General features: G+C 59.0%; 79 protein-coding genes, 2 tRNA genes and 1 pseudogene (1 of these 82 running past the window's edge). 54 read left to right on the plus strand and 28 right to left on the minus strand.

Translation table 11 applies throughout. The annotated features are described in order from the left end of the window. Positions 1 to 96 precede the first annotated feature (96 nt). Positions 97 to 1,116, minus strand: a complete 1,020-nt coding sequence (locus ACP7AJ_RS17895) for a dipeptide epimerase (protein ID WP_426061566.1) — start codon at positions 1,114 to 1,116, stop codon at positions 97 to 99. A gap of 236 nt (positions 1,117 to 1,352) precedes the next feature. On the opposite strand from ACP7AJ_RS17895, the gene ACP7AJ_RS17900 reads away from it, so the two are divergent. The 4 genes from ACP7AJ_RS17900 to ACP7AJ_RS17915 all read left to right on the plus strand — a co-directional run bounded on the left by ACP7AJ_RS17900 (position 1,353) and on the right by ACP7AJ_RS17915 (position 6,857). Beyond that, the gene (locus ACP7AJ_RS17900) at positions 1,353 to 2,765 is read left to right on the plus strand and encodes a dicarboxylate/amino acid:cation symporter (protein ID WP_426061567.1); all 1,413 of its coding nucleotides are present in this window, start codon (positions 1,353 to 1,355) and stop codon (positions 2,763 to 2,765) included. A gap of 334 nt (positions 2,766 to 3,099) precedes the next feature. Then, the gene (locus ACP7AJ_RS17905; RefSeq protein WP_426061568.1) at positions 3,100 to 3,759 is read left to right on the plus strand and encodes a hypothetical protein; all 660 of its coding nucleotides are present in this window, start codon (positions 3,100 to 3,102) and stop codon (positions 3,757 to 3,759) included. 105 nt (positions 3,760 to 3,864) lie between these two features. Beyond that, positions 3,865 to 4,419: a hypothetical protein gene (locus ACP7AJ_RS17910; protein ID WP_426061569.1), complete on the plus strand. Its 555-nt coding sequence runs from the start codon at positions 3,865 to 3,867 to the stop codon at positions 4,417 to 4,419. Between the two features lie 74 nt (positions 4,420 to 4,493). Further along, the gene (locus ACP7AJ_RS17915; protein WP_426061570.1) at positions 4,494 to 6,857 is read left to right on the plus strand and encodes a GAF domain-containing protein; all 2,364 of its coding nucleotides are present in this window, start codon (positions 4,494 to 4,496) and stop codon (positions 6,855 to 6,857) included. Between the two features lie 73 nt (positions 6,858 to 6,930). On the opposite strand, the gene ACP7AJ_RS17920 is transcribed toward ACP7AJ_RS17915, so the two are convergent. Beyond that, positions 6,931 to 7,608, minus strand: coding sequence for a phosphatase PAP2 family protein (locus ACP7AJ_RS17920; protein ID WP_426061571.1), 678 nt, complete (start codon positions 7,606 to 7,608; stop codon positions 6,931 to 6,933). A gap of 115 nt (positions 7,609 to 7,723) precedes the next feature. After that, positions 7,724 to 7,805 (minus strand) — tRNA-Leu (locus ACP7AJ_RS17925). Positions 7,806 to 7,996: 191 nt separating this feature from the next. Between ACP7AJ_RS17925 and ACP7AJ_RS17930 the strand changes: the two genes are divergently transcribed. The 7 genes from ACP7AJ_RS17930 to ACP7AJ_RS17960 all read left to right on the plus strand — a co-directional run bounded on the left by ACP7AJ_RS17930 (position 7,997) and on the right by ACP7AJ_RS17960 (position 17,149). Beyond that, positions 7,997 to 8,701, plus strand: a complete 705-nt coding sequence (locus ACP7AJ_RS17930) for a class I SAM-dependent methyltransferase (RefSeq protein ID WP_426061572.1) — start codon at positions 7,997 to 7,999, stop codon at positions 8,699 to 8,701. A gap of 152 nt (positions 8,702 to 8,853) precedes the next feature. After that, positions 8,854 to 10,722 carry a M61 family metallopeptidase gene (locus ACP7AJ_RS17935; protein ID WP_426061573.1) on the plus strand — a complete coding sequence of 623 codons (1,869 nt, stop codon included), beginning with the start codon at positions 8,854 to 8,856 and terminating at the stop codon, positions 10,720 to 10,722. Between the two features lie 77 nt (positions 10,723 to 10,799). After that, positions 10,800 to 11,810 carry an MBL fold metallo-hydrolase gene (locus ACP7AJ_RS17940; RefSeq protein WP_426061574.1) on the plus strand — a complete coding sequence of 337 codons (1,011 nt, stop codon included), beginning with the start codon at positions 10,800 to 10,802 and terminating at the stop codon, positions 11,808 to 11,810. 179 nt (positions 11,811 to 11,989) lie between these two features. Continuing rightward, positions 11,990 to 13,477 carry a sodium:solute symporter gene (locus ACP7AJ_RS17945; RefSeq protein WP_426061575.1) on the plus strand — a complete coding sequence of 496 codons (1,488 nt, stop codon included), beginning with the start codon at positions 11,990 to 11,992 and terminating at the stop codon, positions 13,475 to 13,477. A gap of 169 nt (positions 13,478 to 13,646) precedes the next feature. Further along, positions 13,647 to 14,147 (plus strand): energy transducer TonB, encoded by a 501-nt coding sequence (locus ACP7AJ_RS17950; protein WP_426061576.1) that lies wholly within the window; start codon positions 13,647 to 13,649, stop codon positions 14,145 to 14,147. Between the two features lie 53 nt (positions 14,148 to 14,200). Continuing rightward, on the plus strand, positions 14,201 to 16,036 hold the full coding sequence (locus tag ACP7AJ_RS17955; RefSeq protein ID WP_426061577.1) for an ABC transporter ATP-binding protein: 1,836 nt from the start codon (positions 14,201 to 14,203) through the stop codon (positions 16,034 to 16,036). Between the two features lie 222 nt (positions 16,037 to 16,258). Further along, entirely contained in the window at positions 16,259 to 17,149 is an 891-nt protein-coding gene (locus tag ACP7AJ_RS17960) for a DUF2911 domain-containing protein (RefSeq protein ID WP_426061578.1), read from the plus strand. Between the two features lie 283 nt (positions 17,150 to 17,432). Here the strand turns inward: ACP7AJ_RS17960 and ACP7AJ_RS17965 are convergent, their stop codons facing one another. From ACP7AJ_RS17965 to ACP7AJ_RS17985, 5 genes are all read right to left on the minus strand, one after another. Beyond that, positions 17,433 to 18,251 carry an SDR family NAD(P)-dependent oxidoreductase gene (locus tag ACP7AJ_RS17965; RefSeq protein ID WP_426061579.1) on the minus strand — a complete coding sequence of 273 codons (819 nt, stop codon included), beginning with the start codon at positions 18,249 to 18,251 and terminating at the stop codon, positions 17,433 to 17,435. A 321-nt stretch (positions 18,252 to 18,572) separates the two neighbouring features. Beyond that, a complete protein-coding gene (locus ACP7AJ_RS17970; RefSeq protein WP_426061580.1) occupies positions 18,573 to 20,507 on the minus strand; it encodes a CocE/NonD family hydrolase in 1,935 nt (644 codons plus the stop codon). Positions 20,508 to 20,803: 296 nt separating this feature from the next. After that, a complete protein-coding gene (locus tag ACP7AJ_RS17975) occupies positions 20,804 to 21,496 on the minus strand; it encodes a phosphatase PAP2 family protein (protein ID WP_426061581.1) in 693 nt (230 codons plus the stop codon). Positions 21,497 to 21,518: 22 nt separating this feature from the next. Next, on the minus strand, positions 21,519 to 22,895 hold the full coding sequence (locus ACP7AJ_RS17980) for an aspartate kinase (RefSeq protein ID WP_426061582.1): 1,377 nt from the start codon (positions 22,893 to 22,895) through the stop codon (positions 21,519 to 21,521). A gap of 236 nt (positions 22,896 to 23,131) precedes the next feature. Continuing rightward, on the minus strand, positions 23,132 to 25,750 hold the full coding sequence (locus ACP7AJ_RS17985; protein WP_426061583.1) for a PIG-L family deacetylase: 2,619 nt from the start codon (positions 25,748 to 25,750) through the stop codon (positions 23,132 to 23,134). A 296-nt stretch (positions 25,751 to 26,046) separates the two neighbouring features. Here ACP7AJ_RS17985 and ACP7AJ_RS17990 point away from each other — a divergent pair, with 296 nt between their 5' ends. Further along, on the plus strand, positions 26,047 to 27,768 hold the full coding sequence (locus ACP7AJ_RS17990; RefSeq protein ID WP_426061584.1) for a S8 family peptidase: 1,722 nt from the start codon (positions 26,047 to 26,049) through the stop codon (positions 27,766 to 27,768). A gap of 219 nt (positions 27,769 to 27,987) precedes the next feature. Here the strand turns inward: ACP7AJ_RS17990 and ACP7AJ_RS17995 are convergent, their stop codons facing one another. Beyond that, entirely contained in the window at positions 27,988 to 28,791 is an 804-nt protein-coding gene (locus ACP7AJ_RS17995) for an SDR family oxidoreductase (RefSeq protein ID WP_426061585.1), read from the minus strand. Between the two features lie 290 nt (positions 28,792 to 29,081). Between ACP7AJ_RS17995 and ACP7AJ_RS18000 the strand changes: the two genes are divergently transcribed. The 5 genes from ACP7AJ_RS18000 to ACP7AJ_RS18020 all read left to right on the plus strand — a co-directional run bounded on the left by ACP7AJ_RS18000 (position 29,082) and on the right by ACP7AJ_RS18020 (position 40,179). Next, the gene (locus ACP7AJ_RS18000) at positions 29,082 to 31,364 is read left to right on the plus strand and encodes a GEVED domain-containing protein (RefSeq protein WP_426061586.1); all 2,283 of its coding nucleotides are present in this window, start codon (positions 29,082 to 29,084) and stop codon (positions 31,362 to 31,364) included. 190 nt (positions 31,365 to 31,554) lie between these two features. Beyond that, positions 31,555 to 36,561: a gliding motility-associated C-terminal domain-containing protein gene (locus ACP7AJ_RS18005; RefSeq protein ID WP_426061587.1), complete on the plus strand. Its 5,007-nt coding sequence runs from the start codon at positions 31,555 to 31,557 to the stop codon at positions 36,559 to 36,561. A 210-nt stretch (positions 36,562 to 36,771) separates the two neighbouring features. Continuing rightward, positions 36,772 to 38,184 carry a 23S rRNA (uracil(1939)-C(5))-methyltransferase RlmD gene (rlmD, locus tag ACP7AJ_RS18010; RefSeq protein ID WP_426061588.1) on the plus strand — a complete coding sequence of 471 codons (1,413 nt, stop codon included), beginning with the start codon at positions 36,772 to 36,774 and terminating at the stop codon, positions 38,182 to 38,184. 518 nt (positions 38,185 to 38,702) lie between these two features. Then, positions 38,703 to 39,077, plus strand: coding sequence for a hypothetical protein (locus tag ACP7AJ_RS18015; RefSeq protein ID WP_426061589.1), 375 nt, complete (start codon positions 38,703 to 38,705; stop codon positions 39,075 to 39,077). A 142-nt stretch (positions 39,078 to 39,219) separates the two neighbouring features. Further along, a complete protein-coding gene (locus ACP7AJ_RS18020; RefSeq protein ID WP_426061590.1) occupies positions 39,220 to 40,179 on the plus strand; it encodes a hypothetical protein in 960 nt (319 codons plus the stop codon). A 115-nt stretch (positions 40,180 to 40,294) separates the two neighbouring features. Here ACP7AJ_RS18020 and ACP7AJ_RS18025 read toward each other — a convergent pair whose 3' ends face one another. The 3 genes from ACP7AJ_RS18025 to thiL all read right to left on the minus strand — a co-directional run bounded on the left by ACP7AJ_RS18025 (position 40,295) and on the right by thiL (position 42,573). Further along, positions 40,295 to 40,747, minus strand: coding sequence for a YybH family protein (locus ACP7AJ_RS18025; protein WP_426061591.1), 453 nt, complete (start codon positions 40,745 to 40,747; stop codon positions 40,295 to 40,297). Positions 40,748 to 40,876: 129 nt separating this feature from the next. Beyond that, complete coding sequence (locus tag ACP7AJ_RS18030; protein WP_426061592.1) at positions 40,877 to 41,407, minus strand: YMGG-like glycine zipper-containing protein; 531 nt, start codon at positions 41,405 to 41,407, stop codon at positions 40,877 to 40,879. Positions 41,408 to 41,544: 137 nt separating this feature from the next. After that, positions 41,545 to 42,573 carry a thiamine-phosphate kinase gene (gene thiL / locus ACP7AJ_RS18035; protein WP_426061593.1) on the minus strand — a complete coding sequence of 343 codons (1,029 nt, stop codon included), beginning with the start codon at positions 42,571 to 42,573 and terminating at the stop codon, positions 41,545 to 41,547. Between the two features lie 337 nt (positions 42,574 to 42,910). Between thiL and ACP7AJ_RS18040 the strand changes: the two genes are divergently transcribed. The 7 genes from ACP7AJ_RS18040 (at position 42,911) to ACP7AJ_RS18070 (ending at position 47,894) form a co-directional block, all read left to right on the plus strand. Further along, positions 42,911 to 43,504 (plus strand): TetR/AcrR family transcriptional regulator, encoded by a 594-nt coding sequence (locus ACP7AJ_RS18040; protein WP_426061594.1) that lies wholly within the window; start codon positions 42,911 to 42,913, stop codon positions 43,502 to 43,504. 60 nt (positions 43,505 to 43,564) lie between these two features. Beyond that, the gene (gene paaA / locus ACP7AJ_RS18045) at positions 43,565 to 44,557 is read left to right on the plus strand and encodes a 1,2-phenylacetyl-CoA epoxidase subunit PaaA (protein ID WP_426061595.1); all 993 of its coding nucleotides are present in this window, start codon (positions 43,565 to 43,567) and stop codon (positions 44,555 to 44,557) included. Positions 44,558 to 44,686: 129 nt separating this feature from the next. Further along, positions 44,687 to 45,367 carry a phenylacetic acid degradation b gene (locus tag ACP7AJ_RS18050; protein WP_426061596.1) on the plus strand — a complete coding sequence of 227 codons (681 nt, stop codon included), beginning with the start codon at positions 44,687 to 44,689 and terminating at the stop codon, positions 45,365 to 45,367. 4 nt (positions 45,368 to 45,371) lie between these two features. After that, positions 45,372 to 46,121, plus strand: coding sequence for a 1,2-phenylacetyl-CoA epoxidase subunit PaaC (gene paaC, locus ACP7AJ_RS18055; RefSeq protein ID WP_426061597.1), 750 nt, complete (start codon positions 45,372 to 45,374; stop codon positions 46,119 to 46,121). Between the two features lie 105 nt (positions 46,122 to 46,226). Next, complete coding sequence (paaD, locus tag ACP7AJ_RS18060; RefSeq protein WP_426061598.1) at positions 46,227 to 46,727, plus strand: 1,2-phenylacetyl-CoA epoxidase subunit PaaD; 501 nt, start codon at positions 46,227 to 46,229, stop codon at positions 46,725 to 46,727. A 42-nt stretch (positions 46,728 to 46,769) separates the two neighbouring features. Further along, the gene (locus ACP7AJ_RS18065) at positions 46,770 to 47,390 is read left to right on the plus strand and encodes a hypothetical protein (protein WP_426061599.1); all 621 of its coding nucleotides are present in this window, start codon (positions 46,770 to 46,772) and stop codon (positions 47,388 to 47,390) included. A gap of 135 nt (positions 47,391 to 47,525) precedes the next feature. Next, on the plus strand, positions 47,526 to 47,894 hold the full coding sequence (locus ACP7AJ_RS18070; protein WP_426061600.1) for a hypothetical protein: 369 nt from the start codon (positions 47,526 to 47,528) through the stop codon (positions 47,892 to 47,894). 66 nt (positions 47,895 to 47,960) lie between these two features. On the opposite strand, the gene ACP7AJ_RS18075 is transcribed toward ACP7AJ_RS18070, so the two are convergent. Further along, positions 47,961 to 49,703 carry a M3 family oligoendopeptidase gene (locus ACP7AJ_RS18075; RefSeq protein ID WP_426061601.1) on the minus strand — a complete coding sequence of 581 codons (1,743 nt, stop codon included), beginning with the start codon at positions 49,701 to 49,703 and terminating at the stop codon, positions 47,961 to 47,963. 181 nt (positions 49,704 to 49,884) lie between these two features. Then, entirely contained in the window at positions 49,885 to 50,988 is a 1,104-nt protein-coding gene (locus tag ACP7AJ_RS18080; RefSeq protein ID WP_426061602.1) for a 2Fe-2S iron-sulfur cluster-binding protein, read from the minus strand. 231 nt (positions 50,989 to 51,219) lie between these two features. Between ACP7AJ_RS18080 and ACP7AJ_RS18085 the strand changes: the two genes are divergently transcribed. Beyond that, positions 51,220 to 51,909 carry a peptidoglycan DD-metalloendopeptidase family protein gene (locus ACP7AJ_RS18085; protein ID WP_426061603.1) on the plus strand — a complete coding sequence of 230 codons (690 nt, stop codon included), beginning with the start codon at positions 51,220 to 51,222 and terminating at the stop codon, positions 51,907 to 51,909. Between the two features lie 239 nt (positions 51,910 to 52,148). On the opposite strand, the gene ACP7AJ_RS18090 is transcribed toward ACP7AJ_RS18085, so the two are convergent. Next, positions 52,149 to 53,372 (minus strand): ABC transporter permease, encoded by a 1,224-nt coding sequence (locus ACP7AJ_RS18090; RefSeq protein ID WP_426061604.1) that lies wholly within the window; start codon positions 53,370 to 53,372, stop codon positions 52,149 to 52,151. A gap of 108 nt (positions 53,373 to 53,480) precedes the next feature. Between ACP7AJ_RS18090 and ACP7AJ_RS18095 the strand changes: the two genes are divergently transcribed. The 3 genes from ACP7AJ_RS18095 (at position 53,481) to ACP7AJ_RS18105 (ending at position 56,302) form a co-directional block, all read left to right on the plus strand. Further along, positions 53,481 to 54,731 carry an exo-beta-N-acetylmuramidase NamZ family protein gene (locus ACP7AJ_RS18095; protein WP_426061605.1) on the plus strand — a complete coding sequence of 417 codons (1,251 nt, stop codon included), beginning with the start codon at positions 53,481 to 53,483 and terminating at the stop codon, positions 54,729 to 54,731. Between the two features lie 90 nt (positions 54,732 to 54,821). Continuing rightward, a complete protein-coding gene (gene fmt, locus ACP7AJ_RS18100; RefSeq protein ID WP_426061606.1) occupies positions 54,822 to 55,757 on the plus strand; it encodes a methionyl-tRNA formyltransferase in 936 nt (311 codons plus the stop codon). A 56-nt stretch (positions 55,758 to 55,813) separates the two neighbouring features. Continuing rightward, complete coding sequence (locus tag ACP7AJ_RS18105; RefSeq protein ID WP_426061607.1) at positions 55,814 to 56,302, plus strand: dihydrofolate reductase; 489 nt, start codon at positions 55,814 to 55,816, stop codon at positions 56,300 to 56,302. Between the two features lie 164 nt (positions 56,303 to 56,466). Here ACP7AJ_RS18105 and ACP7AJ_RS18110 read toward each other — a convergent pair whose 3' ends face one another. Further along, positions 56,467 to 61,656, minus strand: a complete 5,190-nt coding sequence (locus tag ACP7AJ_RS18110; protein ID WP_426061608.1) for a C25 family cysteine peptidase — start codon at positions 61,654 to 61,656, stop codon at positions 56,467 to 56,469. Positions 61,657 to 61,744: 88 nt separating this feature from the next. Next, a complete protein-coding gene (locus ACP7AJ_RS18115) occupies positions 61,745 to 62,878 on the minus strand; it encodes a PorV/PorQ family protein (RefSeq protein WP_426061609.1) in 1,134 nt (377 codons plus the stop codon). 410 nt (positions 62,879 to 63,288) lie between these two features. Here ACP7AJ_RS18115 and ACP7AJ_RS18120 point away from each other — a divergent pair, with 410 nt between their 5' ends. Continuing rightward, on the plus strand, positions 63,289 to 63,636 hold the full coding sequence (locus tag ACP7AJ_RS18120; RefSeq protein WP_426061610.1) for a PadR family transcriptional regulator: 348 nt from the start codon (positions 63,289 to 63,291) through the stop codon (positions 63,634 to 63,636). A 63-nt stretch (positions 63,637 to 63,699) separates the two neighbouring features. After that, on the plus strand, positions 63,700 to 66,426 hold the full coding sequence (locus tag ACP7AJ_RS18125; RefSeq protein WP_426061611.1) for a GIN domain-containing protein: 2,727 nt from the start codon (positions 63,700 to 63,702) through the stop codon (positions 66,424 to 66,426). A 192-nt stretch (positions 66,427 to 66,618) separates the two neighbouring features. On the opposite strand, the gene ACP7AJ_RS18130 is transcribed toward ACP7AJ_RS18125, so the two are convergent. The 3 genes from ACP7AJ_RS18130 to mce form a co-directional block, all read right to left on the minus strand. Beyond that, the gene (locus ACP7AJ_RS18130; protein WP_426061612.1) at positions 66,619 to 68,058 is read right to left on the minus strand and encodes a CCA tRNA nucleotidyltransferase; all 1,440 of its coding nucleotides are present in this window, start codon (positions 68,056 to 68,058) and stop codon (positions 66,619 to 66,621) included. A gap of 64 nt (positions 68,059 to 68,122) precedes the next feature. Further along, on the minus strand, positions 68,123 to 68,695 hold the full coding sequence (locus tag ACP7AJ_RS18135) for an L-threonylcarbamoyladenylate synthase (RefSeq protein ID WP_426061613.1): 573 nt from the start codon (positions 68,693 to 68,695) through the stop codon (positions 68,123 to 68,125). Continuing rightward, positions 68,692 to 69,099 carry a methylmalonyl-CoA epimerase gene (gene mce / locus ACP7AJ_RS18140; protein ID WP_426061614.1) on the minus strand — a complete coding sequence of 136 codons (408 nt, stop codon included), beginning with the start codon at positions 69,097 to 69,099 and terminating at the stop codon, positions 68,692 to 68,694. Before mce ends, ACP7AJ_RS18135 begins: the two co-directional genes overlap by 4 nt. A 211-nt stretch (positions 69,100 to 69,310) precedes the next feature. On the opposite strand from mce, the gene ACP7AJ_RS18145 reads away from it, so the two are divergent. The 4 genes from ACP7AJ_RS18145 (at position 69,311) to ACP7AJ_RS18160 (ending at position 71,952) form a co-directional block, all read left to right on the plus strand. After that, entirely contained in the window at positions 69,311 to 70,525 is a 1,215-nt protein-coding gene (locus ACP7AJ_RS18145) for an IscS subfamily cysteine desulfurase (RefSeq protein ID WP_426061615.1), read from the plus strand. Between the two features lie 46 nt (positions 70,526 to 70,571). Continuing rightward, complete coding sequence (gene iscU, locus ACP7AJ_RS18150; RefSeq protein ID WP_190923982.1) at positions 70,572 to 70,982, plus strand: Fe-S cluster assembly scaffold IscU; 411 nt, start codon at positions 70,572 to 70,574, stop codon at positions 70,980 to 70,982. A gap of 129 nt (positions 70,983 to 71,111) precedes the next feature. Continuing rightward, positions 71,112 to 71,507: a hypothetical protein gene (locus ACP7AJ_RS18155; protein WP_426061616.1), complete on the plus strand. Its 396-nt coding sequence runs from the start codon at positions 71,112 to 71,114 to the stop codon at positions 71,505 to 71,507. Between the two features lie 118 nt (positions 71,508 to 71,625). Next, positions 71,626 to 71,952 (plus strand): HesB/IscA family protein, encoded by a 327-nt coding sequence (locus ACP7AJ_RS18160; RefSeq protein ID WP_426061617.1) that lies wholly within the window; start codon positions 71,626 to 71,628, stop codon positions 71,950 to 71,952. Positions 71,953 to 71,968: 16 nt separating this feature from the next. On the opposite strand, the gene ACP7AJ_RS18165 is transcribed toward ACP7AJ_RS18160, so the two are convergent. The 3 genes from ACP7AJ_RS18165 to ACP7AJ_RS18175 form a co-directional block, all read right to left on the minus strand. After that, positions 71,969 to 75,823 (minus strand): T9SS type A sorting domain-containing protein, encoded by a 3,855-nt coding sequence (locus ACP7AJ_RS18165; RefSeq protein ID WP_426061618.1) that lies wholly within the window; start codon positions 75,821 to 75,823, stop codon positions 71,969 to 71,971. Positions 75,824 to 76,298: 475 nt separating this feature from the next. Beyond that, entirely contained in the window at positions 76,299 to 77,045 is a 747-nt protein-coding gene (locus tag ACP7AJ_RS18170; RefSeq protein ID WP_426061619.1) for a LytR/AlgR family response regulator transcription factor, read from the minus strand. Next, positions 77,042 to 78,121, minus strand: a complete 1,080-nt coding sequence (locus ACP7AJ_RS18175) for a sensor histidine kinase (RefSeq protein ID WP_426061620.1) — start codon at positions 78,119 to 78,121, stop codon at positions 77,042 to 77,044. Before ACP7AJ_RS18175 ends, ACP7AJ_RS18170 begins: the two co-directional genes overlap by 4 nt. Positions 78,122 to 78,482: 361 nt before the next feature. Between ACP7AJ_RS18175 and pulA the strand changes: the two genes are divergently transcribed. From pulA to ACP7AJ_RS18240, 13 genes are all read left to right on the plus strand, one after another. Beyond that, positions 78,483 to 80,477, plus strand: coding sequence for a type I pullulanase (pulA, locus tag ACP7AJ_RS18180; RefSeq protein ID WP_426061621.1), 1,995 nt, complete (start codon positions 78,483 to 78,485; stop codon positions 80,475 to 80,477). A 100-nt stretch (positions 80,478 to 80,577) separates the two neighbouring features. Then, positions 80,578 to 81,534, plus strand: a complete 957-nt coding sequence (locus ACP7AJ_RS18185) for a 1-phosphofructokinase family hexose kinase (protein WP_426061622.1) — start codon at positions 80,578 to 80,580, stop codon at positions 81,532 to 81,534. Between the two features lie 476 nt (positions 81,535 to 82,010). Beyond that, entirely contained in the window at positions 82,011 to 82,718 is a 708-nt protein-coding gene (locus ACP7AJ_RS18190) for a hypothetical protein (RefSeq protein WP_426061623.1), read from the plus strand. A 4-nt stretch (positions 82,719 to 82,722) separates the two neighbouring features. Next, the gene (locus tag ACP7AJ_RS18195) at positions 82,723 to 83,715 is read left to right on the plus strand and encodes a hypothetical protein (RefSeq protein ID WP_426061624.1); all 993 of its coding nucleotides are present in this window, start codon (positions 82,723 to 82,725) and stop codon (positions 83,713 to 83,715) included. 131 nt (positions 83,716 to 83,846) lie between these two features. Continuing rightward, positions 83,847 to 85,625, plus strand: coding sequence for an OmpA family protein (locus ACP7AJ_RS18200; RefSeq protein WP_426061625.1), 1,779 nt, complete (start codon positions 83,847 to 83,849; stop codon positions 85,623 to 85,625). 151 nt (positions 85,626 to 85,776) lie between these two features. Continuing rightward, entirely contained in the window at positions 85,777 to 86,550 is a 774-nt protein-coding gene (locus ACP7AJ_RS18205) for an ABC transporter permease (protein ID WP_426061626.1), read from the plus strand. A gap of 148 nt (positions 86,551 to 86,698) precedes the next feature. Then, on the plus strand, positions 86,699 to 87,523 hold the full coding sequence (locus tag ACP7AJ_RS18210; protein ID WP_426061627.1) for an ATP-binding cassette domain-containing protein: 825 nt from the start codon (positions 86,699 to 86,701) through the stop codon (positions 87,521 to 87,523). A gap of 184 nt (positions 87,524 to 87,707) precedes the next feature. Continuing rightward, on the plus strand, positions 87,708 to 88,091 hold the full coding sequence (locus ACP7AJ_RS18215; RefSeq protein ID WP_426061628.1) for a hypothetical protein: 384 nt from the start codon (positions 87,708 to 87,710) through the stop codon (positions 88,089 to 88,091). Positions 88,092 to 88,158: 67 nt separating this feature from the next. Then, positions 88,159 to 89,523 (plus strand): sigma-54-dependent transcriptional regulator, encoded by a 1,365-nt coding sequence (locus ACP7AJ_RS18220; protein ID WP_426061629.1) that lies wholly within the window; start codon positions 88,159 to 88,161, stop codon positions 89,521 to 89,523. A 122-nt stretch (positions 89,524 to 89,645) separates the two neighbouring features. Continuing rightward, a complete protein-coding gene (locus ACP7AJ_RS18225; protein WP_426061630.1) occupies positions 89,646 to 91,103 on the plus strand; it encodes an ATP-binding protein in 1,458 nt (485 codons plus the stop codon). A 222-nt stretch (positions 91,104 to 91,325) separates the two neighbouring features. Continuing rightward, positions 91,326 to 92,024: a hypothetical protein gene (locus ACP7AJ_RS18230; protein WP_426061631.1), complete on the plus strand. Its 699-nt coding sequence runs from the start codon at positions 91,326 to 91,328 to the stop codon at positions 92,022 to 92,024. 419 nt (positions 92,025 to 92,443) lie between these two features. Then, positions 92,444 to 95,887, plus strand: a complete 3,444-nt coding sequence (locus tag ACP7AJ_RS18235; protein WP_426061632.1) for a S41 family peptidase — start codon at positions 92,444 to 92,446, stop codon at positions 95,885 to 95,887. Between the two features lie 381 nt (positions 95,888 to 96,268). Next, complete coding sequence (locus ACP7AJ_RS18240; RefSeq protein WP_426061633.1) at positions 96,269 to 99,559, plus strand: AsmA-like C-terminal region-containing protein; 3,291 nt, start codon at positions 96,269 to 96,271, stop codon at positions 99,557 to 99,559. 174 nt (positions 99,560 to 99,733) lie between these two features. Here ACP7AJ_RS18240 and ACP7AJ_RS18245 read toward each other — a convergent pair whose 3' ends face one another. Next, positions 99,734 to 100,384 (minus strand): HAD family hydrolase, encoded by a 651-nt coding sequence (locus ACP7AJ_RS18245; RefSeq protein WP_426061634.1) that lies wholly within the window; start codon positions 100,382 to 100,384, stop codon positions 99,734 to 99,736. A 113-nt stretch (positions 100,385 to 100,497) separates the two neighbouring features. Here ACP7AJ_RS18245 and ACP7AJ_RS18250 point away from each other — a divergent pair, with 113 nt between their 5' ends. Then, positions 100,498 to 100,998 (plus strand): hypothetical protein, encoded by a 501-nt coding sequence (locus tag ACP7AJ_RS18250; RefSeq protein WP_426061635.1) that lies wholly within the window; start codon positions 100,498 to 100,500, stop codon positions 100,996 to 100,998. Between the two features lie 66 nt (positions 100,999 to 101,064). On the opposite strand, the gene ACP7AJ_RS18255 is transcribed toward ACP7AJ_RS18250, so the two are convergent. From ACP7AJ_RS18255 to dinB, 3 genes are all read right to left on the minus strand, one after another. Next, a complete protein-coding gene (locus tag ACP7AJ_RS18255; RefSeq protein ID WP_426061636.1) occupies positions 101,065 to 104,148 on the minus strand; it encodes a PAS domain-containing protein in 3,084 nt (1,027 codons plus the stop codon). 498 nt (positions 104,149 to 104,646) lie between these two features. Beyond that, on the minus strand, positions 104,647 to 106,773 hold the full coding sequence (locus tag ACP7AJ_RS18260) for a carboxy terminal-processing peptidase (RefSeq protein WP_426061637.1): 2,127 nt from the start codon (positions 106,771 to 106,773) through the stop codon (positions 104,647 to 104,649). Positions 106,774 to 107,113: 340 nt separating this feature from the next. Next, a complete protein-coding gene (gene dinB / locus ACP7AJ_RS18265; RefSeq protein WP_426061638.1) occupies positions 107,114 to 108,193 on the minus strand; it encodes a DNA polymerase IV in 1,080 nt (359 codons plus the stop codon). A 207-nt stretch (positions 108,194 to 108,400) separates the two neighbouring features. Here dinB and ACP7AJ_RS18270 point away from each other — a divergent pair. Both ACP7AJ_RS18270 and ACP7AJ_RS18275 read left to right on the plus strand, forming a co-directional pair. Then, positions 108,401 to 108,476: transfer RNA gene (locus ACP7AJ_RS18270), tRNA-Asp, on the plus strand. Positions 108,477 to 108,588: 112 nt separating this feature from the next. Continuing rightward, entirely contained in the window at positions 108,589 to 109,371 is a 783-nt protein-coding gene (locus ACP7AJ_RS18275; RefSeq protein ID WP_426061639.1) for a GDSL-type esterase/lipase family protein, read from the plus strand. A 32-nt stretch (positions 109,372 to 109,403) separates the two neighbouring features. On the opposite strand, the gene ACP7AJ_RS18280 is transcribed toward ACP7AJ_RS18275, so the two are convergent. Further along, a complete protein-coding gene (locus tag ACP7AJ_RS18280) occupies positions 109,404 to 110,036 on the minus strand; it encodes a sce7726 family protein (RefSeq protein ID WP_426061640.1) in 633 nt (210 codons plus the stop codon). A 588-nt stretch (positions 110,037 to 110,624) separates the two neighbouring features. Between ACP7AJ_RS18280 and ACP7AJ_RS18285 the strand changes: the two are divergent. The 4 genes and pseudogenes from ACP7AJ_RS18285 to ACP7AJ_RS18300 all read left to right on the plus strand — a co-directional run. Next, a pseudogene (locus tag ACP7AJ_RS18285) lies at positions 110,625 to 111,017 on the plus strand (DUF937 domain-containing protein); the annotation flags it as partial. A gap of 1,236 nt (positions 111,018 to 112,253) precedes the next feature. Next, positions 112,254 to 113,021, plus strand: a complete 768-nt coding sequence (locus ACP7AJ_RS18290) for an OmpA family protein (RefSeq protein WP_426061662.1) — start codon at positions 112,254 to 112,256, stop codon at positions 113,019 to 113,021. Positions 113,022 to 113,425: 404 nt separating this feature from the next. Further along, complete coding sequence (locus ACP7AJ_RS18295) at positions 113,426 to 114,856, plus strand: DUF937 domain-containing protein (protein ID WP_426061641.1); 1,431 nt, start codon at positions 113,426 to 113,428, stop codon at positions 114,854 to 114,856. Between the two features lie 185 nt (positions 114,857 to 115,041). After that, positions 115,042 to 115,343 carry the 5' portion of a hypothetical protein gene (locus ACP7AJ_RS18300; protein WP_426061642.1) on the plus strand. 10 nt of this gene lie beyond the right edge of the window, so the window shows 302 of its 312 coding nt (coding positions 1-302); its start codon is at positions 115,042 to 115,044; its stop codon lies beyond the right edge, outside the window.

A 115,343-nucleotide genomic window follows, 5' to 3' on the forward strand; every position in this document is an offset into this window, starting at 1 on the left:
AGTCATTGGCCATGCACTCCGCGCGAATTAAAATTGTCATCGACAATCACAATACCACCTTAACTTAGACCACTGCCCTTTTATGATACGGGCCCCTCACTCGGCCTTTCCTTCCTGCAGGCAGAGCTGCCCTGCCTCCTCCCCCACCAAGCCAAACGGCTCATCTTTCACAATTAGAAAGCCGTCGAGGTCGTGCACCTCGGCCAATGCGCTGATGTGGAGCGCCGCGGCAATGCCCACGCTGGTTTCTACCATGCAGCCGAGCATAGGCGTGAGGCCGTGGGCCCGCGTCTGCCGCAACAGGTCGATGCCGCGCCGGAAGCCGCCGGCTTTCATCAGCTTCACGTTCACACCGTGAAATTGCTGTGCGATGGCCGCAAAATCGGCCGTATCGGTCACCGACTCATCTGCCAGGAGCGGCACCGCGCTGCGCGGGCGCAGGTAGCGGTAGTCTTCGGCCTGGTCAGCGGGCAGGGGCTGCTCCAGAAAGCGCATGCGCAGGCCGGGCAGTGCCCCCGCCTGTTCCAGAAACTGCAGTACGGCGTCGGCATCGGTCCAGGCCTCATTGCCGTCTACCAGCAAAGAATGGTTGGGCAGGGCTAGGGCTACTTCCGCAAGCAAGCCGAGGCCTTCGGCTTGATTTACTTTAATTTTAAGCAGTTCAAACCTCGCTGCATTCTGCTGGCGCAGGAAACCGGCCACTTCCCCCGGCTCCATAATGGGCAGCGAAAAAGCTGTGGGCACCCGGCGTGCCGGCGCGGGCACGCCCAGCCACTGCCACACCGGCTGCCCGGCACAGGCGGCCAGCCATTGCACCAGGGCCGACTCCAGAGCAAAGCGAAGAGCCTGAGCGGCGGGCTGCACAGCCAGCAGGGTATCTAGTGCGGCCAGCGAGGTCACATCGGCCAGGCCATTGGCCTGCAAGGCTGCAAGCTGTTGCGCCAGCAGCTCTGGCGACTCGCCGTACCGCACGTTTGGAGCGGCCTCGCCTATGCCCTGGTGGCCCTGGCCCGCCACGCGCAGCAGCAAGTTGGTTTTAGTAGCGGTGGCGTTGCGGGATATTTTCCAAACGTAGTTGAGGTGCAGTTGCCGGGTAGTAAGGGTCCAGGTGGGCATGAAGGAAAGGGCATGGGGCCGGCGCCGAAGTTGCAGCCAAAAGTTTGGACTGCCTACGATGTGGCAGTTTTGGCTGTCTCAGCCAAGCCCGACAACTACCCAAAACGCTCTGATGCAGCTCGCGTTGAGGTGTTTTTTGCGGGCTGGGCGAGCCGAGTTGAGAGCTGCGCCGGTTTGCTGGCGGAAGAATGCCGTTCTTTATGCCCTCATTCCATTCCCACGGCCTTTTAAGTTGCATGACGAAATCTCGTTTATTCCTCGTTGCGGTTGTCCTAGTAGTGATTGGCATCCTGCTCACTATACTGACAGCCAATAATATACTGGCGCTACCCGCGGCAGTACCCGTAGCAGCGCGATGGGTGGCGCTGGTCGCCCTGGCTGCCGCAGTGGCCCCCCGCCGCTCCCTCACCCTCTGGATTGTGTACAGCATGCTCGTCGGCATCGAGCTCGGACACGATGCGCCGAGTGTTGCCATGAATTTCAAGGTGCTGAGCGACGCTTTCTTGCGCTTGGTGAAAACCATCATCGCCCCGCTCGTATTTGCCACGCTGGTGGTAGGCATTGCCGGCCACGCCAACCTGAAGCAGGTAGGCCGCATGGGCCTCAAAGCACTTATTTACTTCGAGGTAGTTACCACCTTTGCTCTGTTCATCGGGTTGGCAGCCATCAACCTTACCAAGGCCGGCGTAGGCATCAGCCAAGCCGGCGTGAAGGAAGAGGAGCTGGCCGCCGTAGCCCCGCAGTCAGCGGCCGACATCATTCTGCACATCTTCCCCGAAAACATCGCCAAGTCGGTGGCCGAGGGCCAGGTGCTGCAGGTGGTAATTTTCGCCATTCTGTTCGCCATTGGTCTGGCTCTCACCCCCGAGCGGCCCCGCCGCGTGATGCTGGAATTCTGCGAAAGCCTCTCGGAGGTGATGTTCAAATTCACCAACGTGGTGATGTTCTTTGCCCCTCTCGGGGTGGGCGGCGCCCTGGCCTACACGGTGGGCAAAATGGGCTTTGCGCCCCTGCTCAATGCCCTGCAGCTGCTCCTTACCCTCTACGGGGCCCTCATTGCGTTTGCCATTCTGATACTGCTGCCGGTGGCCTTGCTGGCGCGCATTCCGTTGCGCCGCTTCCTGGCGGCCGTAGCCGAGCCGGTGAGCATTGCCTTCGCCACTACCTCGTCGGAAGCGGCCCTGCCGCGCGCCATGGAAGCCATGGAGAGCATTGGCGTGCCGCGCCGCATTGTGGCCTTCGTAATGCCCACCGGCTACTCCTTTAACCTCGACGGCACCACACTTTACCTTTCGCTGGCGGCCGTTTTTGTGGCCCAGGCGGCTGGCGTGCCCTTTACATTTGGGCAGCAGCTGCTCATGGTGTTCACCCTCATGCTCACTAGCAAAGGTGTGGCCGGCGTGCCCCGCGCTTCGCTGGTTATTCTGCTCGCCACGGTTGCTTCCTTCAGCTTGCCGGCTTGGCCCGTGTTTATCATTCTGGGGATTGATGCCCTGATGGACATGGCCCGCACTGCCGTGAACGTGCTGGGCAACTGCCTGGCTTCGGCAGTGGTGGCCCGCTGGGAAGGCGAGTTTATCGACGACTACCAGGGCCCCGACCCTACCGAAGTAGAAGCCCCCCAGGAGCTCGCCGGCAGCGCCCATTAAAGCACAACCTGTAGCAAGGCAATGGCCTCGGCTCAGCCAATACTATTTGCATAAACGTTAAACAATTTAGTTACTTATATACGTAAGGCATTTGAGTAAGCCGGGCGGCCCGCTGCCAGGGCTGGCCTCTCAACTCTTGCTTTCGCTGCTAACTACATCCCTCAACCGGTATGTTCCGTGCTGGTGGGGAGCAAATTTTGTTCATTCGCCGAAAAAGGATTCCGCGGGCCCGCTGCCTTGGCTAACTTAGCTTTTCGTTTCCAAACAGTGCCGGTGAATCAGCATCATTTGGCTTTTTCATTTACTTTTTCCTCATTGTTATTAACTTACATCTATGAAATTTACGCGTCAACTCGCCATATTGGCTTTTGCCCCAGCGCTGCTGGTGGCTCCGGCTTGCGTGTCGGTAAAGTCCATGATGAAAGGAACTCCTTCGGCAGCCATCTCTAATCGCCTGCCGGCCCTGGAAATTTTGGCTGACCAAGGCCCGCTCGCAATGAACGATGGAGCCTTGCCCGAAGACCCCCTCAAACTGTTTCAGCAGGAATGCCAGACCAACCTGATTGAACCCACCGATACGGCCACGTTTGGCTACGCCAAGCTTGTGGTTAAGAAGGTGCGCACCCTGCGCACGGGCCGCGGCCTGCAGGGCATTCAGGTGCTGACCTTTATGCTGCCAGCGGTATTTGGCATTCCCCTGGAGTGGTACAAAACCACCCTGCAGGCCGAAGTACAGGTGAGCGACGCCTCCGGCAACTTGCTGGGTTCCTACGTAGGCAACGGCACTTCGGCAGTAAAAGTGGCCATGTACCACGGCTACTCGCAGACCACGGCACCGCGTCTGGCCGACATTATTGCCCTGCGTGGCGCCATGGCCCAGATTCGGCCCCAGCTCGATACGGCCACTGCCCGCCTGCGCCCCCTGCTGATGGCGGGCGGCACGGTTGAGAACCCGACCCTGCCGTCGTCGTCGGTTGTGACGGGCAGCCGCTAAACCGCGCTGGTGCCTCTACCGCTATTTTAGTAACATTGAGTGGCCCGTAGTGCCCTGCCTCGCCCCGGTGAGGTGGGTGCTACGGGCCTTACCTTTGCCCCTGCCATGGCCTACCCTCTGTCTTCCCGTTTCGCAACGTTCATCTGCTTGGGCCTGGGCTTGCTGCTGAGCAGTTGCTGCGCCAACAACGTGTGCGACTGCCAGGACAGCGAAGCCGATGCCGTCAGCATCAGCTTTTCGCCGGCTTTCAGCGCAACTGAGCTCGACACCATCATCCTCACGCGGGCGCCGAAGCTCTTTCAGGCGAGCAACAAGGTAGAATCGGTAACCTTGATTCGAACAGCGGCCCGGGCTCGCGATGCCATTCAGCTGAACAACGCCACGCCCTTTGGCCAGGTTGGCACCAGCAAGCTCAACGAGTACCGCTATGAGGTGCAATACCTTGTGCAGCCGCCACGCAGCAAGCCCGTGCCCACTACCGTACTGGTTATCGACAGCGTGCAGCTAAAAGGCAGCTTGGAAGGTAATGGCTGCTGTACTTGCTACATCAATAGCCAGAAAACGGCTTTTACCAAATATCCCTCACGAAACGGCACTGCGCTAGACAGCGTGGCCGTCATAGATTTAAAGCAACGGCCTTCCATCGAGGTTATTAAATAGCCGGGTAGCCAGCAGTGCTCGTATAGTACCTGCCGGGCTGCAAGGCCTGGCCGAAATTTTTGTTTTTCGCTTATATGCCTGCTGAACCTATATCTCCAGTGGCTGCGCCGGTGCCCACGCCCCGCAAAACCGTTCCTGTTTCGCATTTTCCATTCCGCTCAACACTCAGCCTGGAACCGCTGATTACGTATTGGCAGGAGCGTGAGCGGGCCAGCAATGCGGGCGTGGCCCTGCTGGCCCGCGCCATTGGCGAAAAGGTAGCGGAAGCAGACTGGTGCCGGGGCCCGCTCACCGACAACAAGGTGCTCGACTGTAACTGCGACCTAATTGAAACGCTGATGCTGGCGGTGTTTCCGCCGGCGTCGTTCGCAACCGACATCACCGGGGTAATAGGGCCGTTTCAGCGGCGCAGCTTCTACTCCACGCGCCATTTTCAGGAGGTGATGCTCCACAAGGACCGCACCATCAAGCAGCCGCTGAACATCGACATGGTGGCCATGGAAAAGCAGATGGGGCTAATGGCGTATCACCTGGTGCTCCACCGCGTGTATGGGGCCGAGCTGCCATCGCTGGGCACCATCATCTTCACCGTGCCAGATTACCAGATTGGGCTTTACCGGCACTATGGCATCGACTTTAACTCGGATTTTGTGACGGTGAAAGTAGTGGGCGAGCCGCCCGTGCTCACCCCCGAGCAGATGGACACGCTGATTCACAACCGCCACCGCGTGGAATTGTGGCAGGAGATGCTGCCGCCCGAACACTTCGAGCTGGAGGGGTTCAACATTATTCAGCTGATGGACGTGACCGAGCAGGAAATTCTTTCGGAGTTGAAGTACGACCTGCTCGAGCGCGATGTGCTGCAAACGCCCGCCCGCTTTGAGCAGATTCAGGAGAAGCTGCGGGTGCTGTTTGCCGAGCCAGCCCTGCAGCTAGGCATTGCCGCTTACGACGAGAAAAAGCGGGCTTTTGTGGATTTTGGCCGCAAAATCAACCATAGTTTCCTCACCAAGCAAGTGCAGCATCAGTCGGCCGAGAGCAGCTTCCGGCAGATTTACGACCGACTCTTGCGCGAGCGTGAGCCTCTGGTGCTGAAGGATGTGGCCACGGCCGATATTCCCGAGGACCTGCGTCGTCAGATTATGGGGCTGGGGATTAATTCGGCCATTCTGGCCCTTCTGCCCTACGGCAACGACACGGTGGGCCTGCTGGAGCTGGGCACTCCCAAAGTGGGTGGCCTCGATGAATTTGAGTTGGACAAAGTAGCGCAGTTTCTGCCCCTGTTTGCAGTGGCCGTGAAACGCAACGCCGAAGACCTGCAAACACGGGTGCACGCCATCATTCGAGAGAAATTTACCGCCATTCACCCCACCATGGAATGGCGCTTCATGGACGCGGCCCGCAACCTACTCACGCAGCTTGACTCCGGCAACCGCACGGCCGAGATGGAGGCCATAGTATTCGAGGACGTGTATCCGCTGCACGGCTCCTGCGACATTCGTAGCAGCAGCACAGCCCGCAACGAAGCCATTCAGCAAGACCTTATTGAGCACCTCAACCTGGCCAACAAGGTGCTCAAAAAAGCTTCTGAATACCAACAGCTACCCATTCTCGACGAGCTGAAGTTCTACGTGACCAAGAACCTGCGGCGGCTGAAAGACGGTATCCTGTCGGGCGACGAAGCCAATATCTACGACTCGCTGAGCAGAGAAATTGAGCCGTTATTCGAATACTTGGCTACTCACACGCCCGAAATGCGGCCGGTTATCACCAAGTACTGGGACGGCATCGACCCCAAGCTCGGCATTCTTTACAAGCGGCGTAAAGACTTCGAAGTCAGCGTTACGATGCTGAACGAAGCCGTAGGCGACTACCTGGACGAGGAGGAGGAAAAGGCCCAGCAGATGTTTCCGCACTACTTCCAACGCTACAAAACCGATGGCGTGGAATACAACATCTACGTGGGCGCGGCGCTGGTCGAAAACAAGCCCTTTGACCTGGTGTTTCTCAAAAACCTGCGCCTGTGGCAGCTCCTGACCATGGTGGAGATTACGCGGCGCACCGCGGCACTGAAGGAAACCCTGCCAGTGCCGCTCGAAACCACGCAGCTCATTTTGATTCACGGGCAGTCGCTGAGCATCCGCTTCCGGCAGGACGAGCGCCAGTTCGATGTAGACGGTGCCTATAATATTCGCTATGAAATCATTAAGAAGCGAATTGACAAAGCCACCGTGCTGGGTACTGACGAGCGGCTGACGCAGCCTGGCACCATTTCCCTGGTGTATGCCCAAAGCCGTGAGGCCGTGGAGTACTACGAATACATCGATTATCTGCAGGACCGTGGCCTGCTGGAGCCCGAGGTAGAGGAGTTGGAACTGGGCGAGTTGCAGGGCGTGAAGGGCTTGCTGGCTCTGCGGGTACAGGTGAAGCTCAGCTAGTGTCGAGGCAAACCAGTAAGAAGCCTGCTAATTGTAAATAAGCCTGCCCACCACGCGACGAGCGAGTTTTGCTTTAGTCGGCAAGTATCTCCTTCTCTTCTTTCCAGAAAAGCTTAATACCCAGCCGGCAGGCCACTAGCCAAGCGGCACCGCCCGCAAAACCGGCCAGCACGTCGGTGGCGTAGTGCGCGTGCAAATAAACCCGGGTGAGGCCAATCAGCACCACCCAGATTAACAAGGGAGCAACCCAACCGGGCCGGTTGAAGTGCCGGGCCAGAAACCACGCCAGGCAGCCGTAGAACGTCATTCCCAGCATGGCGTGGCCGCTGGGGAAGCTGAGGCCAAGGGTCTGCAGCAGGGCATTGCTAGGACGCGGCCGGCCGAAGTACATCTTGAGAAGCTGGTTGAGGATGATGCCGCCCAACATGGCAAGCACCAGTTCCATGGCTTCGCGCCGGTAGCCTGCCCGACGCAGCAGCAGCGGAATAATGATGCCCGCAGGCAGCAGAAATGGAAGCGCTGCAAAAAAGGTAACGAAGCGCACAGGCCCCGTCATCCAGGGATGAGCCTGCCGCAGCTCATCCATGAGGCCACCGGCCCAGTCGTCGAGTGCCAGCGAATTATCAACGAACACAACCCGCGTGAGGTAAAAGAAAACGGCAAACGCGGCCATAAAAAGCACCAATCCCAGCGCAATTTCGACGGTGAGCAGGCCAGCCAGCGCCAGCAAACGGGAAGTAAAACGGTTCATAGGCACGCTGGCAAGCAAGATGCTTCGACAAGCCGGCAATGACCGACTGTCGAGATAGGTTCTTGGTACGCAATAACGAAAAAAGCCAGCCCTTTTGGGCTGGCTTTTCAAAACGTGCGCTCGGGGAGACTCGAACTCCCACACCTTGCGGAACTGCCGCCTGAAGACAGCGCGTCTACCAATTTCGCCACAAGCGCATGCAGTGGGCAAAAAGCCGCTCTCCACGTTAGGAAGTGCGGCCTTTTGATGGTGCAAAGATACGGCGCCACTTTGCAGCTGCGCAACACTTGCGGCGTTTTTTTCGCTGTTTTGCGGGGCTGGAGGCACCGCCAATTGTTTTTCAGTTACTTGCCGCGCTATTTTTTTTCTGCAAACGCCGCTTTCTGGTATGCCCGACCCTGTTGTGCGCTCTTATTCTGCTCCAGTGGTCCCTGACGCGCCCACTGGTTTCGACCGGGTGGCATGGTGCTACGATTTCCTGGCGGGCGCCGTGTTTGGGCCTTCTCTGAAAAAAGTGCAACGGGCCGCACTGGCTGGTCTGCCAGCTGGTGCCCCGCACGTGCTCATACTGGGCGGCGGCACGGGCTGGGTGCTGGCCGAAGTCTTGCGGCGCCGGCCCATGGCCACGGTGCTTTATCTGGAGGCTTCTACCAACATGCTCGTCCGGGCCCGGACTTTGCTGAGCCGCGATTTTCCGGGTACCGCAGCGCAGGTCGAATTTAGGCACGGCACCCAAGAGGCGCTTGGCCCCACCGAAAGCTTCGACGCTGTCATTACCTTTTTTGTGCTTGACTGCATTGCCGCTGATGAGATAGGCAGGGCTCTGGCGCAGCTGCGGGCGGCGCTGCGGCCGGGAGCACCGTGGCTGCTGGCTGATTTCCGGCCCGCCCAAAACGGCTGGCGCTGGATTTTACTCCGGATGATGTACACATTTTTTCGGCTCACCACAGGCCTGCGGGCGCAGGAACTGCCCGCCCTGCACCCGGCGCTGGCACAGTTGGGGCTGCACGTAACTAGCAGCAGTACATTCTTTAGTGGCGCCATGGAATGCGCAGTGCTGGTTGACGGGGCTGACCTTTCGGTTCTCAATTAATTTTTGGAGCTGCTACTCTTGGCCGAGTTGCTCTTGGCTAATTGTAGCTTATTGCCCGCAAAAACGCCATCTTCTGTTGCAAATCGTACGCACCTTTGCAGAATAAGCACTTAGCGACGATGACGAATACCGGCTTACTCACTTCTCCCCCTATGAACCAATTCCTTACTGCTGGTTTCTTATTAATTGTTGCGTTGGGAGGAAACCCGGTGTGGGGGCAGGCCCAAGCTGATGCCGGCCCGGCCATTCGCTATGCCCTGTCTTTTCCCAATGCGGTCCACCACGAGGCCCGGGTGACGGTCACGTTTGCGGGGGTGCCCAAAGGCCCGCTCCGGGTGCGCATGGCGCGCAGCTCGCCTGGGCGCTACGCCCTGCACGAGTTTTCTAAAAACGTGTACTACGTGGTGGCCACCGATGGCCGCAACCAACGCCTGCCTCTCACCCGGCCTGACCCGTATGGTTGGGACGTGACCCCGGGCACTGATGGCACCGTGGTATTCAGCTACACGCTCTACGCCAATCGCACGGACGGCACCTATTCGGGCATCGACGAGCAGCATGCCCACCTCAACATCCCGGCCACGCTCTGCTACGCCACCGGGCTGGAAAGCCGGCCGGCCGAGCTAAAATTTGAACTACCTGCCACCTGGAAAGTGGCCACGCAGCTACGCCCAGGGGCCGAGCCGAATACCTTTACGGCCCCTAACATGCATTACCTGATGGACAGCCCGGTATCGTTGGGTGACCAGCAGGTGCGAACCTGGCAGGAAGGCAAACAGACAATTGAGCTGGCCGTGCTGCACCAAGGCTCCAGCACCGAGCTAGATGCCTACGCCAAGAAGGTGCAGCATGTGGTGAAAGAGGAAAGAGCCATTTTTGGCGAGCTGCCGACCTTTGATTTTGGGCGTTACACCTTCATCGCTAACTACCTGCCTCAAGCCATCAGCGACGGTATGGAGCACCGCAACTCAACGTCGCTGACCAGCCCCCGCCCGCTGCGCGAAGACGCCGGCACTCGCAACCTCGGCACCGCCGCGCACGAGTTCATTCATGCCTGGAATGTGGAGCGCCTTCGCCCCCGCGACCTGGAGCCTTTTGACTTCCAGCGGGCCAACATGAGCGATGCTCTGTGGTTTGCTGAAGGCTTCACGAGCTACCTGAGCCGGCTAGCCCTGCGCCGCGCCAAGCTGATTTCGGACGAGGAATTCCTGAGCGACCTGAGCCGCTGGGTCAACCTGCGCCAGAACAGCCCCGGCCCCCGCCTCGCCTCCGCCATTGACATGAGCCGCCAGGCTGCCTTTATAGATGCCGCAGCGAGCATTGACCCCATGAACTCGGCCAACAACTATTTGTCGTACTACGACCACGGGGCGGGCATTGCACTGGTGCTCGACTTGCAGCTGCGCCAAAACCATAAAACTTCCCTCGACAAGTACATGCAGGCCCTGTGGCAGCAATTCGGCAAGAAGCAGGCAGACTATGCGCCCACTCATCCCTACACGGTAAAAGACTTGCAGCGGGTATTGGGCGAGGTGAGCAAGGACACGGTATTTGCGGGCAAGTTTTTCCGGGAGCATGTGTACGGCCACGAGCTGCCCCGTTTTGGCGAAAGCCTGTTGGGAGCAGGCCTGGCCCTGGTTCCGGTCCGGTTCTCCGTCAACACGCTGGCTCGTCAGATTGAGTTTGACCAAGCAGGCCGAGCCATTGTGGCTTATAACACGCGCATCGGCTCGGGCCTGTACCAGGCCGGCATCGACCGGGGCGACCAGCTCGTGGCCCTCGATGGCAAGGAGCTTAAGAGTGCCAGCGACCTGGAGGCCGTGCTGCGCAAGCACACGGCCGCCGACGTAGTGCCAGTAAAATTCAGAACGCCTGGTGGCCTAGAGAAAACGGCGCAGCTAGCCCTCAGCGAAGAGCCTGTGATGCAGCTAAAACCAGTTGAGACAGTTGAGAAAGCGAGGCTAACTGCTCAGCAGAGAGCACTGCGCGAGGCCTGGCTGGCCAGCCAGGCAGGCAACTAATTTATTTCTGTGCGGTTTGGTTTCCCCAAGCCAGCTGCCCGGTTGCTCGCGTAACCGGGCATTTTTTAAACCCATTCATGGCCAAAGTCTCTTATCTCCGCAACGAATCTTTGCCCACGGTGCGGCCGGGATACAAGGGCAATAAGCTGTTCGGCAACGCTTTTGCCAACGGCGAAGAACTGTTTGAGCCAAATTTTGGCAACGTGCTGAAATGGCAGCTCTCGACGAACCCGCAGAAAGAGGAAAAGAAGCAGGACACCTGGGCGCCGGCCGTAGTGGACTGCAGCGCGGCCTTTTCGAGCACCGAAGACATGCTGGTGTGGCTGGGGCACGCCTGCTTTTTGCTGCGTGTGGCGGGCGTTACGCTGCTCTTTGACCCTGTGCTATTCAGCTCAGTGGGCTTGCGGCACCGCCACGCCCTCCCCTGCCCGCCCGAGGCCGTGCGGGGCATCGACTATCTGCTGCTTTCGCACGGCCACCGCGACCACCTGGACGAGAAATCCATGAGCCTGCTGGCGCAGCATAACCCACAGATGCAGGTATTGTCGTCGCTGCGCATGGCCCCGCTGCTGCGCAGCATGGCACCCAGCCTGACGGTGCAGGAGGCCGGCTGGTGGCAGCAGTACAACCTGGGGCCTGGCTCGCCGCTGGAAATCACCTATCTCCCAGCCTCCCACTGGCACCGCCGGGGCTTGGCCGACATGAACCGAGTGTTGTGGGGCAGCTTCCTCATCCAGGGAGCCGACAAGCTCATCTACTTTGCCGGCGACACCAGCTACGGCGACCATTTTGAGAACATTGAAAAGCTGTTTGGCCCCATCGACGTTGTGCTGATGCCGATTGGCGCCTACAAGCCGGCCTACATAATGGCTAAGAGCCACGTCAATCCTCACGAGGCTGCCAAGGCAGCCAACGTGCTGCGGGCTGGCCACGTGGTACCCATGCACTACGGCACGTTCAGTTTGTCAGACGAGCCGGCGTCGGAACCGCTGCGGCAGCTCACCGATGTGGCTACGGGAGGCATGTTGCGCGGCGAACTGCACGCCCCTGCCGTGGGCGAAGTGCTGCGCTGGCAGGATTGGGAGTAGCATTTTATTAAGCTGCTAGCTATTAGCCATTAGCTGTTAGCTTTTTGCAGAGCAGAATGTAAACCCCATGGGGTTGAGCAGCGGCTACGCTGGGCGCTACCTGTTAGCTTTGCTCCCTGATGCTGAGCTGTGGCCAATAAGCTAACAGCTACCAGCCATTAGCTAACTGGCTACTCCTAATGTCCCCCACCCTCGTTTTAAGCCTCGTAGCGGGCTACTTCGCCGTTCTCATTATCATTGCCATCCTCACGTCGCGGGGGGCTACGAGCGAAAGTTTCTTTGTGGCCAACCGTAACGCGCCGTGGTACATGGTGGCGTTTGCCATGATTGGCACCTCGCTCTCGGGCGTCACGTTCATCTCGGTGCCGGGCATGGTCGAAAGCCAGGGCTGGAGCTACATGGCCGTGGTATTTGGCTACTTGGTGGGCTACGTGGTGATTGGCACCGTGCTGATGCCGCTGTACTATCGCCTACGGCTGGTATCCATCTACACGTACCTGGAGCAGCGGTTTGGGTACTGGAGCTACAAAACCGGGGCGCTGTTCTTCCTGATTTCGCGCGCGGTGGGCTCGGCTTTCCGGCTGTACCTAGTGGCTGGGGTGCTGCAGTTGGCGGTGTTCGAGGAAATGGGCGTGCCGTTCTACGTCACGGTCATCGTCAGCATCATGCTCATTTACCTCTACACGTTCCGGGGCGGCCTCAAGACGATTTTGTGGACCGATACCTTCCAGACCATGGCCATGCTGCTGTGCGTGGGCGTGAGCATCTACCTCATTTCGTCGGAACTGAACCTGAGCTTTGCGCAGATGGTGGAAACAGTGAAGTCCAGCGACATGTCGCGCATTTACTTTTCCGACTTCCGCGACGATAAATTCTTCTGGAAGCAATTCGCTTCGGGTGCCTTCATTACCATCGTGATGACGGGCCTAGACCAGGACTTGATGCAGAAAAACCTAAGCTGCCGCTCGCTGCAGGACGCCCAGAAAAACATGTTCTGGTTCAGCATCGTCATCGTGTTTGTCAACATGCTGTTTCTCACGTTGGGGGTGCTGCTCTATCAATTTGCAGCGGCCAAGGGCATTGCCCTGCCCGTAAGCGCCACCGGTAAAATTATGGGCGACAACGTGTTTCCGCTGCTGGCCACCTCGCACTTCACCCTGTTTGCGGGCATCATCTTTATACTGGGCATTATTGCCGTGACCTACGCCTCGGCCGACTCGGCCCTGACGGCCCTCACCACCTCGTTTTGTGTCGATTTCCTCGACATCAAGCAGTACGACGAAAAGCAGCAGACACGGCTGCGGCAGCTCACCCACCTGGGCTTTTCGGCGGTACTGATTGTCATTATTCTGATTTTTAAACTGATAAATGACCAAAGCCTGATTACGGCTGTGTTTAAGGCTGCGGGCTATACCTACGGGCCATTACTGGGCTTGTTCTCGTTCGGAATTCTTACCAGCCGCGGCCTGCGCGACCGGGCAGTGTTGCCCGTGTGCATTGCGGCGCCTATCTTCACTTACATTCTGAATGCCAACTCTGTAGAGTGGCTGAACGGCTATAAATTTGGGTTTGAGATTCTGCTGGTCAACGGCGCGCTGGTATTCCTAGGCTTGTGGGCCATTTCGCGGCCCCGCGACGTGAACCCGATAGCCCAAGCAGCGGTTTAGGTAGTTATATTCTGACTAGAAACCCTGAGAAAATTGAAAAATTTACCCCGGCAGCTAGCGTAAAACTCTGAGCTAAACGTCGGCACAACTGGTATACGGGCTACGCCTGTCCGCCGAAGCGTGGTCTGTGCAAGTATACCTTCTGCTTTAAATTGCTTCTTACTATCTGATGACCAATACTATTTTATCATTTTTGCTGATGCTGGCAGCGGCTCCGATGGCCATGGCCCAGCAGCCGGCACCGGCCACTACCCAGCAGCCCATTGTGCTTCGCCCCGGCAATATGCAGGTGCAAGCCAAATCCCCGGCCAACCGGCCCGACCGGGCGCCCGTGTACCCAGGCGGTGAGCAGGCGCTGGGATTGTTCTTTCTTCAGAACATCAATTACCCCGAGGCAGCGCGGGCCAAGCAAGTGAGCGGCACGGTGCTGGTGACGGCTACGGTGAATGCAGACGGCACGGTGAGCAACCCCGTGGTGGCGCAGTCGCTCTCGCCCGAGTGCGACGCCGAGGCCCTGCGCGTGGTGCCCCTGCTCACGGGGTGGCAGCCGGCCATGCGGCGCGGGCGGCCCTTGTCCGTTCTTATTCAGCTGCCCGTTCCGTTTGGTGGCGCGGGCGAGATGCGGGTAGAGCAAAACCGCCGCCAACCCCTCAACCAGCAGAAACGCTAATTTTATTTTACGTGGGGACCCGGCCAGCGCCAGGTCCTGCTTTTGTTATTTAAATGGCCCGTAGCGGATTGAATACCAGCGGCGGCGACACCGCGTTGGACGCCCCCAAACCCAAGCTTACTAAAGAAGTCTTCCGGCGCAGCCTGCGGGTGTTCCGCTACGTGCTGCCGTACAAGGGTCCTTTCATTGTGGGCATGGTGCTGTTGCTTCTCAGCAGCACCACCACCATGCTGTTTCCGTGGATAATTGGCAAGCTGGTGAATGTGGCCAATGGCAAGCCCTTGGTGCTGCCAGGCGGCCTCACCCTGAATATCAACCAAATTGCTGGCGGCCTTTTTGGCGTGGCCGTGCTGCAGGGGCTGTTTTCGTTTGGCCGCATCTGGTTTTTCACCCGGGTGAGTGAGTTCACGGTGCGCGACATTCGGCAGGCGCTGTACGCCAAATTTATGTCTTTGCCCATCCCATTTTTTGAGAAAAACCGGGTTGGTGCCATTACCTCGCGCATTACCTCGGACGTCGCCCAGATTCAGGACACCTTCTCGCTCACCCTGGCCGAGTTGTTCCGTCAGGTAGCGACGCTGCTGGCCGGCATTGTCTTCATCATGGTGGTGTCGGTGAAGCTTTCGCTGTTTATGCTGGCCACGTTTCCCCCCATTGTGGTGCTGGCCATGGTGTTTGGCCGAAAAATCCGCGTGCTGGCCAAAGCCACGCAGGAAGAGCTGGCTAAGAGTAATGTAATCGTCGAAGAAACGCTGCAGGGCATCAATACGGTAAAGGCGTTTACCAACGAGCAGTTTGAAACCCGTCGCTACGGCGCTTCGCTCACCAACACGGTGCGGGCAGCCTTGAAAAGCAACATGTACCGCGGCGGCTTCGTATCGTTTGTTATCATTGGCTTGTTTGGGGGAATCATACTGGTGCTGTGGAGGGCAGCCTCGCTTGTCCAGTCTGGGCAGATGGAAGTGGGAGACTTGGTTTCTTTCGGTTTCTACACTGTGTTCATCGGGGCTTCGGTGGCCGGTCTGGGCGAACTCTATGGCAAGGTCCAAAGCACGCTGGGCGCCTCAGAACGCATTCTCGAAATCTTGGACGAGACCAGCGAGCCCACCCACTTATCACTCCCGGCGGGCCAGGCCCCGCTAAAGCTGCACGGCAACATTGAGTACCGCAACGTGGCGTTCCGCTACCCTACCCGGCCCGATTTACCGGTGTTGCAAGACATCAGCTTCGACATCGCGGCAGGTGAGAAAATTGCACTGGTGGGACCCAGTGGCGCTGGCAAAAGCACCATTGTGTCGCTGCTGATGCAGTTTTATGAACTCAGCGGCGGCCAGATTCTTATCGACGGCCGCCCCATCGGTAGCTACGACCTCACGGAGTTGCGCCGCCACGTGGGCATTGTGCCCCAGGAAACGCTGCTTTTCGGCGGCACCATCCGCGAGAACATTGCCTATGGCAAAATCGACGCGACCGATACTGAAATCATCAACGCAGCGCGCAAGGCCAATGCCTGGCAGTTCATTGAGTCCTTCCCCGAAGGCCTCAACACGGTGGTGGGCGAGCGGGGCATCAAGCTCTCCGGTGGGCAGCGCCAACGCGTGGCCATTGCCCGCGCCATCCTGAAGAACCCCGCCATTCTGCTGCTCGATGAAGCTACTTCCGCGCTCGATTCGGAGTCAGAAAAGCTGGTACAAGGCGCCATGGATGAACTGATGAAAAACCGCACTTCCATCATCATTGCCCACCGCCTGAGCACAATTCGCAAAGTCGATAAAATCCTAGTGATTGATGGGGGCCGTATTGTGGAGCAGGGCTCGCACGAGGAGCTGGCGGATAACGAGAACGGGCTATATGCGAACCTACTGAAGCTGCAGTTTGAGTTGAGCTGATTTTCAATTAAAAAACGTCATGCTGAGCGCAGCCGAAGCATCTCTACTGCGTCACTAATTAAGGTTAGTTTTAATGTAGAGATGCTTCGGCTGCGCTCAGCATGACGTTTAAGAGGTGGTGTAATAACTTTTATAAGCACCTTCTATCGCACAAACCCGCGCCCCAAGCTCGGGTTTCGTATTTTTGCCCCACAATCACCTCACCAATTTTCTTCAATACTGATGAGCAAGCTTTTGCTAAATCTTACTGCTACGCTAGCTACGGCTGTTACGCTGGTGGCGGCTCCTGCTGCCCAGGCTCAAATTCGTACGCCTGCGGCCAGCCCCGCAAGCACCATCACGCAGCGCGTGGGCCTTACTGATGTCACCATTGTGTACTCGCGCCCCAGCCTGAAGGGACGTGCTGCCTTCGGCGAAAAAACGCCCTTGGCTCCCCTGGGCCAGCGCTGGCGCACGGGTGCCAACTCCACCACCAGCATCAAGTTCTCGGATGACGTGACCATTGACGGCAAAAAAGTGCCCGCCGGTGAGTACGGCATCTACACCATTCCCCGTGCCAACGAGTGGACGGTGGTGCTGAACAAGAGCTTAAAGCAGGGCGCTGACGTGGAAGGCTTCAAAGAAGACCAGGACGTGGCCCGCCTCACCGTGAAGCCCTACAAAGTGGCCAGCAAAGTGGAGAGCTTCACCATCAACTTCACCGACCTCACCCCCGGCACCGCCAACGTGGCCATGGAGTGGGGCAACACCGGCGCCAAGTTCAAAATCACCGCTGACGTCGACAGCAAAGTGATGGCGCAGATTGACGAGAAAATCACTAAGAACGCCAATCCCGCTCCCGGCGACCTCGCCGCTGCGGCCGTGTACTACGCCGAAAATAACAAGGACATGAAACAAGCCGTGGCCTGGATGGAAAAAGCTAACGCCACCGATGCCAAGTTCTGGAACCTGCACTCGGAAGCCAAAATGCGCCTGAAAATGAAGGACTACGCCGGCGCTATCAAGGCCGCTGAGGCTTCTAAGAAAGGTGCGCTCGCTTCTACGCCTCCCAACGGCGAGTATGTGAAGATGAACGAAGACCTGATGGCGGAAGCGAAGAAGGCCAGCAAGTAACGCCGGGTAACTATTCCCTGCTCGGTTTTTAGTGCTGGGGATTACCTATCTCAATTGCCGAAAAGGGCCGCAGCACTGGTGCTACGGCCCTTTTTTTGTTAAATTCCGCGCTAAGCGTTAGTACATAAGTAATCAAGAAAAAAATAAGAACGTCATGCTGAGCGGAGCCGAAGCATCTACACCGCATAGTAAACCAACCTATTGAGTTAGTTACACGGTAGAGGTGCTTCGGCAAGTTCAGCATGACGTTCCTTTTACTACCTACCTGCTTTACATGAAACACTTAATGATATAATATATCACTATTTTCTTGCTCCTTCACGGGGTGCAGCTGGTTGTTCATAAGGGCAGCCAGCATGGAATCGGGCAGCACCAGGCTGGTGAAAAAGTTAACCTTAGCAGCCATGGTGGGCAGGCTGCGCGCGCCGCCTTCCATCAGCACGTCGTATCCTTCTTCGGCCACCGCCCGGGCCGACGCGGGGTGTTTTGCGGCGCGGGTGTTCTCGGCATGAGCCACGTAAAAGAAGTTGGTGTCGGTGGGTGGTGGGCACAGCACGGTCATGGTAACGGCCGATTTTTGCTGCTTCAGCTCGTGCTGCACGGCTTCGGTGAAACTGAGTACAAAGGCTTTGGTGGCAGCGTACACAGCCTGGCACGGACTGGGCGTGAAGGAGGACAGTGACCCTAGCTGCAGAATCCGGCCGGAGTTGCGAGCCATCATATCGCGCAGGTAGAGTTTGGTGAGGTGCACCAGCGCGGTCACGTTTACTTGAATCATGGCCAGCTCGGTGTTCATGTCGGTATCGGAGAAGTAGCCGGTTTCGCCAAAGCCGGCGTCGTTGACCAAGGCGTCAATCTGGAGGCCTCGCAACGTGGTTTCGGCATACAGCATATCCGGCGTGTTGGGCAGGCTCAGGTCGAAAGGCAGGAGCACAATGTCGATGCCTTCGAATTCCTGGTGCAGCAGGCGGGCAGCTTCCTTGAGCTCTTCGAGGTGGCGGGCTACCAGCACTACCCGGTAATCGTCGCGGGCGAAGCACCGGGCCAGCTCGAAGCCGATGCCACTTGATGCTCCAGTAATTAATGCGGTTTGGTCGTTCATGGCTTGAAGGGGTTAGGTGTAACGATGTATATGGAAAGGCGAGCGGTTTATTAGCTTGCTAGCCAAGGGATTGAGTCACACCGGGCCCCTTGGTTGCCCTGATGCTTACAAGGGCTGCTAGTAAGGCAGTGCTTGTAAGCTTGTATAATTTACATATTTTTTATTTATAACTGAGCTACTTCGTCCTCCTTGCTATCTAATTGCAAAGACTCACAACTCCCATACTGGCTGCAGGGCACTGCCTGGAAATGCAAAGAGGCGACCTTGCGGTCGCCTCTTTGCTTTCTAAGTTATGCTAAATTGTGCCTTAGTTTATTGCATTTATAGCACCTTCACCACCAGCTTGGAGGCACTGGCGGGTGAATGGTATAAGCGGTGCGTAGCGATTTGGAAGTCGCTTTCCTCTGCCTGGTAAATGTTATCGACGTACTTCTGCGGGTTGCGGTCGACCAGCGGAAACCAGGTGCTTTGCACCTGCACCATGAGGCGATGGCCTTTCTTAAACGTGTGCATGAGGTCCGGCACGGTGAAGGGCACGGGCGTAACCTGGCCGGGCGTGAAGGGCTCGGGCTTGGCGAAGCTGTTGCGGAAACGGCCGCGCATCACTTCGGAACGCACCATTTGCTGGTAGCCGCCGAGGCGCACGTGCGGTTGGGTGCGCGGGTTATCGGGGGTGTCGTTGGGGTACACGTCAATAATTTTCACCACCCAGTCGGCATCGGAGCCGGTGGTGGCAACCTGCAGCAGCGCTTCGATGGGGCCAGCCAGGGTGAGGTCTTCGGTGAGGACGTCAGTTTGGTAGGTGAGCACGTCGGGGCGGCGGCTGGCGAAGCGCTGGTCGTCGGTCATATACTCGCGGGTCATGCCAGTGGCGGTGGCTTCGGTGAAGGGCACGGGGTGGGCCGGGTCGCTCAAAAACTGGTCGAACTCGGAGCCGCTGGCAGGCTGCTCGAAATTGATTTTGCCGTTGGGCTGGAAGTATAGGGTGCGGTTCTGGGCAGCTTTGGGGGGCCACGCATCGAATGTTCGCCACTGGTTGGTGCCGCCTTCAAATACGTAGGCTTCGGCCAGCTTGCTAGCGGCGTTGGGCTTGTCGTCTTTCAGGTATGACTTAAAGAAGGGCGCTTCCACGTTTTGCTGGTACCAGTAGGACGGCGACGGGCCGTAGTGCACGTTGCCGAGCATTTCGCCGGTGCCGCGGGCCCAGCCGCCGTGTATCCAGGGGCCCATCACCAGGCGGTTGGCGATGCGGGGATTTTGCTTCTCGATGGTTTCGTAGGTTTTGAGGGCGCCGAACAAGTCTTCGGCGTCGTTGAACCCGCCCACGGTGAGCACGGCGGCTTTGATGTCTTTCAGGTGGGGCCGCAGGTTGCGGGCTTCCCAAAAGGCATCGTAGTTGGGGTGCTGGGTCAGTTCGTTCCAGAAGCCGACCTGGCCCTTGAAGTAGTTGGCGTCGGCATTTTTCAGCGGGCCCAGGCGCATGAAGAAATCGTAGCCATCGGGGGTACCGTGCTTGAAGGCTGGGTTCTTGGCAGCCGTGGGCTGCGGGCGTGGCAGGCCGAAGCTGGCCATGAAGTTGAAAGCGTGGGGCAGAAAGAACGCGCCGTTGTGGTGGAAGTCGTCCCAAAACCAGTCGGCGATAGGCGCCTGGGGCGAGGCGGCTTTCAGGGCGGGGTGGCGGCTGAGCAGGCCCGTGGAGGTGTAAAAGCCGGGGTAGGAAATGCCCCACTGGCCCACGCGGCCGTTGTTTTTGGGTCCTTTCTTCACCAGATACTCAATGGTGTCGAAGGTATCGGTGCTTTCGTCGATGTCTTTTTTGCCGGCGTATTTGGTTTTCTGCGGGCGCATGTCCACAAACTGGCCTTCGGACATGTAGCGGCCGCGCACGTCCTGAAACGCGAAAATGTAGCCCTCGTGCAGCATGGTGCTGCTCGGGCTGATGTTGGTTTTGTAACGCTCCGGGCCGTAGGGGCCCACCGAGTAGGGCGTCCGGTTCAGCATAATGGGGTAGCGCACTTTGTCGGCATCTTTGGGCGCGTACACCACGGTGTAGAGCTTGACACCGTCGCGCATCGGAATCTGATATTCCGTCTTGGTGTAGCGCTCGTGGATGTAGAGGGTGTCAGCTACGGCGCGGGCGGTAGCCTCGGCATCGGTGACGGCCACAGGAGCGGGCAGGGTTTGGGCGGCAGCGCCAGTAGCGCACAACACGCCCAGCAACGCGCAGGCGGCAGCGTGGTAAAGAGTTGTTTTCATTCGGAAAGCAGGTTATCAGCCCCCATCCGGAGGCCAAAGCGAAGGTAGCTGCGGCGATGGTTATTACCGCTTAGTAGAATGTGACAGCAAAACAATGAGGTCCTTAGGGGCTTCCTAAACGGTCATGCTGAGCCTGCCGAAGCATCTCTATCGCGCAATTAATGAAAGTTAGTACTGAGGTAGAGATGCTTCGACTCTGCTCAGCATGACGTTTTTTTTGCGCCGCGTCCCTATTTCCACCGGCCCTGCAGAATCAGCAGGCGCCGCACGTTGTCTACTTCAATTTCGTTGGGGCTTTACTTCTGTAAAACTGGCATTTCCTCTTCTGCAGGGCCTTGCTGCAATACTGGGGCTTCGGGCACATTGCGGGGCACCCCCAATAAGCCAAACAGGAAGGTGAAGGCTACCACCAGCCAGATTGAGGCCCAAACATCACTCAGGTAGTGGGCTCCCAGCACCATACGGCCCAAGCCAATGAGCATGGGCAGCACCAGCAACGGCTTCTGCCAGCGCGGGAAGGCAACGGCCAGGGGCCAGAACAAGCTGAAATAAATGGCGGTGTGCGTCGAGGGAAAGGAGTCGTTGTGCGGCCCGGACTGCCACAGACCCGTGCCCGCGTAGCCCGCATCAAACAGGACCTCGGGCCGGAGGCGGTGCACCACCCCTTTTAGCACCTTGGCCGTCACCATACTGAACTCGTGCGTTAGCAGCAAGATGAGAAACAGTGTAGCCTGCGGCCGCCGGAGCACGTAGCGGCCCACCACAAAGGCGGCACCCAGCAGCAAGAAAACAATTGGGATGCCCACGAAGTGGGTCATCAGCACATCATGAACGGCATCGGCCGCGGAAGTCAGCTCGCCAAAAAACGGAGCCAGCCAGCCGAAATTAGCCCGAATGAACAGCGCCAGCGGCTGGTCGAGGAACAGTATGCAGAGCCCGCAGGCCGGCACGGTTACGGCCGTGAACAGGAGAAGCTGGCGTAAGGTCATTCAGGTGATACGGGTGCTCAAATTAGCCCATGGCCGAGTTCAAGGCAACAATTGCGCCTTTGTACTCCTCACGACCGACAATGAATTGAATATTGACTTTGCGCAACGCAAACCCCGCGCTCCGGATATTGATTCCCGCCTCGGCCAGGGCCCCGGCGGCACGGGCCAGCAGGCCGGGCTCGTCGATGTTGGAGCCGATGAGGCAGACCAGGGCCGCGTTTTCAATGGTCACCATCTCGTACTTGGCTTCGAGCGCCGCCACTAGTCCGGGCTGCAGGTCCTTTTCCCAGATGAGCAGCGTGATACTGTTGGCACTGGTAGCTTTAAAAATGTAGCTGACGTTGGAGTCGAAGAAGGTCTGCATCAGCTGCAGGTCGAAGCCGGCCGTGCCCACCATCAGCGGGTCGTGTATGTCGATGAGCACCACAATGTCGGTGCCGGTGATGACTTCGATGTGCTTGCGCCGCGACACGAAGTCGCGGGTGATGAGCGTGCCGGGGTGCTCGGGCTCGAAGGTGTTCTTGATGCGCAGGTTGATGGCGTTGATTTCGAGCGGCTTCGAGGCTTTGGGGTGAATGGCCTCCATGCCCACGTCGGCGAGCTGGTCGGCCACGTCGTAGTTGGTGAAGCCTACGGGCCGGCAATTATCCAGTCCCACTAGGTTGGGGTCGGCCGAGCAGAGATGATATTCTTTGTGAATGATGGCCTCCTGGGGCCGCACGGCCACGGCAATCTTGCTGAAAGTGACCTCAGAATAGCCGCGGTCGAACTCGCGCATGATGCCTTCTGTGCCCTTGGTGTAGCCCGTGGCGATGCAGATGGTGTTGGCAAAATCGATGCCGGCGAAGGTTTGCTTGATGCGTTCGTCTATGGTCAGGGCCTGGGCATCGTCGAAGCCACTAAGGTCGACGAGGGTGGCATTCACGCCCCTGTTTTGCAGGATGTTGACCGAGTTGAACGCCGAATGCGACTCCCCTATCGATGCCAGAATTTCGCGGGCCGCTTGCAGGATGTTGGCACTGTTGACGTAACCCGAGGCCAACACGTTGGTGAGGCTTTCAAGGTAGGTCTGGGCCTGGTTGATGCGCTGCTGAATGAAGGCATCGGCCACGGTCAGGTCCAGGCCCAGGGGTTCGTAGGCTTTGTTTAGCTCCTGCAGCTTGGCCGCCACTTCCTGCAGCGCCTGCCGAAACTCCTGGTGCTGGGTGATGCGGTGGTAAACGCCGGGGGCGCCGGTTTTCTTATTCTCCAGCAGCCAGTTGGTGACGTTGGCGTAGGCCGAGACGACGAAAATGCGGTTGTATAACTCCTCGCCTTTCCGGTTATGGAAGATGATGTTGTCGAGGACGTCGGCGAAGGCGGTCATGGAGGTGCCGCCGATTTTTTCTACTGTAAGCACGGTGTGGGTGGGCGCCTCACCCCCGGCCCCTCTCCGAAAATGAAAGGGAGAGCCACGGTGGCGCGGACGCGCAAAATCAAATGGACAAAAAAATGTAGGTCGTTCAAGCAAAAAGCTCAAACGACCTGCAAGGTAAAATCCGAAACGATGAATGACGCTATTTATTAACGCCGCAGTAGTTGCCCTCTCAACCAGAGAAGGAGGCCAGGGCCATGCCCGGTTGGGGTCAGCCCCCGTTACTGCACCTTTTCCTTCCCGTAGGAAATCATATTTGTAATCAACCGAAAGGCGCCGGGGACGCCGGCCGGCAGCTCCCGAAACAGCGACAGACCCGTGTAGATATAATGCCCCTTGCCGTAGTCCGCTACCAGAATGGCGCTTTCCTTGGGTTTCTCGCCGGGGTCTGCGCTGCTGATAACGGTTTGGTACTTGGGGTCCCAGGAGCTAGGGTAATAGAGGCCCTGCTCCTGTACCCAGCCTTTGAAATCCTGCTCGGTGATTTTGTTGGGAAAGTTGAGCAGCGGGTGCTGGGGCTTGAGGAAAGTGACGGGAGCGTCTTCCACGGTCACCCGGTCGTTGCTCAGCTTCATGGGGTACGGGCCGATTTCGGGCAGCACGGTGCCGCGGGCCACCACGTATTGCACGATGACATTACCACCCTGCTCAATGTATTTGAGGATTTCGGGCTGCTGGGCTTTGAGACGGTCCACGGTGTTGTAGGCGCGGATGCCAACCACGAGGGCATCGTAGGGCTTGAGGCGGGCGGCGGTGAGGTCGTGCGGGTCGATGATGGTGACGTTGTAGCCGATTTGGCGGAGGGCATCGGGCACTTCGTCGCCGGCGCCCATGAGGTAGGCCACGTTTTGCCCGCGCCGCTTGAGGTCGACTTTCACCAGCGGGGCCACGGCCTCGGGAAAGAGAAACTGCGTGGGGATGTGCGGGTACACAATGGGCTGGATGCCGCGCGAATATTTCTGGCCTTCTACCGTGGCGGTGGCGCGCAGCTCGGAGTGGCCGGAAGCGGCACTAGCGCTGGGCTGCACCTGGAAGTCCACGGTCAGCTCCTGGTCTTTATTGGCGAGGGTGAAGGGGACGGTGGCGGGCTCGCTCTTCCAGCCGGCGGGCAGGGCCAGGGCCAGGTTGCCGCTCACCCCGGCACGCCCGGCGCGGAGGGTGACGGGCACAGTCTTGGGCTTGTTATCGGCGAAGACGTAGGACCGGGCGGGCGGCAGGTTCACCATCACGGGCGGCACCACGGCTAGGGGTTGGTATAGCTCGCCGAGGACGGGGTCGGTGTGCTTGTACTGGACGGGAACGGAAATAGTAAAATAATTATTCTGAACTTTAAGACTAACATACAATTGTGCGACTGGCGCATTTTCGGGTGCGCCTCTCCGCCCCTGCTCATTAACCTGGTACATTCCTACCGTACCCGAAGAAGTAAGCCAATATGGTTGAGAATTAGTACTGTTCGCAAAAACGGCTGGGATTCTTATTTTAAATGTTGACATATTATTTTTCTTCAGCACACTATTAATTGTCGTATCAACTACCATGTTGTCCCAACCATTTATCGTATCCTCAACCATTTTGTCCACACCGTTCCAGTCCTTATCCCTTCCAATTGTTACGAGTTCAATCGGGGTGTCCGCTCTAGTAATAATTGCAAGTGAAGCCTGAATAGGGAGCTTTTCTGTCACTAACGCATTGGAGGTGATAGCCTCGACGTATATACCTAAACAGCCTGTAATTAAATTTAATACTTCAGTTATTTTTTGGTCAGCCCAAAAGTTCTTTAATGAAGTATTATCCAGACGTTCATTGGCAGGTGCATTACGCAGCGCCATTCGCTTTAACTGGTCCTGCACCTTCAGCAGCCCCGCTACGCTGGCACTTGGGTTGCTCGGGTCATACTTCCGAATCACTTCCTGAACCAACTTACCCACGGCCGCGCCGCCGGGCACACGGTTCCAGGTCTGGTCCACGCCTTCGAACAGGTCTTTGGTGGCCTTCTCCCCTTTCAGTTGCTGGAAATACTCCAGCGCCTCGCCGCGCTGGGCCGCTGAGCCGAAGCCCTGGCTGCGGTGATTGGAGCGGCTGCGAGCCGCGATTTCGCCGTAGCTCTGGCCCAGCAGCGGGTTGTAGCCGCCGACGTCGAGCTTGAGGTAGCCGGCCATGTCTTCGCCGGGCTTCACGAAGAAGCTGCCGGAGTTCCAGAACAGGCGCTTGGGCTGCCAGGCTTGCACGTATTTCAACTGCTCGGGGAAGCGCTTGGGGTCGCCGGCGGCGTCGAAGGCTTCGATGGCGAGCAGGGCGCTGGCGGTGTGGTGGCCGTGGCCGGCGCGGGCATCGGGCGGGAAACGCGTGATGCAGACGTCAGGGCGGCGCTGGCGAATCACCCAGACCATGTCGGCCAGCACCTGCTCCTTGTCCCATATTTTAAAGGTTTCTTCGGCAGTTTTAGAAAAGCCGAAGTCGTTGGCGCGGGTGAAGAATTGCTGGCCGCCGTCGAGGCGCCGGGCCGCGAGTAGCTCCTGCGTGCGGATGACGCCGAGGCCCTCGCGCAGCTCGGGGCCGATGAGGTTCTGACCGCCATCGCCGCGGGTGCAGCTCAGGTAGCCGGTTTCGAGCAGGCGCTCATTGGCCATATAGGCAATGAGGCGGGTATTTTCGTCGTCGGGGTGGGCGGCAATGTAAAGCACCGAGCCAAGGACGTTTAGCTTCTTCAGCCCCAGCAGGATTTCGGAGGAAGAGTAGGTTTTGGGGGTCTGGGCCCTCGATTCGGTGATGAAGGCAGAGTTGAGGACAACGAATGCCGCGAGAAAGCGGGCAGCGGAGCAGAAGTAGAAACGCATGAGCGAAGAAACAGGATTCGGGCCGCGAAGTTACCGCAAGCGGAGCGGCTACCCGGTTGGACCACCATAGGCGGTCCAACCGGTTGAAGTAAGAACAGCAGGCGCTTTGGGAGTCCGCACTATATTTCGTCGGATACCTACCTCACGTCCTCCGGTCGGACCGCCTAGGCGGTCCGACCGGAGGACGCCGCGCAACATCCCATCGAGCAGACACGTCTTTAGCCCGACCAGAACCCGTAGGCGCGTATACTGGTTAGTTCATGTTCAAGCCGCTTGATGCGGCGTTTTCCTATTCTATGACGCCAATCCTTTCCCGCGTATCCCTGCCAGTGCTACTGGTTGCTACGCTGCTATCCTCTTGTGCCCGCCGGCCTCAGGCCACTACCGCAGCGGCAACTACCACCGTCAGCACGCCAGCCCCGGAGGTTATTACAGAACCTGAGTCTAAACCGACCCCGGCTCCTACCCCAGCCATTGGCGATTTAAGTTCTTCCCAATGGTATTTGAAAGACCCCCGGCTCGATAAAGTGCCCGGCGTGGGCGCCACCCGCACCTACGAGGAACTTTTGAAAGACCGAACCCCTGCCCCGGTGATTGTGGCAGTGATTGACTCGGGCATCGATACCGCCCACGTCGACTTGAAGGCCATTCTTTGGACCAATACCAAGGAAATTCCGGGCAACGGCATCGACGACGACAAGAACGGCTACATCGACGACGTGCACGGCTGGAACTTTCTGGGCGGCCCTGACGGCCGCAACATCAACGCCGAAACCCTGGAAATGACGCGCATTGTGGCCGCGGGCCGCAAGCGTTTCAAAGGCAAAACCGCCGCCACGGTAAAGCCCACCGAAAAGGCGGATTATGCGCTGTATGTGAAGGCCGAGAAAGCCTACAAAACCCGCCTGGCTGAGGAAACCGAGCGCGCCCAGCAGGTTGAAAGCATGGCCGGCCCGCTCACCATGATGGTCGGCAGCATGAAGCAGGCCCTTGGCGTGACCACCTTGGACACCACGGCCCTGCGCAACGCCAAAACCGACGACCCCAACCTGCAGCGCGCCGTGGCCGGCATGCTCGACATGATGCGCCAGACGGGCTCCAGCGATGCCGATGACTTGCTGAAACAACTGAACGAGGGCGTGAAGCAAGAGCGCAGCATGCTGGACAACTCGCTCAACCTGAGCTTCAACCCCCGCGCCGACATTGTGAAGGACAACCCCAACGACCTGACCGAGCGCTACTACGGCAACAACGACATTCACGGCCCCGACCCCATGCACGGCACCCACGTGTCGGGCATCATTGCGGCCGTGCGCGACAACAACCTCGGCGTAATGGGCATTGCGCCCAACCCGGTGCGCATCATGACGGTGCGGGCCGTGCCCGATGGCGACGAGCGCGACAAGGACGTGGCCAACGCCATCCGCTACGCCGTGGACAATGGCGCACAGATTATTAATATGAGTTTTGGCAAGGAGTTTTCGCCGCAGCGCCAAGCGGTGGAAGCCGCCTTTAAGTACGCGGCCAGCAAAAACGTGCTGCTGGTGCACGCTGCCGGCAACGAAAATGCCAACCTCGACCTCACCAACAACTACCCGGCTTCGTTCTACATCAACAAAGCTCCTGTACCGAACCTGCTTACGGTGGGTGCTTCCGGTCCGCGCCTCAGCGCCCAGTTGCCAGCCAACTTCTCAAACTACAGCAAGAAGGCGGTGGACGTATTCGCCCCCGGCGTAGCCATTTTCAACACGCTGCCCGGCAGCACTTTTGGCAACGAAAGCGGCACTAGCATGGCCTCGCCCGTAACGGCCGGGGTAGCCGCGGTACTCAAGTCGTATTTCCCCAAGCTGAGCGCAGCCGATTTGAAGCGCATCATCATGCAGTCGGCCCAGGTGCACCGCACCCAAGTGCAGGTGCCCGGCACCGACAAGCAGGCCGATTTCTCAACCCTGTCGGTGACGGGAGGCATTGTTGATATGTACGAGGCCGTGAAGCTGGCGCAGAAGTCGACGCTGTAAGGGCGGAACCTCACCCCCGGCCCCTCTCCCGCGGAGAGGGGAGCCACGGCACAAGCAAAAGAGAATAGCTTATCAAACAGAAAGTCCCACTGCAATGAGCAGTGGGACTTTCTGTTCCAGCTGATTTCGTCAGGCTCCCCTCTCCGCGGGAGAGGGGCCGGGGGTGAGGTTTCCCGAGGCCGCGCCGCCAACCTACCCTGGCACCCCTTTTTAATTCCCTTACAATACCCCCTTCTCTTCCTTGCGAAAGTGGTTCAGTACCAGCTTGTCCATCAGCCCCGGCATCAGTTTATTCATGAACACGGTGAACTTGCCCTGGCCGGTGAGCACGAGGGAGCGCCGGCGCTGCTGCACGGCCTTCAGTATTTCGGCAGCTACGGCTTCGCTGCTCATCATGGCGCCTTCGTCGCGCGGCGACTCGCCCTGCGCAGAACCATCGGCGGCCAGGGCCACCTGGCGGATGCTGGAGGAAGTAAAGCCGGGTGCAGCAGTGAGCACGTGCACGCCCTGGTCAAGCAGTTCGGTGCGCAGAGCTTCAAGAAAGCCATTCATGGCAAACTTGGAAGCCGAGTAGCCGGTGCGGCCCGGCAGACCTCGGAACCCAGCTATGCTGCTGATGCCCACAATGCTGCCCTTGCTGGCCAGCAGGTGCGGCAGGGCAAACTTGGTGGTGAAAACCGTACCGAAGAAGTTGGTCTGCATGAGCCGCTTGATAACGTCGAGCTCGGCGTCCTGAAAGCGGGCCCGCATGGATATGCCGGCGTTGTTTATCAGCACGTTGAGACCACCAAAGCGTGCCACGGTTTCCTGAATGGCACGCTCGGCGGCAGCTTCGTCGCCCACATCGGCTTGCACGGCTAGCTGGACAATGCCCGCGGCGGCCAGCGCCTGGGCGGTGTCGGTCAGCTTGGCTTCGTCGCGGCCGGTGAAGGCCACCTGGTAGCCCGCACGGCCAAATGCCAGCGCGCACGCCCGGCCGATACCGGAAGTGCCACCGGTGATGAGAACAATTGGTGATGGCATAGCCTTGAAAAAAATGCAGGTCCAAAAATGCTACCGGAAAGCAGCAGGGAAAGAGGGACGGCAAACTTACGGCCGGGCGCTACGATTTTGAGTGGAGCTTCAAGAGAACCCGAACGTCTCCATTCCACAAAAGCCCGGCCAAACAAGGAAAATAGAAATTGTCTTATTCAGATCTAAACAACGAAGAAAAGGATGATTAAAAGTCATTAACGGCTGATTCTGACGGCAGCGTCCTATTTTTCTGCTTACATTTATCCACTGAATTATACCCTTCTCCTTTTGAATATAGTATGACCCCACTCTTACGTTCTTGGTCCCGCTTTGCGCCGGGAATGGTGGCTATTCTGATGACGCTGGGTGCAGTACAGCAGGCAGCTGCCCAGGCCACTTCTACCTGCCCAATAGCAGCAACGTGCACGCCGGGCCGGGCCAGCAGCACGCAGGCGGCGGCCTTCAACATGGGTATCCTCAATGTAACGCTGGGCAACAACCTCATCAATAAAACCTCGGTAGGCCAGAGCGAAGGCTACCAGGACAACAGCTGCACCAACAACGCCGCCCTGGTAGTGGGCCAGAGCTACGCCATCAGTGTGCGCACCAATGCCAACACGCCGGAGAACGTGCGGGTGTGGATAGACTACAACAACGACGGCGCCTTCACCGGAAACAACGAGCTGGTTTTCAGCTCCGATAACCTAATTCAGCACACCGGCACCATTACACCGCCCGCCGCTGCTACCCTCGGCGCCCAACTGCGCATGCGCGTGGCCGCCGACTTCGCCAATGGCGTGGTTCCCACGCCCTGCTCGACGCCCCAATACTCGCAGGACGAGGACTATAGCGTAACTCTTTCAGCCAACGGCAGCCCGCCCACGGCAGCCTTTACTACCAGCGCCACCACCACCTGCACGGGCTGCGTGCAGTTCACCGATGCCAGCCAGAACCTGCCCACGGCCTGGCTCTGGACTTTCGGCGACGGCGCCACCAGCACTGCGCAAAACCCCAACCACTGCTACACCACGGCCGGTACGTACGCCGTTACGCTGCGCGCTACCAACTCGGCGGGCACTAACACCAGTGCGGCCACCAGCATTGTGTACAACACTGCTGTGCCCGTGGCGGCCAGCTGCACACCCCAGACGGTCAATTACTTTGCTAACTACGGCATTATTCGTTTCGAGCTCAACAGCATCAACAACCCCTCGGCGGATGGCCGGGCCGGCTACCAGGACTTCACCTGTCCCCAGCGCACCGAGCTGATTTCCGGCGTTAACTATCCGATGAACATCAACACAGGGGGCACCAATCCGCACGACATCCGGGTGTACCTGGATAAAAACAACGACGGCACCCTGGCCGCCGACGAACTGGTTTACCAGGGCTCGAACGTGGCCAGCCCTGGCACCACCGCCAACCTGAACCTGCCCACCGGCACCGTGCTCAATCAGCCTCTGCGGCTGCGGGTAATCGCTGACGCTGTTGGCAACAACCCCGGTCCCTGCTCCAACCCCGTGAGCGGCCAGGCCGAGGACTACACGGTGGTGGCGCGGCCCAACACCTTGCCTCCCAACATCAACTTCACCAGCAACTACGTGGCTGGCGGCTGCGTGAACCCCGTACAGTTCACCGACCTCACCACCAACCTGCCCACCTCCTGGCTGTGGGACTTTGGTGATGGCAGCACCAGCACGCTGCAAAATCCCTCGCACCAATACACCGCTTCGGGCACCTACAACGTGAGCCTGTCGGCCACGAACACCAATGGCACCGCCAGCATAACCCGCCTCAACGCCGTGGTTATCTCCATTCCCTGTCTGAGTTATTGCCACTCGAATGGCACAGGTGGGGTTGGGCCCGGCGGCGTACTGCAGGCCAGTCCTTTCTGGATGTCGGCCGTGCGGGTTTCCAATGCCCTGCCGGCCTACAACAACGTGACCGGCAATGCAACTGGTGGCTACGCCAGCTATACGACCCAGCCCATCATCGTCCCCGCAGGTGGCCAGGTCAACCTCACGGTGGTAACCAACCTGGCCATCGTACACCGCACGTCGGTGTGGGTCGACTGGAATACAAACGGCATATTTGATGCGTGGGAGCTGGTGGCCGATGGCCTGACGACCAACGGCCCTAACTCGGCCATGTTCACAGCCAACTTTGTTTCGCCTCCCCGGGCCACCACCCTCAATACCCGCATGCGGGTAACAAGCGTGGCAAGCAGCAATTTTATTTCGCCCTGCGCCATCAACCTGCTCAATGCAGAGGTGGAAGACTACCTGCTGCGCGTGCAGCCTCTGGCCACCCGCGAGGCCCTGGCTTTGCCGTCCCTCAGCCTCTTCCCCAACCCCACCCGCGACGGCCGCCTCAACCTGCGCTTGGCCGACGCCAAAGCCACCGGCCTCTATACTGCTGAGATACAGAACCTGCTTGGGGCTACCGTGCTGCGCACTGCCTTGCGCCTGGCTCCCGCCGCCGATGCCGAACTCGACCTGAGTTCCCTGGCCCCTGGCGTGTATGTGCTGCGCCTGCGCGATGCCCAGGGGCAGTCGGTCGTGCGCCGCGTGGTACGCGAATAGCTACTACTTCCAAGGTGCGGAGTTAACTAAAAACCAAGTGTCGACTCCGCACCTTGGAAGCTTTTGTATCAACTTACTTCTGTCCAAACTCACCCTTTAGGGACTCAAGAAAAAGCAGGCTCACCCCCTCGGGCCGCTTATTGCCTCTCTGCGCTGATTGCTTAAAAACTACCCCCTCTTTCTATATTTTATGTCAACACTCCTACTCCGGCGTTTTTTTGGGTCGATTATTCTCTTGGCACTGCTTGTGCTGGGGGTGCGCCCGGCGCAGGCTACTCACTTGCTGGGAGGCGAGATGAGCTACCGCTACCTCGATGCCAACGGCCCCGCGGGAAACCCATTTCGTTACGAAATCACGGTTACCATCTACAGCAACGGCTTATACACGGTTAGCAATCCGAATGGCATTGCCGCGTATCCCAACTTTGCTCAGGTTGAGATTTATAACCAAACCACAGGCACCCGCATTGGCACTTACACGGCCCAGCGGCAAGGGGTGGCAAACCCACAACCCGTGCTTCCGCCGGTGCCGGCGGGCTGCGCCGTGGTAGGGCCCAACCAGCCCTTCTACCTGTTGAAATACGTGCAGACGGTTAACCTGCCCGTGTCGTTCGATGGCTACTACGCTGTGTACTCGGTGCAGGCGCGCAACAACACGATTACCAACATCAGCAACCCGGGCAATACCCCTCTCACTCTTTTCGTGAGCATGGCCCCGCCGTTGATTTCCAACAGCTCGCCCGTGTTCTCTGACACCGCCGTGGCCATTGTGTGCCAAAACGATACCACCATCACGCTCAATAATGCGTTTGATGCCGACGGGGACCGACTGGTGTATTCCTTCGGCAGCCCATATGGCCAGCGCACCAACGTCAACTCCTTTCCGCCGTTGCCCCCGCCGGTTACCTACAACCAAGGCTACAGCGTTATCAATCCGTTCGGAGGGGGCGCCGGCAACTTTGCTACCATCAATGCGAGTACCGGCGTGGCCCGGTACGGCGCCACCGCCAATGGCCTGTACGTAGTAGCCGTCGACGTGTCGGAGTACCGCAACATCAACGGCCGGGAAGTCCTGATTGGCACCACCCGCCGCGACTTACAGCTGGTGGTATCGACCTGCCCGCCCACGCCGCCTCCCCTGCTGCCGCCGGCTGTGGTCACGCCCCGCAGCTACACCATTGAGGAAGGCCAGTCGCTGAGCATTCCCATCACCGCCACGCAGGCCAGCAACAACCCCCTGGTGATGACCGTGAACAGCGCCTTGCTCGACGGCGCCGGGCCGTTCAACACCACTTTTAACGGGAGCACCGGCACCGTCTCGCCCGGCAACCTCACGGGTACGGCCACGGCCACGGGCACGGGCACCGTCACGGGCACGTTTGTGTTCAACTCGGCCTGCGGCAATGCCCGCGCTACCCCCTACGACTTGGGCGTGACCGTGAAAGACAACGGTTGCGGCGGCCGCATGGCTTCCGACATCTTCCGCATTACCGTTACGCGGGCGGTGGGGCCCAATGCCATCAACGGGCCAGCCACGGTGTGCGACCCTGTCACCTCGCGCACTTACACCGCCAGCGGCCCCGTGCCAGCTTCGTATAACTGGCGCGTTGTGGGCGGCACCATCACCGGGGGCCAGGGCACAAGTGCCGTGCAAGTAACCTGGGCCAGCGCCAACACCACCGGCACCCTGGTGCTGAAAGGCATCTCCTCACGTGGGTGCCCCACCGACTCTGTGGTTAAAACCGTGGACATCCGACCCCTGCCCGCCCTCACCGTCACGGCCAGTTCCCCTACCATCTGCCTCGGCGGGTCTTCTACGCTCAGCGTGGCGGGCATAGCGGGCCTCACCTATGTCTGGAGCGGGGGCGGACAAACCTCCACCAGCACCACGCTCATGGTTACGCCCACCACCACCACCACTTACACCGTAGTGGGAACCGACGGCACCTGCAACATCTCAAACAGCGTAACGGTGACCGTTACGCCACCGCCCACAGCCAACCCCGGCCCCAACCGCACCATCTGCCCCGGGGTGCCTACCCCGCTAGGCGCGCCGGCCCAAACCGGCTATACCTACACCTGGAGCCCCGCCACTGGCTTGAGCAACCCCAACGTGGCCAACTCCACCCTGACGCTGCCCAACGCCACCGGCGCGCCTATCGTCGTGGTGTACACCCTCACCGTTTCGGCAGGCGCCAACTGCAGCAGCACCCAAACAGTGAGCCTGACCGTGAGCCCTGCCCCTGTTGCTAACGCAGGCCCGGCCCTCACCACCTGCCAGGGCGTGGCTTCGACCCCGCTGGGCACCCCAGCCCTGGCGGGCTATACCTATAGCTGGAGCCCGGCCGCTGGCCTGAGCAACCCCACTGCCGCGCAGCCCACCGTGACGCTGCCAAACGCCACGAACGCTCCCATCACGGCCACTTACACCCTAACGGCCACCAACGCCGACGGCTGCACCGCTACCTCCGCCGTGGTAGTAACTGTGAGCCCTGCTCCCGTGGTGACGCCGGGCCCAGCCATCAGCTTCTGCTCGGCCACCACATCGGCTCCGCTGGGCGGCATTCCGGTGGCCGGCAGCACTTACAGCTGGAGCCCCACCACCGGCCTTAGCAACCCGAACATTCTTAACCCCACGGTGACGGGCACCAACACAACCGGTGCTCCTGTCGTCAGAACCTACACCCTGACCACGACCAGCGCCGATGGCTGCATGGCTACCGGCACCGTCAGTGTAACCATCAACCCCGCCGCTGTGGCCGATACGGGCCCAGCCAAACAGACCTGCCCCAACGTGGGCGTGGCAATTGGCGGCACGGCCGTAGCAGGCACCACCTACGCCTGGGCACCGGCCACCGGCCTCAGCAGCACCTCGGTCCTGAACCCGACCGTGACCTTGCCCAACACCGGCACCACCAGCCTGACCCAGGTATACACCCTCACCGCCACCACTGCCAACGGCTGCATGAGTTCCAGCACCGTGGCTGTAACGGTCAACCCCGCTCCCACTGTTAATGCTGGTCCCGATGTGGCCGTGTGCGACCGCAGGCAGGTAACGCTGGGAACCCCGGCCCTGGCCGGCTACACCTACAGTTGGAGCCCCGCCGCGGGCCTGAGCAGCGCCACTGCTGCTCAGCCCGTTTTCACTGGAACGAACACCACTGCCAACCCGCTCCTCGTCACCCTGACCCTGACGGCCACTTCGGCCGCCGGATGCGTGAGCACTGATGCCGTGGTGGTAACCGTGAATCCTCGTCCGGCGCCTGAGGCCATCACGGGTCCTATTTCGGTGTGCCCCACCGTCACGGGCATTGCCTACTCAGTGCCCACGCCAACCGCCACCGCCTATACCTGGCTGGTCACTGGCGGCACCATTGCCAGCGGCCAGGGCACTCCCGCCATCACCGTGAACTGGAGAGCAGCTTCCAACAATGCTTCGGTTAAGGTATTCCACCTCAATGCCCAAGGCTGCTCTTCCGATACTACTACGCTGCTCGTCATCATCAACCAGCGCCTGCAAACCGTGCGGCCCACCGGCCCCGGCGATATTACCGCTGTGGCACCGCTGCCGCAGTCCGTCTGCCAGTCCGATGGTCCCTACACCTACCGCAGCGGCATTTTCACCAATGGCTCCAGCTACGCTTGGGAAATCATTGGGGGTACGCAGGTGAGCACGGCTCAAAACACCGTGACCGTGAACTGGGCCCCCGTAACGGTGCCCACCATCGTCAAAATAGTAGTAACCGAAACCAGCAACCCAGCCGGCGGCATCTGCCGTGGCATATCCGACACGCTGAAGGTCCTGATTAACCCCTCGCCGCAGGCGCGGGCCATTGCCGGCCCCACCAACGTGTGCCAGACCAGTAGCCCCGTCACGTTCTCGCTGCCCGGCGGCCTGGCCGGCGCTATCTACGTGTTCCAACTGACTGGCGCCACTTCAAATAACATCCCGCTCACGGGCACCGGCAGCACACGCACCCTGGCCACCATTCCGGCGCCCGGCACCTATATGCTCACGGTGCGCGAAACTTCGGCCACCGGCTGCACAGGTCCGGCCATCACCATGCCCTTCACGGTGAGCCCCACACCAGTCGCGCCTACCATTTCGGGTTCGGGCTTTGTGTGCAATACGGCCACTCGGCAGTCTTACGCCATTGCCAACCCCACCGTGGGCGCTACTTACCAATGGACGGTAGTGGGCGGCACCATCACAGCTGGCGGCAGCGCCAGTCAGGTTACGGTTCAGTTCAACCCGACTGGCCCTTACAGCGTGAGTGCCTCTGAAATAAGTGCCAGTCCGGCTTTATGCCCCGGTCCGTTAGCCACCCGCACCATCTTGTTCGATAGCCCCGACATCGCGCTGACTCTGGGCTCGGTAGACATAGACACAGACAGTGATAACCGCATTGTCCTCAGGATGCGGGTCTCAAACAGCACGAACACTCCCAACCTGGTACAAATCATGCGGAGAGTGGCCGGCACTGGTGCCTTTGCCGTGGTGGGCCAGGCGCCCGCTTCGGCCACTACCTATACCGATAGCAACGGCGTGAACGCCGACGCCAACACCTACGAGTACCGCCTTGACCTTACTAACGGCTGCGGCACCCGCATATCGAGCACCGTGGTGCAAACGGTGCGCCTCGTAGCCACCGCCGTACCCGGCACCGGCGGCCGTGACCAAGGCAGTATCACGCTCACCTGGAACGCCTACGTGGGCGCCCAGGTATCAGAGTATATAATCGCACGCCGCGCCGATGCCGCACAGGCAATTGAGGTTCGCCGCGTACCAGGCAACACCCTGCAGGCCACCATCTCCAACACCGACGCCGATGCCACGGCCACCGGGTTTGGCTTTGAACAGAATTTCCGGGTGATTGCCTTTATAAATGGCACCCCGCTGAATATGAATTCATTCTCTAACGAAGCCAGTGTGCGTTTTGAAGGCTTGACCAAGACCTACAATATCATCACCCCGAACGGCGACCGTCAGAACGATGTGCTCGTGATTGACAACATCCAGCTCCATCCCGGTAACACATTCACCGTGTTCAACCGTTGGGGCCGCGAAATTTACAGCACCACCAACTACCAGAACAACTGGGGTGGCGATGACAAGACCCCGGCCGGCTCTTACTTCTACCTGCTGAAACTTTCCAACGGCACCAACCTCAAAAACTGGTTCGAGATTGTGAAGTAGGGCCACGAATCCGTGCGAATTTTTCGAATTACACGGATTTTGTAAACGCTTATACCAAGACTATATCAAGCGTTTAAAATAAAAAGGCCACTCGCATGAGTGGCCTTTTTATTTTTACATGGCGACCAAGGAAACTGCGCCAACTACAAAATCCGTGCAATCCGCTAAAACCGCACGAATCCGTGGTTCAGACAGTAGTTTTGTAGTTCTATGAGCAGAGCAAAAAATATTCCCGCCGAGTTACTCCGCAACGTTAAGATTCAGGACATGGTGGCCGAGGGCAAATGCCTCGTTCGCGTCGAAAACCTCGTGATTTTTGTGTCGCAGGTGGCCCCCGGCGATGTGGTCGACCTCCGCGTCACCAAGGCCAAAAAGAGCTTTCTGGAAGCCGTTCCTGTCAAGTTTCACTCTTATTCGGAGGAGCGCACCACGCCGTTTTGCCAGCACTTTGGCACCTGCGGCGGCTGCAAGTGGCAACACCTCACCTACGACGCCCAACTGCGCTACAAGCAACAGCAGGTAATTGACCAGCTTACCCGCATCGGCAAAGTGGCTTTGCCTGAGATTCCCTTTATTCTGCCCTCGCCCCAGCGCACCTACTACCGCAACAAGCTCGAATACACCTTCAGCGACAACGGCTGGCTCACCACCGAGCAGATAAACGACGACACCACGCAGTACAACCGCGAGGTGCTGGGCTTCCATACGCCCGCCCGCTTCGATAAGATTATCGACGTGCAGCACTGCCACCTGCAGGCCGAACCCAGCAACGAAATCCGCTTGTTCGTGCGCGACTACGCCCACGAGCATAAGCTGCCCTTCAACAACCTCGTGCGCCAAACCGGCCTGCTGCGCAATCTCATCATCCGCACGGCCCAAAGCACCGGCGAAATCATGGTGATTTTGCAGTGCTACCACGCCGATGAAGCCATCGAAACCCTGCTCGATGCCCTCATTGCGAAGTTCCCCGGCATCACCTCGCTCAACTACGTGCTCAACAATAAGGGCAACGAAACCTTCCACGACCTGGACGTCGTCACCTACCACGGCAAGCCTTACATTGAGGAAGAGATGGAAGGCCTGCGCTTCCGCATCGGCCCCAAGTCCTTCTACCAAACCAATTCCGAGGGCGCCCACCAGCTCTACAAAGTGGCCCGCGAGTTCGCCGAGCTCACCGGCAATGAACTGGTGTATGACCTCTATACCGGCGCCGGCACCATCGCCAGCTTCGTGTCGGGCCAGGCCCGCAAAGTCATCGGCGTGGAGTATGTGGAGCAAGCCGTGGCCGATGCCCACGTAAACGCCGAAATCAACAACATCACCAACACCGAGTTCTTCGCCGGCGACATGAAGGACGTGCTCACCGCCGAGTTCACCGCCCGCCACGGCCGCCCCGACATCCTCATTACCGACCCGCCCCGGGCAGGAATGCACCCCGATGTAGTGGCCCGCCTGCTGGAGCTGCGCGCCCCCCGCATCGTGTACATCAGCTGCAACCCCGCCACCCAGGCCCGGGATTTAGAACTGTTGGATGCCGCTTATAAAGTGACGCGCGTGCAGCCGGTGGATATGTTCCCGCATACACACCATGTGGAGAATGTGGTGGCGTTGGAGTTGAAATAGTTTTGGCAGTGTTTTATGTCTGCCAAAGCACCTGTTTTCTGGAAGCTCATTTCCGGAATGTCTTTCGCATTACTTCTAAGCTTTGGTACATTATATCGTAACCAAAAGTCAAAAAGCGACTTTTTACATCTGACGAGCAGACTCACTAGTGTCTCTGATGAACTAGAGATACAAGGTCATTTTAATCCCAATAACGAGCCAATACGTTACTTAAAAATCGAGGATTATCCTAAGTACTTCAAACTACTAATTGGCGAAGACTTGGACGGTTCAAAACCTATTTCCAACGAATTGACGAACTTAAAACCGGTGATATAATCACTGTTTAATACGACGAAAATTCATTGAGCAATGATGCAGACGTTTCTCGCTTAGCTTATTTCATTGATAAGAATGGCAAGCCCTATTTTATTCGGGGAAAACAAAACACTATGGGTTATTACTTGATTGGCATTTGCTTATCCGTAATTGCTATTTCATACTTCTTGAAGAAAACAGGCAGAATATCATAACCCAAAATGGACTACTTCAACGACCCCGAACTCAACGGCAAATACCTTGGCACCATCACCAAGGATTTCGTCGTCGTGTGCGATACCCTGCTCGAAGCCTCTTCCCAAATCCGCAAGGGCGACTTCAGCAAATACCCCATCTTCGTTTTTGCCAAGCAGGAAGTACCCCTGGGCGGCCTGCTGGTGAATGCCGATGAGCTGAACCTGGAGTGGCACGTTTTCGCCAGCTACCTCGAATTGTTTGTGCAGCAAGGCATTATCAGCGAAAAAGGCGTCGAGGGATTCCAGGCTACCTACAAAGACGCCGACGAGTTCTGCTGCCTATTTGTGCTCGATGAGGAATTTACGAAGTTCGTCTTCGTGCCCTATCCCGAAGATTAATCGAACGTTGTAGAGAAACCACACTTGGCGTCTCGGCATCCGCGCCGTTTGGCAAACGCATCGTTACCATTCGGGCATCGTTCAACGTCGAGACGCCAAGTGTGGCGTCTCGACAGCTGCCGAAATCACTACACTTATGTTCATGCGCTCCGGTTCTTTGCTCCTGATACCCGCCGTGCTCCTAATTGGCGCGCAGTGCTCCTCAACGCCCAATACCGAAGCTCCACCAGCGCAAGCCGCCCCACTCCCATCCGAGTTCGGCAGCTACTGGTTTCAAGGCAAAGCCGAGCTCACCAGCTACGACCTGACCCAGGCCCGCTACGGCGAGCTGCACAAGGGCGAGGCCGTGCTGGTGTTCGTGACCGAAGACTTCTCCCGCAAAAAGCAGGTAAAGCTGGATAACCCCACCGCTAATCCGACCGACCGCCTGCCCGTGCTTAAGCTGAATTTCAACAAGAAATTCAACACCGGCGTCTACCCCTACTCCATCGTCACGTCCACGTTCACGCCGCTAGACCTGGCCAAGGACCCGCACACCCCCAAGGTGAGCCTGTCGGTGCAGGAATGGTGCGGCCACGTCTTCACCCAACTCAACCTCAACCCCAAAGGCTACAACGTTTCGCAGAAATCTTACTTTGAGAGCGAAGGCGACGACGAAACCAAGCTGGAAACCACCCTGCTCGAAGACGAACTTTGGAATCGTATTCGCCTGAATCCTGCCGGCCTTCCCACCGGCAATATCAAGTTGGTGCCCGGCACTGCATTTGCCCGCTTGCAGCACTTACCCCTGCGTCCCGAGGCGGCCACGGCCAGCCTGCGCACGGCCGTTCCCGGCCAGCAAGCCTCCGGTGATGCTCCTTCCCAGGCATACACCATTGCCTACGCTGGCCCCAAGCAGCACACCCTCAGCATCTACTTCGAGCAAGCCTTCCCGCACCGCATTTTGGGCTGGGAAGAAACTTACCTCGATGGCCCCGGCACGGCTCAGCCGCGCCTGCTCACTACCCGCGCCACACGGCGCCGCAGCATCATGCTCGACTACTGGCGCACGCACAACAACGCCGATGCGTCCTGGCGCGACTCACTGGGCTTAGCACGGTAGCAACAACCCAGACTGATAATAACCTGGCTTGGGCTGCATATATAAACAAAACGTCCTGCCGAGCTTGGCAGGACGTTTTGTTTATATATGTAGTGGCGTTACTGATTCAGCACTTCTACCGGCGCTGTACTGGCAGGTCTTCCAGCTGCGCGTAGCTGAGTTTCCAATTCTTATCGTCGCCTTTTTTCCAGAGGAAAATGTAATTGCCTTCGCCAAAGCCACGCGGCTCGCCCGGGGCGGCGGGCAGCACATCGACGGCAAAAGTGCCGGCTTCGTAAGCCATATTAGCGTCGGTCGACGAGCTCACCACGCTGGTCTTTAAATTGCCGATGGTGGGGAGCGTTTCATTCACCCATTTCTGCGACACTTCGCCTTTGCCCTTCCAATGGGCACTGCCCTGCACGAAACTGATGTCGTCGGCCAGATAGCCATTGATTTTTCCGGAGTCCTTGCTGTTCCAGGCGCCGATAAACTCTTGGTTCAGGCTTTGGATATTGACTGCTTCATCCGCTTTTGAACAGGAAGTAAGCGTTGCGGCTAGGAGCAAACTATACAGGAGGGCTTTCATAAAAAGTGAAAGAGGAGTTGGTTGAGAAAAAGTAAATGTAGGTGCCATTACCCCCGCATAAGAAGGGGCTAAAATGGCTAAACCCCGAGCTTGTTCGCTCAGGGTTTAGAATTTCATCAAATTGAGCAATTACCAGCTCTTACGACGGTACTCCGAAGTAGCGTAAGGGTGCGAAGGGTCGCCGTAGGCATGGTTGGGCAGGTAGGTCGAGTTCGACACCATGGGCACGGCATTGCTCTGCTCGTTGAGAGCCAAGCCGCTTGCTGCAGGAGCAGCAGCCAGGCTATTGTAAGAGGCATTGGTCGGCTGCTTACGGTTGGCAGCGGCATTGTTACGAGCAATGGCGGCGCGGTTGGCGGCAGCACGGTTAGCAGCGGCTTGGTTGGCAGCAGCAATGCGAGCGCGCTCCTTGCGCTTGTTATCAGTGTTCTTGCCAATAGCGTAGCCTACGCCGCCACCCACAACACCACCTACCACGCCACCCACGGGGCGGTTGCGCTTGTGGATAATGGCACCGGCAGCCGCTCCGCCCAAGCCACCGATTACGGCACCTTTGGCTTGCGGGCTCCAGCCCTTTCTGTCCTGGGCCTGGGCCGAAGAGGAGCTAAATATGGTGCTGAGCAGCACAATCAGGCCGAAGAAATATGCGAGCTTATTCATGACTGAGAAATATAAGTTGAGAGGAACTTTCCAGGTATGACAGCGAAAATACAATTAGTGTGCCATACTTAGGTATTCCCTTTTGGCCCTCCTAACGGCAGCTTCTCATGAAGGGTTACCCTTCTCGAGGAGTCAGGCTAAAAGCTCGTCCAACCCTGTGCCTGAAGCGGCACAGCCTGACCAGCTTTGGTCACCAGATTGGCGCCATCGTCTTTGGCTGTAAGGTGGCCAATGATGGTGATATCAGGGTGATTTTTCAGCTTTTCGTGGTCCGTAACGGGCACCGTAAACAGCAGCTCGTAGTCTTCGCCGCCATTCAAAGCGCAGGTGATGGGGTCGAGGTTAAACTCGGCGGCCGCCTCCAGGGTGGGGTTGGCCAAGGGCAGGAATTCGGTGAAGACCCGAGCGCCCGTGCCGCTGGCCGTGCACAGGTGCAACACTTCCGAGGCCAGCCCGTCGGAAATGTCAATCATGCTGCTGGGCTGAATGCCCCGCTCCCGCAGCTCGTGGATGATGTCGAGCCGGGCCTCGGGGCGCAGCTGCCGTTGCACCACGTACTCGTAGTTAGCCAGCTCGGGCTGCGTTTCGGGGTCGGCCAGGAAGGCTTGTTTTTCGCGCTCCAGCACCTGCAAGCCCAGAAAAGCGCCGCCAAGGTCGCCGCTCACGCACAGCAAATCGGTGGGCTTGCCGCCGCTGCGGCGCACGGCCTCGCCGGCAGGTGCCTCGCCCAGCACGGTTATGGCCAGGGTGAGGCCGCCGCGGCTGGCGGTCATGTCGCCGCCGACCAGGTCCACGTTATAGGCTTCGCAAGCCAGGCGCATGCCGGCGTACAGCTCTTCGATGGCTTCCACCGTGAAGCGCGCACCGGCCGATACGCCCACCACCAGCTGCGTAGGCAGGGCATTCATGGCGGCCACATCCGACACGTTCACTGCCACGGCCTTGTAGCCCAAGTGCCGCAACGGGCTAAAGGCCAGGTCGAAGTGAATGCCTTCAACCAGCAAGTCGGTACTCATCACCAGCTCTTTGCCGGGCGTAGGGGCTATAATGGCTGCATCGTCGCCAATGCCCAGCACCGTGCTGGGCTGGCGCACACTGATTCCTTCTTGCAGACGGCGAATAAGAGCAAATTCGCCAATGGCGTTGAGGGGCGTGAGTTCAGACATCTTTTTCAGGAGAGAGTTAGTAGTTAGTCGTCGTCGGGCTATTGGGCGGGGCACAAAGCCTGCTATGCCCAGCGAAGCCGAAGCAGTAGCGGCATTTAAGCCCCGTAGCTGCACTTGTGTAAGCGCAAAAGTACACCTATAAACAAAGGAGGGAATTGCTTCCCTCCTTTTCCACTGGCACTGGTTGAGCTTATGGCGTCACCTGCTCTTCATAAAGCCAGATTGCTTTCTAATCTTAGTTAACTGATATTCAACCCACACGAATCAGCTGAAAGCCTTGCTAATAGCAACTTTAACTTGCTAACGCTCGTTAGTAAGCATACCTTTGCTTTGAATTATGCCTACTGCTGCTCCCATTCGTTCGCGCAAAGCTCAGATTGACCGCACTGCTACGGCCCTCTTCCGGGCGCGCGGCTTTGCGGCCACCAGCATGCGCGAGCTGGCCACCGAGCTGGGCTTGGAAGCGGGCAGCTTGTACTCGCATATTAAGTCGAAAGAGGAAATCCTGCACCGCGTTTGCTTTGGCTTAGCGGAGGATTTTTTTGCTGGTTTTGCTGCCGCCACGCTGGATACTGCTGCGGCGATTGCCACGCAGCTTCGGCTGGCCATTGAGGCCCACGTGCGGGTGCTAACCCGCGACAGCGCGGCATCGGCCGTGTTTTTGCACGAGTGGCGGCACCTGAGTGAGCCCGCTCGCACCGAGTTCCTGGCCTTGCGCGACCGCTACGAAGCCTCCTTCCGGGAACTGATTCAGCGTGGCATCAACGCCGGGGAGCTACACGCGCCCGATGCGGCTTTTGCGGCTCTCACGCTGCTGGCCAGCCTCAATTGGCTGCCGGCCTGGTACCGCCCCGACGGAAAACTGTCGCCCGATGAAATAGCCCACCGCCTAGCCGAACAGCTGCTAGGCGGCTTACTAACAAATAAATAAGTATTGCGAGCAGCCATAGCAGCTCTTCTCTTCAGCCTTCAACTTTAAAATCCCACCACCATGTACGGTTCCGCCAGCACCCACGACTTGCCGACCACCGCCGTCACCGGCCTGGAAAACGAAGACCCCATTCTGCTGGCCGAATTTGAGGCCCGCATTGCCCGGGGCGAAAAAATTGAGCCTGGCGATTGGATGCCGGCTCTCTATCGCAAGCAACTCACCCGCATGATTGAGCAGCACGCGCACTCCGAAATCATCGGCTCGCTGCCCGAGGGCACCTGGATTACGCGGGCCCCGGGGTTCCGTCGCAAAATGGCTCAGATGGCTAAGGTGCAGGACGAGGTAGGCCACGCCCAGCTGCTGTACTCGGCAGCCGAAACTCTGGGCAAAACCCGTGAGCAGATGCTGGTGGACCTTATCAACGGCAAGAGCAAGTACTCCAACGTTTTCAATTACCCCACTCCCACCTGGGCCGATTCGAACGTTATTTCCTGGCTGATTGATGCCGGTGCCATTGTCAACCAGCTCGCCAACGCCAAGGGCAGCTACGGGCCCTACTGCCGCGCCCTCGACCGGATTTGTGCTGAGGAAGCATTTCACCTGAAGTATGGGCACGATGCCGTGGTACACATGGCCACGGGCACGCCCATTCAGCGCGAAATGATGCAGGCGGCCCTCAACCGCTGGTGGCCCGCCATCATGACTTTCTTTGGCCCTTCGGATAAGATGTCGGTGCACACCGAAATTCTGATGCGTTGGAAGGTAAAAATGGCGTCGAATGACGAATGCCGCAACCAGTTCCTGGACATGTACGTGCCCAAAATCTGGGAAATCGGCCTCACGCTGCCCGACCCCAATTTGCGCAAAAACGAAGAAACCGGCCAATGGGAATTCACCGAGCCCGACTGGGAAGAATTCAAGCGTGTGATTAACGGCGACGGGCCCTGCAATGCCGAGCGCATTGCCGTGCGCCGCGCCGCCGAGGAAAACGGAGCCTGGGTGCGCCGCGCCCTGCTCACGCCCAAAACGCAATACGTGCGCCCGTTGGCGTAAGGTCGTAGTTTTCAAAGGGTCATGCTGAGCTTGCCGAAGCATCTTTACTGCGCATCTAATCAATTTTAGTATTGCGGTAGAGATGCTTCGGCAAACTCAGCATGACGTTCATATCATAAATATGTCGTCATGATACACTCCCACGACCCGCGCATGAACCGGCTGGGCCTGCCCGAAGGCCCGGTTCCGGCGGTTGCCAAGGAAGCCCTCGACCAGTTTGGCACCTACGAGGTGTTCCATCAGAAAAAAGAAGGGGCGCCTTTTGTGTACGTGGGACCGGTGCACGCACCGGAAGCCGACGTAGCTTTTCTGTTTGCCAAAGAGCAATTTAGCCGCCGCTTTGCTTGCACGGGCCTTTGGGTAGTGCCCACTGCCGCCATTACCCTGACGGCCTATGTAGGGGACACCGAATCGGCCTACGACACCCTGCCATTGCTGCCAAAAAGCAATGCCGCTTCCGCCGTTGCTCCAGATTCCCGCTACACCGACGACACGGCAGCCGAAGATGCAGCCTACGCGACGGGCGAAGAAGACTACGACATTTTCCATCTTAAAAAGCGCGGCAAAGCCCACCAGCACGTAGGCAAAGTGCGAGCCAGTTCCCCGGCCGATGCCTTGCAGGTAGCCAAAGCCGTATTTGGCGAACAACGACCGGTAGTGAACGTGTGGGCCGTGCGCTCGGCTGACGTTCTGCGCTCCTGCGACGAGGACCGCGACATCTGGACTACCACGCCCGAGAAGAAATACCGCGACGCCATTGCCTATAAAGTGCAGGACCGGATTGAAAAATTTAAGGCCGAAAATCAATAAGTACATGGACCCCAAACTCGACCTTTTATACCGCCTCGCCGACGACCAGCTCATCCTGGGCCATCGCAACTCTGAATGGAACGGCCTGGGTCCGATTCTCGAAGAGGACATAGCCTTTTCGAGCATGGCGCAGGACAAGCTGGGCCACAGCCTTGCCCTTTACAACCTGCTGCACGAGTTGGGCGAAGCAGAGCCCGACACGGTGGCCTTTACCCGCAACGCGCCGCAGTTTCACTGCTGCCAGCTGGTGGAGCTGCCCATTGGGGAGTACGACTTTAGCCTCACCCGACACTTCCTGTTCGACCACGCCGAGCTGTTGCGCTTCGAAGCCCTAGCCACCAGTAGCTACGAACCGCTGGCCCAGGTGGCCCGCAAGCTTCGCGGCGAACTGAAGTACCACGCCCTGCACGCCAACACCTGGATGAAGCGCCTCGGAACGGCCACCGAAGAAGCCATTGGGCGCATGCAAAACGCGTTGAATTTCACGCTACCCTACGCCCTTGGCATTTTCGAGAAAACGGAGGCTGAAGCGGAAATTATTAGCTCTGGCTTATTTGTTGGCGAAGACGAGCTGCGCAGCCGCTGGCTGGAAAGCATTACCAAAGTCTTGTCCCAAACGGCCCTCGAAGTGCCCGATGTTCTGGCTTTGACGCCGGTGGCCGGGGGCCGCTACGGGCAGCACACCGAGCACCTGCAACCCCTGTTGGACGAAATGGCCGAAGTGTTTCGGCTGGACCCTACGGCCGACTGGTAAGCCTCTCGGTAGCCCTGCTGACGAAGGAAGCCACCCATCACGGCTGCATTTGTCAGCGTTGCCGTTCAACGTTATAGGATGATTCCTTCGAGACGCCAGATAAGCATGACAGTCATTGGTTACAACAAAGCGCAAATCCTGGATTGGCTGCAAGCCGTGAAGGACCCGGAGATTCCGACGATTTCGCTCATCGACTTGGGTGTGGTGCGTCAGGTGGAACTGGACGAGCATACGGGCAAGGTGACGGTGGAACTCACTCCCACCTTTGCTGGTTGCCCTGCCATGGACTACATGAAGCGCGACGTAGAGCGCACCTTATTAGCCCAAGGCGTACCAGCGGTCGCAGTCAATATCAGCATGCGCGAGGCCTGGACCTCCGATATGCTCACCGAAGCCGGCCGGCAGGCCCTGCGCCAGCACAAGCTGTCGCCCCCGCCGGTACTTGGCAACCAAGTGCTTGACTTGGACTTTCTGGAATACGCCGAGTGCCCCAACTGCAACGGCAACAATACGGAGCTCCGTACACCGTTTGGGGCTACACTGTGCCGGGCCGTGCATTACTGCCACGATTGCCGCCAGCTCTTTGAGCAATTCAAACCGGTGTAGTGTCATTGCACCAGCTGTTTCACCCCTTTGTGTTTACCCTTGATGGCTTCCTCTTTGATTCCTACTGTTAAGTCCGCAGTTGTTGCTCTGCTGATTCTCACGGCCTGCGCGGCCTCCTGCAAGCGCGATAGCAACAAAAGCGCTGTAATGGACCCCGCTTCGACGGCAGCGGTAAAAACTCAGTTTGACGTGCTCCGCGATTCCGTGGACCTAAAATGGCGCAACATGACTGAGAGCGATGACCAGAAAATTGGCGTCACTGGCTTGCTCCTGCGCGAGCTCAAAAGCCAGCCCGGTGCCAATACTGCTCAGCTGCAAGGCCTGGAGAAGGCTAACACCCGCCTCAAAGTCCGCCGTTACACCCAGCAGACCATGGCCAGCTCTGACTTGATTGACCAGTACGACGCGGCCCAGGATTCTCTATTTCGGGTGCTCATGCCCGTGGCGGCACCCAACGGCAACGCTCCCACCGAAAACGCTCGCAACTTCGTGGAAGGCTTGCAGCAACTCGATGCTGGAGTAATTGGCTTTCGAGTACAATACGACCGCGCCGCGCAGCAGTACAACAACTACCTGAAGCTGCACCAAGCCGAGTTGCAGTCCTTGGGTGGCAAATACGCTCAAGTCAAGCCCCTGCCCTTGTTCACACTTGGCGCTCAATAATTCCACCTTCGTAAAGCAAGCGTAGCACAAAGGGCCGGCAGACATGCCGGCCCTTTGCTTTTGAGTACTAATGCAACCCCTGGACCAACGAACCGGTCAACCGCAAAAGCAACCTCATTCTAAGCACCCAATGCTATGCGGCAACTCTTTCTTTTCAACTTTCTCTCCTTGGCAAGCCTAGCCCTCGTTGCTGGGCTAGCCGGTTGCGCTTCCAAGGAAGACATCGGCCCTGCCGGGCCGTGTGCAACGCCTGTCACTGTACGCCTTTGCTATGGCAGGACAACCGCTTGCCCCACCGAGCACACCACGCTGGAGCTGTCCAATAGCAAGCGCTTGCGTCCGTCCGGCAAAGTTTGGCAAGCGTACTTGCCTAAACAAAAGGATGGACAGATGCTGTCCATCAGCTACAATTTGACTCAGGAAGGCTCGTCTGAGAATCCGGAAAGCCCTCTGGTAACGCTCACTTGTTTGGAAGAAATGGTTTTTAGATGCGGCACCATGTAGAAACAGCAGGGCCCCGGCGTATGATTACGCCGGGGCCCTGCTGTTTGTAACCGTTGAAATGTCCGACTACAAAGCGGCCATTTCCTCCCGCACAAAGTCGGCAAGGGTGCGCAGGTAATCGGTGCTGAAGTCGAAGCGGATACCCGCGGCGGCGTAAATCTGTCCAATAGGAGCAGTGTAGCCCAGGGCCAGCGCACGCTTGTAGGCAGCTAGGCCCTCGGCAGGATTCTGGCGATAGTTGCGCCACACGGCAATGGCGCCGAGCTGGGCCATGGCGTACTCGATGTAGTAGAACGGCACTTCGTAGAGGTGCAGTTGCTTCTGCCAGAGGAAGGGCTTGAAGTTCTCCAGGCCATTCCAGTCCACGGTACGCTGGTTAAACTGGTCGAAAATCTCTACCCAGCACGCGTGGCGTTCGGCCTCGGTGTGGTTGGGGTTTTCGTAAATCCAGTGCTGAAACTTGTCGACCGTGGCCACCCAGGGAAAGGTTTCGAGCACGCTTTCGAGGTGGGTTTTCTTGGCCCGGCGCAGGTCATCCGCATCGGGGAAGAATACGTGCCACTGGTCCATGCTCATCAGTTCCATGCTCATCGACGCCAGCTCAGCCACTTCAGACGGCGGGTGCTTGTCAGCGCCCAGCGGCAAGCCGCGGGTGAGGAAGGAATGCACGGCGTGACCGCCTTCGTGCAGCATGGTCACTACGTCGCGTAGGCTGCTGGTGGCGTTCATGAAGATAAAGGGCACGCCCGTTTCGTCCAGCGGATAGTTGTAGCCGCCGGGGGCTTTGCCTTTGCGGCTTTCCAGGTCGAGGTGGCCCATCTGGCGCATGGTGCGCAGGCAGTCGCCCAGGTAAGAATCCAGGTTATGGAAAACGGTGATGGTTTTTTCCAGCAGTTCTTCGCCCGTGCCGAAAGGCACCAGCGGGGGTTGCCCACTGGGGTCGACGTCGAGGTCCCAGGGGCGCAGGGCGGGCAGATTTAGGTCTTGCCGGCGCTCCAAGTCAAAGTCATCGATGAGCGGCACCACCGTTTCGCGAATTGCACGGTGGAAGTCAAAGCAGTCCTGCGGGGTGTAATCGAACCGGCCTAGCGCGGCGAACATATAGTCGCGAAAGTTGCTGAAGCCCGCATTCAACGCCACCTGGTTGCGCAGGCCCACGAGTTCAGTAAAGAGTTTGTCGAGTGGTTTGGAGTCCTGCAGGCGGCGAGCCTGAATGGCGCGCCATGCCGTTTCGCGCACGGATCGGTCGGGGTTTTTGAGGCGGTCGGCGGCTTGGGGCAGCGTTAGCTCCTGGCCGTCGAGGGTCACGTTCATGGCACCCACCGTGGCGGCGTACTGCTGCTGCTTGGTGCTGATTTCGGTTTTGAGCGGAATGTTCTCAACCCGATAAATCTCCGATGCCCGGCGCACCGAGCGCAGAAACACCCCGTAGCGTCGCTCGTCGAGCCCAGACAGGTGCGGCGAAGCCAGCATCTTCTCGTTCAGGGCGTGGTCGTGGGGAGCCACCTGTGGCTCTACCTCGTTCACGAAGTACTGGAAGGCTTCAGCCCGGGTGCCGTCCTGCGTGTCACAGGTCATGCGAATGTAGCGCCACGCCAGGTCTTCGCTGAGCACCGATTCCAGCTCGGAACGGTCGAGCAGCCAGCGCTCCAGCTCGGCTGGGGTGTACACTGGCCGGTCTTGCAGCTCCTGGAAAAAGGGCTCGATAGCAGCCCAATCGGTCACAATAAAATCCTCGGGCAGGTACTGGCGCGGTGGCCGGCTCGTATCGGTAGCCGATTCGGCGGTAGGTTCAGCAATTAACGTCATAATACTATAGTTGTAGAAGGAACTCGGGGAACAGGTGCCTTGGCCACAGCCTTTGCTCTACGAAGCAAACCATGCGCCGGACGGAAAAAAGCGTTAAAAGTTATGGATTTCAAGCGAGGCGCGCCCTGCTGTGTGTCATGGGGGTCGCCTCCCTCCTGCTTTTAACTCTCAGCTCAGTTGCCTATCCGATTTCAATCACCACGTCGTCGGTCATGGGATGCCCTACACAAGTCAGGATGTAGCCCTGTTTCATTTCTGAATCGGAAAGCCCTTCGCGCTCATCCAAATGCACCTTGCCGCTGAGGCACTTGCCGCGGCAGGCAGTGCAAAGGCCGGCCTGGCAGGAATACGGCAGGTCGATGTCCTGGTCCAGGGCTGTTTCGAGAATAGTTTTGCCAGCCGGCACCTCGATGATGTACTCGCTGCCTTCGTACTGAATGGTCACGCTGCGGGTTGACTTGGTGTCGTCGGCGGGGCTGGCCGATACGTCGCCGTGGCCGCTGGCCGGGCCAGCAATGGCCTCGGCCGTGTCGCCGCTGGCCACGAAGCTTTCGCGACGAATACGAGACTCGGGCACGTTTAGCAGGTCAAGAGCGGCGCGGGCCTCCACCATCAGGCCTTCGGGACCGCACATAAAGTACTCGGCCTGCTCGGCCGGAAATTGGTGGCGCTGCTCCAAAATGCGCAGCATCATGGTGCGGTTGAGGCGGCCGGTGTGGCGGTGGGCGCCGCCGGGGTGCAGGGGCTGGCTAAACACGTGCTCTACCTGCAAACGGCCGTTGGAGCTGGCTTCGAGCTCGGCGAGCTGCTTCTGGAAAATGACCGATTCCTCGTTGCGGTTGCCGTAAATCAGCAGCACGTGGCTGTTGGGCTCAGTCTTCAGCACGGCTTTGAGCATGGACATGAGCGGCGTGATGCCAGAGCCTGCTCCGATGAGTACCAGCGAGCGGGCCGCTTTCGGGCTGGGGCTAAGGGTGAAGTTGCCCAGGGGTTCCATCACTTCAATTTGCTGGCCCACCTTCACCGTATCGAGTAAGTAGTTGCTCACCAGGCCGCCGGTCACGCGCTTCACGGTCACGGACAAGCGCGGGGCCTCGTGGGGTGTGCTGCTGAGGGAGTAGGCGCGGCGCTCTTTTTTGCCACCCGGGCCGCAGGGCAGAATGAGCGTGAGGAACTGGCCCGGCCGACAGGAAATGGCCGCCCGGTCGGGTCGCTCTAGGTGAATGGTAACAGAATCGGCGGTTTCCTGGGTCAGCTCAACTACGGTCAGCGTTTGGTAACTCATGCGTGGGAATGGTGGTGTGGGAATTTTACGTGTAAACGCAGCTTTTCAGGTTCCCGAACTTTATAAATGACAAAAATTTGACCGGCACTCATTGCGCAAGTGGCCCGGCTTCGGCCGCAAAGGTAACTTGCCGCCGCGGCTGCCATGTAACAGCTAACTCCGGGAAACTGTTGAATGGGGCCCGCCGCGTTTTCAAGGTCAAATTTCCCTCCTTTTATCTCTCCTCAGCTCTTGCCACTCGCCTCCCTCCTGCGCCAGCACCAAACCGAGTTTGGTCCCGTTTTGCCCATCGACCTTAACGGCTCCGATGTTGTTCGTCTCGATTTGACCGACAACAACCCCATGGTTTGCCACGCCGACCTGCGTGACACGGCCGCTTTCGAAATAGTGGTAAATGCCATGCTAGCCGAGAAAAACGCCCGCATCGGCGTTGGTGGCTACCTTGAAAACCGGGTTATCTATCGCCGCAGCCAGCACTTTGGCCCCGGAGCCCAGGAAGAAGCCCGTTCGCTGCATTTGGGCGTCGACGTTTGGATTGCAGCCGGCACCCCCATTTTAGCTCCACTGGCGGCCCGCGTGCACAGCCTGGCCGACAATGCTACTTACGGCGACTACGGCATCACCATCATTCTGCAACATGAGCTGGACGGCACCACTTTCTACAGCCTCTACGGCCACCTAAGCCGCTTGGAATGGATTGCGCTGCAAGTGGGCCAAGAGCTGGCGAAAGGCCAGGCATTTGCCTCCGTGGGCCCATATCCGGAAAACGGCGACTGGCCGCCGCACCTGCATTTTCAACTGATTGCGGATATGCAGGGACGCATGGGCGACTTCCCAGGAGTGGCCCGGCCCAGCGAACGGGAAACCTGGGCCGCGCTTTGCCCCGACCCTAATATTGTGCTGCAATGCCAGCTTATCTAAACCACAAATTGGCTACGCCGAACTCGTTTCCGTCGTAATTTGTAGATTGCCCGGATTTTGCGAGAGATTGTTTTCAACACTTAAATGCAAAATGGCCCCTCAGTTGAGAGACCATTTTTATTGCTAAGTAGTGGTGCCTGTCGATAAAAACAGAAATCGTAGCGCAGTTCACAAGACCCGTACAATCCGAAAAATCCGCCGGAAACGTAGTTTTGCGTAGCAAATTCGTGGTTCAGGCATCAATCAAACTTGATGGCCACCACTGGCTTAATCCGCGCAATCAGGTAGGTGGGAATCAGAACGGCCAGCAGGGAGGCCGCGAACGTGGCAACGTTGAGAATAATCAACATTTTGGGGTCCCAGGAAATGGGCACCCGGTCCATGTAGTAGTTATCGGGGTCGAGGGGAATGACGTGGAAGTAGTACTGCAAAGCACAAAAGCCCACGGCAATTACATTCCCAATCAGCATGCCTCGCACTGTGAGCGACAGCCCCCGGAAAAAGAACATTCGGCGAATTTGATTATCCGTCGCGCCTAGCGCTTTCAGGATACCAATCATGTTGGTGCGCTCCAGAATCATGATAAAGATGGTGGCGACCATGTTGAAGGTGGCCACAAAAATTATCAGCAGCAGAAAGATGATGACGTTGCGGTTAAGCAGCTGCAGCCAGTCGAATAGCTGGGCATACTGGTCGGTAATTTTATCGATTTTGAGGTCGTAGGGCAGGTTTTCGTAGAACGCGTCGGCTGTGCGGTCCAAAGTAGTAAAGTCCTTCAGCACCACTTCCATGCCCCCAATGAGAGAGTCGGGCCAGGCGGGCGAGTTCAGCTCGCGAATTTGCCGGAGGTCGCCGATGACGTACACTTCGTCAAACTCATCGAGGCCCGTCGAATAGATGCCACTAACCCGAAACTGGCGAATGCGCGGCGGATTTTGAATAAAGTAAAACAGGGCTTTATCGCCAACTACCAGGCGCAGCTTGTCGGCCACCTTGCGCGACACCAGCACGTCGTCGCTGGCTGACGAATCAGGAAAGCTGAGGAATTTTCCGGCCTTCAGGTTCTCGCGCATGGGCGAGGGCCCATCAATTTCGGAGATGCCTTTCAACACCACGCCCAGCACTTCATCCTTGGTTTTGATGATGGCCGTTTTGACGGCAAAGGGCTGGGTGGACTTAACTTCCGGAAACTCGTGCAACTGCTCTAGCAGCTTGGGGCTGCCAATGGGGGCCACTTCCAACGAATTATTGGTATCGTAGCGAGAGATTTGCAGGTGCGAGCCAAACGAAAAAATCTTGTTTTGAATCTCGTTGCGAAATCCTTGCAAGATGGCAAATGACACTATCATCACCGCCAAACCCATGGCAATGCTGATGATGGCTATTTTTGTAACCGACGAGGTGAACGAACCGGAATCGGCTCCTCCGTCAATCTTCTGAGAAATGTATCGGGCGACATTCATTATTTGACCGTAAAGCTACGTTTTCAACCGGTATTAGGCACGTCGCCGCTGTGCCGCTCCTGCGCCTGACTCTCCCGCATTGCTTATTTAGCCATTCCCACCCCTTTTATGCTCGGTTTTTCCGCAAAATCTATCCTGTCGCTTCTGTTGGCGCTGCCCACCTGCGGCACCTCGAGCGCCCCGGCTACCAAGGCAGCCGTGCCCCCGACCGACACCGCCCACGCGCGCGCCACGGCTGTGCAAACGCCGCCCGCTGGGCGAGTTATCGTCGGGGCCGAGCGGCTGGACAACTACCTGCCTCAGCTTAAAAACAAGCGCGTGGGCTTGGTCATCAACCAGACCTCGCGCGTGGGCAATGCCTTTTTAGTGGACACCCTGCGGGCCCGGGGGGTCAACGTGACGGCTATTTTTGCGCCCGAGCACGGTTTTCGCGGCGAGGAGGCCGACGGGGCCACCATCAAGGATGGGCGCGATGCCCGCAGCGGCGTGGCTGTGCGCTCGGTGTATGGCAAAACCAAAAAGCCCACCCCGGAAATGCTAGCCGATGTTGACGTTCTGGTGTTCGACATTCAGGACGTGGGGGCACGGTTTTACACCTTCATCAGCACGATGCACTACGTGATGGAGGCCGCGGCCGAGCTCAATAAGCCCGTGCTGGTGCTCGACCGCCCCAACCCTAACGGCGACCTCGTGGACGGCCCCATTCTGGAGCCCGCACACAAATCTTTCGTTGGCCTCGACCCGTTGCCCATCGCCCACGGCCTCACGGTGGGCGAGTTGGCCAACATGATAAACGGCGAGAAATGGCTGGCTGGCGGCAAAACCTGCCAGCTCACCGTGGTGCCCATGGCCGCGGGCTATACCCACGCTACGGCCTACCCCCTACCCGTGCGCCCCTCTCCTAACCTGCCCACCTACCAGTCGGTGCGGCTTTACCCCAGCATTTGCCTGTTCGAGGGCACCAACGTGAGCGTGGGCCGCGGCACCCCTACGCCGTTCGAAGTCATTGGCAGTCCTTCGCAGCCGTCCTCGCGGCCGTTCTCCTTCACGCCCAAACCCAACGCGGGCTCGCCCACACCGCCACTCAACGGCAAGCAGTGCTACGGCCTCAACCTGACGGATGCGCCAACCCGCGAATCGACGGGGTTGGTGCTGAAATATCTGCTGGACTTCTATAAGCAGAGCACCGACAAAGCTAATTTTTTCGGCAAGTATTTCGAGCAGCTTTCGGGTACCAAAGCGCTGCGTGAGCAAGTGATAGCCGGCAAGTCAGAAGCCGAAATTCGTGCTTCCTGGGAGCCCGGCTTAGGTAAATTCAAAACCTTGCGGCGCAAGTACATGCTGTATCCCGAACGGTAATATTTAGTGCTGGCTGTTGCCGGCCTGTCGTCAACCTGCTTGACTAGCTCCGGAAAAGGGATAAAGAATAAAGGACAACTAAAAAATAGAATGCTGAATATAGTTTTTATGGGCACGCCCGATTTTGCGGTGCCTACCTTGGAAAGCTTGCTGGAGTGGCCTGGGGGGCAGGTGGTAGCCGTGGTCACGGCCCCCGACCGGCCGGCTGGCCGCGGGCGCCAGCTGCAGGCTTCAGCAGTGAAAGTGGCGGCCGAAGCTCACGGCGTGCCGGTGCTGCAGCCCACCAACCTAAAGTCGCCTGATTTTCAGGCAGAGTTAAAGGGCTTTGGAGCCGACCTGCAGGTGGTGGTGGCTTTTCGCATGCTGCCCGAAGCGGTATGGAACATGCCCCGGCTAGGTTCCATCAACATTCATGCTTCGCTGCTGCCCCAGTACCGTGGCGCTGCGCCCATCAACTGGGCCCTGATGCACGGCGACACCGAAACGGGCGTCACCTCCTTTTTTCTGCGCCATGAGATTGACACCGGCGACCTCATTTTACAAGACCGCCTGCTTATAGCGCCGGAAGATGATTTTGGCAGCCTGTACGACAAACTCAAGACAGCCGGAGCGGCCCTGGCCCGGCGCTCAGTCGAAGCCATTGCGGCCGGCAAGGCCCCTAGCACGCCTCAGGAGCACCACGACGACCTGCGGCCGGCCCCCAAAATTCAAAAGGAAACCGGCCGCCTCGACTTCACCCGGCCCGCCACAGAGCTGGTAAACTGGGTGCGGGGCCTCTCCCCCATCCCCACGGCCTTCGCTACCCTGCCCGACGGCCGCACCCTGAAGATTTTTCGGGCGCAAACCCTAACTGCGGATGCAACGGCAGAGCCACTGCTCGCCCCCGGCACCTGGGCCTCCGATGGCAAGCACTACCTGCGCGTAGCCGCCGCCGACGGCTGGCTCGACCTCCTCGACGTGCAGTTGGAGGGCAAGAAGCGGCTACCGGTGAAAGAGCTGCTGCTGGGCTTCAAACTACCAGCTTGAGGTAGTTACTGAACGACACCCTTTACTTATTTACTCTGTAAATACTACCTGATACTATGGTTTCCTTTGTCGTGGCCGTGGCCGAAAATGGAGTTATTGGCTTGAATGGAGAACTCCCCTGGGGCCGGCTTCCGGCCGACCTTCAGCACTTTAAGCGCCTCACCGTGGGCCACCCCGTGGTGATGGGCCGCCGCACCTACGACAGCCTCGGCAAAGCCCTACCCAAGCGCCCCAATATTGTGGTAACCCGCCAAGCCGATTGGACGGCCCCCGGCTGCGAAACCGCCGCTTCGGTGCCGGCTGCACTGGCCCGGGCCCGCGAACTGGACGAAGAAGTGTGCGTGATTGGGGGCGGCGAAATCTACCAGCAAGCCCTGCCCATGGCCGATATTATCTACCTCACCGAAGTGCACCACGACTTTGAGGGCGATGCATTTTTCCCCACTCCTTCCCCCAGTGAGTGGCAGGAAGTCAGCCGCGAGCGACACGAAGTTGATGAGCAGCACGCCTATGCATTCAGCTTCGTGACCCTGCAGCGGCGTTAAGGTTGCTGCCGTTGCAAGGAGACCAACTGAGCCGTATGCGCCGGTCCGACCGCCTAGGGCGGTCGGACCGGCGCATACGGCTCAAAATACTCTCATTCTCATCCATAAAAAAGGCCCCGACTTCTTAGCAGAGTCGGGGCCTTTTTCTTTTAAAGACCAGCCAATTAGCGCATCAGCACCAGCTTGCCCCAATCATTCTTAAAGGCAGTGTCTCCCGCTGTTTCGCGACGGCCAAACGTCCCGTTAGGGTCGTCGAGCGACACACGGTAGAGGTAGGTGCCATTAGCCAGGCGGTCACCGAAGGAATCGGTGCCATCCCAGGCGAAATCGGTGATGTTATTGCCAATGTGCAGGGGGCCCAGCTCGTTCATGAAAATCTCGCGCACCACCCGGCCGGTGATGGTCATAATCTGGATTTTCATGTTGCGCGGCAACTCCTGCCCTGTCACCGTGAACACGAAGCGGGCCTTGCTCACCACGGGGTTCGGATACGGGTAAACGTTGGTGATTTTGGAAGCATTGACTACTTCAAATTTCACTTGGAAGTCCTGGGAGCCGGCACTGGCATTGCTGGGGTCGCGGCCCTGCACTCGCAGTGTGTACATGCCATCGGCCAGCGGGGCGCTTAGGCCAGGACGGTACTCCAGCTTGGCCACACTGCCGTTGGTCTTGTCCACGGTGAAGTTGATATTCGAGCCGTTGAGGTCCACTTGAGTAGGCAAAGACGAGCCCGGCTTGAGCAGGGTAACGGTAAACACCGAGCGGTCGGAGATGTGACGCAGCTTGTCTTCGTCGCTGAGTTGAATATTGATAAGCGGCGTAGGCGATACCAAGTCGCCGTTGAGAATGTGGCGGCCGTCGAACGCTACGTCCAAGGTCGGGGGCACGTTGTTGTCGATAACCGAGAAGGGTTCCAGCAACAGTTCGTTGTTGGAGTAAAGCTGTTCGGGCTGGAGGCGGGGGTTCACAAAGACTTCAATGGCAAACGTACCAAAGCGGCCCTTCATGTCAATTTGCACGTTGAACGTTGCCATGGCCCCTGCGGCCAATGGAGGACCCGAGAGGGTAAGTTCCTGGGTGTTTACCACCGTGCTTGGGTTGCTGCCTATGTTGCGAACTACCACCCGGGCTTTCAACGGCGCCAGGAAGGCCACATTGGATACGTTCTGAAACTTTACCGGGAAGCGGATAATGCCATCGCCAGTCGTTGCCTGGCGGAGCAGGTTGGCCGAGGCATAAGTAGCAGGCAGCACCGAGTCACGCCGCACCACGCCTTCGGGCTGGCCGCGGTAGGTTACCAGCCACTGCTCAAGCTGCGGCGGCACGCGGGTTACGGAGTCGCCAAGGGCCAGCTCCAAGCGCAGGTAAGGGTACTGCGCGGCCGAAATGGCTGCCAGGGCTTGCACAGAAGAAGTAACTCTGGGCAGCACCACGGTTTCACGGTTGAGCGTATCAATGGCCACCACGCTGAGGGTGCGATAGCCGCTGGGAGTCAGGGTGCGAATGGTGGAGTACAGGCTCAGCCATTCTTTGGCCGGGCCAATGCGGGGCGATATCACCCGACCGGCGGTGGCCCGCTGCTGTAGGCTGTCGCGCAACTCAATGGTTTGGCTATACGCCGGAATAGTTAACGTGTGGTCGGGGCCGGTTTCCCGGACGAGGCGACCGGTACTAGCCGTTAGTTTCTGACCTATCAAGGCCAGCGGTTCGCCATCGGCGAGCTGGGTTATCAGCTGCGAGCCCAGCAGGGTTTGCAGCGAGGTTTTGAGGGCGGCGGGCAGCAGAGAGTAACGTAACCGGTTGGCCGAAACCAGGGCGACGTAGGAACCCGCCGGCACAGCGGCCAGGAAAGTGGCTAACTGCTGCTGACGCGCGCTGCTGTAGTTCAGGTTGTCCAGGGTGTCGAGCGCAGCCCCGCCCACGGGGTCGCTGGCCGAGAAGTAATAGAAGTAGTTGGGTGCGGTGCCACAACGCTGGTAGGTGGTGGGCATGGTCACGGGGGCTAGGCCGCCGGGCTCGTACACGGCCACCAACAAGTTTGGCGACCTCACGCCGCAGCCGCTTACCGTAGAGGGAGCGCCGGCCGATTGCAGGTAGATTCCGGCTCCAATCAGGGTACTAAACTGTGGCGCTGACCGCACTACGCCGCCGCCCCGGGTGCGCATCACCAGCGGAACCCGGTTTGAGGCAAATGCCCAAGCCCCGCTTGGAGCACTTACATCAACGCCCGTGCGGGTCGTGCGCTTGAACTGGCCATGGTGACTCTGCGACCAGCCACCGGGACTGGTAGGAATTACCCGGAACGAGGAGGTTACCCAATCACCATCCTCGCCCACGGCCGGCGTGTTGAAACGCGCGCGCCAGTACCAGACCACGCTGTCGCGCGAGGCCACGGTGGGCAGAACGGGCTGCCACTCGGCTACCACCCCGGCAGTGATGAGGGGCGCCCCCACCCGGATGGGACTGTTGAAGGTAGGCACGGTGTCGAGCTCAAAATTGTAGCCCCGTTGCGCCCCGTTGCGGTCGTTGTTCTGCACCACCAGTCGGGGCCGGGCTACGTTCACAATTTCGAACTCGGTTGGGTTCACCACGGCCAGCCCGCCTTGCAGGAAGGTGAAGTCAATTTGGGCCGTGTTATTGGTCTCGCTCAGCTCAACCACGCGGTTGTTGGGGTCCAGCTCCACCTTAAAGGTGCTGACACCTGCTTCGGCCAGAGTGTTGGGCAACGTAAAAGCATAAGTGGTGTCGCGGCGCCAAGCCTGGCGGCGAGTGTATAAGGAGTAAATCTGCGGTTGCCGCCCGGAGCTTGCGGAGTAAGTCCGGGTTATTCTAATCTCGAGCGGGTCAAAAGTTACCCTGCCGGGGTTGGAAACTCCCACGTTCAGCACAAACTCTGTGGATGAGGCCTTTACTGGGCCTTGCCCCGGTGCGGGCGTAACCGATATGGCAGCGGCGCTGGCAATAAAATCGGGGTTTTCCGGTGCGAACAAAGCCAGCGTGGGGTCGCCCTGCCAGCCAGTGCCCAGCAGCTGCTCAATACCGATATCATCGGTAAAATAAGGCGTGTTCTGCATCCGCCGCACAGCTTCAGAATAGATAGCCGTCATAGGCTTTCCGAAGAACTGTGGGGTATTAAACATGAGCTTATAAATCGTGTCCGCTGCAATTTCCAGCCGGTCGGGGTAGCTCAATCCGTATTCGCCTAACGCACCCAGTGCCCCCTTCTGCGCGGTAAATAACCAATCCTCTAACACTGTAGGTGCCCTCGTAAACGTGTGAATTCCTTCACAACCGTTGAGGAAAAACAAAGGGTACCGTCCGGTATTGTTGTAGTTATTTGAAGGGTCGGAGGGCACACCGAAATCAAGAGAGAACTTGTTATTTGAGCCGTGACCAAAGTAGGTTATCAATCCAAGCCCGGGGTTCAAATAGTTGGATATGTTCAAGCTTACAGGCAGCACGTTCGTCCGGTATTCGGAGAACACCCGCCCGCCCAGCAAGGGCCGCTCTACCCGGGTCTTGTTGCGGTCCATGATGGTTTTGAACCACGCCATTTCTCCGGCATTGATTCCACCAACCAGATGGAGTACATTTTTGCGCCATGGCTCAGGTCCCAAAGCTTCGTGCGTGCGCAGCTTGCCCAGATAGTTCATTATTTGCTGGGGAGCAATCACCGTCAGACGGCCGGTGCGAAGCTTTGGTATAAAATTATTAGCCCGGAAATCTGCCGTTATCATGTTATCTGATGCCGCCCGAGAGCTACTTGGTATCAAGTCCAGCCCAAACTCGCCCCCGGTGCGGTAACGCACTCCGCCCTCACTCGGCACAATACCTTTGCCCAACAGCAACAGGTACCGGTCAGCATTATTAGGGGCGCCTGCAGCCAGCCACATACCAAACTGCCGCAATGCCATCCACGAGCGTTCACCGTAATGAAATTGGTCGTAGAGCTGCGAAGCAGTAATTAATAGCGTGTCATATCCTCCGCCTGCCGCTGAAGTACGGTACTTGGCATACTCGCGCGCCGCGTTGGGCACTGAAGTAGTGCCGTCCAGTGCTGCGCCGTAAAGCTGCCGGTGAGAGACGATAGCGAAATTGACTGCCGACTGATTGATGGTGCGAAAGCGCACTGGTTTAGCTGGCAGAGGCACGAAGGGTCGTTGCGCATCGGCAAGGAACAACCGGCGGGACTGACTGGCAGTGGCGCTCGGAAACACAAAACGACGCGCTAGTGGACCCAAAGTTTGGGCGGTGGTGGGCGCAATGCGCTGCACGTTCCAAACATCATGAATGTCGTAGCCCACTACCGACGCTGGAATGCTATCCAATTCGTAAGTAGCAGGCCCAGCTAATAAGGAATCGCTGGCAAACGCCTGATGACGGCGCGGTCCTATCCAACGGCTGGCCTGGGGTGCTATTACCCGAATAAAAGCGCGGGAAAAGTAATCAGCTGTCGAATTTGTACCACCGCCAGCACTGCCCGATAGCTGCACCGTGACCAGTCCGTTGGCTCCGATTTCAGCGCGCTGGAGCGGGTATTTCCCACCAGCATGTCCGTAACCACTGAATATCAATCGTGCTATCGACCGGTAGGTATTGGTGGCATGGTTGAGCACCAGCACCTCAACATTATGAGGTGAAAACCTGGCTCCCACCAATCTCACTTCAATGCTTGGAGTTGGAGCTGGGCCGGTAGGCACTACTGCCCGCAATACCGAATCGGTGGTGGTGGTCGAAACGCCTCCCAGCACCTGCGAAAAGAAGCCCTCCCCTGATTCAAGCCAGGGCAGAAACGTGCTACCGCGCTGAGCTTCGTTGAACGAATTAGTTTCCAGCTTCAGGCTGCTGGCCAAGCGCCAGGCGTGCGGAGTGCCGCCGGCTGCTACCGGCTGCGCCATTCGCTTGGCGGCTGGAGCCGTGGCTCCCGGGTAGGTAAGGAAGTAGGCGGCGGTGTCGGTGTAGAAACTGTATAGTTTGTGGGGCTGGTCGGCATCGTTCTTATACAAGCCAGCGTCGAGCTGGCCGTCGTTGCGCTGCCCGTAAAACTCCAGGTAAGTATTGGCATCGAACACAGTGGGCGCCCCACCTTGAAACACCGCTACCTGACGGCCCCGACGCCAGAGCTGCAGGCGGCTGGGGTCGATGTTGGTAAGGCCGGCCTGAGTCAGGTACTGGTAGCTCAGGCGGTGAATGCCATCCCGGGTCACCTGTATTTTATAGTATTGCTGGCTCGGCACTATCCATTCGTTGCCGTAGGGGCCCGACTGTGCCTGCGCCACCGCACTAAACAAGCCAAACAGCAGCAACAGCGCCCATCTCAACTCCCTCATTTTAAGAGTAACTTTCTTTTCCATACAACCTGGTAGAGTACATCTATTAGTAGTATTACGTAGCCATTATGCTACGCTAAAGCAGGTCTGCACAAAGCAAAGCCTGCTTTTATTATTTGAAGGCGTAGCCGAGTGACACAATCAGCGAGTTGGTTTGCGAGGAGCTGCCCAGCTTCTCTACGGCCAGGCGCGACAAGGCCAGGTCGACGCGCAGGCCACTGACGGCCACGCCAGCGCCCACACTGTACTGGCCTTTCCAGTTGCTGTCGAACGTGCCGTTGCTGTTGGCAGAGAAGTTTTGAATCTTCTGGTAGTTGCCGGCGCCGCCGCGCAGAAAAACCAAGTCCTTATAGCCAAACTCAACGCCGATGCGGGGGTCCACGCTCACGGCTTTGGTAGAGATGGGAGTGTTGCGCTGGCCGTCGGTGGTGGTTTCCAAGTCGACGGCTACCAAGGCCGAGAACTGCTTAGGCAGCTCAAAGCGGCGCCCGGCACCCAGCACCAAGCGCGGCAGCGTTATTTCGGCGCTATTGGTCGGAATGGCGTCGGGACCGTTGGCAATAGTGCTGTTGATGCCCTTGGTGTACTCCTCGGCGTTGATGTTCCACTGCGTGAAAGTGGTCGTGATGTCGCGTGCCATCAGGCCCAGGTTCCAGCCCTTGTGGTTGTACTGCAACCCGGCATCGATGCCAAAGCCGTAGCCGCTGGCAAACTTGCCGATGTTGCGGTAGATGATTTTGCCGTTGGCACCCACGCTTAGGCCTTCCACGTTGCCCAGCTTGCGCGCATACGACAGCAGCAAGGCGTAGTCGGCCACCGAGAACAGTTCAATCTTGTTGTAGTCGATGTAGCCGTATTCGTTGATGAGATTGCGGGTGTCGGCAATGTTGTCGACGCCCAGCCGCATCACGCTCACTCCAATTGCGCTCTTGTCGTCGAGGGGCATGGAAAAGGCGCCGTAGTCGTTTTTCACCACGCCGGCAAACAGCTCGGAGTGCATCAGCACACCGTCGTATTTCTGGGTTTGGTTGGCGAGGCCTGCGGGGTTCCAATAGCCAGCAGTGGCGTTGTCGGCCAAGCTCACCTGCACCTTGCCCATGCCAAGCGCCCGGGCTCCCACACCAATGTTCAAAAATTCGTTGCTGTACTTGGGTGTTTTGGTAGATTGAGCGGTGGCTGGCAATGCCAGGGCTACGGTAGCACCCAGAAAAAACAGCCCACGAGCGGCAGAGGAGAGTTGGAGCATATGCAAGTAAGCGGGTAAGAATTTCGCTGACGGAACGCAAGTTAATTCATTAAAGTGCGTCGGGCCCCACCAAATCCGAGCCAAACCGGTTAGCTCGGATTTTGGCGCGCCCGGCACCGCGCTTTGGAAGGGGGCTGCACGCCCCTTGCCTGCTACCAATCAGGTGTGGCTTCCTCGTCTTTCCTCTCCCTTCGGGCTCCTTATGCGAGCGGCATGTCCCTCGCCAAAGCGCCTTGCTTAGTGTCAGGACTCGATAAGGGCGAAATTTCACAAAATATTTGTCTCTGATAATCAGTGCTTAATAAGATATTTCATAACAGCTTAAGGAATTATTCATCCAGTACCTTGCGTTACAAAGTACCTACCATACATTTGTACTGTTTCTCACCCACTAGCTATTCGTAACGCCCATGAAACTCGAGAACACCCAGGTTCAGATGCGCAAGGGAATCCTTGAATTCTGCATCCTGGAAATCATCGCCCGCGGCGAAGCCTACGCCTCCGATATGCTGGAGGAGCTGACTTCGGCCCGCATGATAGTGGTGGAGGGCACGCTCTATCCACTGCTTACCCGCCTGAAAAATGCCGCCCTGCTGGACTATGTCTGGAAGGAGAGCACCAGCGGTCCACCCCGCAAGTACTACACCCTGACCGATGCCGGCCGCCAGTTTCTGGCCGAACTGCGCGATACCTGGGAGGAAATGGCCACCTCGGTGGGCATCATCCGGCACAGTGCCCCGACGAAGCCCACTGCTTGATTTAGCCGTCTTTTTCCTTCTTCACTCACCAGAATTTAAACGGCCGTTTTTCAGCCTTTTGTCATGAAAAAGAACATCAGCATCAATCTGCAAGGAATTATCTTTCACATCGAGGAGGACGGTTACGAGGTGCTCAGCCGCTACCTGTCCGAGGTGAAAGCTCACTTCGCCAGCTACCGCGGCCATGAAGACATCGTCGCCGACATTGAGGGGCGCATCGCGGAGCTTTTTGCGGCCCGTACCTCTTCCATTAAGCAGGTCATCACCCTGGCCGACGTAGAAGCCATGACGGCCAAGATGGGCCGGGTAAGCGACTTCGCAGCCGATGACCTCGACGCCGAAGACGTAGAAGAACCCGCCCAGGCCACCGCCTCAGGCAGCACCTTCGGCCCCAACGGGCCCTTCGGCCCCAACGGGCCCTTCGGACCCCAAGGGACGTTTGGCCCGGAAGGCGCTTTTGGCTCCGAAGGTGCTTCTGCAACCGACGCGGCTACGGCTACCGAGCCCCGGCGCCTCTACCGCGACATGGCCCACCGCCGCGTGGCCGGGGTAGCCGCGGGCATTGCGCAGTACTTTGCCATCAACCCGGTGTGGGTGCGGCTGGGTTGGATAGTGTTGGTCTTCCTGCTGCCCGGCGTATTCGGAGCCTTCAACTACAACCACGACGACAACCACTTCCAGTTTGGCGGCTGGGCCTTCTTGGCCTACATCATCCTCTGGATAGTGCTGCCCAAGCGCTACGACGCGCCTGCCCCCAACGAGGCCATGCTGAACCAAGGCCCGCTGGCCGGCCGCAAGCTGTTTCGCGACACCGGTACGGCCAAAATTGCGGGCGTGTCTTCGGGTCTGGCCGCTTATTTCAACATCGACGTGACCCTGGTGCGGGTGCTGCTGCTCGCCGGCTTGTTTGCCGGAGGCTTCACCCTTATTCTCTACATCATACTCTGGATAGTCTTGCCCGAAGCCAAAACGGTTTCGGACAAGATGCGGATGCGCGGCGACGCCGTAACCCTGGAAGGCTTCGATAGCAGCCTGCGCAACAACGCTTTTAGCGACGCCCCCACGACCACCAACCGGCCGGTGGGGGCGTTTGTAGAAGATGCCGCCCGGGGCCTGCGCCCATTGGTTGACTTTGCCGGCTCGGCCATTCGCATAGTGGCTGGCGTGTTGCTCACGGTAGCGGGCTTTTCGCTGCTCCTGACCCTGGCCATTATGCTGGGCGCGGGCATTGGCCTGATTCCCAACTCCGAAAACATTCCCCTGGGCGATGCGCCTGCCCACGTAATGCTCAATGGAATTCCTGCCTGGGGCATCATTGCCGGCTTCTTTGCCTTCGGTATTCCGGCCCTGGGCCTGCTGCTGAGCGGCCTGAATTTGCTGCTGCGCCGCTCGTTGATGTCGCGCACCGTAAGCCTGTCGTTGCTGGGCCTGTGGATTCTGAGCATTGTGGGCGTAACCATGGCCGTAGCGCAGCAAAGCCAACAGTATCAGCACGATGCTGAGGTGGAGCAGCTGGAGCGCTATTCGGCCATTATTACGCCGGTTATTATGCTCGATGCCCGCCGCGTAGACCGTGATTGGGAGCAGCACGTGAACGTGCGTCTCGCTTCCGCCGACAGTGGCCGGACGGTAGAGGTGCTGCGCCTGCTGAGTTCGAAAGGCCCTACCGAAGAAGAGGCCCGCCGCAACGCGCTCACTTCCATCGACTACACGGTGCGGGCCAGGGGCGACTCTTCGCTGATACTCGACGACCACTTTTCCTTCCTGCCCGGCGCCAAGTTCCGCAACCAGGAGCTGACGGTGACCCTCCGCTTGCCCCGCGACCGCACCTTCCGCCTGAGCGAGCGTTTTGCCAACAACATGCTCCGCGACGAACATTTTGTAAATAACCGCCGCCCCAACAACCCCGAACAGCACCGCTACCGCCTGCGCGGCAATAAGCTGGAGTGCATAGCCTGCGCCGACGCCGACATTACTGACTCGGCCTCCAACGACGAAAATGACGACGTTAATATCAACATTGACATTGACGACAGTAGCTCGAACGGGGGCGACACTGGCGATGGCGATGGCGACGAAGGCGGCAGCGGCCTTAAGCTCAACTACGGCGGCGCACCCTCCTTCAAGACCGACTTTGAGAGCTACGGCAGTGCCCGCCGCACGTTCGACGAACAGGACTTCAATAAAGTGCTGGTGGTGGGTGGCTACCGCGTGGTGGTGCGTAAGGGCAACACGTTCAAGGTAGTAGCCGGGGGCGATGAGGGCATCATCGACGACCTGCGCGTGAACCGCAACGGCAACACGCTGGAAATCCGGCCCCGCAACACTTCGTTTTTTGGCCGCAACTGGAAGCGGGGCGAGGAAAAGGTGCTCATCCAGGTGGAAATGCCTACGATTGAAAAGCTTGAGCTAGCTGGCAGCGTACAGGCCGACCTCGGCGGCTTTGACCGCCAGGACCGCCTGGAAGTGGAACAGGCCGGCGCTAGCCACCTGCGCCTGAATGGTAGCTACGAAAACCTGAAAATTGAACAGGCCGGCGCCTGCCGCACCACCGCCAGCGGCACCGCCAATGCCCTGGAACTCGACGCCGCCGGTGCCTGCGAGCTGGCGGCCGCCAACCTGCAGGCCCGCACTGCCACCGTCGACCTAGCCGGCGTGTGCAAGGCTCGCCTCCACGTAACGCAAAGCATCAAGGGCGACGCCGTGGGCGCCAGCCAGATTACCTACAGCGGCCAGCCCAACAGCGCCCGCGTGGACGCCACCGGTCCTTCCATTGTGAAGCGTCTGTAACTACGCTAATCCGGAGGACTGCTTGCCAGCAGTAGCCAGCCATAGTACTAGTTCAAAGCCCGCCGTTCGCCGTTGTTGCTAACCAGAATCATGCCCAGGGTCTTGATTATTACGAGTTATTAGACGAACGTCCTGCAATCAAACTCGTATATCTACTCCTTGCATGATTAACGCGAAGAAAAGAAGACAGGCCTAGTTTGGTGAGTGAACTATGCCTCCTTCCGGACGGAGTCCTTTGGCCGCCCCCTGCTGCAACAGGAAGGCCAGGGCTTCGTCCATTTCGTTTTTAATGGTGCCTTCCAGTATGGCTTCCATCACGGCTTCCTTTAGCTCGCCCACCGCGCGTGAGGGCTTCAAGCCAAAGGTTTCCATGATGATTTCACCAGTGATGACCGGGCGGAAGCTGCGCAGGTGGTCTTTTTCTTCTACTTCCTTTAGCTTCTCCTCTACCTGCCCAAAATTGCGGAGGTAGCGCTCCTTGCGCTGGTGGTCCTTGCTGGTAATGTCGGCCCGGCAAAGTAGCATGAGGCGGTCAATGTCCTCGCCCGCCTCGAAGAGCAGGCGGCGGATGGCCGAGTCGGTCACGGTTTCTTTCACCAGCGCAATGGGGCGCAGGTGCAGGCGCACTAGTTTCTGCACCATGCGCATTTCCTCGCCCTGCGGCAGCTTCAACTCGGCAAAGATGCCCGGCACCCAGCGGGCGCCTTTGTCTTCGTGGCCGTGGAAAGTCCAACCCACGCGCTGGTCGTAGCGCTTGGTGGCGGGCTTGGCTATGTCGTGCAGCACGGCGGCCCAGCGAAGCCAGAGGTCGCCGCCGGCCGCGGCCACGTTATCCAGCACCTGCAGGGTGTGGTAGAAATTGTCCTTGTGAGCGTGGGTGCCCACTTTTTCCACGCCGTGCAGCAGCGCCATCTTCGGAAAAATAAGGTGCAGCAGCCCCGTTTGAAACAGCAGCTTGAAGCCGTAGCTGGGCGTGGGCGACTCGATAATCTTGTTCAGCTCGACCGTAATCCGCTCCTGCGAAACGATTTTTATCCGGTCTTTATTCCGGATGATGGCGTCGAAGGTGTCGGGCTCAATGTCAAAGTTGAGCTGGCTGGCGAAGCGAACGGCACGCATCATGCGCAGCGGGTCGTCCGAAAAAGTAACGTCGGGCCCCAGCGGCGTGCGAATGGTTTTGCTGGCTAGGTCCTTCATGCCATCGTAGCGGTCGACGAGGGCGCCGAAGTCTTCGGGGTTCAGGCTCAAGCCCAGAGCATTGATGGTGAAGTCGCGGCGGGCGAGGTCTTCTTCCAGGGTGCCGGCTTCTACCTCGGGCTTGCGGCTGTCGGCGCGGTAGCTTTCCTTGCGGGCTCCCACAAACTCAATCTCGCCGGCTTCTTTGGTGGGCAGCATGGCCGTGCCGAAATTCTTGAACACCGTGACTCGGCCCCGGCCTGGCAGCTTGGCGCCCACGGCCTGCGCCAGGGCAATGCCGTCGCCCACCGTCACCACGTCGATGTCTTTGCTGTCGCGGCCCAAGGCCAAATCCCGCACGTAGCCGCCAATAACGTAGGCTGGCTGTTTCAGCTCGGCAGCTGCTTCGGCGATGGTACGGAAGATGGGCAGTTCGGGCAGTTGGGGCGTCTTCATGGCCGCAAAGGTCGGCACTCTGCTTTTCACAGCAAGTCCGGAGCGGGTTTGTGGCTGAGTTAGGCTACTCGCGCACCACTTCCAGCTTGCCGCCGTCGCCCAGCCGCACCACGCGCGACGGCGCCACTCGGGTAGCATCCTCCTGCCGCCAATTCACTACATGGTCGGCGCCGCGCAAGATGGCTGCATCAATCTCTGTGTACACCCCGGGAGCCGGCTCGCCGGCTTTGTTGGCTGAGGTAGAGACTAGGCCATGGCCAAGGCGCCGCACTACCTTAAAGCAAAACTCGTCCTTCACCACGCGCAAGCCCACAGTACCATCGGGCGCTACCAGGCCAGGCGCCACGGTGCGGCTGGCCGGCAAGATGTAAGTGGTGGGCCGGGTTTCGTTTGCCAACAGCTCTTCCAGCTCGTCGGGCACCTGCGCGGCATAGCGCCGGAGCATGGCCAAATCGGCCACCAGCACAATGCTCGGCTGGCCTTCGGGCCGGTTCTTCAGCTTATACAGCTGTTTCACGGCGGGTGGCGCTTCGGCATCGCAGCCCAGGCCCCAAACCGTGTCGGTGGGGTACAAAATGACTTGCTGCAGCAGCAGGGCATCGACGGCGGCTTCTACTTCTTGCTGAAAACGGTTCATGCAGATATGGTTTGACAGAGTTCAACTAATACGCCGGCAGCGCTCTTCGGGTGCACAAAACACACGAGCTTATTGTCGGCCCCGCGTTTGGGCTCCTCGTTCAGCAGCACAAACCCCTCCCCTTTCAGCCGCTCCATCTCGGCCCGGATATCATCGACCTCGAACGCGACGTGGTGAATGCCCTCCGGCTTCTTCGCCAGGAACTTGGTGATGGCGCTTTCGGGCGAAGTGCCAGCCAAGAGCTCAACCTTAGAGCCTCCTACTTGGAAAAAAACAGTGTCAACCGCTTCGCTGGCCACGTGTTCTTTCTTGTAGGGCGCCACCCCCAGCAGGGTGGTGTAGAGAGCCGTGGCGGCCTCCAGGTCGTTCACGGCCAGGCCGAGGTGTTCGAGATTAGTGAGCATGAGGGACGAAAAGAAAAAGGCAAAAGGCCAGTAATTGGTGCAAAAAGGTCGTTTTATCGAGCTTTTAGATCGGTTGCCGGAAGCCCACGCATTTCCTTATTTAGATTGTATCTACTTTTGTGGGACCAAAGAAAACTGATTACCCTTTAACCGTGTTCTACAAGGGTCCAGTTATTCGCTGGTTTACCACTCTGCTTTACCGCTGCGCGCAATGCTTAAGCTCCCCATTTACCTCGACAACAACGCCACCACGCCCCTCGACCCCCGAGTGCTGGAGGCCATGATGCCTTACCTGACCGAAGTATTCGGCAACGCTGCTTCCCGCAACCACCCCTTTGGCTGGGCTGCTGAAGAAGCCGTTGACTATTCGCGTGAGCAGATTGCTAAGCTCATCAACTGCGACCCCAAAGAAATCATCTTCACTTCGGGCGCTACCGAGTCGGACAACCTGGGCATCAAGGGCGTGTTTGAGATGTACAGCCAGAAAGGCAACCACATCATCACCGCCACCACCGAGCACAAAGCCGTGCTCGACACCTGCAAGCACATTGAGAAGCTCGGCGGCCGCGTTACCTACCTGCCCGTAAACGAAGAAGGCCTCATCAGCTTGGAAGAGCTGGAAGCGGCCATGACGCCCGAGACCATTCTCGTTACCATCATGTATGGCAACAATGAGACGGGCACCATTCAGCCCATCCGCGAAATCGCCAAAATTGCTCATAAGCACGGCGCGCTGTTTATGACGGACGGCACCCAGGCCGTGGGCAAAATTCCGGTAGACGTGATTGCCGATGGCATCGACATCATGGCTTTCACGGCTCACAAAATGTATGGCCCCAAGGGCGTAGGCGCGCTGTACGTGCGTCGTAAGAACCCCCGGGTAAAAGTTACTGCCCAGATGGACGGTGGCGGCCACGAGCGCGGCATGCGTTCAGGTACGCTCAACGTGCCCGGCATCGTGGGCTTGGGCAAGGCCTGTGAGTTGGCCATGCTGGAGATGGAAGCTGACACCGCTCGTTTGAGCGCCATGCGTGACCGCCTCGAGCGCGAGCTCCTGACCTTGGAAGAAAGCTACGTGAACGGCTCGCGTGAGCACCGCCTCCCCCACGTTACCAACATCAGCTTCAAATACGTAGAAGGCGAAGGCCTGATGATGGGCGTGAAAGACTTGGCTGTTTCTTCGGGCTCGGCTTGTACTTCGGCCTCTTTGGAGCCTAGCTACGTACTTAAGGCCTTGGGCCTGAGCGACGACCTGGCCCACTCCTCGTTGCGTTTCGGCCTGAGCCGCTTCACCACCGACGAACAAATTGACTACGCCATCGGCCACGTAAAAGAGGCCGTAACCAAGCTTCGCGAAATGTCACCCCTGTGGGAGATGTTCAAGGAAGGAGTTGATTTGAGCAAGATTGAGTGGGCCGAGCATTAATCGGTTTCAACCACTGCACCTTATAAAATTCTAATTAAAAAAAGCCATGGCTTACTCCGATAAAGTAATCGACCACTACAGCAACCCCCGCAACGTGGGCACGCTGGACAAAAGCAAAAAGAACGTAGGCACTGGCCTTGTGGGCGCGCCTGAGTGCGGCGACGTAATGCGCCTGCAAATTGAGGTAGACGAAGCTACCAATACCATCACCGACGCGAAGTTCAAAACCTTTGGCTGCGGCTCGGCTATTGCTTCGTCGTCGCTCGCTACCGAGTGGCTGAAAGGCAAAACCGTTGACGAGGCCCTGGCCATCGACAACATGGAGATTGTGGAAGAGCTTGCCCTGCCGCCCGTGAAGATTCACTGCTCGGTGTTGGCTGAAGATGCCATCAAGTCGGCTATCTCGGACTACCGCGTGAAGAACGGCCTGCCCGCCCTGGAGCTTTCGCACCACTAAGGCACTGGTTTCTCTCATCCTGAGCACAGCGAAGGACCTTATCACGTTAGAACATTTCCTGTTCGACGGCGGTAAGGTCCTTCGTTGCGCTTAGGATGGTTTTTTTTATCAAATCCTATCCGGCATTGTATGACCGATGAATACGAAGTTGCCCGCCTGCAACGCGAGATTGAGCAGCACCTGGGCATGGAGACCGGCAACCTACGCTTTGAGTACCGGCAATTGGAAGGGCAAATGCGCCTCGACCTGATTACCGTGAACCCGCGCCACCACCAAAGCTTCCTGTTCCGCTACGAAACCGGGCACGATGAAGTGGATTGCCTCCGTAAAATGCAGGATTACGTGCGCCGCTACCGCGACAACGAAAGCTCCTTTACCCTGCAATGGCGTACCCGCGGCGACAAGGAGCTGCAAACCTCCTACTTCCGGGCCCACAATGCCTATGAGGCATTGGACAAGCTTTATTTCGGACGTGACCTTAATGCCATTACGGTGTTCAGTGTGGTGCTGAACCCAAGCTCGTAGGGAGTTGTGCTTGTTTGAGAAGGATAAGTGAACAAAGAAAATATTTCGCTTGTTTATAATTTGTCTAAATTGCGACCGCATTCCTGATATTACGAGTTTGCCTCCGCCCCCTACCGATATGATTACCGTATCCGACAAAGCCAAAGAAAAAGTGACGCGTCTGATGACCGATGCGCACCTGGACGAAACCTACCGCCTGCGCGCCTCAGTGGCAGGTGGCGGGTGCTCGGGCCTAAGCTACAAGCTGGACTTCGACAACGAAGTGCGCCCCATGGACCAGGAGTTCGAAGACAAGGGCGTGCGCGTGGTGGTCGACATGAAAAGCTTTCTCTACCTGGCCGGCACTGAGTTGGACTTCTCCGATGGGCTGAATGGTAAAGGCTTCCAGTTTAACAATCCTAACGCTTCGCGCGAGTGCGGCTGTGGCGAAAGCTTCTCTGTCTAAACCATAGAGTTAGGCATCAGTCGTTTTTCACGAAGCGACGCATCTGGCGGCCTGCGGCAGTGCGCAGTTCCAGAATGTATGTGCCGGCAGCTAGGCGGTGCACATCTACGGAGGGGTCGGCAGCGGCAGCATCGCCATGGTCGACCACTTGGCCTAGCGTGTTAAGCACCCGGTACGTACGGCTGCTGGCAGCGGGTACCGAGATGGTGATGCGGTCAGTAGTGGGATTAGGATACAGCGTTAGCTCGAGGGGCGCGTCGGTACCGGACACGCTCACTACCGGTGAGAAGGCCACGGTGCCGTCAAGGTCTACCTGGCGCAGACGGTAGTAAAGGCGGTTGGCGGGAGCTTTGGCATCGAGGGCAGTGTAATTGTGGGGCTGGCTGGTAGTGCCATTAGCCGCCACGCGCGCTACGAAAGAAAACGTCTGGCCGTCGAGGCTACGCTGAATTTCGAAGTAGTCGCTGTTCTTTTCGGTGGCCGTGGCCCAGGTTAGCCGCACGCTGCCGACTTGGCGGGCAGCCACGAAACGCACCAGTTCCACAGGCAAGGGGTTGGTATTGAGCGGTGTGCTAATGTCGGTGGCCAGAGTGAAATCTCCTAGCGGACCGGCCGGAAATGACCGCGAAGTAATGGTGGTGCCCCCCCCACCAGAGCCACCAATGTCCTTCCAGCGGGTGTCATCGTCAGGGTCAGCCATGGCAACGCGAAGCAAAATGGCATTCCCAGTCGTGACTCGGTCAGAAACATCGTAACTGAGCTGTATGGTGGCGCTACCCAGAACGCTGCTCGTGGTGCCAGTGCCCGTGTTATCGTTTTCCCGCACTACGTTGTAGTAGCGAATCTGCGACACACGTGCTAGCGTGGGCGGCAAGGCTCGCTGCGGTGAAGGAGCTTCGAATTGACGCGCGGTATAGCTCGCCGTACCTGGAACTACGTCCGTTACGGTGAACACAAGTGGGCGGTACTGCAGGTTTACGCCTAAGGGGAAAGCTACCGGGATGGTAGGAGTGGCAGTGTTGGTAACGGCCGGCAGGGTCAACGTATTAGAGTAGCTATTGGGGCCACCGCCCGTGAGGCCGCCACCGGGCAGCACCTCCAGCTTGTGCGTGCCTTGCACAAAGATGCGGCCGTTGGTGAGGGTCAGGCTGCTAACCTGCAAGTCCGTGGTGAGCTGCACCGTGGGAGGCGCAGAAGTAGTAGCAGTAGTACTATTGGGGCGGGCCATTGTAAGGGACTGCAGGGTGTTTTGGCCGGGTGCGAAGGCCAAAGGGCCAATCAAGCCGTTGCCAACAAAGTTGAGGCTGGAAGTAGGTGTGCCGGCAAACAGTGCAATAAGCGGGTCGCCCACGGTGAGAGTGCCCCGAATGGTGAGGGCTACATCATTGCCTAGCGCCAAGGTACCGGCCGACAGGTTTGTAGTAGTTACATCCAGGGGGTTGCCTGCTATCGTCAGGGTTTGTTCGAACCTATTCAAAGTCAGTGTTCCCAGTACGCCAGCGGTGCTGGAGAATGACACTGTGCCCACAGGGCTGGAGCTAGTTGAGGGGCCAATGACAAGGCCTGAAGTGGTAATACCACTTAGTTGGCCATTACCCACAGCACTCACGGTGCCATTCAAGAATAGGTTAGTGCCACCTCCAATGTTTAAGGTGCCGTTTTCAACCACGAAGGCATTGTTCACTGTCGTGGCGCTGGCTGTTGTGAGGGTAGCACCGGGGCGGTTGAGAGTGAAGTTGCGGAAGGGAGCATTGGCCCCGCCATTGACATAGATTGAACCAAGGGAACCTGTGCCGCCAATGCGAAAGTCGCCAGTTGTACCGCCGCGAATGAAGCCCGAATTGGTCGTAACAAGGGGGCCGTTTACGTTCAGCACGTACCCATTGTTAGTATTGCCAAGCACAAGGACGCCGCCACTCACCGTGAGGGTGCCGGTCACAGTAAGGTCGGCGGCCAGTGTGAGGGTACTACCGCTGTTAGTGCAGTTCAGCGTAAAATTTGTTAGCTGGGAAGTACCAGGGGTTAGCCGCAGAGTACCCACTGCGCCGGAGTTGGCTTTGGCGAACGACAAACTAGAAGTCGGGTCAACGGTAATCGTGCCGTTTCCGCCCACCGTTGCGTTGGCCCCAACAGGGAAGCTCAGCGTGGTGTTTTTATTCAGGGTCAGGACAGAGTTGTTACCCAGATTGTAGCCACCCCCGGAGCCGCTACCAAGTTCAATATTGGTGTTGTCCGCCAGGCTCAATCCCCTCTGGTTTGTAACGGATGATAAGCGAAACAGCTTGATGACGTTGCCGCCGCCGTCCAGCACCTGAGCGGAGCCGGAGCCGATGCTGGTAGCAATGAGGGCAATTCGGTCATTGGCTGTTAGAGGGTTAAAATTCACCGTGCCCGCTAGGGTGAGGTTGCCGGCCAGGCGGAGGATAGACGCCGAAGCTGGAGCCCCGACAAGGGTGGTGGTGAGGCCGGCGCTGCCCACCAGCAGGTTGCCGCGTACCACCATAGTTGTGTCGTCTAGCTGCTTGGTGGCATTGCGCAGAGTAAGGTTACCGTAACCAGGCGCGGCTAGCACTGGCACGGTGTAGGCCGTAGTCTGGGCAAACTCAATAGTGCTGGTGGCATTAACTGCCCCAAACGTTACGTCAGGAGCCGGATTGTTTTGAACCAACGTGGCTCCGCTGCTGAGGTCGAGGGTGCCCGTGTAGTTGGCCGTGGCCGGAACCACAAAAGAAGCATTGGGCTGCAGCACCGCTTTGGACTGGGCGCCTGACACGTTCCAGTCGATGGCAATAGTGCGAGCTGTACCACTAATGAAAAAGAATTGGTCGGGCGCCGAGAAGCTGCTTGGCTCAGCGCCACTGCCGTCGGGGTTTCTACCGAAGGTAGCAAGCTCGTTGAGGGCGCCACCTGCTTTAGTGTAGAAATTAATGCTCGTGAACGTAGTGAACCGAACATCCGAGCCATAGCTTACCTCTGTTCCGTTTATGGCATAAGCCACCACGTAGTAGGAAGCCCCGCCACTAAGGCCGGTCAGGCTGCTAGTGAAGCTGCCGCTGCCCACTGCACCGTCGGTAATTTGAATTACGCCGGCTCCGCCAATACGCGGGCTAAGCGCAGTGCTAAATAAAACACCTCGCTCGGTGGTGGGCGTGAGCCCGTTGCTGAGCACATTGCCACCCGAAGTAGCCGTGTTTACCAAGAGGTCGCTTATGGGGGCCGTCACCACAGCGGGCGAGGCAGAATTGCGCGGCGCGGCTACTTGAGCCTGAAAATCAGCTGCGTTGTCATCTGTATCCTTGAGGCCGCTTTCCTGCCGCGCCACCGAGTTAACCACCGAAGGTGCCGGAGCCGGGCCCGTGCCTTCAAAACCATTGGCAGTGCTACCGTACCCTACAAAATCAATAATGTTAGGCTTGTTAACGGGGTCGTCTTGCTGACCGTTAAGGGTGGCTTTGTTACGCACGAGGGCTACTTTGCCTGCCACTGTGTTTAGGTTAGCGCCAAACGCCAAATCAGCTTGAAAAGCTGCTGTTCCACCACCACTGCTTGTGCCTGCCCGAATCAAATAGTAACTATAAGCCCCAATAGTGGTGCCAGTCGGAATGCTAACTGGAGTCCATGTGGTGCCCGTTGAACCAGTATACTGCACCGAATACGCCGAAGCATCGATGGCAACCGCTGAGTTGTTGAACAGTTCGATGAAATCATGCTGGTAAAAGGAGCCACTATTACCCCCCCCTGCATAAACCTGGCTTATAACCAAACCTGGAGTAACGGTTTGGCTAAACCCAGGGAACGAAAGCACCATAAACAAGGCCAAGGTCAATGACATCCTACCAACCCTAAATTGTATTGTTAGAAGTTTATTCATTTGGTTTTAGATGGTAGAAATCTCAAAAATTAAAGCCATTACAAAATTAAAACAAGCGAAATTACTATCTATCTTATTACCTGCAATCGACTTACCATTGGTTTAATATTATTAAAATAAGATGTATTCGTTTAACCCTGATTCAGAGCGCAATTTGGAACAATACTGAGGAGAAAAAAAGTATTCTAAAATTATACTATTCAGAAACTATAACTAAACATAGCCCTAACCAGCTTGTGAACAGGTGAACATACCTAGTCAGGCACGCGCTCTTATCTACACCAACGACGAAGTAGGCAGCCGATTTGAATATAAAACAGATGGGAAAATCTGGCTTCCCGCGATTGTGTGGCTCGAGAACCTGTTTCGCTGCCGTGTGGCTTTTATGGTAGCTGCTAGAGCTCTGATGAAAAAGCAGGCCCCGCCGACCTGGCTACTAATACAGCCAAGTGGGCGGGGCTTCAACCTTAATAGTTTAGGTCCAGCGGCTCAGAAACTGAATGAATGCATCCTTGTACTGGTCGCCCACCGGAATGGTAACGGCGCCAATTTGCACGGTGAGGCGGCGCACGGCTTCAATTTTGTCGAGCGCTACGATGAACGAGCGGTGGATGCGCATGAAGCGCCGGACGGGCAGCTTCTCCTCCATGGCCTTGAGGCTCATGAGGGAGAGCAAGGCTCGGGGCGTGCTTTTGAGATGCACTTTGACGTAGTCCTTCAGTCCCTCTACATATAAGATGTCGCTCAGGGCCACCCGAACCAGTTGGTAGTCGGCTTTCAGGAATAAGTATTCCTCCTCCTCCGGTCCGTTGGAGGCCGGCGCGCTTGCGTGGTGTGCCGTGAGTTCGGCATAGGCGCGGGCCTTGCCGGCAGCCCTTAGGAATTCTTCGTAGTTGAAGGGCTTCACCAAGTAGTCGAGGGCATCGACGCGGTAGCCTTCCACCGCGTACTGGCTAAAAGCGGTGGTGAAAACGACCCGCGGACCACTGGGGCCCAGCACCCGGGCCAGCTCCAGGCCGGTAAGCTCCTGCATCTGAATGTCGAGGAAGGCCAAATCGACGGTGCCGGGGTTTTCGTGCAGGTACTTTAGGGCTTCGACAGCACTGCCAAACCGGCCCACCAGCTCCAGAAATGGGGTTTTCTGAACAAACGAGGCCACCAAGCCCAGAGCCAGGGGCTCGTCATCGACGGCGATGCATTTGAGGGGCGGCAAGGTGCTCATGCGACTTGTAAGGTTAGGTGCACCAGAAACTCGTTGGTGGGCGTGTGGTCGTCGACCATCAGATTGAACCGTCCGGGATAAAGCAAATCGAGGCGCCGCCGGGTGTTGGCTAGGCCAATGCCGTTGCTGCCCGTCAGGTCGGTGGAAGGCAACATCAGGCGGGTATTGCGTATTTCCAGCTCCACGGTTTGGGGTGCAGGCTGGCGTAGGGCAATGTAGATGTGGCTGGCCTGGGTGGCAGCCACGCCGTGCTTAAACGCGTTTTCGAGAAAGGGCAAGAGCAGCATGGGGGCCACCGGCACATCGCGCAGGGGGTCGGGGCGCTCGAAGGTGACCGTCACCCGGTCATCGAGCCGAAGCTGCATCAGGGTGATGTAGTCCTGCACGAACGCTACCTCCTGGCTAAGCAGGGTGAAACCACCGGCGGTGTCATAGAGCACGTAGCGCATCATGCGCGAGAGCCGGTGAATAGCGGTGCGGGCCTCTTCGCCGTCGAGCAGCGTGAGGGCGTAGATATTGTTGAGCGTGTTGAAGAAAAAGTGAGGATTAATTTGGGCCTTGAGCACCGACAGTTCGGAGCTGACGCGCTGCTGCTCCAGGCTCTGGCGTATTTGGGCATCTTTTTGCCACTTCTGCACCACCGTGATGCTGGTGGCAATGCCCTGCACGAACATGGTGATGAGCAGGCCCATGGAATCGAACCGCGGCCCGCTCTGGCGCAGGAGCCGGGGCCGGCCCGCCGCGGCCTCGAAGGCCTTGTCGAGCAGCTCGGGCAGGTTCAGAGCCGATTCCAGGAGCCGGCTGATGAGCACCACGGCAAGGGTGGTGCCCACGAGGGCCAGCACAAACCAGCCGTTGCGACCTTGGAAGAGAAGCTTCGGCACGCTCACCTTGGCGGTGAGGTAGAAGGAGGCCACCCACACGCAGAACATCAGCCCCTGTCTTAGCCAGAATTCCGGGGGCATGACGAGCCGGCCCGTGAGGGGTTGAAACAGCAAAAAAGTGAGTCCGAACAGCCCCCACACCAACACGTGAATGAGCGGCGAGAGATAAGGTCGGGGCGAAAGGGCGGCCATATAATGAGAGGGAGTCTAAACAAACTTAGCATATACCCGCACCCAAAGTCAGTCAAACCGACTGTGAGGGGAATTGTATCGACGGCGGGCAGCGATTTATCGGTCGGGCACAGCCCCTGGAAAGTGAACATCAAACTCCCCCTCCTCAGACGAGGAGGGGACGCTGGCGCGAAGCGTCAGCTGGGGTGGTTGAAGTCGTTGAACGAAGTAAGAATACCTCGCAAGGGAATCGTTCGGTTATCGTTCGCCCATCGTTCAACGACTTCAACCACCCCCGTCCAAGCCTGCGGCTCGAACATCCCCTCCTCAGCTGAGGAGGGGAGCTTGAAGTTCTCTCCTTCTTAAGTATGAACTTGCATCCATGATTCGCCCGCTACTGCTGTTGCTTGTGCTTTTTTCCGCTGCTCCCACCGCCCCGGCCCAGCCCCTCCCCGACTTCACCAAGTACCCCACCTACAATGGCCCCGACCTCGGCCTGACCTGGCGCGGTCCGCAGGCCACCCTGCGCGTGTGGGCCCCCACGGCCGAGGCCCTGCACCTTCGCCTCTACGCCAGTGGCACGGGCGGCACGCCCAAAGAAGAGTACGCCATGACGAAGGCTGAAGGTGGCACGTGGACCCACGCGCTGCCGGCCGGTAGCACCGGCTTCTACACGGTGCAGGCCACCATTAAAGGCACGAAGATGGCGGAAGTAGCCGACCCCTACGTGCACGCCTTGGGCGTGAACGGCCAGCGCGGCGCTGTTCTCAACCCCGCCGCGGTGCAGCCGCCCGGCTGGGCCGAGGACCTACGCCCAGCCCTGAAGCAACCCACCGACATTGTGATTGGCGAGATGCACGTGCGCGACCTGAGCATGCACCCGCAGTCGGGCATTCGGCACAAGGGCAAGTACCTGGGCGTTGCCCAACTCGGCACGCGCGGCCCAGGTGGCGTGGCCACCGGCCTCGAGCACTTGGTAGAGTTGGGCTTGACCCACGTGCACCTGCTGCCCACCAACGACTTCGCCTCCATCGACGAAAGCCTGCCCGCCAGCGCCAACCGCTACAACTGGGGCTACGACCCACTGCACTACTCCGTGCCCGAGGGCACCTACGCCACGGATGCTGCCGACCCGGCCGCCCGCATCCGCGAGTTCAAGCAAATGGTGGGCAACCTGCACAGCCAGGGCCTGCGCGTGGTGCTCGACGTGGTGTATAACCACACCGCCGATGCTGCCCGCAGCAGCTTCGAGCAGCTGGTGCCCGGCTATTACTACCGCCACAAGTCCGACGGCAGCCTGTCTGACGCCGCTGCCTGCGGCAACGAGGTAGCCTCAGAGCGGCCCATGGTGCGCAAGCTCATCGTCGAATCGGTGGCGTACTGGGCCAAGGAATACCACGCCGACGGCTTCCGTTTCGACCTGATGGGCATTCTCGACATCGAAACCATGCGCGCCGTGCGGGTGGCGCTCGACCTGCAGGACCACTCCATTTTCGTGTACGGCGAAGGGTGGACTGCCGGCCCCTCGCCCCTGCCCGAAGCCCGCCGCGCCGTGAAAGCCAATGTGGGCAAGCTGCCTCGCATCGCCGCCTTCGGCGACGAGCTGCGTGACGGCGTAAAGGGTCACTACGCCCACCAGACCAAGCCCGGCTTCGCCAGCGGCCACCCCGGCCTGGAAGAGAGCGTGAAGTTTGGCATTGTGGCCGCCACCCAGCATCCCCAGCTCGACTACGCGAAGGTGAATTACTCCAAAGTGCCCTGGGCCTCTTCGCCTTCGCAAGCCATCAACTACGTGGCCTGCCACGACGACCGGGTGCTCTGGGACAAGCTAGCCGTGGCCAACCCCGGGGCTTCGGAGGAAGAGCTGATTAAGATGGATTTGCTGAGCAACACCATTGTCTTCACTTCACAGGGCGTGCCGTTTTTGCCGGTGGGTGATGAATTTTTGCGTACCAAGGGCGGCTCACACAACTCCTATAACCAGCCCGACAGTGTGAACCAGCTCGACTGGGGCCGTAAGGCCAAGTACCAGTCGGTGTATGATTTTTATCGCCGCCTGATTGCGCTGCGGGCCGCGCATCCGGCCTTCCGCCTGCCCACCACGGAGCTAGTGCAGCGGCACCTCGAGTTTCTTCCCAACGTGCCCGCCGGCACCATAGCCTACCGCTTGAAAGACCACGCCGGCGGCGATACCTGGCAGAACATTGTGGTGATATTCAACGGCAACCGCACGCCGGCGAACGTGCCCATTCCCGATGGCAAGTACACAGTGGTGCTAAGCGGCGACCAACTCAAGGAAAAAGGCATTGGCCGGGTAGAGCAGGCCGGCGCGGCCTTGCAGGTGCCCGCCAGCTCAGCCATGATTTTGGTGCAGTAGCGTTGCGTCTAAGAGCCGGACAAGCCAGAAAATACTGATTGATGGCATCGTGAGGCGCGTGCCTTCCGTTAAGACAATCGAAACACACGCATCCTCTGTAATGAAAAACGTTGTCACCCTCACCCTCAATCCGGCCATCGACAAGAGCACCGTGGCTCCCCAGATAGTGCCGGACCATAAAATTCGCTGCTCAACCCCCAAGTTTGAAGCCGGCGGTGGCGGCATCAACGTGGCGCGCGCCCTCAAGCGCCTGGGCATCGATTCAAAAGCCGTGTTCACCGCCGGCGGCCCTCCCGGTGAAATCCTCCAACAGCTGCTGACCAACGAGGGCGTTGCCATACAGCCGGTGCGCACCGAGGCCTGGACCCGCGAAAACTTCATCGTAGTAGACGCCTCCAACAACCAGCAGTACCGCTTCGGAATGCCCGGCAGAGTGCTCCTCGAAGAAGAGCAGGAACAACTATTGGCTACACTGGCCGCGCTCAGCCCCGTTCCCGACGTGCTGGTAGCCAGCGGCAGCCTGCCGCCCGGTATGGAGCCCGAATTCATGGGCCGGATTGCTCATTGGGCCCGCAGTGTGGGAGCCAAGCTTATTGTCGACACGTCGGACAAGGCCTTGCAAAGCGCCGTGAACGAAGGCGTATTTCTGCTAAAGCCTAATCTGGGCGAACTGAGCCGCCTGGTGGGGACCGAAGCACTCGACACCGAATCGGCTGCCGATGCCGCCCGCTCCATTATCAACGCGGGCAAATGTGAAATCGTAGTAGTGTCGTTGGGAGCCAACGGCGCCTACCTCGTCACTAAAGACGAGGAAGAGCACATTGCGGCGCCTTGTGTGAAGAAGCGCAGCACCGTAGGGGCCGGCGACAGCATGGTGGCCGGCATGGTGTTCGCCCTCTGCCAGGGCCGCCCCGTGCGCGAAGCCGTGCGCCTGGGCGTGGCCTGCGGCTCGGCGGCTACCATGAACTCCGGTACCGAGCTATTTCATCAAGATGACGCGGAAAAGCTGTTTCAGTGGCTGCTGCGCCGGATGCCGCAGACGGTTATGATGTCGTAGCCTCACCGAAGCAGGCGTTCTGCTGAGCTGTTCACCTTGCTGAAATTGTAAATGATTCGACACTTCTTTTTGAACGTCATAGTGATTTGAACGTCATGCTGAGCGCAGCCGAAGCATCTCGCTCGCTTCGTTGAATCGTCTGTCATGCTGAGCTTGCGAAGCATCCTCTCACGCCACAACGATTCGTTCAGCGGCGATAAGATGCTTCCTTCGTCAGCATGACAGACGATTGAGTCACTTGCCCGCGCAAGATGCTTCGGCTGCGCTCAGCATGACGTTGTAGACAGTTTACCATTATTGAAATGAAAATTTAGCCCTTTCATTTTGAAAAAATTCACCCCCGCTGAGCCCTGTGCTCGGCGGGGATTTTTTGTTTAATAATCTCAATATCAACCAATAGGCACCGTATCCGAAAATTAATCACCGAAACGGCACTGGTATTGGCATAGTGTGGAAGTCACCAAACACACGCTGCCATGGACATCCTTAACAACCTAACCAAAGCTGCTAAGGGCTTTTTCATCGAAAACGATGGACAAGCTCCAGCCGAAGCCGCTACTCAGGCGCCCCAGCCGCTTCCGGCTCAGCCAGCGGCAAGCGCGGCGCCGCAACCGGCCGGTTCGGCGACGCCCGTCACGCAGGCCGAGCAACGGCACCTCGACCACATCGCCACCCTGCTAGCCGGCGACGGCAAAGACTTCGGCACCTACACCAAGATGGTGGGCAGCATGGCCAGCAGTGGCCTCACCGGTCCCCTGCTCTACCAGACGGCCTTCAATGCCTTCGCCGCCCTCACCGGGGTAGACCGCCCCACGCTGCTGGCTTCTGCCGAGCAGCTGGCCCACAAGCTGGCCGACGACCGCGCCAAGGTGCTGCAGCGCCACCGCGAAAAACTTGGCGAAACGCCCGATGCCAAAGCCCCACCCGGCCCACTGGCACTATTGCAACAGCGCGAAAACCAGCTGCAAGCCGAAGTAGCAAGCCTCACCCAGCAGCTAACCGCCAAAAGCCAGCAACTGCGCGAACTCCAACAGCAAGCGCAGGCCGAACGCCAGAAAACGCAAGCTGCGCTGGCCTCCTACGAACTGGCCAACGCCGCCGCCGCCGCCGAGCTGCAGGCCCACAGCCAGGCCGCCCAGAATTTCCTCAACCCCTCTCCTTCCACCAAGCCTCAAACTGCTTAAAGCCATGAATACGCTACTAACTACTTCTGACAACGACACCGGGCTGCCCAAGTGGCAAAAGCCCGAAAAGGTGGCCGGCCGCTTGGTGCTGGTGGGCCTGGCGGGTACCGCCGTGTACTACTGGGGCGTGATTCTACCCTTTCTGGTGGACATGGTCTTCAACAGCGTGAAGCTGGGCATTGGGCTGGGCGTACTATTTGTGCTGTTTTTGCTGGTCACGAACAAGCGCATTCACGCCGGGCTATGGTACGCCGGACAGCGCGTGCTACGCACCATAGCGGGCATTTTTGTGAACACCGACCCCATCGGCATCATGCAGGACTACATCAAAAACACCGAGCAGGAAGCCCGGAAGATGGACGCCGAAGTGACCAACATCGAAGGCGCGCACGAACTGGTGAAACGCAAGCTGACCGCCAACACCACCCAGATGAAAGAGTACCTGGCCCTGGCCAACTCTGCCACCCGCCAGGGAGAAAAGGACATGGCCGAGAGCTACGCCAGCCGCGCCGCGCAACTGGAAGACTACAACCGCCGCCTGCAGCCCATGGCCACTACCACGGCCAACGTCTCGGTGGTGATGCGCCAGATTCTTAAAGCCGCCCTGCGCCAAATCGACGGCAGCAAGTTCAAGGTCAACCTCTTGAAGGACGAATACGAGCTAGTGAAACGCACCAGCTCGGGCATGCGCGCCGCCATGAACATCCTGCGCGGCGACCCCGACAAGAAGTACTTCTTCGACCTCGCCACCGACCGCGTGGCCCAGGACATGGCCCAACAACTCGGCCAAATCAAGCAGGCCATGCGCTACTCGCAGGAGTTCGTGAAGGAAATGGACATCCAGAACGGCGTGATGAGCGAGAAGGGCCAACGCCTGCTCACCAAGTACCAAAACGGCGATTTCAACGCCGTGCTCAACGAAAAGCCGCAAGCCCAGCAATCCTACGCCGCAACCAAGAAAGCCTCCGATGATGCCTATTCTAGCCTGCTTGATTAGCCTGTTGGCGGCCTGCTGCGTGGTGAATTGGCTGCTGTAGCGCGGACTTTTAGTCCGCGAGCCACCATGCCCAACGAGCAATAAACAACCTCTTAAATCTAATCGCGGACTAAAAGTCCGCGCTACATAAAATGACTACACGTGGTAAAATCGTAATCGGCCTGCTCATTGTAGCCGCCCTTTACTTTGGCATCAATAAACTGATAGCCAGCGGAATCGTATTCAAAAAAGCTGAAACTGAATCGGTGCTACTCAACTCGATTGAGCTGCCCGCGGCCACCGGTGGCAACCGCGCCAACATTGTGGTGCCGCTGGCGCCCTTGCCCAGCACCGCTCCCGCCGACAAGGGCACCAAACTGGTGTGGGAAGTGATGGCCTGGAACAGCCAGATGGCCGGCATGCTGGCCAATGGCGGCCCGCGCAGCACTATGGGCTCCGCCATGGCCGCCAACGGCATCGACATGCAGATTGTGCGCCAGGACGACGTGAGCAAAATGCAGGCAGACCTAGTGAAAAATGCCCTCGACCTGCAAAACAACCCGGAAACGCCGGGCCTGATTGTGAGCATCATGGGCGACGGTCTGCCCGCCTTCTCGGCCGTGCAAACGCAGTTGCAGAGGGCCGGCACCAGCCTGCAAATCATCCCCTACTCGGTGGGCAAGTCCTTTGGTGAAGACAAGCTGATGGGCCCGAAAGAGTGGCTCGACAACCCCAAAAGCGCCCTGGGCAAAACCATTGCCTGCTACCTGCGCGACGGCGACCAGAACATCGCCCTGAAGTGGTGCGCCGACAACGGTCTGAAAGTGAACCCCGACGAAACCACCTACGACCCCGAAGCCGTGAACTTCATGGCAGCCTCAGACTTCTTGGTGGCGGCCGAAAAGTACATTCTCGGCAAGCCCGAAGAGCGTACCAAAGTGGTGAATGGCAAGAATACCGGCGTAAAAATAGACGTGGTGGCCGACGCCGTAGCGACTTGGACACCCGGCGACGTGAACATCGCCAAGCAGCGCGGCGGCCTCGTCAACATCGTGTCGACCAAGGACTACTCGAACCAGATGCCCAATATTATGGTCACGACCAAGCGTTGGTACGACGCTCAACCCAAGGAAGTGCTGGGCCTGATGACGGCCTTCGCCGTGGCCGGCGACCAGGTGAAATCGCACCCCGAAGCCCTGACCCGCGCCGCCGACATCTCGGCCACCGTGTACGGCGACCAGGACAAGCCCGGCGCCTACTGGCTGAAGTACTACAAGGGCGTGAGCGAGGCCGACCGCAACGGCGAAGTAGTGGAGCTGGGCGGCAGCAAAGCCTTCAACTTCAGCGACAACCTCAACCTGTTCGGCCTCGACCAGGGCGGCACCAACATCTACGCCGCCGTGTACAAAACCTTCGGCGACGTGCAAAGCAAGCTCTACCCCAAAGAGCTGCCCAGCTACGTGCCCCTCGACCAAATGCTGGACCTGACGCCCCTAAAGAAGCTGCAGGCCCAATACAAAAGCAAAACCGTGGCCGCAGCCGAAACCCAGAAGTTTGCCGCCGACGATGAAATCCGCCGCAGTGTGAGCAAGCGGGCCTGGAACATCGAGTTCAACAGCGGCAAGAGCACCTTCACCCCCGCCGCCGAGCGCCATCTCAAGCAGCTCTTCGATGACTTGGTGGTAGCCGGCCGCCTCAAAGTAGCCGTGCACGGCCACACCGATAACACCGGCGACCCACAAGCCAACCAGCAACTCTCCGAAGACCGCGCCATGGCCGTGGAGCGCTGGCTGGAAGCCAAAAGCAGCAGCGCCTTCCCCGAGGGCCGCGTGCAGGTGTACGCCCACGGCGCCTCCGAGCCGGTAGCCAGCAACACCACCCCAGACGGCAAAGCAAAAAATCGCCGAGTGGAGATTGTGCTGGGCAATTAACCGAAGCATCTGAGCTTCTTTAAAAAGCCCATAATAACGTCATGCAGAGCGCAGCGAAGCATCTTGCCCGCTTCGTTGCAATGAATTACTCCCGAGGTAAAGATGCTTCGCTGCGCTCTGCATGACGTTCATTAATTATCCACTCATTGCCATGAAGACCCTCTTCGCCCCCAATGCCCAACCGCGCCGCCTGGTATTCACCACCATGGTGGCCGGCCAAGTGTGCGTGCTGCTGCTGCTATGGCTGTTCTACCCCATGCAGCTGTTCCCCAGCCTGGGCGAAGTTCTCCGCTCGCTGTCTGACCTCATCACCACCCAAGGCCTCATTCCGGAGCTGTGGGCAAGCATGACCACAGCCCTGCAAGCCCTGGCCATTGCCACGGTGCTGGCGCTGGGCATCTCCTACCTCACGGCGCTGCCCTTCTTCCGGCCCATTGCCTACGCCGCCTCCAAAATGCGCTACCTCACCCTGACCGGCCTAACCTTCTTCATGGCCCTGATGGTCAGCTCCGGGCACCAGGTGAAGCTTTCGGTGCTCATTTTCGGGGCCACGGTGTACCTGGTCACGGGCATGACGAGCGTGATTCTGACCACCACGCAGGAGGAAATGGACCACGCCCGCACCCTGGGCATGGGCGAGTGGCGCAGCTTCTGGGAAGTGGTGGTGCTAGGCAAGCTCGACGAAATGCTGGAAGTGGTGCGCCAAAACTTCGCCATCATCTGGACCATGATTACGCTGGTCGAAACGCTCTACCAGTCCGAAGGCGGCATCGGCCTGCTGCTCTACAAGCAAAACCGCTACCTGCACCTGGATGGCGTGCTGGCCATTCAACTCGTGATTTTGGTGACTGGCGCGGTGCAAGACTATGCGTTTGTGCTGCTGCGGAGGGTGTTTTTTCCTTACTCGACCTTGAGCCAAGCCTGACGTCGGGACCCCACCCCCCGGCCCCCTTCCCTCCCGGAGAGGGGGAGCCAGACGATTATTCTCATCAATCACTTTTTCTCGCCTGCGCCACCTAGGCTCCCCCTCTCCCGGAGGGGAGGGGGCCGGGGGGTGGGGTGAACGTTCCGCCATGACCACCCACTCCTACAAAGACCCCGTCCTCACCCTCTCGGGCGTCTCCATGTCCTTCAACAATGAGTTGGTCCTCCGCGACATCAACGCCCAAATCCTCGACGTGACCCGCCCCAACATGCACCAGGGCCAGGTAGTGGGTTTCTATGGCCGCTCGGGCATCGGCAAATCCGTCTTGTGCCGCATCATGGCCGGGCTGATTCCGCCCACCGCCGGCACCGTGGAAGTGGGCCTGGCCCAGCAAACCGTGGCGCCCGGCATGGTGGGCTTCGTGCAGCAGCGCTACCCGCTGTTCGACCACCGCACGCTTTACGACAACCTGCTGGTGGCCGCCGAGCGCAAACATGCCCACGCCGAAGCCTGCCAGCACGTCGAAACCTACCTGGAGCGGTTCTGCCTCGCGCCGCACCGCAAAAAGTACCCGGCCCACCTCTCGGGCGGGCAGCGCCAGCGGGCCGCCATTGCCCAGCAGCTGCTCTGCTCCGACCACCTCATTCTGCTCGATGAGCCCTTTTCCGGCCTCGACGTGGCCATGATTGACGAGATGAAACGCATCATTCACGAAGTGACGACCATGGACGAGCTAAACACCGTCATCATCGTCTCGCACGACATCGTGACCACCACCGCCCTGGCCGACCGCCTCTGGCTCCTAGGCTACGAACACGACGCGGCCGGTGCCCTCGTGCCGGGCGCCACCATCAGCCCCCAGCACCAATACAACCTCGCCGAAATGGGCCTCGCCTGGCACGAAAACGTGGAAGCCGAACCGGAATTTGCCCAGTTTGTGGAGCATATTAAAAACGAGATTCGGGGGAGTTAGGGTTGTCAGAACGTCATGCTGAGCTCGTCGAAGCATCTCTACTGCGAGAGTAAAACTATCGAATGGAGTTACTGCTGCAGTAGAGATGCTCCGACAAGCTCAGCATGACCGTTTTGATATTTTGCCCTGTACCTACTTCACTGCAGTAGATTTACCCAGTATTTGGTTTGAATTTAGGAGATAAATGAGGGACACAAACGAAGGAATGGTGGAGCTTCTTGATGCCCTGAGAGAAAATGGCTTCTACGGCTGTAAAGCCAGTATTACGTTGGGCAATGAGAAGGTAAAGGTCAAATTCGGCACCAATGAACGAGGCTGGATTATGTTAAAAAAGCTTCTGTCATTCCAACCATTTGAGAACGTCTCTTTTGGCAAATACCGCTATTATTTCACTAGCAGCTATCGACAAAATGGTGAAGATGTATTAGCTGGAATTCGAGTTGAGCAAGGGCAGCGACACAAAAGGTTCGAATTAGAACTGACCAAGGAATTGAACGCAAATCTGATATGGCTCATCCTTAGAAAGGATAAAACGGAAGTCGCACATTTGATAATTGAAGTTGACTAACCAGAGCAAAAGCCTGCAAGGACTTTAATTAAATTCCCCAAGCTATTTAGCTTTTTCAAGTTCTACTATGCCCACCGGTACCCTGCTCATCATTGACGACGAAGCGCGATTGCGCCAGCTGCTGGCCCAGGTTCTGGAGCTGGAAGGCTACACCGTGCTGCAAGCGCCCGATGCCCACCGCGGCCTGGAGGTACTGCAGCAGCATGCCGACGACATCCTGCTGGTGCTCTCCGATGTGAAGCTGCCCGACGGCCACGGCGTGGACCTGCTGCCCCGCTACAAAGCCATCGCGCCCGATGCCGAAGTGGTGCTGCTCACCGCCTTTGGCACCATCCCCGATGGCGTGAAGGCCATGAAGCTCGGCGCCTTCGACTACCTCACCAAGGGCGATTTTGAGCAGCAGCTGGTGGTGGTGGTGGACCGCGCCGCCGAAAAAGCCCGCCTCCGCAAGCGCGTCACGGAGCTGGAGCGCCGCATGGGCCAGCAGCACCGCTTCGAGTCCATGATAGGCGACTCCGTGGAGCTGAAGCGGGTGCAGAAACTGGCGCAGCAAGTAGCGCCCACCGACAGCACCGTGCTGCTGGAAGGCCCCACCGGCAGCGGCAAGGAGCTTTTTGCTCAGGCCATTCACCAGGCCAGCGGGCGCAAGAGCAAGAATTTCGTGGCCGTGAACTGCAGCGCCTTCCCCAAAGATTTGCTCGAATCGGAGCTTTTTGGCTACAAAAAAGGCGCCTTTACGGGTGCCCTGACCGACAAGAAAGGCCTGCTGGAAGAAGCCAACGGCGGCACGTTGTTCTTGGACGAAATCGGCGAGCTGGAGCTCAACGTGCAGGCCAAGTTCCTGCGGGTGCTCGAGATGCAGCAGTTCACCAAGCTCGGCGACACCAAGCCCACCAACGTGAACGTGCGCCTGGTGGCCGCCACCAACCGCAACCTCAAGCAGGAAGCCACCGAAGGCCGTTTCCGCCCCGACTTGTACTACCGCCTCTCGGTGTTCACCATCAACGTGCCGCCCCTCAAAGACCGGCCCGCCGACGTGGCGCCCCTGGCCCAGCACTTCCTGCAGGACTTCGCCGCCAAGCTCAGCAAGCGCCTCCCCGGCCTTGAGCCCGACTGCCTGACCATGCTGCAGCGCTACCCCTGGCCCGGCAATGTGCGCGAGCTGAAAAACGTGCTCGAGCGCGCCGCCATCCTCGCGCCCGCCGGCGAGCCCCTGGCCGCCGACTTCCTCCCCGACGAATTCCACGCCCTGGGCCGCCCGCCCAAGCCCGGCACCGATGCCGCCGACGAAAGCCTGCGCGCCATGGAAGCCCGCCACATTGGCAAGCTCATGGGCGAGCAGGAAGGTAACAAGCCAGAAGTAGCCAAGCGGCTAGGCATCGGCCTCACCACCCTGTACCGAAAATTGCAGGAGTACGGGCTAGAAGCATAGCCACGTGTAGCGCGGTCGTACCCGGAGGGACTTTTAGTCCGCGAGTGAATAATTCCACAACGCTTCACTCGCGGACTAAAAGTCCGCGCTACACCCGGAGACACCAGTAAAGCATCCCCGAAATGTCCTTAAAACTCAAAATCCGCCTCAGCATCTTCCTGCTGCTCCTGCTGCTGCTGGGCCTGGGTGGCGCTGCTTTCTTCACCATCAACTACCTGGAGGAAGGCGGGCATACCCTGGAGCCGTCCGACTTCAACATGGCGCGCAGCACCGTGCTGGCCTTCCTGGGCGCCGGCACGGCCGTCGGCATCACCATGATGGTGCGGCTGCCGCGTATCGTGGTGCGCCCCCTCTACCGCCTCACCGCCGACATGGAACGGGTGGCCGGCCCCGGCCCCACCAACCGCGTGGGCGTGGGCCGGCACGACGAAGTAGGCACCATTGCCGCGGCCGTCAACCACGTGCTGAGCCAGGCGCAGGACGAACGCCACGCCATCCTGGCCGAGCTATTCACCGAGCGCATCCGCATGGACAGCCTCGTGCGCAGCCTCGACGAAGGCCTGCTGCTGCTGGACGAGCAAAAAACCATCGTATTAGCCAACCCCGTGGCCTGCGACCTGCTCGGCCTCTCCCCCACCGACCTAGTGGGCAAATCGGCGGAAGCCGTAGCGGCCAAGCATGAGAAGTTTCGCGAGCTGCTGGTGCCCCTGGCCGAAGCCAACCTCTCCAACGACGACGTACCGGACCCGGTGTTTGATTTTCCGCATAAGGGCAGCTCCCCGCATTTTCAGCTCAGCATCAGCCCCGTCGAAAACACCCGCCACCCCCCGGGCGCCCCCTCCAGCCCGGCTGGCCACATTTTCTGCCTGCGCAACGTTTCGGACTTCAAGAAGCTCGACGAGCTGAAGTCCTCCTTCCTCGCCACCATTTCGCACGAGCTGAAAACGCCCCTGGCCAGCATCAAGCTAAGCCTCATGCTGCTGCAAAACGACCGGACCAACGCCGCCGAGCGCCAGCGCTTGGCCACCGGCATCGCCGAGGAAACCCAACGCCTGCTCAACATGGTGGGCCAGCTCATCGACGTGGCCCGCCTCGATGCCGGTGCCGGCATCAAGCTCAATCCTGAACCCATGCAGCTGGGCGAAGTCATCCGCTACGCCCTCCAAACCGTGCACCCCCAGCTTCACGACAAGCAGCTGCAGCTCGATGTGCAAATACCCGACTGCGTGCCCACCATCCACGCCGACGTCGAAAAAACCTCCTGGGTGCTCATCAACCTCCTTTCCAACGCTATTCGCTATTCCCCCACGGGTGCTCCACTAGTTATTCGCGTAGTGCAGTGGGGCGAAATGGTGCGCGTGAGCGTGGAAGACTGCGGCCCCGGCATCCCAACTGAGTACCACAAGCGTATTTTCCAGCGCTTCGCCGGCGGCCCCAGCCACACCACGCAAGGCGGCAGCTCGGGGCTGGGACTAAGTATTTCGCGGGAGTTCATCATCGCACAAGGCGGCCAGCTGTGGGTAGAAAGCCAGCCCGAAAAGGGCAGCTGCTTTCTATTTACCCTACCAATAAGCGCCTAAAGCAGTTTAATAGAACGATGCAGAGACGCGACACTTTGCGTCTCCGGGACCGCGCCATTAGGCTTGCATTCGGCCATCCTCGTTCAACGCCGAGACGCGAAGTGTGGCGTCTCTACATGCCTATTCCGGTTGTTTGTTGGCTTTGTGCGTAAACGCAGCTGTTGCGGGTGCTTCCACTCAGCAACTCAACAAATTCCATGAAACCTATAGTTAGTCATTACCATGCATAAGTTCACCGTCGAGCGCCTATCCTTTAGCTCATTATCAGAATTGCCAAACTCCTGGCAGAATGCAGATTATAAAGAGCTTCTTAAGAAGATGAATTATGATAATCCGGATGAAATAAAAGAAGCCGAATTAAAAGAAATGTGCCTCATGTCGTTCACAGATATGGAGCCCCGCGAAGCCGCCGAAATTGTGTTGACCTATTTATTTCCTGAGGAATTAAATGCGGGTCAAACAGAGAATTTGGGCCATCAAATGCTCACGGAAAAACTCTGGGAAGAAAACCCGGAGTTGCCGCTGCACAAAGGCTTTTACAAAGCCACCGAATTGCTGCACACTGCCTATAACGGCACTTTTCCCCGCACGCAGGCCGTGCAGTTTCAAGTAAAATGCACCGCTGAAAACCCGGAGGATATTTCCATTCTGACAGAGTCTCCTGCTGCTCCGCTAATGCGACTCTTAGCCCAGGGCATGGATGATAAGGCACTAGTAAACCGGTTGTTCACCACGCAATTAGAAGGCAACAAATTCACCGAAGCAGAGTCCATGCTTTGGGAATTAAACATTATCAATACCGAAGCTAATTCGGTCACTTTTGAAGTGGTTAGTTCTGCTTACTGGCTCGATGATTTCAAGTATGCCGACACCTACGAAGCCACTACTCACGCCGACGCCGCGAGCGAAGTAGAAGAATAATAATCTGCTCAAACAACACTCTAAATAAGGAAGTCATACAGAGCGCAGCCAAACTGCCGGTCGCCGGAGGCAAGCGTCCCGCGTTCAGCAGTAATCCAAATTGTCTGTCATGCTGAGCTTGCGAAGCATCCTCTCACGCCTCAACGATTCGTTCCGCGTGGATAAGATGCTTCCTTCGTCAGCATGACAGACTTAGGGTAGCCGACGCGGTATAAATGCTTAATGGATGTTAGTTTTTTTTAAAACGAAATGGCCCCACGGTTTTCAATACCGCGGGGCCATTCCGTTTTCAGTGCTTCACATGCCCTGCCAAATTAAACCCACATAGAATACTGGAGACGTGCATCCCGCACCTACCTTAGCCAAGTGATGGTCCCTGGCCACCACCTGAAATAACATTTATTAATTGCTCTCAACTGATGCTTGCTTTCGAGTTTTCTGCTGCGCCCCTTAGGGGATGGATTACCCCTGTATTCCGGGCCGTGGTGCTACCTGTAGTGGCTGGATTTGGGCTTTCCGCCCCAGCCCTGGCGGCCCCGGCACCGGTGCCTTATTTCTCGGAACCGGCCATTTCACCCAACCGCACCGAGCTGGCGTTTGTGTCGGGAGGTGATATTTGGACCAGCCCGATTGCGGGCGGTGAGGCGCGCTTGCTGGTGGCCCACCCGGCCACGGAAAGCCGCCCGCTCTACTCCCCCGATGGCCGCTCCCTGGCCTTCATCTCGACTCGCACCGGCAACAGCGACGTGTACGTGCTGTCCCTGGAAACCGGCGAGCTGCGCCGCATCACCTTCGACGATGCCCCCGACCAACTCGACAACTGGTCGGCCGATGGGAAGTGGCTGTATTTCTCGTCCACCAGCCGCGACATCGCCAGCATGAACGATATCTACCGGGTGCCGGCCGCTGGGGGTACGCCTACGCCCGTGAGTGCCGACCGCTACGCCAATGAATTCTTTGCCGCGCCCAGCCCCGATGGCAAAACCCTGGCCTTCAGCTCCCGCGGCAACGGCGACCGCCAGTGGTGGCGCCACGGCCACAGCCACTTAGACGAATCAGAGATTACGCTGCGGCGCGAAGGCAGCAACGGCGTGCCCACTTACGAGGCCCTGACAGGCGGCGGCTCCCGGGCGCTGTGGCCCATGTGGGGCCAGGGGGGCCAGCGCATCTTCTACATGTCGGACCAGAACGGCCACGAAAACATCTGGGTGCTGGGAACGAACAGCGACAAGTCGGCGCCCAAATCCGTTACCTCCTTCACCGATGGGCGCGTGCTGTGGCCCAGCATTTCCTACGACGGCAAGCTCATTGCCTTCGAGCGCAACTTCAAGCTCTGGACCTTGGACACCGACAACGGGCAGGTGCGCGAAGTAGCCGTGCAGCGGCGCGGAGCTCCGTCTGGAACTGCTGTGGAGCGCGTGCGCTTTTCTGACCGCCTGCAGAAGCTCGCCTTATCACCCGATGGCACCAAGGTGGCCTTCGTAGTGCACGGAGAAGTGTTTGCCGCTTCGGCTACCGACGGTGGCGAGGCCACCCGCATTTCTCAGACCACCGCGCCCGAAACCGACCTGGCCTGGGCCCCCGACAGCCGCCGGCTGGTGTACGTGTCGGAGCGCGACGGACCGTCGCATATCTACAGCTATTCGTTTGCTACGGGCAAGGAAACCCGCCTCACCAACTCGGCCCTCAACGATGCGGCGCCCACGTTTTCGCCCGATGGCAAACAGCTCGCCTTTGAGCGCGACGCGGCCGAGCTGCGGGTGCTGGACATAGCCAAGAACGAGGAGAAATCTCTCGCCAAGGGCATTTTTGGCCGGGCCCCGCTCCGGGCCGAGCGCAGCTTTGTGTGGTCGCCCGACGGCCGTTGGCTGGCTTTCATGCCCAAGGGCGCCCGCGGCTTCACCAACGTGAACGTGGTGCCGGTGGCAGGCGGCCCCGCCCGCGCGGTGAGCTTCGTGGCCAACACCAACACCAGCACGGTTTCGTGGAGCCCCGACGGCAAATTCCTGCTCTTTGACACCGGCCAGCGTACCGAGGACGCCCAGGTGGCCCGCATCGACCTGCTGCCGCGCACGCCGCGCTTCCGCGAAGACCAATTTCGCGACTTGTTTAAGGAACAGCCAGGGCCCAATCCCTTGACGCCCTCTGTGAAGCCCGCTGTGACAAGCCGCCCACCGGTGTTGCCTGGCGGCCCCACCGATACGCTGCGCGCCGGTAAAAAACCGGCTTCGAGCTTGGCCAATGGGCAACCAGCAAAGGCCGTCAAGCCCCCCGTTAATGTTGTGTTTGAAGACATCCGGCGGCGGCTGAGCTTGCTGCCCGTGGGCGTGAATGTAGGCTCGCACAGCGTCAGCCCCGACGGCAAATGGCTGCTGTTGACCGCGTATTCAGCCAATCAATCGAACCTCTACATTTTTCCGCTCGACGAGCTGAGCAAGGAGCCGGCCGTGGTGCGCCAGCTCACCTCTACCGTTGGCGCGAAGCGCGATGCGCAGTTCTCGCCCGACAGCAAGGAAATCTATTACCTCGACCAGGGCGTCATTCGAGTGGTGCCAGTGGAGACCGGCAAAGGCACGGCGCGGGCACTGGCCGTGTCGGCCGAAATGGACGTGGACTTCGAAAAGGAAAAGATGGTCGTGTTTGAGCAGTCGTGGGGCCTGCTGCGCGATTTCTTCAACGAGCCCTCTTTCGACCGCGCCAACTGGGCAGCCCAGCACGACCTGTACGCCCCGCTCATTGCCGGTGCCCGCACTCCCGATGAAGCCCGCCGCCTCACCAACCTCATGATTGGCGAGCTCAATGCCTCACACTCCGGCACGGGCCCACCGGCCCCGGCCGCCGGTGCTGTACCAGCTGCCACGGGCCGGCTGGGCCTGCGCTTCGACGCGCCGGAATACGAGCAGAACGGACGGCTGCGCGTGAGCACCGTGCTGCCCCTGAGTGCGGCGGCTCTGGCGGGCATCCGCCCCGGCGACGTGCTTCTGGCCGTGGATGGCCGCCTCATCACGCCTGGCACCAACCTCGACGAGCTGCTGCAATACAAAGTAGGCCGCCGCGTGACCATGCGGGTGGGCAGCACTGCTACGTCGGCAGCTGCAGCGAAAACCAGCAAGCGCAAACCGAAAGGCACCGCGCCCGCTGCAGCCTCAGCCCTGGCCGAGCGCGACGTGGTAGTACGCCCCTTGAGCCGCGACACTGAAAAAGCCCTCGACTACCGCCAATGGGTAGAGGAGCGCCGGGCCTACGTAGCTAAAGCCAGCGGCGGCCGCCTGGGCTACGTGCACATGTTTGATATGTCGGCGGGTGCACTGGCCCAGCTCTACCTCGACCTCGACGCCGAAAACATGGGCCGTGAAGGTGTGGTGGTAGACGTGCGCAACAACAACGGCGGCTTCGTGAACGTGTACGCAATCGACGTGCTCTCGCGCCGCAGCTACCTGAGCATGGCCACCCGCAGCCAGCCCGTTCCTCAGCCCGCACGTTCGGCCCTGGGCCAGCGCGCCCTAGAGCTGCCCACGGTGCTCGTCACCAACCAGCACTCCCTCTCCGACGCCGAGGATTTTACCGAAGGCTACCGGGCCGAGCGGCTTGGTAAAGTAGTGGGCGAGCCTACCGCGGGTTGGATTATCTTCACCTCGGGCGCCACCCTGCTCGATGGCTCCAGCCTGCGCCTGCCGTTCAGCACCATTCGGGCTACTAGTGACGGCAAGGTGATGGAAATGAACCCGCGCCCGGTAGATGTGGCCGTGACCCGGCCCATTGGCGAAAGCTACACCGGCCGCGACGTGCAACTCGATACCGCCGTGCGGGAACTGCTAACCCAGCTCAAGCCCGCAGGCCCTGGGGCCAGCGGCGGGCGCTAGTTCGCCCTGGCTTGGCTCTGGCAGCCTCGCATCGTCCGTCATAGCAATCGGTTGTCGTGCTGATGCAGGAAGCATCTTAACCGCAGCAGTAAACTTACTCGTCTGTCATGCTGAGCTTGCGAAGCATCTTATCAGGGCAGAACAAATCGTTACAACGTGATAAGGTGCTTCGCAAGCTCAGCATGACAGACAAATTACTAAGTGAACATTAGTAAGCAGTCCAATCAAAAGCCCCGAGCAGCCCTGCTCGGGGCTTTTGCGTAGTTATAGCTTCGCATACGGCTGGGGTTACTGCCGGCGCTTTGGCTTCATTCCAACTACCTTCCATTGCTTATTTGTGTTATACCTGCGTTCAGGTAGCATATCCTGCGGCTTTCCTTTATGAAATCATTCCCCGTCCGTCGGCTACTAGCCTTGGTGCTGCTGCTGGTCGTGCTGGGAATAGGCGTGGCGGCGTGGCTGCTGGGCAGTGAGTACGGGCGCAAGCGCATTGCCCAGGCCGTGCGCGAGGGCCTGACGCACAATTCCGAGCTGGTACTGGGGCCTTTCGAAGTGGAGTTCTCGCCCTGGAGCGACTTTCCGCACCTCACCGCCTCCATCCAACACATCAGCCTCACCGATACGTCATACCGGCAGCAGGTGCCGGTGCTGCGCGTTGGCCGGGCCGACATGCGCCTGCAGCTGGCCAGCCTGCTGCGGGGCAAGGCCCACATCACGAAGCTGGTGGTGACCGATGTTGATTTCCGGGAGCGGGTCGACTCCCTGGGCCACGCCTGGGGCCTGCGCGGCAAGCGCCGCAAAGGGACGGGTTCCCCACCTGCCCTCAACCTGGAGCTCGACCAACTGCTGGTCAACAACTTCCGCATGAGCTCGCACAACAGATACTCGCGCAGTGCCTTTGGAGCCGAGGTGCGCCAAGCCCGCCTGAAGGCCCGCCTGCAGCGCGGAGTGCTGCGCGTGACCGGCACCATGGACGGGCAGCTGAGCTACCTGCGCACCCGCGCCGGCACCCTGTTTGAGCGGGAGCCGGTTCGGGCGTGGGTCAATTATCGCTACACGTTTGAGAACCGGCAGGGGCTGCTGTGGAACACCCGCGCTACCCTCAACGGCGACACCATCCGGGTGAGCGGCACCCACCACGTAGACCCCAAGCAACCGGCCGGCACCATGCTGCAGCTGCAGTTTGTGGGCTACCAGCCCCTCACCGACGTGCTGCACGCTGCCCTGCCCCCGCGCCTCGAGCCGCAGCTGGCTGGCGCCACCAGCCCCAGCCGGGCGCACATCCGCTACAGCATCACAGGCCTGAGCGGGCCCACCATTACCCCGCGTAACGTACTGACATTTAGCTTGCGCAATGCCAGCCTGCGCTGGCCCCAGGCCGACCAGCGCATTAACCGCTGGGACCTGGAAGGCACCTACGACAATGGCCCCGACCATAACATCAAGTCCACCGTCCTCACCCTGCAGCGTTGCCGCATCTACTCTTCGGCCGGTGAACTGGACATTGCCCTCACCCTGCGGGACTTTACCCGCCCTTTCCTCACCGGTCACTTTCAAGGGCGCACCGAGCTGCGTGAAATAGCTGCCCTCATTGCGCCCGGGCGCTGGCGGGCACGCCAAGGCGTGGCCGACCTCGACGTGCGGCTGCACGGCTTACTGCCTCCCATGGCCGGGCGGTTCGACCCCCGGCCGTTGCAGCGCAACATGGCCATTAGCGGGACCGTTACCCTGCGCGAAGCTTCTTTTTTCGTGCCCGTGCGCGGGGCCGACATTTCGGGGCTCAACGTAACGGTGGGGCTGCGCGACAGCCTCGTGCGGCTGACCGATGCCTCGGGCGTACTCAACGACATGCGGTTCCGGGCTTCGGCCACCACCACCTACCTCTACGAATACCTGACCGACCAGCACCCCACGGCCACCATCAACGGCAACTTTGCGGTGGACGAGTTGCGCGTAGGCCGGCTGCGCACGCTCCTGCGGCCCATCCCACGCACCGGTGGCCCCGACTTCTCACCCGCCAGTGTGCCCATGCCTGGCAAGTCGCCGCGCGACAAGGCCCAGCTGGCCGCTACCCTGGGCAGCCAGCTGATTCCGCCCGGCCTGCTCTTGGACGTAGGCCTGCGCTGCCAGCGTCTGCTGCTGGCCAGCGACACACTCAACAACTTGGCCGTGACCGTGCGCCACGATGGCCAGCGGGTGCAGCTTCGCAACTTGGCCGGCCGGGTGTGGGGCGGTGATGTGCGGGGCAATGTGGAGTGGCCCACCGACCCCGACAACGACGTGGCACCCGTGGAATACCAGCTGGCGGTGCGCTTCGCCACGCTTAATTACAAGCATTTCCTGGCCCGCTTTACCCGCCCCGAGCAGCAAGCTGCGCGGCCGGCCCGGGCGCCGGGCGCCGCCATTCCGGCCCTGCGCGACTTGCTGCTGGCCGCCAACGGCCGGGTGAGCGTCGACATTGACAAGGTGCAGCTGCCCGAAGACGAAAGCCTGGCCAACGTGCAGCTCCGGCTGGAAAAAGCAGGTGCCACCCTGCGCGTGCCCTTCCTGCGCTTTCTCACGCCCGAAGGCGGCAAGGGCGAGGCCACCGTCACGGCCCAAGTAGAAAACCTGCGCCTGACCGCCGCCGACGCCGACGTCACGCTGCGCTACGCCACCCTCGACCTGCAGCGCCTGCTGGCCCTGGTGGCCAGCCTCACTACTCCTGCCGACTCGGTGCCCAGCCCCCGCACCCTGGCGCGGGCCCGCCGCCAAGCCATCCGCCGCGCCCAACGGCAACAGGCGCCGCAAGACCAGTCGATGCTCACCAACGGTGTGCTCAGCGCGGTGCTGCGCGTGGAGGCCGACGAGGTGCGTTACGCGGCCATCAAAGGCAGCCAGCTTCGCTTGGTGTCGCACCTGCTCGAAGGCGAAGCCCGCCTCGACCAGTGCACGCTCAATGCCCTGGAAGGGCGCATCAGCCTGCGCGGCCTGATGGTGAGCACCACCGACCGGGCCCACCACCCCACCCAGGCGCAAGTGCGTTTGGAGGATATTCAATTGCCGGCCCTGTTTGCCACTGCCACCTCCATGGGTCTCAACGTATTGGGCGGCGACAACATCCGGGGCACCTTGCGCGGTGTGGCAGACTTGCGCACCGACCTCGGCCCCAAGTTCCTGCCCGATTTGCTGCTAACGGCCGGCTACCTGAAAACCGAATTTCGCAACTTGGAACTGCTGAACGTGGAAGCCCTGATGGAGGTGCTCAAGTTCATGAAAATAGAGCGCACCAGCCACCTGTTCTTCGAGCCGGTGAGCAGCGAATTTATTCTAGCCAACGGCCAGGTGCTCATCCCCGACCTGCGCCTGAACAGCAACCTCAGCAGCCTGGCCGTGAGCGGCCGCTACGGCCTGGACGGCCGCACCAACATGTATATTGGCCTCAAGCCCTTGCAGGCTCTTTTTGGAAACAACAGCAAGCGCGTCGAGCGCATTCAGGAGGGCGAAACTACCCGCAACGCCAACCGCAAGCTCACCTACATCAACCTCAGCCGCACGGCCCCCCGCGAGAAGTACAAGGTGCGGTTTTTTCAAAAGGAGGAGCAGCGCCGGGAAGAAGCCAGCCTGCGCCAGGAATACCGCCGCTTCCTGCTCACCCAGCGCCTGGATACAACGGTGCGCATGGGGCACTGACTGCTACCGTGCTTATCTGCGGTCGCCCAAGAGAAGTGCTTTAGTTGGAGTCTGTAGCGCAAACGTTGCAGTTTGCGTCCCTGCGCATTTCGACGGCACAAGGAAGCTAACTATAGTATTCACGCTACAGCACAATACCCGTGTCCCCAGGCACTTGGCAACTATAAGTGAAACCTATACCAGCGTTTTGAAAAACGCATCCGTGAAATCCGGCGCGCAATGCAGTACGTTGGGCAAGGCGTCGAACTCTGCTTCCTCGTGGGTAGTGGTGAGCACCACGGCTTTCATGCCGGCATTGTGGGCGGCTTCGGCGCCTTTGGGCACGTCTTCAAACACAACACAGTCGGAGGGCGCCACGCCAAGCTGGGCGGCGGCTTTCAGAAAGGTCTCGGGGTGGGGCTTGCTTAGCGCCACGTCGTCGGCACTGACGATGGCCTGGAAGTAGTGCCGGATTTTCAGGTTATTGAGCACGAAGTCGATGTTGAACGGAATGGCTGCCGAGCCAATGGCCATGGGAATGCCCTGCTGATGCGCAGCTTCCAGAAACGCCTGCAGCCCCGGCAGCAACGCCAGGTGCGGCAGAAACTCGTGCTGGTAGCGCCGCTCCTTTTCCAGGGAAAGCCGGTCCATTTCGGCGGTGGTAAACCGGTCGGCCCCGAACATGCGCACCAGCACTTCCTGGTTCTTGCCGTACATCTGCGGCTTCACTTCCTCCCAGGTAAAATTGCCGCCCAGGTCGTTGTTGAAGAGGTATTGCCAAGCGCGGGTGTGGTACTCCATGTCGTGAATCATGGTCCCGTTGAGGTCGAAGATAAAGGCTTTCATGAGGAAGTGTAATGTGTTGATAAACTGCTAGCTTGCGTTACGCTGACCTAGCAGGGCGTGCGGTTAAAGTTGTTTGCTTACCTTCATCCTAGCTGATATTTAAATACTAACCGATGAAGAAGCTCTTCTTGATTTTGGCATTAACAGCGACTTGCGTGTCGTGCAAAAAGGATGACACCAATGCCGGAGAAACGGTTGAGATTTATCTGCTAAAGTCTTATCAGCTCACGGCCGGCAAATGCGAAGTAAACTCTTCCGCCGCCGTTCTGGAAGACGCCGCAGTCATACAAGACCAAGACATTTTGGAGTACTCCAAAACCAATCACCAATTCAAATTGACAAACACGGCCATACAAAAAACGAAAGCATTGGGAGACCGAACGCCTTTTGCCGTCACTGTTAATAAAAAGGTCATTTACTACGGCTTTTTTAAGCCGGGCTTTTCCAGCTCCTCCTGCGACCACTCTATTACAATGGACATCAACTGGCAGTCGGAAAATAAGATTGATTTGAAGCTGGGCTACCCCACCCAGTTATCAGGCGTAGCTATTAATGACCAGCGCAACAATCTCGTGCTGCTGGCCATCTTGCGGAAGCAGGGCAAATTAAGATAGCCAGCGTTACCCCACACGAAATGCGGCGGCGTTCAGCATAGCGTTTTATTTACCGCATCCTGCTGCCTACAAAAATACCCGAAACGTGGTGCCCTCCCCTACTTCGCTCTCCACCTCTACGCGGCCGCCGTTGCTCTGCACTATGCGGTTGACGAGGTAGAGGCCCACGCCCGTGCCCTCGGTGTGGTCGTGAAAGCGGCGGAAGAGGTGAAACAACTCGCTTTGGTGCCGCTGCACGTCGAAGCCCAAGCCGTTGTCCTCCACCAAAAGTACGGGCCGGCCTTCCTCGACCCACAGCGACAGGTGCACGCGGGCCGGGCGGGCGGGGTCGGCGTATTTGAGGGCGTTGCTGAGCAGGTTGAGCAGGATGGTGCGCAGGTTGGCCCGGGCGTAGGTGATGGTGGGGCGGGCCGCAAAGTCGGTGGTGACGCGGGCGCGGGCGGCCTGCACCTGGGGCTGCAGGGTTTGGAGCACCTCCTGGGTCAGCTCCTCGAGGGCCACGGTTTCGGCTGGGAGGTTGGGTACTCGCTGGGCTTGGCCCACGGCGGCCAGGTCGTCGATGGTGGTGGAGAGCTGGCGCAGGGCATCGTCGACCATGGGCATGAGCGTGCTTCCTTCTTCCGGGTCGTTAAACACGGTACCAAAGCGAATTTCCTCAATGAGCCCGGCCAGGTTATTGATGGGCTGCTTAAGGTCGTGCGAGGCAGCGTACACGAAATTGTCGAGGTCCTGGTTGGTGCGCACCAGCTGGGCGTTGGCAGCAGCCAGTTCCTCGTTGCGGGTAAGCACAGCCTGGTTGGCGGCCACCAGCTCGGCATTGGCCTGGGCCAGGAGCTCCCGGGCAGCCATTTGCTCGCTCACTTCGGTGGCCACCAGTGCCACGCCAGTGATGTTGCCACTGCTTTCCCGCAAGGGCTGGTACACAAAGTTGAGCACAACGGTTTCGAGCTGCCCGTTGCGCAGCAGCTGCACCGACCGCTCCTGTGCGCTGTAGGTTTCGCCGGTGGCCATCACCTTTCTGATAAGGGTGTCGAAGCCCTGGCCCTGCAACTCGGGCAGGGCCTCAAGCAGCGGCTGGCCCAGGGCCTCGATGGACCCGTCGCCCCACAACTCGCGCATGCCGGGATTGGCGAGTTCGATGATTAACGCCGGCCCGCGGAACACGGCGATGGCCACCGGCGCCTGCTCGAAGAGGTCCTGCAGCTGCGCATCGCGACGGCTTACCTCGGCCTGCAAGGCTTCGGCCTGCTGGCGGGCCTGCACCTGCTCGGTTACATCGAACGCAAACGAGGACACGCCCACCGTCACGCCGTTTTCCTGGTAGGCCTGGTAGGTAAAGTTCAGGTAGCAGGGCCTGGAGCTACTGGCGGCGTCGTGGCCATTGGCGAGCACTTCGTTGCCGAAATAAGGCTTATTGGTGGCGTAAACTTGGTCGAGCAAGGCCACAAAGCCGCCTTCAACTGATTCCGGAATGGCTTCGGCCGTGGGCTTGCCCACCAGCACCCGGTCGGGGAAGAGCGACTGGTAGGCCGGGTTCACGTAATCGATGAAATGGTTGGGGCCCCGGGCAATGAACACCAGCGCCGGGGTTTGCTCAAACACCTGCTGCAGGGTTTCGCGCTGGCGCACCAGCTGCTCGGCGGCGTGCAGGGCCTCGGCTTGCAGGGCTTCGTTGCGCTGGCGGGTTTTCAGCTGCTCGGTTACTTCAAAGGCAAACACCATGATGCCGTCAATCTGCCCATTTTCATCGAAGCGGGCCTGCTGGGTGTAGTTGAAGTACCGCTCTTCCAAAAGCTCCGTTTCCTGGTTTCGAAAGGGAATGAGCATGTCAAACTCCTCCTGCGTAACGCCCTGCTCATATACTGCCCGCAGCGTCTGGTACACGGCGTGGTCGGCTATTTCGGGCAATGCATCCAGAATGCGGCGGCCCTGCAGCTGGCGGCCGGGAAACAGGGCCTGAAACGCCGGGTTCACCAGCTCAAACCGCAGCTCGGGGCCGTCGAGGATGCAGATACCGGCTGGGGCCTGCATAAAAAACCGCTCGAGGCGCGCACGCTGTCGCTCGGCTTCGCGTTGGGCGCGCTGCAGGCGGGTGGTGCGGTCTGCCACGCGGGCCTCCAGTTCTTGGTTCAGCTCGCGGAGCGCCATCTGGGTCACAAAAAGGTCGTTGTTGCTGGCCCGGATTTCCTCGTTGGCCACCTTCAGCTCTTCATTGGCTGCAGCCAGCTCCTCGTTGGATATAACGTACCTCTTTTCGCTCTGCGCCGCTTTTTGGCGGGCCAGCACCTGCGCGGTCACCTCATAGGCAAACACCATAATGCCATCGGGCACCCCATTCGCCCCGGTGCGGGCCTGGTAAACGAAGTTGTAGTAACGCTTTTCGAGTTCCGTGACCCCGGCATTGGCATGGTCGAGCTGCACCAGCATTTCGTTGGCCCGAAAGGTTTCCCCGGTTTGATACACCTCGTCGAGCAAAACAAAAATGGGTTGGCTCGCCAGTTCGGGCATGGCCTCGCGAATGGCCCTCCCCAGCAACGGCCGGTTGCCCACCAGCTGCTGGTACTGCGGATTTACCAGCTCGAACACGTGCTCCGGCCCGGCGAAGATGCATATCATGGCCGGCGCCTGCATAAACGTGCTGTGCAGCAAGGCGCGCTGGCGCTCGGCTTCGGCCATGGCAGCGCGCTCGCGGGCCTGGCTTTCGCGCAGGGCCACCTCCACCTGGCTGCGTGTTTCCTCGGCCGAATCGGTAAAGCTCACCAGCAACCCTTCGCCCACGCGCAGCGCCGAAAGCCGGAAATAATTATCCAATCCGTCAGCTTGATAGTTCACTTCCATCCGGGACCGCTGCCCGGTTTCGAAGGCTTCGCAGTGAAAAGCGAAAACGCCGCTATCCACCGTATGTGGAAACAGGTGGAGGTAGGAAGCGGCCGGGCGCTCTGGTTGGTTGAGTATTCGCTGGGCCGCCACATTGAACATCAAAATTTTGAAATCAATGATTTTGTTGTTCTCAGCGTCCCGCACGGGTTGGTACAAGCCAATGGCCGTGAGCGAGGCTTCAAAAATTCCGCTCAGCAGAGCATCCTGCGGGAAAACATCGTAGAAGAGGCTAGCAGGCGAAGCGGAAGAAGCAGCGGTGGGAGCAGGCATGCGGCGAATGATAAGCGCGACACATAGTGGAGGTGCCAGTCCATACGCAGATTGCGGAGCAACGTCTGCCTTTTTGGCCCGCAAGCGACCCAAACTGCGCACCAGTTTCGCTGTAAATCAGCATGTATAGCAGGGCACAACGGAGCATATTGCGCATGCCGGCTGCTTCGCTGGAGGGCAAGAGCAAAGCGAACCGGCGGTCAGCGGAGCTATGCATCTCGCTCGCTGCAGTTACCTATCCGTCTGTCATGCTGACGAAGGAAGCATCTTATCACGCCACAACGAATCGTGCGGTGGTGAGAAAATGCTTCTCAAGCTCAGCATGACGGATGGCGCAAGCAAGATGCTTCCTTCGTCAGCATGACCGTTTAATCGAGAATATAACGCCCTTGTCGCATTGGCCACACACCAGAAACGTGCAGGAGTCTTAAAGAGTACTAAAGCCAAAAAGCCCCCGCCACTGGGTAGTGGCGGGGGCTTTTGCAGTGGTTGGCTCTCCTACAGCGCGTCGCCAATCACGGCTACGGCTTCAGCTAGGGCGGCGTCTTTGCGCAGGGGCTTAAGGAAGCGCGCGACCCGCTTGGTGGCCACCGAGTCGGTGTTGGCTACGCTGGCATCGGCTGTCAGTTGGGCTACGTCCAGGGCAGTCAGGGCATTTTGGGCGGCGGTTTGCTGCTTGTTGGCGTCGCGGGCCTGCTGCTGGGTGGCGCGGTAGGCGGCCAGGTTCAGCGACAAGCTGGTTTGCTTGCGGCGCTCCGCGGCCCGAGCCGAGGCGTCGGTAATGAGGCGGAAGCCGGGGCTAGCGGCTACGCGGGCAGTGCTGGCGGCCCGCAGCTTTTCAATATCCGGGCGCGTGTTGGTGGGCTCAAATTTGGCCGGGGCAATTTCGTCCCACTTCAGCGGATACTCCATTTCCTGCTCGCCTTTGGCAACCGCAGCCAGCGCGTCGGGTAGCGTAATGTCGGGCACCACGCCCTTAAACTGGGTCGAGCCCCCGTTCACGCGGTAGAACTTTTGCAGCGTGAGCTTGAGCGAGCCCAAGGGCATCAGCCCCTTAAACTCTGCCGAAACCGCCCGGTCGAGGTCAAACACCTGCTGCACCGTGCCCTTGCCGAAGGTGGTGCTGCCCACTACTATGCCGCGGCGGTAGTCCTGCATGGCCGCGGCCAAAATCTCGGAGGCCGAAGCGCTGTACTTGTTTACCATCACCACCAGCGGGCCACCGTATTGCACCTGGGGGTCTTTGTCGTTGAGGGCCTGGGCGGGACCACGGCCGGGCTTCACCTGCACCATGGGGCCGCTGGGCACAAACAGACCGCCCATTTCCACGGCGTCCTGCAGCGAGCCGCCGCCGTTGTAGCGAAGGTCGAGAATCACGCCGGCCACGTTTTCCTTGCTCAGCTTGGCCAGTTCGGCTTTCACGTCGGCGGCGCTGCTGCGGCCGCCTTTGCCAGCGAAGTCGGCGTAGAAGCCAGGCAGGTGAATGTAGCCGTAGTTGCGGCCGTCGCGCTTGATGATGGCCGACTGCGCGTAGGTTTCTTCAATGACCACAACGTCGCGGATGATGGGAATGACGGCGGTGGCACCGTCGGGCTTGCGCACCGTGAGGCGAACTTCGGTGCCCTTGGGGCCACGAATCAGCTTCACGGCTTTCTCGAAGCGCATGCCCTCCACGCTCACCGGCTCGGCAGCGCCCTGGGCCACGCGCAAAATCACGTCGCCCACTTTCAGCTCGCCCTGCCGGAACGAGGCCGACCCGGCTACGATGTCGCTCACTTTTAGCTGGCCGGCGTCTTCCTGCAGCAAGGCGCCCGTGCCTTCCAGGCGGCCCGACATTTGAATGTCGAAGTTGTCGCGGGCAATGGGCGCAAAGTATTCGGTGTGCGGGTCATATGTATTGGCAATGACGTTGGCGAAGGCGGCCAAACGGTCATCGGCGTCGGTTTTCAGCTGGTCGGCGAAATACTCGTCGTAGTACTTCAGCACGCGCTTGCGGGCCTCGGCCTCCAGCTCGGCGGGAGTGCGGGCGCGCTCCATGGTGGTGGCGGGGGTGGCCCCGGCTTTGGTAGCGGCCAGCGGCTTGTCCTTTTTGCGGGCTTCCTCATCCATCAGCTCCGAAAGCTGGGCCAGGGTCTGGTACTTCAGCTGCTTGCGCCACCGCTCGCGCTGGGCGGCGGCAGAGGCCGCGTAGGTGGCCTTCTCGGGGTCGGTTTCCCAGGTTTCCTGCGCCGTGAAGTCAAAAGGCTGCGCCAGAATCTGGCGGTACAGGGCCTGAATCTCCAGCGTCCGCTTGGCCAGAATCTGGCTGGTCGCGTCGAGGAATTCGTGGGTGCCGTTTTTCAGCTGGTCGTCAATCTTGGTCTGGAACTGCCGCAGCTGGGCCACTTCGGGCGCCAGCAAAAACTGCTTGTTCACGTCTACCCGCTTCAGGTAGAGGTCGAACACGCGCTGCGAGAACTGGTCGTCCAGCTTCTCGGGCTGGTAGTGCGCCACGCTCAGGCCCTGCAGCATGGTGCCGAGCAACACTTGGTCGCGGGGGGGCGTGCCTTGGTAAACGGAATAAGAAGCCAGCCCCAGCAAGGCCAACGAAGCGTATAAACTTACCTTAAATCGAGAAGCTTGCATGCGAAGAAAGTTTAGAGAAGAGGTGGAAGCCGCGAAGTCTGCAAGGCCGGCGGGGTGGGCGGCGAGCTTCGGGTCGCAAGCGTTCTGCTTACTTATCCAGAATCACACCAATATTTAAATCAAAGTCGAAATGTAGTCGATAGGGTTGCGGAAGGTAGCGGTTGCCGCCGATAGAAACCAACCAGGGCCAGGCAACGGCCCAGGCGCAGAAGCTGCTTACCTTGATAGACACCTCAAATTGCTCCCGTGTTCAATGGCAGCCTCCGCAAATCGGCCAACCCTTCTTCTACCCCGACGAGCTTGCCCTATACATCTTCGTATCTCTGGCGGGCCGGCCGTTTCAAAAGGTCAGCGTGAGCTGGCGGCCGGCGGCCTCTTGTCCATTGGTCAGGTTGGAAAGCGACACGCCCAGCAGCCTCACCCCCTTGGCCAGCGGAAACAAGGACTCGACCAGCTCCCGGCAAATGCGCTCCAGCACGGCTTGGCTCGGAATTGGTCCCACGCTGCTGCGGCTGCGCGTTATCTGCTGAAAGTCGGCGTACTTAACCTTCAGCGTGATGGTGCGGCCCAGGATGCTGGTGCGCTGGCAATACTCCCACACTTCCTCAATGGAGGGCCGCAGGCCATCGAGCAGGTCCGGAAACAGGGTCAAATCCTGGGCGAAGGTGGTTTCTGAACCCACCGACTTGCGTAGGCGGTCGGCCACCACGGGGCGGTGGTCTTGGCCGCGGGCAATGGCAAAGTAGTAGCGCCCCGCCTTGCCAAACTGCTGCTGCAGAAATTCGGCGGTCTGCCCCCGCAAATCGGCCCCGGTGAAGATGCCGAGCTGGTTCATCTTCGCGGCCGTGACCGGGCCTACCCCGTGAAACTGCCCCACCGCCAGGCCTTCCACAAAGGCCAGCCCCTGCTCGGGCCGAACCACAAACTGCCCGTTGGGCTTGCGGTAGTCAGAAGCCAGCTTGGCCAGAAATTTATTATAAGAAACGCCCGCTGAGGCCGTGAGGTCGGTTTCGGCGAGGATTTTTGCCCGGATTTCGCGGGCTATCTGGGTGGCCGACGCTATTTCCTTCAGGTTGTGGGTCACGTCGAGGTAAGCCTCATCCAGCGACACGGGCTCTATGAGGGGCGTATACTCGGCGAAAATGGCGCGAATCTGCCGCGACACTCCCTTGTAAACGTCGAAGCGAGGCGCTACGAACACCAAGCCCGGGCACTTGCGCAGGGCCGTAGTGGACGGCATGGCCGACCGCACGCCGAATTGTCGGGCCTCGTAGCTAGCCGCTGCCACCACGCCCCGCTCGCGGGCTCCCCCCACCGCAACTGGCTTTCCGCGCAGCTCCGGGTTATCGCGTTGCTCTACCGAGGCGTAAAATGCATCCATGTCCAAATGGATGATTTTGCGAATGAGATTTTCACTCACTATTTTAACTATTTATTCCCTCAAAGGTAAAGGAGACGGCGCTGAGCGAGCGATGTGGAGCTGCTGCAAAGCAGTTAGGTCTGGGCGGTTTGAGAGCAACAATCGTTTGCGGTAAAATTCCTCATAAACAGATTGTTAACACAATTTAAATTCAGCCTTTCGCTTTCATTCGGCGAAAGGATTGACTACATTTACATCAACAAACCTTGTGGGGTGGCGGAACTGGCAGACGCGCTAGCCTATCTCGCTAGTACAATTAGAGGTTCGAGTCCTCTCTCTACAGCAAATCCCCGGTGCACCCGCACCGGGGATTTTTGCGTTATTGGCTGGGCCGGCGGCTGCTCCTTCCATCACAACCGTTGTGGTGAATTAAGCCTGCTTCGCTCAATACCCACATGACTTTTTTCCTGAAACTGCCGCCAGTCGGCCTGCTGGTGTGGACCGCCACGCTCCTGCCGCTGGCAGCCCACGCCCAGCAACCCACCCCCGAGGCCGCCAAAAAAGCCGCCGACGAAGCCTACCGCACCCAGCAGGATTACCTGCTGCGCAACGACTGGGCCTACCTGCAACGCTACGCCGCGGCCAACCAGCGCCTGCCCCCGCCCACACCCGGCGTGCCCCGCGTCGTTATCATTGGTAATTCCATCACCGAGGGCTGGGTGAAAGCTGATTCGGCCTTTTTCGGCGGAAAGCCTTACTCGTATGTTGGGCGCGGCATCAGCGGCCAGACCACCGGCAAGCTCCTGGTGCGCTTCCGGGCCGATGTCATCGACCTGCGCCCCGCCGTGGTGGTCATCTTGGGCGGCATCAATGACATTGCGGAGAACGGCGGGCCTTACAATCAGCAGACTACCCTGAACAACCTTATGACCATGACCGAGTTGGCCCGGGCCCACGGCATCCGGGTGGTGCTGGGCTCGGTGACGCCCGCCACGGACTTCTGGTGGCGCAAGGGCTTGCAGCCCGCCCCTCACATCATCGCCCTCAACCAGCAAATAAAAGCCTACGCCACCCAGCAGAAACTCGTCTACCTAGACTTCCACAGCGCTTTGGCCGACGAAACACTAGGCCTGAAGAAAGCCTACGGTGAGGACGGCGTGCACCCCAATCTGGCCGGCTACCAGGTAATGGCGCCTCTTCTGAACCAAGCCGTGGCGGCAGCATTAAAAAAGAAGTAGCTGTCCCTCGCTGCGCCAGCAGTTATGGGCGGCTAGGCGGCCCGGGACTTTCGGCGGGGCGCTGGCTTCTTGCGCTTTGCCTTTTTCTTGCGTGGTGGCAGGCGCTCGCGCTCGGCTTTGCGCTCGGCCCGCATGAGCAAGCGCTCGGGCAGGCGGGCAATGAGGCGGTCGCGCACGTACTGGGCCAGGCTGGAAAGCGGCACGGTGTGCGTGGTGCGCAGGTAGTGGCCCACTTCGCGGCTGCGCAGGGTGCTGGCCCCGGCCAGGCCCCGGGCCAGCAGAAACTGCTTCACTTCTTCCAGCAGCAGCAGGCCGGCAAGGGGGGCACGCTCCACGGTGGCATTGTAGCCAGCCGCGCGGTGCAGGCGCAGGCCGTGGGCAGAGGCTACCTGCACGCCCACCCATTCGGGCAGCAGCGGCAATACTTTGGGCAGGTGTTTTTCGGTGACGATGAAGGTAACGAAATCGTAGACTTCGCCGTAGCAGCGGAGCTGGTTGGCCACGCGCTGCAGGGTGTCGCCGTCGCCCTTCACTTCGTAGCCGTGCATGAAGTCGGGCGTGATGTGCACCACATCGGCGCGGGTGGTGCCGGTGGGCAGCTCGTCGACGTACACGCCACCGGTCAGCAATGGGTAAAGAAGGGCGCGGATTTCCGGGTCGTTCATAGCAACCCCAAAAGTAAGCCTGCACGCGGGCTCGGCGTGCGCAACTTCAAGAATTGGTGCTGGTCGGGCGCTGTACCCCGGCGGGTGGGTTGGCAGGAAATTAGCTTCACTGGAATATGGTATGGCTAAGTCCTTGGCTGGAGCGGCTCATTTACTGAATCAACTTCTTGTTATCAAGACAGCTAGCCTAACTACACACTCAGTATTCCTATACTTTTTTACTTTTCCTCACCTGATAAGCGGGGTTTTAGTAAGCAGTTTTAAATAAAAACTCAACCTTTTTGGGCTTAAAACAGAATGGATTACCCGAGCCGGACACTCAAGGCTGGGAGGGCATCCACTGTGTGGGGCCTGCAATGATGGAACGACTAATTTGCCGCTTAGGGAAACCACGACTTTTATCGTTGCTACAAGTCTGTATTATAATGAAATAGTTTTATTCGCAAGCAATTATTTTTTTCATTAGAACATGTTTTGGTGCCGCTGTGGTTTTAATTACGACGGCACTAAAGCTCCGATGCCCCGCCAACGGCAACTGCGTCCCGCCTTCCAGGCTGGGCGGCCATTGGCAGCCAACTGATTACGCGTATGAATAATGGTTTAATCGATACGGTGAAAGCCTGGTTTACCGGCAGCCTCGTTGCCGAGCTTAGCGGCTTGGTGGGCGAATCTGAGCCCGGCACCGCCGCCGCTCTGAATAAAGCAGTGCCCCTGCTGCTCAGAGGCATATTAGCACAGATAGACCGTGGCCTCATGCCTGCGGCGCTCTTTAAATTGGTGGAGCCCGCCAATTCGGCTTTACAGTCCTCACTGGCCAGCCCTGCTGAAACAGAGACCGAGCCAGAGCCCGGAGCCAACCCCCTGATTGAGCTGTTGGGCCCGACTTACAACAGCATTGTTAGCCAAATTGCCGGGCAGGCAGGAATTCAACCCAGCGCCAGCAGAACCCTCGTGCACGTGGCAGCCAGAACTATTCTGCGGGAAATGGCGAAAACCACTGTCGAAAACGATTTTTCCCCACTTGAGCTTACCAACTGGCTGCGTCGGCAGAAAGACGTAATCGGTTCGGCGGTTTTGAAGGATGCCATCCAAACCGCCCTCCGCCCCCTGCCTGGCATTGCCTCTCCGGCGAGCACTCCAAAACCGGAGCCCGCGAAGCCGGACTTGCCTCCCCTAACAGAGGTAAAATCAGCGCCCGTTGCCCAAGCTAGCCCTGCGCCTTCTCCGCTGCAACCCAAGCCTACGCCCGCGTCACAGGCACCGTCCGTCGAGGCCCGTTCCCAGCAGCTGGTAGTACCTGCGCCCAAGTTGGCCGATGCGTCATCTTTCGCGCCTGCAGTTGTACCTGCTGCTCCAGAAGCGCAGGCGGTGACCGCGGCGCCAGCCACTGTTCCTGCTGAGCCGCCGGTTGTGCCAGCATCGGTGACTCTCTCGTCGCCCTCGCCTGCGCCATTGCCCAAGCCTGCAGCGATGGAACGTGCCGTGCCAGTGCCAGAAGTAGTGGTTAAGCCACTGCCCGCAACGCTAGCCCAGCCCGGGCCACCAGTAGTGGTTGCCCAGGAGGAACGGCCGGTGCCTGCGCCCGTACCACAAGCTACGCCGCCGGCACCACCAGCAACGCCACCTATTGCACCAGCACCCGTAACGCCAGCAATACCATCCCCAAAGGAGCCGGCCCGGCAGGTAATGCCGCTGCCGACGCCAGTAGCTCCTCCAGCTCCTAAGCCTAGTCCTGTGCCTCAGCCCGAGGCGACGCCTGCTGCGCCGGATAAGCCGGCACAGGAGGTAATAAATAAGCCTGCTGCAACGCCACTAGCTCGGCCAGTAGCGTCCACGCCTGTGCTCCCAGCGGAGGCAGCAATGCCGTTGGCTGCCCCAAAGCCTACGGCACCGTCCCTCGCTCCAACACCCGTACCTGCAGCTGAGAAGGTGGCACCACCAGCTGTTGCCAAGACTCACACTCCGGTTGTGCCTGCTACCACATCGCCAGCGGCGAAGGCCACGCCGCCCGCTCCGCTTGCTCAGCCTATACCTGCTACTCAGCAGATACCCCTACCGATAGACTCAGCGCCCACGCCGGAACCAGCAAAATCTAATTCCCCCTCAGCGCCGACAGAGCCCGCGCCACAACCGGCCAAGCCACCGAAGCCCGCGCCTCCCGTTAGTAGTGCTCCCATTAGTGCGGCACCGGCACCACCCAAGCCGGCACCGGTGCGGATGGCTTTTCCATCCATGGCGCCGGCCTGGGAACTGGTGCGGCAGTATTGGCACTGGGGCGTGCTTCTGCTGGTGGCCACGGGCATGGGGTATGCACTGGCCCGTACCTTCATTGGGGAGCCGCAAACGGCTGGAAACTCCTCGGCGGCAGGCCAAACCGTTGGCCCTGACGGCACCTCTTCCACTTCTGCCTCAGTTGCGGCCCCGGCCAACGCAGCAGCGCAGTCGGGCAATGCAATGCTTTCGGGAGCGGCGTCGGGCAGCTACGATGTCGTGCGCGATGTCTTCATTTACAACACAGGTCCAGAAATTATCATCACGCTGCCCAACGGTACTCGCCTGATGGCAGGTGCTAATTCGACAGAAAGCCGGCTCAACCAGCTGCTGGCCTCGGCCGCGCAGCTGGATAGCATCAGCCCCGGCAGACGCTGGATTACCCTTGACCGGATTGGCTTTGAGCCCGGCACGGCCACGCTCATACCCGAGTCGGCGGAGCAGCTCGGCAACCTTGCCCGCTTGCTTAAGGCCTACCCACGCGCCCAGCTCCTTATCGGCAGCTACACGGACGGTACCGGCCCTCTGGTGTTCAACTACCAACTCAGCGCCGACCGGGCCCGCACCACCATGCAGGCCCTCACCCGCATGGGCGTGCCTGCCGCCCGCTTGCAAGCCAGGGGCTATGGGCCCCAAAGCTTCGTAGCGCCCAATACGACGCCTGCCAACCGCGCCCTGAACCGGCGAACCAGCATTCGTGTAGTGAAAAAATAGACTTGCGCACTGTGTTTTGCATGGGTTCCAGTGTGAGTCTCCCCGGTCGGGTATTGGACTGAGACAGAATCAGTGGTTTCTGGTTTTCGATGAACTCAAACCTGGATTTGGCTATGCTGCAGTCAGGCAACAATAACCTCGGAGAATCTTTGTGGATGATTAGCGGTTATGCCAACTCAATATCCTTCGGAAATTAGAGTATAAGGCCCAGTTAGTGCTTCGTGTATAAGTGCTGGCGAGTTAGTCAAAAAAGCAGGATTCGAACCTTACTACCTTGTAAATGGCCTGCATCTGCGTTGAAAGGCGGCACCTATACCGGACAGGCTGCGGCTTGAGTTAAGCATTACTTTATCCAGTGTTTGCGGTGCAACCCTTAGTTGGCCGCCATTATCACTCCAGATATTATGAAAAACGACGTCGTTGAAACGGTTAAGTCGTGCTTTACCAGCAATGTCATTGCTCAACTCAGCACGCAGGTCGACGAGACAGAGCCCAACGTAAGAAAAGCCGCCAACAAATCGGTTCCGCTGGTACTCAAAGGCTTGCTCAACAGGCTGGACCGTGGGTTTGCACCCGAGGCCCTGTTTGAGCTGGTACAGGCCGCCAATGCTGCCGAGGTACTTACACAGCTGGCTAACGCCCAGAATCCGACCCAGAGCGAGTCGGGCACTAACTTGCTGCTCAACCTGCTCGGCGACTCGTACCGGGCCAATGTCAATCAGGTTGCGGTGGGCACTGGCATCCGGCCATCGGCGAGCGGCACCCTTATGCAGGCCGCGGCCACGGCCGTGCTCGGGGTACTGGGCAAGACCGCCGTAGAAAACGATTTTGGCCCGGCAGAGCTCACGGGGTGGCTGCGCCAGCAGAGCAGCAGCATTGGGTCGTCTTTGCTGAAAGATGCCATCGAAACCGCCTTGGTGTCGCAGCCCGGTTCGCTGCACGTGCCCGACCCAGACCGCGTCCTGGCCCGACAGCCTATTGCGGGCGTACCAGCCCTGCAGGCGGCCACGCCCTGGACCACACAAGCCCCCGAGCCTGAACCGGCTGGCCCGGGGGGCCTGCGGTGGCAGTGGGGTGCTCTAATCCTGCTGGCGGTGTGTTTGGGGTATTTTTTCGGCCGCGGCCAGTTCGGCAAAGACACTGCTTCGGAGGCATTCGGCCAGGAAGAGCCCTCGCCAACGAGCGCCAGCCAGCGCATGGCCAGCCTGACACCGGGCAACCAAAACAGCAACACCAACCCCGACGGCACGGCTGCCGAAGCCAGCCGTTCGGCAGCGCCGGGCAGAGGAGCGCGGGAAGGCTTGCCGGCGCCCGTGATGCTGGCGGGCCGCTACGACAAAGCCAGCGACCGCTACATCTACGACACCGGCCAGCCGATTACGCTGACCTTGGCCAACGGCACTCGCCAGCAAGTAGGCGTGAATTCTACCGAAAACCGCCTGTTTACCTTCCTAAACTCCTCGGAGGAAGTCGATTCGGTGAACCGCACCAAGGGCTGGATTAACTTCGACCGGGTCAACTTCGAAGCGGGCAAAGCCCTGCTCACGCCCGAGTCGGCGCTACAGCTCGGCAACATTGCCGTGATTCTCAATTCATTCCCGAACTCCATGGTAAAAATAGGAGGCTATACCGATAGCACCGGCGATGCCCAACTCAACTACAAGCTGAGCGACGAGCGCGCCCACGCTGCCATGCTGGCCCTGGCCCGGCGCGGCGTGAACCCTATCCGCCTGCAAGCCAAGGGCTATGGCCCCCGCTACTTTGTGATGCCCAACAATACCCCCGCCAACCGCTCGCTCAACCGGCGCGTTAGCATTCGGGTGGTGAAAAAATAAAGGCCCCTGCCCCACCCCCGTACAGGTACTGCCGGGATTAACACGCAAAAACTTTAAGTAAATCCCTCATTTACAACCCGTATTTGGGCGGAAGAATTGCGGGAAAGATTACCTGAACTTTGTAGGAGTTCCACTGTGGAGCTCCTCGGCCGGGTATTGAGCCGAGGCAAAATCACTGGTTTCCGATGAATACAAACCTGGATTTGGCCATGCCCGCAGGCGCCCTGGGCGACATCGCCTTCACCACCTACCTCTACTACCGCGAAGCCCGCCACGTGAACGCCTCTCCGGCCGACTTTGCGACGTGGCTGGCCACCCTGCCGGCGGCCCGCCGTGCCCACGCCGAGTCGCGCGGGCTGGCCTCGGCCCGGTCGATACCCGATTTTAAGCGGTTTCTGCTGGAGCGCCGCGGCTTCTCATTGACCGATTTTCTGGCGGCCCGTTTATCGCCCCGGGTGCTGGCCTTTTGGCAGGACCTGCCCGACGA

This window comes from Hymenobacter sp. B1770, from assembly GCF_049896385.1.
Taxonomy (GTDB): Bacteria; Bacteroidota; Bacteroidia; order Cytophagales; family Hymenobacteraceae; genus Hymenobacter.

What these genes read in the sequence shown, in the direction of transcription:
- ACP7AJ_RS17895 (WP_426061566.1), bottom strand. Translation starts at nt 1,116, where the DNA reads ATGCCCACCTGGACCCTTACTACCCGGCAACTGCACCTCAACTACGTT.
- ACP7AJ_RS17900 (WP_426061567.1), top strand. Translation starts at nt 1,353, where the DNA reads ATGACGAAATCTCGTTTATTCCTCGTTGCGGTTGTCCTAGTAGTGATT.
- ACP7AJ_RS17905 (WP_426061568.1), top strand. Translation starts at nt 3,100, where the DNA reads ATGAAATTTACGCGTCAACTCGCCATATTGGCTTTTGCCCCAGCGCTG.
- ACP7AJ_RS17910 (WP_426061569.1), top strand. Translation starts at nt 3,865, where the DNA reads ATGGCCTACCCTCTGTCTTCCCGTTTCGCAACGTTCATCTGCTTGGGC.
- ACP7AJ_RS17915 (WP_426061570.1), top strand. Translation starts at nt 4,494, where the DNA reads ATGCCTGCTGAACCTATATCTCCAGTGGCTGCGCCGGTGCCCACGCCC.
- ACP7AJ_RS17920 (WP_426061571.1), bottom strand. Translation starts at nt 7,608, where the DNA reads ATGAACCGTTTTACTTCCCGTTTGCTGGCGCTGGCTGGCCTGCTCACC.
- ACP7AJ_RS17930 (WP_426061572.1), top strand. Translation starts at nt 7,997, where the DNA reads ATGCCCGACCCTGTTGTGCGCTCTTATTCTGCTCCAGTGGTCCCTGAC.
- ACP7AJ_RS17935 (WP_426061573.1), top strand. Translation starts at nt 8,854, where the DNA reads ATGAACCAATTCCTTACTGCTGGTTTCTTATTAATTGTTGCGTTGGGA.
- ACP7AJ_RS17940 (WP_426061574.1), top strand. Translation starts at nt 10,800, where the DNA reads ATGGCCAAAGTCTCTTATCTCCGCAACGAATCTTTGCCCACGGTGCGG.
- ACP7AJ_RS17945 (WP_426061575.1), top strand. Translation starts at nt 11,990, where the DNA reads ATGTCCCCCACCCTCGTTTTAAGCCTCGTAGCGGGCTACTTCGCCGTT.
- ACP7AJ_RS17950 (WP_426061576.1), top strand. Translation starts at nt 13,647, where the DNA reads ATGACCAATACTATTTTATCATTTTTGCTGATGCTGGCAGCGGCTCCG.
- ACP7AJ_RS17955 (WP_426061577.1), top strand. Translation starts at nt 14,201, where the DNA reads ATGGCCCGTAGCGGATTGAATACCAGCGGCGGCGACACCGCGTTGGAC.
- ACP7AJ_RS17960 (WP_426061578.1), top strand. Translation starts at nt 16,259, where the DNA reads ATGAGCAAGCTTTTGCTAAATCTTACTGCTACGCTAGCTACGGCTGTT.
- ACP7AJ_RS17965 (WP_426061579.1), bottom strand. Translation starts at nt 18,251, where the DNA reads ATGAACGACCAAACCGCATTAATTACTGGAGCATCAAGTGGCATCGGC.
- ACP7AJ_RS17970 (WP_426061580.1), bottom strand. Translation starts at nt 20,507, where the DNA reads ATGAAAACAACTCTTTACCACGCTGCCGCCTGCGCGTTGCTGGGCGTG.
- ACP7AJ_RS17975 (WP_426061581.1), bottom strand. Translation starts at nt 21,496, where the DNA reads ATGACCTTACGCCAGCTTCTCCTGTTCACGGCCGTAACCGTGCCGGCC.
- ACP7AJ_RS17985 (WP_426061583.1), bottom strand. Translation starts at nt 25,750, where the DNA reads ATGCGTTTCTACTTCTGCTCCGCTGCCCGCTTTCTCGCGGCATTCGTT.
- ACP7AJ_RS17990 (WP_426061584.1), top strand. Translation starts at nt 26,047, where the DNA reads ATGACGCCAATCCTTTCCCGCGTATCCCTGCCAGTGCTACTGGTTGCT.
- ACP7AJ_RS17995 (WP_426061585.1), bottom strand. Translation starts at nt 28,791, where the DNA reads ATGCCATCACCAATTGTTCTCATCACCGGTGGCACTTCCGGTATCGGC.
- ACP7AJ_RS18000 (WP_426061586.1), top strand. Translation starts at nt 29,082, where the DNA reads ATGACCCCACTCTTACGTTCTTGGTCCCGCTTTGCGCCGGGAATGGTG.
- ACP7AJ_RS18005 (WP_426061587.1), top strand. Translation starts at nt 31,555, where the DNA reads ATGTCAACACTCCTACTCCGGCGTTTTTTTGGGTCGATTATTCTCTTG.
- rlmD (WP_426061588.1), top strand. Translation starts at nt 36,772, where the DNA reads ATGAGCAGAGCAAAAAATATTCCCGCCGAGTTACTCCGCAACGTTAAG.
- ACP7AJ_RS18015 (WP_426061589.1), top strand. Translation starts at nt 38,703, where the DNA reads ATGGACTACTTCAACGACCCCGAACTCAACGGCAAATACCTTGGCACC.
- ACP7AJ_RS18020 (WP_426061590.1), top strand. Translation starts at nt 39,220, where the DNA reads ATGCGCTCCGGTTCTTTGCTCCTGATACCCGCCGTGCTCCTAATTGGC.
- ACP7AJ_RS18025 (WP_426061591.1), bottom strand. Translation starts at nt 40,747, where the DNA reads ATGAAAGCCCTCCTGTATAGTTTGCTCCTAGCCGCAACGCTTACTTCC.
- ACP7AJ_RS18030 (WP_426061592.1), bottom strand. Translation starts at nt 41,407, where the DNA reads ATGAATAAGCTCGCATATTTCTTCGGCCTGATTGTGCTGCTCAGCACC.
- thiL (WP_426061593.1), bottom strand. Translation starts at nt 42,573, where the DNA reads ATGTCTGAACTCACGCCCCTCAACGCCATTGGCGAATTTGCTCTTATT.
- ACP7AJ_RS18040 (WP_426061594.1), top strand. Translation starts at nt 42,911, where the DNA reads ATGCCTACTGCTGCTCCCATTCGTTCGCGCAAAGCTCAGATTGACCGC.
- paaA (WP_426061595.1), top strand. Translation starts at nt 43,565, where the DNA reads ATGTACGGTTCCGCCAGCACCCACGACTTGCCGACCACCGCCGTCACC.
- ACP7AJ_RS18050 (WP_426061596.1), top strand. Translation starts at nt 44,687, where the DNA reads ATGATACACTCCCACGACCCGCGCATGAACCGGCTGGGCCTGCCCGAA.
- paaC (WP_426061597.1), top strand. Translation starts at nt 45,372, where the DNA reads ATGGACCCCAAACTCGACCTTTTATACCGCCTCGCCGACGACCAGCTC.
- paaD (WP_426061598.1), top strand. Translation starts at nt 46,227, where the DNA reads ATGACAGTCATTGGTTACAACAAAGCGCAAATCCTGGATTGGCTGCAA.
- ACP7AJ_RS18065 (WP_426061599.1), top strand. Translation starts at nt 46,770, where the DNA reads ATGGCTTCCTCTTTGATTCCTACTGTTAAGTCCGCAGTTGTTGCTCTG.
- ACP7AJ_RS18070 (WP_426061600.1), top strand. Translation starts at nt 47,526, where the DNA reads ATGCGGCAACTCTTTCTTTTCAACTTTCTCTCCTTGGCAAGCCTAGCC.
- ACP7AJ_RS18075 (WP_426061601.1), bottom strand. Translation starts at nt 49,703, where the DNA reads ATGACGTTAATTGCTGAACCTACCGCCGAATCGGCTACCGATACGAGC.
- ACP7AJ_RS18080 (WP_426061602.1), bottom strand. Translation starts at nt 50,988, where the DNA reads ATGAGTTACCAAACGCTGACCGTAGTTGAGCTGACCCAGGAAACCGCC.
- ACP7AJ_RS18090 (WP_426061604.1), bottom strand. Translation starts at nt 53,372, where the DNA reads ATGAATGTCGCCCGATACATTTCTCAGAAGATTGACGGAGGAGCCGAT.
- ACP7AJ_RS18095 (WP_426061605.1), top strand. Translation starts at nt 53,481, where the DNA reads ATGCTCGGTTTTTCCGCAAAATCTATCCTGTCGCTTCTGTTGGCGCTG.
- fmt (WP_426061606.1), top strand. Translation starts at nt 54,822, where the DNA reads ATGCTGAATATAGTTTTTATGGGCACGCCCGATTTTGCGGTGCCTACC.
- ACP7AJ_RS18105 (WP_426061607.1), top strand. Translation starts at nt 55,814, where the DNA reads ATGGTTTCCTTTGTCGTGGCCGTGGCCGAAAATGGAGTTATTGGCTTG.
- ACP7AJ_RS18110 (WP_426061608.1), bottom strand. Translation starts at nt 61,656, where the DNA reads ATGGAAAAGAAAGTTACTCTTAAAATGAGGGAGTTGAGATGGGCGCTG.
- ACP7AJ_RS18115 (WP_426061609.1), bottom strand. Translation starts at nt 62,878, where the DNA reads ATGCTCCAACTCTCCTCTGCCGCTCGTGGGCTGTTTTTTCTGGGTGCT.
- ACP7AJ_RS18120 (WP_426061610.1), top strand. Translation starts at nt 63,289, where the DNA reads ATGAAACTCGAGAACACCCAGGTTCAGATGCGCAAGGGAATCCTTGAA.
- ACP7AJ_RS18125 (WP_426061611.1), top strand. Translation starts at nt 63,700, where the DNA reads ATGAAAAAGAACATCAGCATCAATCTGCAAGGAATTATCTTTCACATC.
- ACP7AJ_RS18130 (WP_426061612.1), bottom strand. Translation starts at nt 68,058, where the DNA reads ATGAAGACGCCCCAACTGCCCGAACTGCCCATCTTCCGTACCATCGCC.
- ACP7AJ_RS18135 (WP_426061613.1), bottom strand. Translation starts at nt 68,695, where the DNA reads ATGAACCGTTTTCAGCAAGAAGTAGAAGCCGCCGTCGATGCCCTGCTG.
- mce (WP_426061614.1), bottom strand. Translation starts at nt 69,099, where the DNA reads ATGCTCACTAATCTCGAACACCTCGGCCTGGCCGTGAACGACCTGGAG.
- ACP7AJ_RS18145 (WP_426061615.1), top strand. Translation starts at nt 69,311, where the DNA reads ATGCTTAAGCTCCCCATTTACCTCGACAACAACGCCACCACGCCCCTC.
- iscU (WP_190923982.1), top strand. Translation starts at nt 70,572, where the DNA reads ATGGCTTACTCCGATAAAGTAATCGACCACTACAGCAACCCCCGCAAC.
- ACP7AJ_RS18155 (WP_426061616.1), top strand. Translation starts at nt 71,112, where the DNA reads ATGACCGATGAATACGAAGTTGCCCGCCTGCAACGCGAGATTGAGCAG.
- ACP7AJ_RS18160 (WP_426061617.1), top strand. Translation starts at nt 71,626, where the DNA reads ATGATTACCGTATCCGACAAAGCCAAAGAAAAAGTGACGCGTCTGATG.
- ACP7AJ_RS18165 (WP_426061618.1), bottom strand. Translation starts at nt 75,823, where the DNA reads ATGAATAAACTTCTAACAATACAATTTAGGGTTGGTAGGATGTCATTG.
- ACP7AJ_RS18170 (WP_426061619.1), bottom strand. Translation starts at nt 77,045, where the DNA reads ATGAGCACCTTGCCGCCCCTCAAATGCATCGCCGTCGATGACGAGCCC.
- ACP7AJ_RS18175 (WP_426061620.1), bottom strand. Translation starts at nt 78,121, where the DNA reads ATGGCCGCCCTTTCGCCCCGACCTTATCTCTCGCCGCTCATTCACGTG.
- pulA (WP_426061621.1), top strand. Translation starts at nt 78,483, where the DNA reads ATGATTCGCCCGCTACTGCTGTTGCTTGTGCTTTTTTCCGCTGCTCCC.
- ACP7AJ_RS18185 (WP_426061622.1), top strand. Translation starts at nt 80,578, where the DNA reads ATGAAAAACGTTGTCACCCTCACCCTCAATCCGGCCATCGACAAGAGC.
- ACP7AJ_RS18190 (WP_426061623.1), top strand. Translation starts at nt 82,011, where the DNA reads ATGGACATCCTTAACAACCTAACCAAAGCTGCTAAGGGCTTTTTCATC.
- ACP7AJ_RS18195 (WP_426061624.1), top strand. Translation starts at nt 82,723, where the DNA reads ATGAATACGCTACTAACTACTTCTGACAACGACACCGGGCTGCCCAAG.
- ACP7AJ_RS18200 (WP_426061625.1), top strand. Translation starts at nt 83,847, where the DNA reads ATGACTACACGTGGTAAAATCGTAATCGGCCTGCTCATTGTAGCCGCC.
- ACP7AJ_RS18205 (WP_426061626.1), top strand. Translation starts at nt 85,777, where the DNA reads ATGAAGACCCTCTTCGCCCCCAATGCCCAACCGCGCCGCCTGGTATTC.
- ACP7AJ_RS18210 (WP_426061627.1), top strand. Translation starts at nt 86,699, where the DNA reads ATGACCACCCACTCCTACAAAGACCCCGTCCTCACCCTCTCGGGCGTC.
- ACP7AJ_RS18215 (WP_426061628.1), top strand. Translation starts at nt 87,708, where the DNA reads ATGAGGGACACAAACGAAGGAATGGTGGAGCTTCTTGATGCCCTGAGA.
- ACP7AJ_RS18220 (WP_426061629.1), top strand. Translation starts at nt 88,159, where the DNA reads ATGCCCACCGGTACCCTGCTCATCATTGACGACGAAGCGCGATTGCGC.
- ACP7AJ_RS18225 (WP_426061630.1), top strand. Translation starts at nt 89,646, where the DNA reads ATGTCCTTAAAACTCAAAATCCGCCTCAGCATCTTCCTGCTGCTCCTG.
- ACP7AJ_RS18230 (WP_426061631.1), top strand. Translation starts at nt 91,326, where the DNA reads ATGCATAAGTTCACCGTCGAGCGCCTATCCTTTAGCTCATTATCAGAA.
- ACP7AJ_RS18235 (WP_426061632.1), top strand. Translation starts at nt 92,444, where the DNA reads ATGCTTGCTTTCGAGTTTTCTGCTGCGCCCCTTAGGGGATGGATTACC.
- ACP7AJ_RS18240 (WP_426061633.1), top strand. Translation starts at nt 96,269, where the DNA reads ATGAAATCATTCCCCGTCCGTCGGCTACTAGCCTTGGTGCTGCTGCTG.
- ACP7AJ_RS18245 (WP_426061634.1), bottom strand. Translation starts at nt 100,384, where the DNA reads ATGAAAGCCTTTATCTTCGACCTCAACGGGACCATGATTCACGACATG.
- ACP7AJ_RS18250 (WP_426061635.1), top strand. Translation starts at nt 100,498, where the DNA reads ATGAAGAAGCTCTTCTTGATTTTGGCATTAACAGCGACTTGCGTGTCG.
- ACP7AJ_RS18255 (WP_426061636.1), bottom strand. Translation starts at nt 104,148, where the DNA reads ATGCCTGCTCCCACCGCTGCTTCTTCCGCTTCGCCTGCTAGCCTCTTC.
- ACP7AJ_RS18260 (WP_426061637.1), bottom strand. Translation starts at nt 106,773, where the DNA reads ATGCAAGCTTCTCGATTTAAGGTAAGTTTATACGCTTCGTTGGCCTTG.
- ACP7AJ_RS18275 (WP_426061639.1), top strand. Translation starts at nt 108,589, where the DNA reads ATGACTTTTTTCCTGAAACTGCCGCCAGTCGGCCTGCTGGTGTGGACC.
- ACP7AJ_RS18280 (WP_426061640.1), bottom strand. Translation starts at nt 110,036, where the DNA reads ATGAACGACCCGGAAATCCGCGCCCTTCTTTACCCATTGCTGACCGGT.
- ACP7AJ_RS18290 (WP_426061662.1), top strand. Translation starts at nt 112,254, where the DNA reads ATGGCTTTTCCATCCATGGCGCCGGCCTGGGAACTGGTGCGGCAGTAT.
- ACP7AJ_RS18295 (WP_426061641.1), top strand. Translation starts at nt 113,426, where the DNA reads ATGAAAAACGACGTCGTTGAAACGGTTAAGTCGTGCTTTACCAGCAAT.